100 protein-coding genes, 2 tRNA genes and 5 pseudogenes are annotated in these 105,726 nt (G+C 64.0%); 50 read left to right on the forward strand and 57 right to left on the reverse strand.

All coding sequences use genetic code 11. The annotated features are described in order from the left end of the window. The first annotated feature begins 149 nt into the window (after positions 1–149). The 3 genes from L6D77_RS17410 to L6D77_RS17420 all read left to right on the forward strand — a co-directional run bounded on the left by L6D77_RS17410 (position 150) and on the right by L6D77_RS17420 (position 3,219). Positions 150–1,298 carry a PQQ-dependent sugar dehydrogenase gene (locus L6D77_RS17410; RefSeq protein ID WP_232884799.1) on the forward strand — a complete coding sequence of 383 codons (1,149 nt, stop codon included), beginning with the start codon at positions 150–152 and terminating at the stop codon, positions 1,296–1,298. Positions 1,299–1,525: 227 nt separating this feature from the next. Next, entirely contained in the window at positions 1,526–2,626 is a 1,101-nt protein-coding gene (zapE, locus tag L6D77_RS17415; RefSeq protein ID WP_232884800.1) for a cell division protein ZapE, read from the forward strand. Between the two features lie 11 nt (positions 2,627–2,637). Further along, complete coding sequence (locus tag L6D77_RS17420) at positions 2,638–3,219, forward strand: DinB family protein (RefSeq protein WP_232884801.1); 582 nt, start codon at positions 2,638–2,640, stop codon at positions 3,217–3,219. Positions 3,220–3,269: 50 nt separating this feature from the next. On the opposite strand, the gene L6D77_RS17425 is transcribed toward L6D77_RS17420, so the two are convergent. The 5 genes from L6D77_RS17425 to trhP form a co-directional block, all read right to left on the reverse strand. Next, positions 3,270–3,707, reverse strand: a complete 438-nt coding sequence (locus L6D77_RS17425) for a YqaA family protein (protein ID WP_232884802.1) — start codon at positions 3,705–3,707, stop codon at positions 3,270–3,272. After that, positions 3,707–4,135, reverse strand: a complete 429-nt coding sequence (locus L6D77_RS17430) for a DUF411 domain-containing protein (RefSeq protein ID WP_232884803.1) — start codon at positions 4,133–4,135, stop codon at positions 3,707–3,709. Before L6D77_RS17430 ends, L6D77_RS17425 begins: the two co-directional genes overlap by 1 nt. Before the next feature lie 137 nt (positions 4,136–4,272). Further along, a complete protein-coding gene (locus L6D77_RS17435) occupies positions 4,273–5,193 on the reverse strand; it encodes a copper resistance protein B (RefSeq protein ID WP_232884804.1) in 921 nt (306 codons plus the stop codon). Further along, complete coding sequence (locus L6D77_RS17440; protein ID WP_232884805.1) at positions 5,186–6,937, reverse strand: copper resistance system multicopper oxidase; 1,752 nt, start codon at positions 6,935–6,937, stop codon at positions 5,186–5,188. The genes L6D77_RS17435 and L6D77_RS17440 overlap by 8 nt, the downstream gene beginning before the upstream one ends. A gap of 79 nt (positions 6,938–7,016) precedes the next feature. Beyond that, on the reverse strand, positions 7,017–8,351 hold the full coding sequence (gene trhP, locus L6D77_RS17445; protein WP_232884806.1) for a prephenate-dependent tRNA uridine(34) hydroxylase TrhP: 1,335 nt from the start codon (positions 8,349–8,351) through the stop codon (positions 7,017–7,019). A 125-nt stretch (positions 8,352–8,476) separates the two neighbouring features. On the opposite strand from trhP, the gene L6D77_RS17450 reads away from it, so the two are divergent. Beyond that, the gene (locus tag L6D77_RS17450) at positions 8,477–9,541 is read left to right on the forward strand and encodes an AI-2E family transporter (protein WP_232884807.1); all 1,065 of its coding nucleotides are present in this window, start codon (positions 8,477–8,479) and stop codon (positions 9,539–9,541) included. Positions 9,542–9,692: 151 nt separating this feature from the next. On the opposite strand, the gene L6D77_RS17455 is transcribed toward L6D77_RS17450, so the two are convergent. Next, positions 9,693–11,759, reverse strand: a complete 2,067-nt coding sequence (locus L6D77_RS17455) for a TonB-dependent receptor family protein (protein ID WP_232884808.1) — start codon at positions 11,757–11,759, stop codon at positions 9,693–9,695. A gap of 218 nt (positions 11,760–11,977) precedes the next feature. On the opposite strand from L6D77_RS17455, the gene L6D77_RS17460 reads away from it, so the two are divergent. Genes L6D77_RS17460 through L6D77_RS17470 form a run of 3 tightly spaced genes read left to right on the forward strand, consistent with a single transcriptional unit; the run spans position 11,978 to position 12,933 of the window. Next, on the forward strand, positions 11,978–12,226 hold the full coding sequence (locus L6D77_RS17460; protein WP_232884809.1) for a helix-turn-helix domain-containing protein: 249 nt from the start codon (positions 11,978–11,980) through the stop codon (positions 12,224–12,226). Between the two features lie 10 nt (positions 12,227–12,236). Then, positions 12,237–12,578, forward strand: a complete 342-nt coding sequence (locus L6D77_RS17465; RefSeq protein WP_232884810.1) for a head completion/stabilization protein — start codon at positions 12,237–12,239, stop codon at positions 12,576–12,578. Beyond that, positions 12,571–12,933, forward strand: a complete 363-nt coding sequence (locus L6D77_RS17470) for a hypothetical protein (protein ID WP_232884811.1) — start codon at positions 12,571–12,573, stop codon at positions 12,931–12,933. The genes L6D77_RS17465 and L6D77_RS17470 overlap by 8 nt, the downstream gene beginning before the upstream one ends. On the opposite strand, the gene L6D77_RS17475 is transcribed toward L6D77_RS17470, so the two are convergent. After that, complete coding sequence (locus L6D77_RS17475) at positions 12,905–13,309, reverse strand: helix-turn-helix domain-containing protein (protein WP_232884812.1); 405 nt, start codon at positions 13,307–13,309, stop codon at positions 12,905–12,907. The two genes, L6D77_RS17470 and L6D77_RS17475, sit on opposite strands and share 29 nt — an antisense overlap. Positions 13,310–13,510: 201 nt before the next feature. Between L6D77_RS17475 and L6D77_RS17480 the strand changes: the two genes are divergently transcribed. Further along, on the forward strand, positions 13,511–13,774 hold the full coding sequence (locus L6D77_RS17480) for an Ogr/Delta-like zinc finger protein (protein WP_232884813.1): 264 nt from the start codon (positions 13,511–13,513) through the stop codon (positions 13,772–13,774). A 66-nt stretch (positions 13,775–13,840) separates the two neighbouring features. On the opposite strand, the gene nuoN is transcribed toward L6D77_RS17480, so the two are convergent. The 16 genes from nuoN to L6D77_RS17560 all read right to left on the reverse strand — a co-directional run bounded on the left by nuoN (position 13,841) and on the right by L6D77_RS17560 (position 32,631). Beyond that, entirely contained in the window at positions 13,841–15,310 is a 1,470-nt protein-coding gene (gene nuoN, locus L6D77_RS17485) for an NADH-quinone oxidoreductase subunit NuoN (RefSeq protein ID WP_110993942.1), read from the reverse strand. Between the two features lie 7 nt (positions 15,311–15,317). Further along, the gene (nuoM, locus tag L6D77_RS17490) at positions 15,318–16,850 is read right to left on the reverse strand and encodes an NADH-quinone oxidoreductase subunit M (protein WP_232884814.1); all 1,533 of its coding nucleotides are present in this window, start codon (positions 16,848–16,850) and stop codon (positions 15,318–15,320) included. A gap of 43 nt (positions 16,851–16,893) precedes the next feature. Continuing rightward, entirely contained in the window at positions 16,894–18,747 is a 1,854-nt protein-coding gene (nuoL, locus tag L6D77_RS17495) for an NADH-quinone oxidoreductase subunit L (RefSeq protein ID WP_232884815.1), read from the reverse strand. Beyond that, positions 18,744–19,052, reverse strand: a complete 309-nt coding sequence (gene nuoK / locus L6D77_RS17500; protein ID WP_008096201.1) for an NADH-quinone oxidoreductase subunit NuoK — start codon at positions 19,050–19,052, stop codon at positions 18,744–18,746. The genes nuoL and nuoK overlap by 4 nt, the downstream gene beginning before the upstream one ends. Positions 19,053–19,055: 3 nt before the next feature. Continuing rightward, complete coding sequence (gene nuoJ / locus L6D77_RS17505; RefSeq protein WP_023631348.1) at positions 19,056–19,556, reverse strand: NADH-quinone oxidoreductase subunit J; 501 nt, start codon at positions 19,554–19,556, stop codon at positions 19,056–19,058. A 10-nt stretch (positions 19,557–19,566) separates the two neighbouring features. Next, on the reverse strand, positions 19,567–20,115 hold the full coding sequence (gene nuoI / locus L6D77_RS17510; protein ID WP_011534620.1) for an NADH-quinone oxidoreductase subunit NuoI: 549 nt from the start codon (positions 20,113–20,115) through the stop codon (positions 19,567–19,569). 11 nt (positions 20,116–20,126) lie between these two features. Then, the gene (nuoH, locus tag L6D77_RS17515; RefSeq protein ID WP_110993938.1) at positions 20,127–21,134 is read right to left on the reverse strand and encodes an NADH-quinone oxidoreductase subunit NuoH; all 1,008 of its coding nucleotides are present in this window, start codon (positions 21,132–21,134) and stop codon (positions 20,127–20,129) included. Then, positions 21,131–23,845 (reverse strand): NADH-quinone oxidoreductase subunit NuoG, encoded by a 2,715-nt coding sequence (gene nuoG / locus L6D77_RS17520; RefSeq protein ID WP_232884816.1) that lies wholly within the window; start codon positions 23,843–23,845, stop codon positions 21,131–21,133. The genes nuoH and nuoG overlap by 4 nt, the downstream gene beginning before the upstream one ends. Positions 23,846–23,978: 133 nt before the next feature. After that, the gene (gene nuoF, locus L6D77_RS17525; protein WP_194791141.1) at positions 23,979–25,340 is read right to left on the reverse strand and encodes an NADH-quinone oxidoreductase subunit NuoF; all 1,362 of its coding nucleotides are present in this window, start codon (positions 25,338–25,340) and stop codon (positions 23,979–23,981) included. Next, the gene (gene nuoE / locus L6D77_RS17530; protein ID WP_012313767.1) at positions 25,337–25,834 is read right to left on the reverse strand and encodes an NADH-quinone oxidoreductase subunit NuoE; all 498 of its coding nucleotides are present in this window, start codon (positions 25,832–25,834) and stop codon (positions 25,337–25,339) included. The genes nuoF and nuoE overlap by 4 nt, the downstream gene beginning before the upstream one ends. A gap of 2 nt (positions 25,835–25,836) precedes the next feature. Continuing rightward, on the reverse strand, positions 25,837–27,618 hold the full coding sequence (gene nuoC / locus L6D77_RS17535) for an NADH-quinone oxidoreductase subunit C/D (RefSeq protein WP_232884817.1): 1,782 nt from the start codon (positions 27,616–27,618) through the stop codon (positions 25,837–25,839). A gap of 79 nt (positions 27,619–27,697) precedes the next feature. After that, positions 27,698–28,375: a NuoB/complex I 20 kDa subunit family protein gene (locus L6D77_RS17540; protein ID WP_008096180.1), complete on the reverse strand. Its 678-nt coding sequence runs from the start codon at positions 28,373–28,375 to the stop codon at positions 27,698–27,700. A 9-nt stretch (positions 28,376–28,384) separates the two neighbouring features. Beyond that, positions 28,385–28,798 carry an NADH-quinone oxidoreductase subunit A gene (locus L6D77_RS17545; RefSeq protein ID WP_110993934.1) on the reverse strand — a complete coding sequence of 138 codons (414 nt, stop codon included), beginning with the start codon at positions 28,796–28,798 and terminating at the stop codon, positions 28,385–28,387. Positions 28,799–29,178: 380 nt separating this feature from the next. Next, a complete protein-coding gene (locus tag L6D77_RS17550; RefSeq protein ID WP_232884818.1) occupies positions 29,179–29,841 on the reverse strand; it encodes a lysoplasmalogenase in 663 nt (220 codons plus the stop codon). 228 nt (positions 29,842–30,069) lie between these two features. Further along, positions 30,070–31,395 (reverse strand): isocitrate lyase, encoded by a 1,326-nt coding sequence (gene aceA, locus L6D77_RS17555; RefSeq protein WP_023630475.1) that lies wholly within the window; start codon positions 31,393–31,395, stop codon positions 30,070–30,072. A gap of 501 nt (positions 31,396–31,896) precedes the next feature. Beyond that, a complete protein-coding gene (locus L6D77_RS17560; protein WP_232884819.1) occupies positions 31,897–32,631 on the reverse strand; it encodes a secretin N-terminal domain-containing protein in 735 nt (244 codons plus the stop codon). Between the two features lie 290 nt (positions 32,632–32,921). On the opposite strand from L6D77_RS17560, the gene L6D77_RS17565 reads away from it, so the two are divergent. Further along, entirely contained in the window at positions 32,922–34,364 is a 1,443-nt protein-coding gene (locus L6D77_RS17565) for a SulP family inorganic anion transporter (RefSeq protein WP_232884820.1), read from the forward strand. Positions 34,365–34,494: 130 nt separating this feature from the next. Here L6D77_RS17565 and fusA read toward each other — a convergent pair whose 3' ends face one another. Both fusA and L6D77_RS17575 read right to left on the reverse strand, forming a co-directional pair. Then, positions 34,495–36,606 (reverse strand): elongation factor G, encoded by a 2,112-nt coding sequence (gene fusA, locus L6D77_RS17570; protein ID WP_232884821.1) that lies wholly within the window; start codon positions 36,604–36,606, stop codon positions 34,495–34,497. A gap of 68 nt (positions 36,607–36,674) precedes the next feature. Then, the gene (locus L6D77_RS17575) at positions 36,675–37,103 is read right to left on the reverse strand and encodes a hypothetical protein (RefSeq protein ID WP_232884822.1); all 429 of its coding nucleotides are present in this window, start codon (positions 37,101–37,103) and stop codon (positions 36,675–36,677) included. 468 nt (positions 37,104–37,571) lie between these two features. On the opposite strand from L6D77_RS17575, the gene L6D77_RS17580 reads away from it, so the two are divergent. After that, the gene (locus L6D77_RS17580; RefSeq protein ID WP_232884823.1) at positions 37,572–37,874 is read left to right on the forward strand and encodes a hypothetical protein; all 303 of its coding nucleotides are present in this window, start codon (positions 37,572–37,574) and stop codon (positions 37,872–37,874) included. Between the two features lie 3 nt (positions 37,875–37,877). On the opposite strand, the gene L6D77_RS17585 is transcribed toward L6D77_RS17580, so the two are convergent. Next, positions 37,878–39,128 (reverse strand): 2-aminoadipate transaminase, encoded by a 1,251-nt coding sequence (locus L6D77_RS17585; protein ID WP_232884824.1) that lies wholly within the window; start codon positions 39,126–39,128, stop codon positions 37,878–37,880. Between the two features lie 173 nt (positions 39,129–39,301). Next, entirely contained in the window at positions 39,302–40,198 is an 897-nt protein-coding gene (gene gcvA / locus L6D77_RS17590; RefSeq protein ID WP_232884825.1) for a transcriptional regulator GcvA, read from the reverse strand. 254 nt (positions 40,199–40,452) lie between these two features. On the opposite strand from gcvA, the gene L6D77_RS17595 reads away from it, so the two are divergent. The 4 genes from L6D77_RS17595 (at position 40,453) to L6D77_RS17610 (ending at position 43,758) form a co-directional block, all read left to right on the forward strand. Next, positions 40,453–41,838, forward strand: a complete 1,386-nt coding sequence (locus tag L6D77_RS17595; RefSeq protein WP_232884826.1) for an amino acid permease — start codon at positions 40,453–40,455, stop codon at positions 41,836–41,838. A 125-nt stretch (positions 41,839–41,963) separates the two neighbouring features. Next, positions 41,964–42,461, forward strand: coding sequence for a PaaI family thioesterase (locus L6D77_RS17600; RefSeq protein ID WP_232884827.1), 498 nt, complete (start codon positions 41,964–41,966; stop codon positions 42,459–42,461). A 54-nt stretch (positions 42,462–42,515) separates the two neighbouring features. After that, positions 42,516–43,031 carry a GNAT family N-acetyltransferase gene (locus L6D77_RS17605; RefSeq protein WP_232884828.1) on the forward strand — a complete coding sequence of 172 codons (516 nt, stop codon included), beginning with the start codon at positions 42,516–42,518 and terminating at the stop codon, positions 43,029–43,031. Between the two features lie 31 nt (positions 43,032–43,062). Next, on the forward strand, positions 43,063–43,758 hold the full coding sequence (locus L6D77_RS17610) for a glutathione S-transferase N-terminal domain-containing protein (RefSeq protein ID WP_232884829.1): 696 nt from the start codon (positions 43,063–43,065) through the stop codon (positions 43,756–43,758). A gap of 71 nt (positions 43,759–43,829) precedes the next feature. On the opposite strand, the gene L6D77_RS17615 is transcribed toward L6D77_RS17610, so the two are convergent. Both L6D77_RS17615 and L6D77_RS17620 read right to left on the reverse strand, forming a co-directional pair. Further along, on the reverse strand, positions 43,830–44,249 hold the full coding sequence (locus L6D77_RS17615; protein WP_232884830.1) for a hypothetical protein: 420 nt from the start codon (positions 44,247–44,249) through the stop codon (positions 43,830–43,832). 140 nt (positions 44,250–44,389) lie between these two features. Next, positions 44,390–46,006: an inorganic phosphate transporter gene (locus L6D77_RS17620; protein ID WP_232884831.1), complete on the reverse strand. Its 1,617-nt coding sequence runs from the start codon at positions 46,004–46,006 to the stop codon at positions 44,390–44,392. A 131-nt stretch (positions 46,007–46,137) separates the two neighbouring features. Between L6D77_RS17620 and L6D77_RS17625 the strand changes: the two genes are divergently transcribed. Continuing rightward, positions 46,138–46,524: a DUF488 domain-containing protein gene (locus L6D77_RS17625; RefSeq protein ID WP_232884832.1), complete on the forward strand. Its 387-nt coding sequence runs from the start codon at positions 46,138–46,140 to the stop codon at positions 46,522–46,524. After that, the gene (locus L6D77_RS17630; RefSeq protein WP_232884833.1) at positions 46,514–46,945 is read left to right on the forward strand and encodes a GNAT family N-acetyltransferase; all 432 of its coding nucleotides are present in this window, start codon (positions 46,514–46,516) and stop codon (positions 46,943–46,945) included. Before L6D77_RS17625 ends, L6D77_RS17630 begins: the two co-directional genes overlap by 11 nt. Before the next feature lie 152 nt (positions 46,946–47,097). Here L6D77_RS17630 and L6D77_RS17635 read toward each other — a convergent pair whose 3' ends face one another. The 11 genes from L6D77_RS17635 to L6D77_RS17685 form a co-directional block, all read right to left on the reverse strand. Then, positions 47,098–48,555, reverse strand: a complete 1,458-nt coding sequence (locus L6D77_RS17635) for a right-handed parallel beta-helix repeat-containing protein (protein ID WP_232884834.1) — start codon at positions 48,553–48,555, stop codon at positions 47,098–47,100. 15 nt (positions 48,556–48,570) lie between these two features. Next, complete coding sequence (locus tag L6D77_RS17640; RefSeq protein ID WP_232884835.1) at positions 48,571–49,686, reverse strand: polysaccharide lyase; 1,116 nt, start codon at positions 49,684–49,686, stop codon at positions 48,571–48,573. Between the two features lie 98 nt (positions 49,687–49,784). Beyond that, on the reverse strand, positions 49,785–51,188 hold the full coding sequence (locus tag L6D77_RS17645) for an alginate O-acetyltransferase AlgX-related protein (protein ID WP_232884836.1): 1,404 nt from the start codon (positions 51,186–51,188) through the stop codon (positions 49,785–49,787). Positions 51,189–51,218: 30 nt separating this feature from the next. Beyond that, positions 51,219–51,848 (reverse strand): alginate O-acetyltransferase AlgF, encoded by a 630-nt coding sequence (locus L6D77_RS17650; protein WP_232884837.1) that lies wholly within the window; start codon positions 51,846–51,848, stop codon positions 51,219–51,221. Positions 51,849–51,866: 18 nt separating this feature from the next. Then, positions 51,867–52,961: an alginate O-acetyltransferase gene (locus tag L6D77_RS17655; RefSeq protein WP_232884838.1), complete on the reverse strand. Its 1,095-nt coding sequence runs from the start codon at positions 52,959–52,961 to the stop codon at positions 51,867–51,869. A 9-nt stretch (positions 52,962–52,970) separates the two neighbouring features. Beyond that, positions 52,971–54,398 (reverse strand): MBOAT family O-acyltransferase, encoded by a 1,428-nt coding sequence (locus L6D77_RS17660; protein WP_232884839.1) that lies wholly within the window; start codon positions 54,396–54,398, stop codon positions 52,971–52,973. Between the two features lie 15 nt (positions 54,399–54,413). After that, positions 54,414–55,862, reverse strand: coding sequence for an alginate export family protein (locus tag L6D77_RS17665; RefSeq protein ID WP_232884840.1), 1,449 nt, complete (start codon positions 55,860–55,862; stop codon positions 54,414–54,416). Then, positions 55,859–57,307 (reverse strand): SEL1-like repeat protein, encoded by a 1,449-nt coding sequence (locus tag L6D77_RS17670; protein ID WP_232884841.1) that lies wholly within the window; start codon positions 57,305–57,307, stop codon positions 55,859–55,861. Before L6D77_RS17670 ends, L6D77_RS17665 begins: the two co-directional genes overlap by 4 nt. A 9-nt stretch (positions 57,308–57,316) precedes the next feature. Then, positions 57,317–58,468, reverse strand: a complete 1,152-nt coding sequence (locus L6D77_RS17675; protein ID WP_232884842.1) for a PilZ domain-containing protein — start codon at positions 58,466–58,468, stop codon at positions 57,317–57,319. Positions 58,469–58,484: 16 nt separating this feature from the next. Continuing rightward, on the reverse strand, positions 58,485–60,017 hold the full coding sequence (locus tag L6D77_RS17680; RefSeq protein ID WP_232884843.1) for a glycosyltransferase: 1,533 nt from the start codon (positions 60,015–60,017) through the stop codon (positions 58,485–58,487). 69 nt (positions 60,018–60,086) lie between these two features. Continuing rightward, the gene (locus L6D77_RS17685) at positions 60,087–61,394 is read right to left on the reverse strand and encodes a nucleotide sugar dehydrogenase (RefSeq protein WP_232884844.1); all 1,308 of its coding nucleotides are present in this window, start codon (positions 61,392–61,394) and stop codon (positions 60,087–60,089) included. A 567-nt stretch (positions 61,395–61,961) separates the two neighbouring features. On the opposite strand from L6D77_RS17685, the gene L6D77_RS17690 reads away from it, so the two are divergent. The 7 genes and pseudogenes from L6D77_RS17690 to L6D77_RS27520 form a co-directional block, all read left to right on the forward strand. Further along, entirely contained in the window at positions 61,962–62,351 is a 390-nt protein-coding gene (locus L6D77_RS17690; RefSeq protein WP_232884845.1) for a helix-turn-helix domain-containing protein, read from the forward strand. 63 nt (positions 62,352–62,414) lie between these two features. After that, entirely contained in the window at positions 62,415–63,053 is a 639-nt protein-coding gene (gene gacA / locus L6D77_RS17695; protein WP_110993916.1) for a response regulator transcription factor GacA, read from the forward strand. A gap of 8 nt (positions 63,054–63,061) precedes the next feature. Then, a complete protein-coding gene (uvrC, locus tag L6D77_RS17700) occupies positions 63,062–64,885 on the forward strand; it encodes an excinuclease ABC subunit UvrC (protein ID WP_232884846.1) in 1,824 nt (607 codons plus the stop codon). 33 nt (positions 64,886–64,918) lie between these two features. Beyond that, entirely contained in the window at positions 64,919–65,479 is a 561-nt protein-coding gene (gene pgsA, locus L6D77_RS17705; protein ID WP_125464769.1) for a CDP-diacylglycerol--glycerol-3-phosphate 3-phosphatidyltransferase, read from the forward strand. 63 nt (positions 65,480–65,542) lie between these two features. Beyond that, positions 65,543–65,618, forward strand: a tRNA-Gly gene (locus L6D77_RS17710). A gap of 217 nt (positions 65,619–65,835) precedes the next feature. Continuing rightward, on the forward strand, positions 65,836–66,132 hold the full coding sequence (locus tag L6D77_RS17715; RefSeq protein WP_373870596.1) for an Arm DNA-binding domain-containing protein: 297 nt from the start codon (positions 65,836–65,838) through the stop codon (positions 66,130–66,132). Next, positions 66,050–66,274 (forward strand): annotated as a pseudogene (locus L6D77_RS27520) (integrase); the annotation flags it as partial. The gene L6D77_RS17715 and the pseudogene L6D77_RS27520, both read left to right, overlap by 83 nt. Before the next feature lie 45 nt (positions 66,275–66,319). On the opposite strand, the pseudogene L6D77_RS17720 reads toward L6D77_RS27520, so the two are convergent. From L6D77_RS17720 to L6D77_RS17730, 3 genes and pseudogenes are all read right to left on the reverse strand, one after another. Then, a pseudogene (locus L6D77_RS17720) lies at positions 66,320–66,775 on the reverse strand (ParA family protein); the annotation flags it as partial. 11 nt (positions 66,776–66,786) lie between these two features. Continuing rightward, a complete protein-coding gene (locus L6D77_RS17725) occupies positions 66,787–67,005 on the reverse strand; it encodes an AlpA family transcriptional regulator (RefSeq protein WP_232884785.1) in 219 nt (72 codons plus the stop codon). Positions 67,006–67,452: 447 nt separating this feature from the next. Continuing rightward, on the reverse strand, positions 67,453–68,325 hold the full coding sequence (locus L6D77_RS17730) for a LysR family transcriptional regulator (RefSeq protein WP_232884784.1): 873 nt from the start codon (positions 68,323–68,325) through the stop codon (positions 67,453–67,455). A 53-nt stretch (positions 68,326–68,378) separates the two neighbouring features. Between L6D77_RS17730 and L6D77_RS17735 the strand changes: the two genes are divergently transcribed. Continuing rightward, entirely contained in the window at positions 68,379–69,203 is an 825-nt protein-coding gene (locus tag L6D77_RS17735; protein WP_269807658.1) for an NEL-type E3 ubiquitin ligase domain-containing protein, read from the forward strand. A 15-nt stretch (positions 69,204–69,218) separates the two neighbouring features. Here the strand turns inward: L6D77_RS17735 and L6D77_RS17740 are convergent, their stop codons facing one another. Continuing rightward, positions 69,219–69,683 carry a nuclear transport factor 2 family protein gene (locus L6D77_RS17740; protein WP_232884782.1) on the reverse strand — a complete coding sequence of 155 codons (465 nt, stop codon included), beginning with the start codon at positions 69,681–69,683 and terminating at the stop codon, positions 69,219–69,221. A gap of 178 nt (positions 69,684–69,861) precedes the next feature. On the opposite strand from L6D77_RS17740, the gene L6D77_RS17745 reads away from it, so the two are divergent. Further along, positions 69,862–70,338: a sn-glycerol-3-phosphate transporter gene (locus L6D77_RS17745; RefSeq protein ID WP_232884781.1), complete on the forward strand. Its 477-nt coding sequence runs from the start codon at positions 69,862–69,864 to the stop codon at positions 70,336–70,338. 9 nt (positions 70,339–70,347) lie between these two features. Here the strand turns inward: L6D77_RS17745 and dkgB are convergent, their stop codons facing one another. Continuing rightward, positions 70,348–71,151, reverse strand: a complete 804-nt coding sequence (gene dkgB, locus L6D77_RS17750; RefSeq protein ID WP_232884780.1) for a 2,5-didehydrogluconate reductase DkgB — start codon at positions 71,149–71,151, stop codon at positions 70,348–70,350. A gap of 356 nt (positions 71,152–71,507) precedes the next feature. On the opposite strand from dkgB, the gene galU reads away from it, so the two are divergent. The 5 genes from galU (at position 71,508) to L6D77_RS17775 (ending at position 76,632) form a co-directional block, all read left to right on the forward strand. Beyond that, positions 71,508–72,347 (forward strand): UTP--glucose-1-phosphate uridylyltransferase GalU, encoded by an 840-nt coding sequence (gene galU / locus L6D77_RS17755; protein ID WP_110993910.1) that lies wholly within the window; start codon positions 71,508–71,510, stop codon positions 72,345–72,347. A gap of 98 nt (positions 72,348–72,445) precedes the next feature. Beyond that, positions 72,446–73,801, forward strand: coding sequence for a glutathione-disulfide reductase (gorA, locus tag L6D77_RS17760; RefSeq protein ID WP_232884779.1), 1,356 nt, complete (start codon positions 72,446–72,448; stop codon positions 73,799–73,801). A 226-nt stretch (positions 73,802–74,027) separates the two neighbouring features. Continuing rightward, a complete protein-coding gene (gene ahpC, locus L6D77_RS17765) occupies positions 74,028–74,591 on the forward strand; it encodes an alkyl hydroperoxide reductase subunit C (protein WP_110993908.1) in 564 nt (187 codons plus the stop codon). 125 nt (positions 74,592–74,716) lie between these two features. Then, positions 74,717–76,279, forward strand: coding sequence for an alkyl hydroperoxide reductase subunit F (gene ahpF, locus L6D77_RS17770; RefSeq protein WP_232884778.1), 1,563 nt, complete (start codon positions 74,717–74,719; stop codon positions 76,277–76,279). A 161-nt stretch (positions 76,280–76,440) separates the two neighbouring features. Further along, positions 76,441–76,632 carry a hypothetical protein gene (locus L6D77_RS17775; RefSeq protein WP_110993906.1) on the forward strand — a complete coding sequence of 64 codons (192 nt, stop codon included), beginning with the start codon at positions 76,441–76,443 and terminating at the stop codon, positions 76,630–76,632. Between the two features lie 2 nt (positions 76,633–76,634). On the opposite strand, the gene L6D77_RS17780 is transcribed toward L6D77_RS17775, so the two are convergent. From L6D77_RS17780 to nhaR, 3 genes are all read right to left on the reverse strand, one after another. Beyond that, entirely contained in the window at positions 76,635–77,282 is a 648-nt protein-coding gene (locus L6D77_RS17780; protein ID WP_232884777.1) for a YceH family protein, read from the reverse strand. Positions 77,283–77,456: 174 nt separating this feature from the next. Next, positions 77,457–78,668: a serine/threonine transporter SstT gene (sstT, locus tag L6D77_RS17785; RefSeq protein WP_232884776.1), complete on the reverse strand. Its 1,212-nt coding sequence runs from the start codon at positions 78,666–78,668 to the stop codon at positions 77,457–77,459. 200 nt (positions 78,669–78,868) lie between these two features. Next, a complete protein-coding gene (nhaR, locus tag L6D77_RS17790; protein WP_232884775.1) occupies positions 78,869–79,762 on the reverse strand; it encodes a transcriptional activator NhaR in 894 nt (297 codons plus the stop codon). 132 nt (positions 79,763–79,894) lie between these two features. Here nhaR and L6D77_RS17795 point away from each other — a divergent pair, with 132 nt between their 5' ends. Both L6D77_RS17795 and L6D77_RS17800 read left to right on the forward strand, forming a co-directional pair. Continuing rightward, a complete protein-coding gene (locus L6D77_RS17795) occupies positions 79,895–80,134 on the forward strand; it encodes a hypothetical protein (protein ID WP_046856230.1) in 240 nt (79 codons plus the stop codon). Between the two features lie 29 nt (positions 80,135–80,163). After that, entirely contained in the window at positions 80,164–80,916 is a 753-nt protein-coding gene (locus tag L6D77_RS17800; RefSeq protein WP_232884774.1) for a TerC family protein, read from the forward strand. A gap of 68 nt (positions 80,917–80,984) precedes the next feature. On the opposite strand, the gene L6D77_RS17805 is transcribed toward L6D77_RS17800, so the two are convergent. Next, positions 80,985–82,952: a DNA topoisomerase III gene (locus L6D77_RS17805; protein ID WP_232884773.1), complete on the reverse strand. Its 1,968-nt coding sequence runs from the start codon at positions 82,950–82,952 to the stop codon at positions 80,985–80,987. A 238-nt stretch (positions 82,953–83,190) separates the two neighbouring features. Between L6D77_RS17805 and L6D77_RS17810 the strand changes: the two genes are divergently transcribed. Continuing rightward, on the forward strand, positions 83,191–85,041 hold the full coding sequence (locus tag L6D77_RS17810; protein WP_232884772.1) for a polyurethane esterase: 1,851 nt from the start codon (positions 83,191–83,193) through the stop codon (positions 85,039–85,041). A gap of 48 nt (positions 85,042–85,089) precedes the next feature. On the opposite strand, the gene L6D77_RS17815 is transcribed toward L6D77_RS17810, so the two are convergent. Then, a complete protein-coding gene (locus L6D77_RS17815) occupies positions 85,090–86,181 on the reverse strand; it encodes an asparaginase (protein WP_269807654.1) in 1,092 nt (363 codons plus the stop codon). A 337-nt stretch (positions 86,182–86,518) separates the two neighbouring features. On the opposite strand from L6D77_RS17815, the gene L6D77_RS17820 reads away from it, so the two are divergent. The 7 genes and pseudogenes from L6D77_RS17820 (at position 86,519) to L6D77_RS17850 (ending at position 93,617) form a co-directional block, all read left to right on the forward strand. Continuing rightward, positions 86,519–87,472, forward strand: coding sequence for a sugar ABC transporter substrate-binding protein (locus tag L6D77_RS17820; RefSeq protein WP_232884771.1), 954 nt, complete (start codon positions 86,519–86,521; stop codon positions 87,470–87,472). A gap of 140 nt (positions 87,473–87,612) precedes the next feature. Beyond that, complete coding sequence (locus L6D77_RS17825) at positions 87,613–89,166, forward strand: sugar ABC transporter ATP-binding protein (protein ID WP_232884770.1); 1,554 nt, start codon at positions 87,613–87,615, stop codon at positions 89,164–89,166. Then, on the forward strand, positions 89,163–90,161 hold the full coding sequence (locus L6D77_RS17830; RefSeq protein ID WP_232884769.1) for an ABC transporter permease: 999 nt from the start codon (positions 89,163–89,165) through the stop codon (positions 90,159–90,161). The genes L6D77_RS17825 and L6D77_RS17830 overlap by 4 nt, the downstream gene beginning before the upstream one ends. A 3-nt stretch (positions 90,162–90,164) precedes the next feature. Further along, positions 90,165–91,187, forward strand: coding sequence for a LacI family DNA-binding transcriptional regulator (locus tag L6D77_RS17835; RefSeq protein ID WP_232884768.1), 1,023 nt, complete (start codon positions 90,165–90,167; stop codon positions 91,185–91,187). A gap of 9 nt (positions 91,188–91,196) precedes the next feature. Then, positions 91,197–92,105 (forward strand): ribokinase, encoded by a 909-nt coding sequence (rbsK, locus tag L6D77_RS17840; protein ID WP_232884767.1) that lies wholly within the window; start codon positions 91,197–91,199, stop codon positions 92,103–92,105. After that, positions 92,102–92,506, forward strand: coding sequence for a D-ribose pyranase (gene rbsD / locus L6D77_RS17845; protein WP_232884766.1), 405 nt, complete (start codon positions 92,102–92,104; stop codon positions 92,504–92,506). The genes rbsK and rbsD overlap by 4 nt, the downstream gene beginning before the upstream one ends. 101 nt (positions 92,507–92,607) lie before the next feature. After that, positions 92,608–93,617, forward strand: a pseudogene (locus L6D77_RS17850) (nucleoside hydrolase). Here L6D77_RS17850 and L6D77_RS17855 read toward each other — a convergent pair. Beyond that, a complete protein-coding gene (locus L6D77_RS17855) occupies positions 93,589–93,801 on the reverse strand; it encodes a hypothetical protein (protein WP_232884765.1) in 213 nt (70 codons plus the stop codon). The pseudogene L6D77_RS17850 and the gene L6D77_RS17855 overlap by 29 nt on opposite strands. Positions 93,802–94,089: 288 nt before the next feature. Here L6D77_RS17855 and L6D77_RS17860 point away from each other — a divergent pair, with 288 nt between their 5' ends. Next, the gene (locus tag L6D77_RS17860) at positions 94,090–94,410 is read left to right on the forward strand and encodes an I78 family peptidase inhibitor (protein ID WP_232884764.1); all 321 of its coding nucleotides are present in this window, start codon (positions 94,090–94,092) and stop codon (positions 94,408–94,410) included. Positions 94,411–94,539: 129 nt separating this feature from the next. On the opposite strand, the gene L6D77_RS17865 is transcribed toward L6D77_RS17860, so the two are convergent. Both L6D77_RS17865 and L6D77_RS17870 read right to left on the reverse strand, forming a co-directional pair. Next, a complete protein-coding gene (locus L6D77_RS17865) occupies positions 94,540–94,752 on the reverse strand; it encodes a cold-shock protein (protein ID WP_110993890.1) in 213 nt (70 codons plus the stop codon). Between the two features lie 164 nt (positions 94,753–94,916). After that, positions 94,917–95,219, reverse strand: a complete 303-nt coding sequence (locus L6D77_RS17870; protein WP_232884763.1) for a hypothetical protein — start codon at positions 95,217–95,219, stop codon at positions 94,917–94,919. 335 nt (positions 95,220–95,554) lie between these two features. Between L6D77_RS17870 and thrS the strand changes: the two genes are divergently transcribed. The 9 genes from thrS to L6D77_RS17915 all read left to right on the forward strand — a co-directional run bounded on the left by thrS (position 95,555) and on the right by L6D77_RS17915 (position 103,031). After that, entirely contained in the window at positions 95,555–97,477 is a 1,923-nt protein-coding gene (thrS, locus tag L6D77_RS17875; RefSeq protein WP_232884762.1) for a threonine--tRNA ligase, read from the forward strand. Continuing rightward, positions 97,477–98,028: a translation initiation factor IF-3 gene (infC, locus tag L6D77_RS17880; protein ID WP_012052879.1), complete on the forward strand. Its 552-nt coding sequence runs from the start codon at positions 97,477–97,479 to the stop codon at positions 98,026–98,028. The genes thrS and infC overlap by 1 nt, the downstream gene beginning before the upstream one ends. A 60-nt stretch (positions 98,029–98,088) precedes the next feature. Then, the gene (rpmI, locus tag L6D77_RS17885; protein ID WP_003250667.1) at positions 98,089–98,283 is read left to right on the forward strand and encodes a 50S ribosomal protein L35; all 195 of its coding nucleotides are present in this window, start codon (positions 98,089–98,091) and stop codon (positions 98,281–98,283) included. 28 nt (positions 98,284–98,311) lie between these two features. After that, positions 98,312–98,668, forward strand: coding sequence for a 50S ribosomal protein L20 (gene rplT / locus L6D77_RS17890; protein WP_003250671.1), 357 nt, complete (start codon positions 98,312–98,314; stop codon positions 98,666–98,668). A 111-nt stretch (positions 98,669–98,779) separates the two neighbouring features. After that, positions 98,780–99,796, forward strand: a complete 1,017-nt coding sequence (gene pheS, locus L6D77_RS17895; protein ID WP_110993887.1) for a phenylalanine--tRNA ligase subunit alpha — start codon at positions 98,780–98,782, stop codon at positions 99,794–99,796. Between the two features lie 31 nt (positions 99,797–99,827). After that, entirely contained in the window at positions 99,828–102,209 is a 2,382-nt protein-coding gene (gene pheT / locus L6D77_RS17900; RefSeq protein ID WP_236170100.1) for a phenylalanine--tRNA ligase subunit beta, read from the forward strand. Positions 102,210–102,213: 4 nt separating this feature from the next. Continuing rightward, positions 102,214–102,516, forward strand: coding sequence for an integration host factor subunit alpha (gene ihfA, locus L6D77_RS17905; RefSeq protein ID WP_009394049.1), 303 nt, complete (start codon positions 102,214–102,216; stop codon positions 102,514–102,516). Continuing rightward, positions 102,497–102,853 (forward strand): MerR family transcriptional regulator, encoded by a 357-nt coding sequence (locus tag L6D77_RS17910; protein WP_011533210.1) that lies wholly within the window; start codon positions 102,497–102,499, stop codon positions 102,851–102,853. Before ihfA ends, L6D77_RS17910 begins: the two co-directional genes overlap by 20 nt. 101 nt (positions 102,854–102,954) lie before the next feature. Then, positions 102,955–103,031, forward strand: a tRNA-Pro gene (locus tag L6D77_RS17915). 69 nt (positions 103,032–103,100) lie between these two features. Here L6D77_RS17915 and L6D77_RS17920 read toward each other — a convergent pair. The 4 genes and pseudogenes from L6D77_RS17920 to L6D77_RS17935 form a co-directional block, all read right to left on the reverse strand. After that, on the reverse strand, positions 103,101–103,610 hold the full coding sequence (locus L6D77_RS17920) for an HNH endonuclease (protein ID WP_236170101.1): 510 nt from the start codon (positions 103,608–103,610) through the stop codon (positions 103,101–103,103). Further along, a pseudogene (locus L6D77_RS17925) lies at positions 103,607–104,272 on the reverse strand (tyrosine-type recombinase/integrase); the annotation flags it as partial. The pseudogene L6D77_RS17925 and the gene L6D77_RS17920, both read right to left, overlap by 4 nt. Positions 104,273–104,466: 194 nt before the next feature. Beyond that, a complete protein-coding gene (istB, locus tag L6D77_RS17930) occupies positions 104,467–105,270 on the reverse strand; it encodes an IS21-like element ISPst3 family helper ATPase IstB (protein ID WP_010454871.1) in 804 nt (267 codons plus the stop codon). After that, positions 105,263–105,726, reverse strand: a pseudogene (locus L6D77_RS17935) (IS21 family transposase); the annotation flags it as partial. The pseudogene L6D77_RS17935 and the gene istB, both read right to left, overlap by 8 nt.

A 105,726-nucleotide genomic window follows, 5' to 3' on the forward strand; every position in this document is an offset into this window, starting at 1 on the left:
AGCCCAACCCGCGCCCGCCGACCCTCGATAACCGTGGTATCGGTAACGGCGACAACCTGCGCCGCGAGCAACAGGCGCCCAACCTGGAACCCACCCGGCCACCGCGCGATTCGCTGCGCGTGCCCTGAGCCCCCTCGAAGGAACCGAGCATGACGCCACGCACCTGGTTGACCACCCTGGCCGCCGCCAGCCTGTTTCCCCTGCTGAGCCACGCCGCCTCGGAGCAACAGTTTCCCAGTGAACAAGGCCAGCTGACCGTCAGCACCGTGGCCGACGGCCTGCGCAACCCCTGGGCCCTGGCCTTCCTGCCGGGTGGCAAGGACATGCTGGTGACCGAGCGCCCCGGCAACCTGCGTATCGTGAGCGCCGAAGGCAAGGTCGGCCCGCCACTGTCCGGGGTGCCCAAGGTCTGGGCCGAGGGGCAGGGCGGGCTGCTGGATGTGGTGTTGTCGCCTGACTTTGCCAAGGACCATACGATTTACCTGTCGTTCGCCGAGGAGGGCGCCGACGGCAAGGCCGGCACGGCGGTGGGCCGTGGCCAGCTGTCGCCGGACAGGGCGCGGCTGGAGAATTTCACGGTGATCTTCCGCCAGCAGCCCAAGCTGTCCGTGGGCAACCACTTCGGCTCGCGCCTGGTGTTCGATCGCGAAGGCTATCTGTTCATCGCTCTGGGCGAGAACAACCAGCGCCCCACCGCGCAAGACCTGGACAAGCTGCAAGGCAAGATTGTGCGCATCCTCCCCGACGGCGAAGTGCCCAAGGACAACCCCTTTGTCGGTCGCGACAAGGTGCGCCCGGAAATCTGGTCGCTGGGCCACCGCAACCAGCAAGGCGCGGCGCTCAACCCCTGGACCGGCAAGCTGTGGACCCACGAGCATGGCCCGCGCGGCGGCGACGAGATCAACATCCCAGAGCCCGGCAAGAACTACGGCTGGCCGCTCGCCACCCATGGCATCAACTACTCGCTGTTGCCGATCCCCGAGGCCAAGGGCAAGCATGTCGATGGCATGGTCGACCCGCACCATGTGTGGGAGAAGTCGCCGGGTATCAGTGGCATGGCGTTCTACGACAGCCCGACGTTCAAGGCCTGGGACCACAACCTGTTCATCGGCGCGTTGGCCACCCAGGAGCTGATCCGCTTGCAGCTCAAGGGGGACAAGGTGGTGCATGAAGAGCGCTTGCTGGGTGAACTGAAGGCACGCATCCGCGATGTGCGGCTGGGGCCGGATGGCTACCTGTATGTACTGACCGATGACAAGGATGGCGCGGTGTTGAAGGTGGGGCTGAAGGAAGGTTGATCGCGCCTGCGCGCTTGTGGGAGCCACTGCCTCGCGCAGCTTTCTCTGTAGGAGCGGCCTCGTGCCGCGAAAGGGCTGCAAAGCAGCCCCAGCAATCTTGCGCCATCCATAAATCCTGGGGCTGCTTTGCAGCCCTTTCGCGGCACAAGACCGCTCCTGCAGCGTCCGTGCAACCCAGGTGGGTGGCTTGCCAGCGATTGGCCCGAAACTGTCGTACCATGCCCGGCATGACCCCCGAATCCCTCTACCAACAGGCCCTCAACGACCGCGGCTTCGTCCCCGACCCCGCCCAGGCGGCGGCAGTCAACGCGTTGCAAGCCTGCTTCGAAGCCCTGCACCAGCGCCGCCCCAGCCAGGGCCTGTACCTCTGGGGCCCGGTCGGCCGCGGCAAGACCTGGCTGATGGACCTGTTCCACCGTTGCCTCGAGGTGCCGGCCAGGCGCCAGCATTTCCACCATTTCATGGCCTGGGTCCACCAGCGGCTGTTCCAGCTCAATGGCACTGCCGACCCACTCAGGGCCCTGGCCAGCGGCCTGGCCGAAGAAATCCGGGTGCTGTGCTTCGACGAGCTGTTCGTCAGCGATATTGGCGATGCGATCATTCTCGGCCGCCTGTTCCAGGTGTTGTTCGACCACGGCGTGGTCATCGTCGCCACCTCCAACCAGCCGCCGGCGCAGCTCTACCGCGATGGCTTCAACCGCGAGCGCTTCCTGCCGGCCATCGCCGCCATCGAACGGCATATGCAGGTATTGGCGGTAGCCGGCGAGCAGGACCACCGCCTGCACCCGGGCGCCCAGCGCCAGCGTTACTGGGTTGCCGAACCCGGGCAGCCAAGCGCACTCGAAGCCGTGTTTGGCCAGTTGAGCCCGCTGGCGCCTGGCAGCGATCAGCCGTTGCAGGTCGGCTCCCGGCAGATCCGCACGCTGCGCCATAGCCAGCACGCGCTCTGGTGCCACTTCAGCGACCTGTGCGAGCAGCCCCTGGCGGCGATGGATTTCATGGCCCTGTGCGACCGCTTCCCGGCGATCCTGGTCAGTGGCATCCCGGCCCTCGGCGGCGTCCAGCAGGCCGGGCGCATTGCCCGCGGCACCGAAGATGGCGCCGCGCGGGTCGAGGCCGGTGATCGCGTGCTGCCGACCCTGGCGCCCAAGGATGACAGCGTGCGCCGCTTCATCGCCCTGGTGGACGAATGCTATGACCGGCGGGTGGCGCTGTACCTGGAGGCACAGGTTCCACTGGAAGCGCTCTACACTCAAGGGTATCTGGCGTTCCCGTACCAACGGACCCTGAGCCGGCTACGGGAGATGCAACTGCAACGCTTCGCCTGAAGGAGCCGACCATGCAGCCACTGTCGCAGCACTTGCTGACCCAGGCCTACAACAATGGCTGGGCCAACCACCGTTTGTACAAGGCCTGCCTGCAACTGAGCCACGACGAGTTCGTCGCCCCGCGGTGCAGTTTCTTCCCCTCGATCAAGGCCACCCTCAACCACCTGCTGACGGTGGACTGGTTCTACCTCGATGCGCTGGAGTGCGAGCAGCGCGGCGAGGCGCCCGACCCGGACGGCGAGCGCTTCTTCCAGCCCGAGCAACCCTTCGTCACCTGCAGCGACCTGCAGGCGCAACAGGCCCAGGCCGACCAGCGGCTGATCAGCTATTGCCGGCAGCTGAGCGATGACCAACTGGCGCGTTATGTGAGCATCGTGCGCCCTGAGCGGGTGCAGCGTGAGCAGCGTCTGCGGGTGTTGGCGCACCTGTTCGAGCACCAGATCCATCACCGCGGGCAGGTGCATGCCATGCTCAGCGACACGACGGTGAAGCCGCCGCAGCTGGATGAGTTTTTCTGCGAGGAGGAGGCTGGCTTGCGGGCGGATGACTTCGCCGAGCTGGGCTGGAGCGAAGAGCAGGTCTGGCCGAAATGAACCGGGGCTGCAGAGCGGCCCCGGTTTCTTGTCCTTCCCCTGCGTCGTCTTTACCCGCTGTGAAACCAGCCCAGGGTAATCATCGCCACCACGATGTAGCGCCCGCCCTTGGCCAGGGTGACCAGCAGCAGGAAGCGCCAGAAAGGTTCACGCATGATGCCCGCGATCAGCGTGAGCGGGTCGCCGATCACCGGCATCCAGCTCAGTAGCAGCGACCACTGCCCCCAGCGCTGGTAACGCTGCTGCGCACGCTCGAGCTGGCTGGCGCTGAACGGGAACCAGCGCTTGTCGCGCAGGCGCTCGATGGCCCGGCCCAGCAGCCAGTTGACGACAGAGCCCAGCACATTGCCCAGGGTGGCGACCAGCAGCAGGGTGGCCCAGGCCTCGGGCTGGCGCAGCAGCAAACCGACCAGCACGGCTTCCGATTGCAGCGGCAGCAGCGTGGCGGCGCCGAAGGCGCTGAAGAACAGCGCCCAGAGGCTGAGCATCAGTAGCTGGCGACCACGGTGTCCTGGCCGTCGCGGGTGACCCCGATGACCTGGTAGGCATCCTTGTGGTCACCCATTTCCATGCCCGGCGAGCCCATCGGCATGCCGGGGACGGCGAGGCCCTTGAGGTCGTCGCGCTTGGCCAGCAGGCGCACCTGTTCGGCCGGAACATGGCCTTCGACGAACTTGCCGTTGATCACGCCGGTATGGCACGAGGCCAGGCGCGGTTCAACACCCAGGCGCTGCTTGACCGCGCTCATGTTCGGTTCGACATGGTCATTGACGGTGAAGCCGTTGTCGCTCAGGTGCTTGATCCATTCCTTGCAGCAGCCACAGTTGGGGTCGCGGTACACGTCGATGGTTTCAGCGGCCTGGGCCAGGCCGGTGATGGCCAGCAGGCCGAAAGTGAGCAGGTGTTTGCGCAGCATGGTGAAACTCCTGTGGAACAAAAACATGACTTATGAATAGCGCGGGCGTGTGGGAGCGGGTTCACCCGCGAACGCTGCAGTGGCCGTATCGACGCATTCGCGGGTGAACCCGCTCCCACAAGGTCTCTTGCTTTGCGCTAGAAGCGCAGACGAACCCCTGCGACCAACCGGGTCTGGCCAATGTCTTCGCCATCCTCCCGGGCCTGATCGGCGAGGTTGCCGTGCAGGCGGTTGAAGCTGACCCCGACGTAGGGCGCAAAGCCGCGGGTGATTTCATAGCGCAGGCGCAGGCCCACTTCGCTTTCTGCAAGGCCTGAGCCCTGTTCGCGGCCTGCGTCGTTGCGCCCGAAGAAGTTGGCTTCGACGGTCGGTTCGAGGACCCAGCGATTGGTCAGCAGCATAGCGTAACCGGCCTCCAGGCGCAGTGCGGTCTGCTGCCGCTCGCCGGCGTAGGCGGTGGCCTCCAGTTCCAGGCCGTACAGCGGCGTGCCCTGGATGCCGAAGGCTGCCCAGCTCTGGCCGCTGGCAGGCTTGAAGTCCTGGCGCACGCCGCCGACCAGCTCCCACCAAGGGCTGATGGCGTGGCCCCAGAGAGCCTGCAGCTCGGCTTTGTGGGTCTTGCCTTGTTCACGCTCGCCTTCGGTGCGCAGCCACAGGCGGTCGATATCACCCCCCACCCAGGCCGTGGCGTTCCAGTTCAGCGCGCTGCTGCTCTCGAAGTTCTGGTACTCCAGTTGGTCGACGATCACTGCCCAGTTGATGGCGCGGTCATGTACCTGGTGGCCTGGCAGTGGCGGGAAGGCGGCGCGGCGGTCGGCGTCGGTGATCACGGGCAAGGGGGTACGGGGTTGGGTGGCGGCAGGCGCGCCGTGATTCATCTGGCCATGGTCCATCTTGCCGTGGTCCATGGTCATGGCACCGTGGTTCATTTGCCCGTGGTCCATGGGCATCGCACCGTGGTTCATGTGCTCCATCCCGGCGGCCAGCGCCCGCTCGCTGGCCAGCAGGGCGAACAGGGCGACGCCGGTGGCGATGCGGCGGTTGGTCATCTCATTCATCGACGCGTACCTCGCGGAACATGCCGGTCTCCATGTGGTAGAGCAGGTGGCAGTGGTAGGCCCAGCGGCCCAGGGCATCGGCGGTGACGCGGTAGCTGCGCCGGCTGCCCGGCGGTATGTCGAGGGTGTGCTTGCGCACCAGGAAGCGCCCCTGTTCATCCTCCAGGTCGCTCCACATGCCGTGCAGGTGGATGGGGTGGGTCATCATGGTGTCGTTGACCAGGGTGATGCGCACCCGCTCGCCGTATTTCAGGCGCAAGGGTTCGGCGTCGCTGAACTTGATGCCGTCGAACGACCAGGCGAAGCGCTCCATGTGCCCAGTCAAGTGCAGCTCGATGTCCCGCGACGGCTCACGGCCATCCGGGTCGGGGTAGGGGCTGCGCAGGTCGGCGTAGGTCAGCACCCGGCGGCCGTTGTCGCGCAGGCCCAGGCCTGGGTCGGAAAGGTTGGGCCGCGGGGCCATGGTCTGCATGTCCACCAGCGGGTTGTCGGTTTCGCTGGCAGGGTGCTGTTGCATGCCCGCCATGGCTGTTTGGTCCATGCCTGCCATGTTGCCGTGGTCCATCGTGGCCATGTTCGAATGGTCCATGCCGGCCATGCTGCCGTGGTCCATCCCGCCCATCCCGCCATGGCCCATGTCATCCATGGTCAATACTGGGCGCGGATCGGGCGCGGGCACTGGTGCCTGCAGCCCGGCGGCGCGGGCCAGGGTGCCGCGGGCGTAGCCGGTGCGGTCCATGCTCTGGGCGAACAGGGTGTAGGCCGGCAGGTCGCCCACAGTCACCAGCACGTCATAGGTCTCGGCCACGGCAATGCGCAGCTCGTCCACGGTTACCGGTGTCACCGGCAGGCCGTCGGCGGCAATCACCGTCAGTTTCAAACCAGGGATGCGGAAGTCGAAGTAGGTCATCGCCGAGGCGTTGATCAGGCGCAGGCGCACTGTCTCCCCGGGCTGGAACAGGCAAGTGAAGTTGCCGTCCGGTGGCTGGCCGTTGAGCAGGTAGGTGTAGCTGGCGGCGCTGATGTCGGCGAGATCGGTGGGGCTCATGCGCATTTTGGCCCAGGCCCAGCGATTGTCGACCGCGTTGGAGAAGCCCTTGTCGGCCACATCATCGATAAAGTCGCCAACCGTGCGCTTGTTGTAGTTGAAGGCGTCGGACTGCTTCTTCAGCGTCGCCATCAGGTCCTGCGGTGCCTGGTCCGACCAGTCGCTGAGCAGCAGCACATGGTCGCGCTGATAGGTGTGTGGCTCGGGCTCGCGCGGTTCGATGACGATGGCACCGTACACCCCGGCCTGTTCCTGCAGCCCGGAATGGCTGTGGTACCAGTAGGTGCCACTCTGCTTCAGGGTGAACTGGTACAGGTAGTCGCCGCCCGGTTCGATGCCGGCGAAGCTCAGGCCCGGCACACCGTCCATGTTGGCCGGCAGGATAATGCCGTGCCAGTGGATCGAGGTGTCCTGGTCCAGGCGGTTGCGCACCCGCAGGGTCACGGTGTCGCCTTCGCGCCAGCGCAATTGCGGGCCGGGCAGGCTGCCGTTGATGGTCAGTGCGGTGCGTGGCTGGCCGGTGATGTTGACCGGGGTCTGGCCGATGAACAGTTCGAAGTGCTGGCCGCTGAGGTCGTGCAGTGGCAAGCGGCCCTCGGCGGCCTGGGCCAGCGGGCGCCACAGGCCGAGGCCGGCCAGGGCGGTGGCGGCGCCCAGGCCCTTGACGAAGGTGCGGCGGGTGGGGGTAGGTGGCATGGTGTGGTCTCGCGGCGAAGGTGCCACGATCCTCGCCGCCAGCGCCTGTCAGCCACCTGAGGCGTGCATTACAGATTTGTCAGGCAGGTAACTCGGCGGTGTCCAGGTCACGCATCAGCAGGCCGAATTCCAGCGACACCTGCTCGGGGATCGGCAGGTACACCACATGGCCGTCCCCGGGTGCCACCTCGATCGCCTGCTGCTGGCGGTCGTGCAGGCGGTGCAGGTCGAAGTGGTAGTTGCCGCGCGGGGTCATCAGCTCCAGGTGGTCGCCCACGGCGAAGCGGTTCTTCACTTTCACTTCGGCCAGGCCGTCAACCCGCACGCCCGTCAGCTCGCCAACGAACTGCTGGCGCTCGGACACCGAATTACCACGCTGGTAGTTCTGGTACTCGTCGTGCACGTGGCGGCGCAGGAAACCCTCGGTGTAGCCACGCTGGGCGAGGGATTCGAGGTTGCCCATCAGGCCCCGGTCGAACGGCCTGCCGGCCACCGCGTCGTCGATGGCCTGGCGGTAGGACTGCACCGCCCGGGCGCAGTAGAAGTGCGACTTGGTACGGCCCTCGATCTTCAGCGAGTGCACACCCATCTGCGCCAAGCGCTCGACATGCTGGATGGCGCGCAGGTCCTTGGCGTTCATGATGTAGGTGCCGTGCTCGTCCTCGAAGGCCGGCATCTCTTCGCCCGGGCGGTTGCTCTCTTGCAGCAGGAACACCTGGTCGGTGGGCGCACCCAGCCCCAGGGTCGGCTCGCATTCACGCACGATATCGCCGGTGGCGTTCTCGGTGGCCGGGGTGGCCTGGTACTTCCAGCGGCAGGCGTTGGTGCAACTGCCCTGGTTGGCGTCGCGCTTGTTCAGGTAGCCCGACAGCAGGCAACGCCCGGAGTACGCCATGCACAACGCGCCGTGGACGAACACTTCCAGCTCCATCTGCGGTACTTGCTGGCGGATCTCCTCGATCTCTTCCAGCGAGAGCTCGCGCGACAGGATCACCCGCGTCAGCCCCATCTGCTGCCAGAACTGCACGCTGGCCCAGTTCACAGTGTTGGCCTGCACCGACAGGTGGATGGCCATCTGCGGGAAGTGCTGGCGCACCAGCATGATCAGCCCCGGGTCGGACATGATCAGCGCGTCCGGGCCCATTGCGATCACCGGCGCCAGGTCCTTGAGGAAGGTCTTGAGCTTGGCATTGTGCGGGGCGATGTTGACCACCACGTAGAAGCGCTTGCCCTGGGCCTGAGCCTCCTGGATGCCGCGTGCCAGGTTGGCGTGGTCGAATTCGTTGTTGCGCACCCGCAGGCTGTAGCGCGGCTGGCCGGCGTACACCGCGTCGGCGCCATAGGCGAAGGCATAGCGCATGGTCTTCAGGGTGCCGGCGGGGGCGAGCAGTTCGGGCTTGGCGTGTGGGGTCATGGGTGCGCACCAGGGGCAAAAGGCACGGATGCTAGGTCGGCGGCGCCGTGCCGGTATTGATCTGGGTCAACGGCACTTTTGCCGTTGTGGCGCGCACTAAAGGGTTGAGCCCCAGAGGAATGCCCATGAACGAGACCGTGCTGCAGAACAAGGCCCTGACTGCGCTGCTGGCGCTGGTGACCATTGCCTTCATCTGGATTCTCCTGCCGTATTTCGGCGCGATCTTCTGGGCGGTGGTGCTGGGTATCCTCTTCGCGCCGTTGCAACGTCGCCTGCTGTGGCGCCTGGGCGGTCGGCGCAACCTGGCCACGTCACTGGCGCTGGCGGTCTGCCTGCTGGTCGCGGTGTTGCCGGTGATCATCATCAGCATGCTGCTGGTACAGGAAGGCGCGGCGCTGTACCAGCGCGTTGAGAGCGGTCAATTGGACATCGCCGGCTATATCGAGCGCGGCAAGGACATGCTCCCGGGCTACGCCCAGCATGCCCTGGACCGCATGGGCATGGGCAACCTGGACGGCCTGCGCGACAAGATCACCAAGTGGGCCACCCAGGGCAGCCAGTTCCTCGCGGGCCAGGCGTTCAGCTTTGGGCAGGGCACATTCGAGTTCCTGGTGAGTTTCGGCATCATGCTCTACCTCCTGTACTTCTTCCTGCGCGAGGGCGCGGAAGTGGCGCGCAAGGTGCGCCAGGCCGTGCCGCTGCCCGAGCAGCAGAAGCGCCGCTTGCAGCTGAAGTTCAAGCGGGTGGTACGGGCCACGGTCAAGGGCAACTTGCTGGTGGCGATTACCCAGGGCGCGTTGGGCGGCTTCATCTTCTGGGTGCTGGATATCCCCAGTGCACTGATCTGGGCGGTGCTGATGGCGTTCTTGTCGCTGCTGCCGGCGGTGGGCGCGGGGATCGTCTGGGCGCCGGTGGCGGCCTATTTCATCCTGACCGGGGCGACCTGGCAGGGCATCGTGCTGACCGCCTTCGGGGTACTGGTGATCGGGCTGGTGGACAACCTGCTACGGCCGATCCTGGTGGGCAAGGACACGCGCATGCCGGATTACCTGGTGCTGGTGTCGACGTTGGGCGGGCTGGCGGTGTTCGGGCTCAATGGCTTTGTGATCGGGCCGCTGATCGCGGCGTTGTTCGTGTCCAGCTGGGCGATCTTCGCCTCGACCAAGCCGCAGGTGCAGCTGCCTTCATAGCGACCCCCTGAGGCCTGCACAACCCCCTGTAGGAGCGGGCCCAGATGCAGTGTCATGACATCAATCGCCGGGGCTGCTCTGCAGCCCTTTCGCGGCACAAGGCCGCTCCTACAGGGGGGGGGTGATGGATCTGTGGGCTCGGCGTTCACGGTCAACGGAAGCTGTACGAAACCCCCGCATACACCCCAAACCCTTCCCCCGGCGTAGAACGGGCCACGTCCTTGCCGCCATCGTCATACCCCGGCGTCACCGTCGCCGCATAGCGCTTGTTGGTCAGGTTGCGCAGGTCCAGCCAGGTCTGCCAGTCGCGTTTCGGCGAATCCCAGCCCAACCGCGCGCCGAGCAGGGCGTAGGCATCGGCGCAGTAGCTGTTGGCATAGTCCACCTGCACCTTGGAGGCCATCTGCGTATTCACGCCGGCGTAGAAACCCGCCGGCCAGTCGTAACGCAACTCGGCCTGGTAGTAGTGCATGGGGATGCCGGGCAGGCGGTTGTCGCCGAAGCGGTCGTCATCGCGGTAGTGGAAGTCACTGAAGGTGTAGGCCTGGCGCAGGCTCAGCTTGCCGGTGCCGGGTTGCTCCCACAACACGCTGTCCAGGCCGGCCTCGACGCCCTGGTGCACCGTGGGGCTGGCGTTGAACTCCTTGAACGGCAAGCCCTGCACAACTTCCGTATTCAGCAGTTCATGGCGTACCTGGGCGTAGTACCAGGCAAGGTCCCAGTGCCCCAGCGCCGAATCGCCACGGGCGCCCAGCTCCAGGGTTGTAGCGGTCTGGTTCTGCATCTTCATTGGCTGGTTGTTGACCGGCGCACTCCATACCAGCGACCACGGGTGCGGCGGCTCGACCGAGCGGCTGAGGTTGCCGTACACCTGCAGGTCCGGGCGGATGTCGTAGCGCAGGCCCACGCGTGGCGCGTAGTCCCAGTCGTGTTGGCTGACCTTGCCGCCATTGGCGGGGTAGCTCACGTCGCTCTCGCGGCGGGTGTAGATCATTGCCAGGCCCGTGGTCAGCCACAGGTCGGGGATCAGCTCCAGGTCATTGCCCATATGCAGCACGGTATCCGAGCCCTGGTAGCTGAAGTCGCGGCTGCGGGCGCCGAAGTTGTCGCCGCCGCTGCGGGCGAACTGCGAGGCGCCGCTGTTGGGCAGGTGCTTGGTGGTGCGCCAGCCGACGGTGGTCTTGCTCTCGTGGCCGAACAGGGTGTCGCGGCGGAAATAGTTGAGGGTGCCGCTGACATCGGTGTAGGCGACCTTCAGGCGCATCGGGCCTTCGCGCAGGTCCATCGGGTAGTCGTGATAGACCAGCCCCGCTTCCAGGCGTGAGTCGTCGTCGAGGAAGAAGGTGGTCTTGTTGCCCACCCAGGTGCTGCCTGGCTGCGGGCGGCTGTCGTCGCGGGCCAGGTAGGCCGGGTTGGCGGCACGCGGATGGTGCTTGATCTGGTCCTTGGTCAGGCGCCCGGCCAGCTCGTTTTCGGTTTCGCGGTAGCGCAGGTAGAAGCGTGTTTCCAGGTTCGGGTTGAAGCGGTAGCCGACGTTGGCGGCAATGCCCTTGGCGCTGCCACTGCTGTGGTCCTGGTAGCCGTCGTATTCCGAGTCGGTCAGGGCCACGTAGTAGTCGAGGTTGCCCAGTACCTGGCCGCTGCTCACATGGCGGTGCTGGTAGCCACGGCTGCCGACCTCGTAGCGCACCTGCAAAGGTGCGGCGTCGTAGCCGGTGTGGGTGACGTAGTTGATGGCGCCACCCAGGGCCAGCGAGCCCTGGTCGAAGCCGTTGGCGCCGCGCAGCACTTCGGCGCGGCTCAGCCACAGCGGCTCGAACAGCTCATAGGGCGTACCGCCCGGGCCGGTCAGCGGCAAGCCGTCGAACATCGTGTACACGCCAGAGCCGTGGGCGCCCGGCGCCCGGTTGATGCCCGAACCGCGAATCGACAGCTTGATGCCGTCATTGCCCGCCGACTGGGCGAACACCCCGGGCTGGTAGGCGAGGACGTCCTGGTTGCTGGCCACTCGGCCCTGGCCGACCTTGTCCATGTCCACCAGGTTGCTGGCGCCGGGTATTTCCCGCAGGCGCTCGCTGGCGGCTGTCAGCTCGTCGCGGCCGTCGCCTGAGATCAGCACCTGGCCCAGCTCGACCGGCGTGGCGGCCAGGGCGGGTTGCTGGGCACTCATGGCCGCCAGCAGACCAAGGCATGACGACAGGGGCAAAGCGCAACGCATTGTAGGACTCCAGGCGAAAGACGGATGGACAACGGCGTTGAGACGAGCGAAAGGCCGCTTGGAGCACGAAGAATTTCAGTAAATGTCGTGCAGCCTTCGTCAGACGCTTTTGTAAGAGGTTTCTTTACAGGCGGCAGCGGTGGAGGCATGAGCACGTGCTTCGTAAGGTGATTGGCGATCGGCATCGATGCCTCTCTCAATCACCTGTGGAGTCCTACATGACTGACAACACGCGACAAGCGCTGCATCCCCCCGCGGACGTTCCGATTCACCTGACCCCGCGTGAGCGGCAAGTCCTGCTGTGGTGCTCCTATGGCAAAAGCTCGTGGGAGATTGGCCAGATCCTGGACTGCAAGGAGTCGACGGTGAACTTTCATGTATCCAACCTGCTGCGCAAGTTCGATGTACCTACCCGCGTGGCCGCGGTCATCAAGGCCATTCGTTACGGCATGCTGACCGAGCAGTGAGGGGGATTGAATGAGCACCGAGCCTATGGCTGCACGTTTTGTCGAGTGCCATGACCCGTTCTGGCCGCGTGTCGAACTGTCCCAGCTGCGGGACCGGCTAATGCTGACGGAGCCAGTCAGCGAGTTGGCGCTGGACGTGGCCGCACGTTGTGCCTGCATCGCCGCAGCAGAGGAGTTCGCGCAATGGCGTGCGGCGCTGCGCCGGCGTGGTTACAAGCGCCTCGAAGAGGTCTGCGGCCATGACCACGGGCGTGCGTTGCGGGTGTGCTACCTGCGCTTTGTCGAAGCGGCGGTAATGCGCAACCTGGGGGGGGTTGGCGCCCTGCCGCGCAGGAGTGCCGTGCATGCATGAAGGCACCGCGTTCGACGCCCTCTACCCACTGATGCTCGACTGGCTGAGCCAAAACGGTGGGGTACTGTTTGCAGCGTTGTTGGGGGCACTGCTGGTCAGTGCGGCGCGTGACCGGCTGATCACCGACAAGTCCCAGCCGCTGACAATGGCCAAGAAACTGCTGCTGGTCTTCGTGACCGTGGGCGTGGGCCATTTGTTCGAGCCGCTGGTGTCCTCGCTGATGCCTATGCTGTCCCCCGGCATGGCCGGTTTCGTCGCTGCCGTGGTGGTGATTCCGATCAGCCTCAAGGTGATGATCTGGCTGGACACCCTGGATGCGCGCGAAATCATCCAGCGCTGGCGGCGCAAGGGGTAGCGGGCAGCTGGCGGGACAGTTCGCGCACTTGCTGTTCCAGTTGCTGGATGCGCTGCTTGTCCTGAACGTACAGCAGGATGGCCTGGCGGTCGGTGTGCGGCAAGGTGCGCAACCGCTGCAGTACATCGGACTCCCAGCTCGAGTCGTCCGGGGCCGCGGCGCTCACGGGCGGCTCACCGAGCAACAGCCAATCCAGCGAGCACCCGTGTTGCCGTGCTAGTTCTACGCATAATGCGTACGGAATGCTGTCGCGGACTTTCCAGCTGCTCAGGGTTTGCGCACTGATCGACAGCGCCCTGGACAGGTCGGCATCGGTTTGTGCCGCGGTCAGATACTTCATGCGGGTCAGCACGGCAGCAAGCATGTGAGTACTCATAACAAATATCCATGTCTGGTTTAACGATATTCCATGGGCTTAAACTACTCGTTACGAATACAGCCCTGCACATTCAAGGAGCATTTCTGCGATGAGAAACACTGAAGTGAAGAATACACCCCTTTGTACAGACAATACTGATACTGCTCGGCGAGCAGGCTTACAGACAACTAGTGAGCGCGCTGTTTGCAGGTATTTGCCGTGAGTACATACAAGCTGGTTTGCCCCCATTGCCAGAGTCGCATGCGCATACGCACCAGCGAAGGTCACCATGTGTTTTTGCGGGTTGCCTATTTGCAGTGCACCACCGAGGCCTGTGGCTGGTCAGTGCGCGCCGAGTTCGAGATGACCCATGAACTGTCCCCCAGCGGCATGCCCAACCCAGAAGTCTATTTGCCGCCGGCCAATGGCGAACTGCGCAGGGCGGCACTGCCCAGGGCGGACCAGCACAGCGCAGGGGAATGAACGGCTGCAAGGTACAGATAAAAAAACACCCCGCATAGGCGGGGTGTTTTGTGTGAGCCGTACCGATCAACCGATCAGTTGCAGCCCGGCTTGTTGCACCATTTCCAGCAGTGGCTGCGGGTACACACCCAGCACGAAGGCCAGGATCGCGATCGCCAGCAGCATCACGCCGCCGGTGCGCTGTTCCCACTTCAGCGGGGCGTCGTGGCGACGCAGGTTCGGCTCGACCAGGTACAGGGTGACCATGACGCGCAGGTAGTAGTAAACGCCGATGGCGCTGCCCAGCACCAGGGCGCCGACCAGCCACCACAGCTGCGACTCGACGCCGGTGGCGATGATGTAGAACTTGCCGATGAAGCCGGCGGTCAGCGGGATACCGGCCAGCGACAGCATCATCACGGTCAGTACCGCGGTCAGGTACGGACGGCGCCAGAACAGGCCGCGGTACTCGTACAGCGCGTCGGCGTCACGGCCGGCGTACGGCGAGGACATCAGGGTGATCACGCCGAAGGCGCCGAGGCTGGTGATCACGTAGGTGACCAGGTACACGCCCATGGCTTCCATGGCCAGGCCCTTGCTGGCGACCAGGGCGATGACCAGGTAGCCGAAGTGGGCGATGGACGAGTAACCGAGCAGGCGCTTGAGGTTGCTCTGGGTCAGCGCCAGCAGGTTGCCGATCAGGATCGAGGCCACGGCGATGACCGCCAGTACGGTGCTCAGCACGCCGCTGCTGGCGGCAGGGGAGAGCATGAACAGGCGCACGACCACGGCGAACACCGCGACCTTGCTGGCGGTGGCCAGGAACGCGGCCACTGGCGCCGGGGCGCCTTCGTATACGTCCGGGGTCCACAGGTGGAAGGGTACCAGCGACAGCTTGAACGCCAGGCCCACCAGCATCATGCCCAGGCCCAGTTGGGCCAGCAGGCTTGGCATGCTGGTGGCGGCCAGGGCTTTGCCCAGCTGGTCGAAGGTCAGGCTGCCGGCATCGGCGTACAGCAGGGCCATGCCGAACAGCAGGAAGGCGGAACCGGCGGCCGACAGCACCATGTACTTGATGCCGGCTTCCAGCGAGCGCTTGTTGAAGAACGCATACGCCACCAGGCCGTAGACCGGCACCGACAGCAGCTCCAGGCCGATGAACAGGCCGGCCAGGTGGTTGGCGCTGACCAGCACCAGGCCGCCCAGTGCCGACATCAGCAGCAGCAGGTAAAGCTCTTCACGGTTGCCCGGGAAGCCCTTGGAGCCTTCGCCCAGGTAAGCGTGGGCGAGGGTCACGCAGGCCAGTGTCGCCACCAGCACGATGGCCATGTACAGGCAGGCGAACTTGTCGATGGTCACCAGCGAGGTGACCGCCAGCGGTGCAACCTTGAGTGCCGGCAGGATCGACAGCAGGGCCAGGTTCAGGCCCACGGTGGACAGCAGGAAGGTCTGCGAGTGGTTGCGCTTCCAGGCGATCGCCAGCATCACCACCACCGTGGTGATGGTGGTGATCAGCATCGGCGCCAATGCGATGAAGTGTTGAGTGGTGAATTCCATAGCGCTCTTACCGGGCCGAAGCGAGTTGAGTGAAAGCGGAACCGAGCCACTGCTGCACACCGCTCATGGTGGCGGCAGAGGTGTCGAGGAACGGCTGCGGATACACGCCCAGCAGGATCAAGAGGCCAGCCAGGCCCAGCACCATGACCATCTCGCGGGTGTCCATGCCGGCCAGTACGGTGTCGGCCTTGCTTGGTCCGAAGTAGGCACGGTGGATCATGATCAGCGAGTAGACCGAACCGAACACAAGGCCGGTGGTGGCGATCACGGTGATCCATGGCACATGGGCGAAGCTGCCGATCAGGATCAGGAACTCACCGACGAAGTTGCCGGTGCCTGGCAGGCCCAGCGACGCGGCGGCGAAGAACAGGCTGATGGCCGGCAGGTACGCGATGCGGTGCCACAGGCCACCCATCTGGCGCATGTCACGGGTGTGCAGACGCTCGTACAGCTGGCCGGACAGGATGAACAGCGCGGCGGCCGACAGGCCGTGGGCCAGCATCTGGATCACCGCGCCTTGCAGGGCCTGCTGGCTGCCGGAGTAGATGCCGATCAGCACGAAGCCCATGTGCGAGACGCTGGAGAAGGCGATCAGGCGCTTGATGTCGGTTTGCGCGAAGGCCAGGAAGGCACCGTAGAAGATACCGATCAGGCCCAGGGTCATGGCGATCGGCGCAAACTCGGCCGAGGCGTTCGGGAACAGCGGCAGGGCGAAGCGCAGCAGGCCGTAGGCCGCGGTCTTCAGCAGGATGCCCGCCAGGTCCACGGAACCTGCGGTTGGTGCCTGGGCGTGAGCGTCAGGCAGCCAGGAGTGGAACGGTACTACCGGGAGTTTCACCGCGAAGGCGATGAAGAAGCCCAGCATCAGCACGTATTCCACGCCAGCCGGCAGTTCGGCCTTGAGCAGGTCGCTGTAGTTGAAGGTCAGCACACCGGTGGTGTTGTAGTTGACCAGCACCAGGCCCAGGATCGCCACCAGCATGATCAGGCCGCTGGCCTGGGTGAAGATGAAGAACTTGGTCGCCGCGTAGATCCGGGTCTTCTTGCCGTCCGACGAACTGTGACCCCAGAGCGCGATGAGGAAGTACATCGGCACCAGCATCATTTCCCAGAAGAAGAAGAACAGGAACAGGTCCAGGGCCAGGAACACACCGACCACACCGCCCAGGATCCACATCAGGTTGAGGTGGAAGAAGCCGACGTGGCGCTGGATCTCTTTCCACGAGCACAGCACCGACAGCACGCCGAGCAGGCCGGTCAGCAGGATCATCAGCAGCGACAGGCCGTCGAGGGCCAGGTGCACGCTGATGCCGAAGCGCTTGATCCACTCGAACTTGTATTCGAGGGCCCAGTGCGGTTCGGCGCCCGGCGCCGGGGCCAGGGTGTAGTCGCCGTTAGCCCACAGCCACAGGCCGATGCCGAGCAGCAGGGACATGGTCAGCAGCGCGATCCAGCGGGGCAGGGTGGCGCCGAAGCGCTCACCCAGCCAGCACAGGAGGCCGCCGATGAAGGGGATCAGGATCAGCCAAGGCAAAATCATGACGGGTTGGTTTCCTTTGGCAAAGTCGCAAGGTTCTTCATAGTCATACCGCAGCCACTACCACGGCGCCCAGCACCAGCACGGCGCCGACGGCGATCGAGGCGGTGTACCAACGCAGCTGGCCGGTCTCGGTCTTGCTCATGGCGACGTTGCCGCCGCGAGCCATCCGTGGGATCAGGCCGATGCTGCGGTCCACCGGGTCCTTGCGCAGGATGTGGCAGATCAGCAGGTAAGGTTTGACGAACAGCTTGTCGTAGATCCAGTCGAAGCCCCAGGCGGCGAACCACCAGGCCGACAGGACGCGACCGATACCACTGTTGGCGATGCTGCTGACGAAGCGGCGCTTGCCCAGGAACAGCAGGGCCGACAGCAGGATACCGGCGATGGCGATGGCGCCCGAGGCGATCTCCAGCGAGTGCTTGGCTTCGCCACCGGCGTGGCCGGCGCTTTCAGGCAGCACGCCTGCCAGTGGCGGGTGGATCCAGGCGCCGATGAAGGTCGACAGCACGATCAGCACGCCCAGCGGCAGCCAGTGGCTGATGCCGTGGCCGGCGTGGGCTTCGGTCTTGGCTTCGCCGTGGAAGGCGATGAAGATCAGGCGGAAGGTGTACAGCGAGGTCATGAACGCGCCGACCAGGCCGGCGTACAGCAGGCCGGTGTTGCCGCTGGCGAAGGCTTCCCAGAGGATTTCGTCCTTGGAGTAGAAGCCCACGGTCAGGATCGGCAGGGCGGCCAGTGCAGCACCACCGACCACGAAGCTGGCATAGGCCAGCGGCAGCTTCTTCCACAGGCCGCCCATCTTGAAGATGTCCTGCTCGTGGTGGCAGGCGACGATCACCGCACCGGAGGCAAGGAACAGCAGGGCCTTGAAGAAGGCGTGGGTCATCAGGTGGAAGATCGCCGCATCCCAGGCACCCACGCCCAGGGCAAGGAACATGTAGCCGATCTGGCTCATGGTCGAGTAGGCGAGGATACGCTTGATGTCGGTCTGTACCAGCGCGGCGAAGCCGGCCAGCACCAGGGTCACGCCACCGACAACACCTACCAGGTGCAGGACGTCCGGCGCCAGCAGGAACAGGCCGTTGGTACGGGCGATCAGGTACACGCCCGCGGTCACCATGGTTGCCGCGTGGATCAGTGCCGAAACCGGGGTCGGGCCCGCCATCGCGTCGGCCAGCCAGGTCTGCAGCGGCAGCTGGGCCGATTTACCGACCGCGCCACCCAGCAGCATCAGGGTGGCCAGGACCATCCAGGTGTCACCGGCCTGGAACTTCTGCGGTGCCAGCACCAGCAGCTCCTGCACGTTCAGCGTGCCCAGCTGGGCGAACAGGATGAACAGGCCGATGGCCATGAACACGTCGCCGATGCGGGTGACGATGAAGGCCTTGAGCGCCGCGTTACCGTTGTTGCGGTTGCTGTAGTAGAAACCGATCAACAGGTACGAGCACAGGCCCACGCCTTCCCAGCCAAAGTAGATGAACAGCAGGTTATCGCCCAGTACCAGGAACAGCATGCTGGCGATGAACAGGTTGGTGTACGAGAAGAAGCGCGAGTAACCGGCTTCGCCACGCATGTACCAGGAGGCGAACAGGTGGATCAGGAAGCCCACGCCGGTGACCACGCCCAGCATGGTGACCGACAGGCCATCCACGTACAGGGTGAAGTTCGGCGCGAAGCCGTCCACCGACATCCACTGCCACAGCAGCTGGCTGTACGCGCCGCCCTCAGGCGGGGCGACGTTGAACTGCCAGATCACGTAGGCGGCAGTGGCCGCCGACAGGCCGACCGAGCCGACGCCGATCAGCGCGGACAGGTTCTCGGACCAGCGACCGCGCGAGAACGACAGCAGCAGGAAGCCGATCAGGGGGAATACGAACGTCAGGAAGATAAGGTTCATCCGCGCATCTCACTGGCAGCATCGATGTCGAGAGTGTGGAAGCGGCGATACAGCTGCAGCAGGATCGCCAGGCCAATGCTGGCCTCGGCGGCTGCCAGGCTGATCACCAGAATGAACATCACCTGGCCGTCGGGCTGGACCCAACGGGCACCGGCGACGATGAACGCCAGGGCAGAGGCGTTCATCATGACTTCCAGGCTCATGAGCACGAAGAGGATGTTGCGGCGGACCATCAGGCCAACCAGACCTAAGCAGAACAGGATGCCGGCGACCGCCAGACCATGCTCGAGAGGGATAGCACCCATGATTTACTCCTTCGCCTCGTTGCGGCCCAGGTGGAAGGCGGTGACGGCTGCCGCGAGCAGCAGCATCGAGGCCAGTTCGACCACCAGCAGGTACGGCCCGAACAGGCTGATGCCGACCTCTTTGGCGCTGACGGTGGTACCGCTGATGGCAGCCCCAGACGGGGTGACGAACAGCACGTACAAGAGCTCCAGCAGCAGCAGGGCGGCGAGGATCACCGGCCCCGCCCAGATGCCGGGCTTGAGCCAGCCGCGCTCCTGGGCGACCGAGGCCGGCCCGAGGTTGAGCATCATCACCACGAACACGAACAGCACCATGATGGCGCCGGCGTAGGCGATCACTTCCAGGGCGCCGGCGAACGGCGCACCGAGGGAGAAGAAGATCATCGCCACGGAAATCAGCGAGATGATCAGGTAGAGCAGGGCGTGCACCGGGTTGGTGCCGGTCACCACGCGCAGCGTGGAGACAACGGCGACACCGGATGCGAAGTAGAAAGCGAATTCCATCTTTCTGTCCTTATGGGAGCAAGCTCTTCACGTTGATCGGCTCGGCTTCGTTCTGTGCAGAGCCTTTCGGCTTGCCAGCGATGGCCATACCGGCAACACGGTAGAAGTTGTAGTCAGGGTTCTTGCCGGGGCCGGAGATCAGCAGATCTTCTTTCTCGTACACCAGGTCCTGACGCTTGAACTCGGCCATTTCGAAATCCGGGGTGAGCTGGATCGCGGTGGTCGGGCACGCTTCTTCACACAGGCCGCAGAAGATGCAACGCGAGAAGTTGATGCGGAAGAACTCGGGGTACCAACGACCGTCCTCGGTCTCGGCTTTCTGCAGCGAGATGCAGCCGACCGGGCAGGCCACCGCGCAGAGGTTGCACGCCACGCAGCGCTCCTCGCCGTCGGGGTCGCGGGTGAGGACGATGCGCCCGCGATAGCGCGGCGGCAGGTACACGGGTTCTTCGGGGTACTGCAGGGTGTCGCGCTTGCGGAACCCGTGGGAGAACACCATCACCAGGCTGCGCAGCTGAGTGCCGGTGCCCTTAACGATGTCGCCGATATACTTGAACATGGGTCAAATCCTCACTGGGCCGCGACGGCTGGCGTGTTGTAGAGCACGATCGCAGCGGTCACCAGCAAATTGATCAGGGTCAGCGGCAGGCAGAACTTCCAGCTGAAGTCCATCACCTGGTCATAGCGTGGGCGCGGGATCGAGGCGCGCAGCAGGATGAACAGCATGATGAAGAACGCGGTCTTCAGGGCGAACCAGAAGAACGGCAGCTGCGGCAGCAGGTCGAACGGACCGTGCCAGCCACCGAAGAACAGGGTGACCAGCAGCGCCGAGATCAGGATGATGCCGATGTATTCACCAACGAAGAACATGCCCCATTTCATGCCGGCGTATTCGATGTGGTAGCCGTCGGCCAGTTCCTGTTCCGCTTCGGGCTGGTCGAACGGGTGACGGTGAGTCACGGCGACGCCAGCGATGAAGAAGGTGCAGAAGCCGAAGAACTGCGGAATGATGAACCACAGGTTCTGGGCCTGGTATTCAACGATGTCGCGCATGTTGAACGAACCCACCTGCACCACCACGCCCATCAGCGCCAGGCCCAGGAACACCTCGTACGACACGGTCTGCGCCGAAGCACGCAAGCTGCCCAGCAGGGCGTACTTGTTGTTCGACGACCAGCCGGCGAACAGCACGGCGTACACCGACAGGCCGGCCATGGCGAAGAAGAACAGCAGGCCGATGTTCAGGTCGGCCACGCCCCAGCCCGGGGTGATCGGGATGATCGAGAAGCCGATCAGCAGGGCGCTCATGGCCACGACCGGCGCCAGGGTGAAGATCATCTTGTCGACGAAGGGCGGGTTCCAGTCTTCCTTGAAGAACATCTTCAGCATGTCGGCGGCGATCTGGAACATGCCGAACGGGCCGACACGGTTCGGGCCGTAGCGGTCCTGCCACCAGCCCAGCAGGCGACGCTCGACGAAGCTGAGCAGGGCGCCGCAGACCACCACGGCCAGCAGCACCACGATGGCCTTGACGACCTGAATGATCACATCGATCACTTCGGGGGTGAACCAGCTCATTGTGCTGCCTCCTGCAGGCCTTCGACGGATGCACCGAAGATGGCGGGCGGGATGCCGGCCAGGCCTTTGGGCAACGCAACCAGGCCAGCGCCCAGCTCTTCATTGATACGCAGCGGCAGACGCAGCGCCACGCCGGCCACGTTCAGGCTCAGCATCGCACCGTCGTTGACGCCCAGGCGATCGGCTTCGGACTTGGCCAGGCCGACGTAGGCGGCCGGGATGCGTTCCTGCACCGGGGCGGCGCGCGAGGAGGACTCTTCGCTGCCGAACAGGTGGAAGAACGGTACCGCGGTCCAGGTGCCACGAGCCGGGTTGAACGCGCCGGGGATGGCGGTGAACCAGCTCAGGCGGTCGCCTTGGGTTTCGATCAGGCGCACGCCCGGGTCACCGGCACGCAGGTGGCCACCCACCTCATCCTGGAACTTGTTCCAGGCTTGCGGCGAGTTCCAGCCCGGCGACCAGGCGAACGGCACCTGCTGACGCGGTTCGGCCGAACCCGAGTAGCCTTCCATGGAGAAGGCGAACGCGGTGTCCTTGTCCTGCGGGGTACGCGGCTCGTGCACGCTGATGTTGGCGCGCATGGCGGTACGGCCGGAGTAGCGCAGCGGCTCGCGCGCCAGCTTCATGCCCTTGATGCGGAACGCGGCGGAAGGCGCTGCGTTGACGATGCCGGCCAGTTGCGGGGCGGCTTCGGCGCAGGCGCTGGTGACGTGGTCCAGCTGGGTCCAGTCCACCGGCTTGTTGAGCAGGGTGGCACGCAGGGCGTGCATCCAGCGCCAGCCTTCGTGGATCTGGATGCTGCTGTCCAGGTATTGCGGGTCGAACACCTGGAAGAAGCGCTGGGCACGGCCTTCCTGGCTGACCAGGGTGCCGTCGCCTTCGGCGAACGAGGCGGCCGGCAGCACCAGGTGGGCGCGGTCGACAGTCGGGGTTTTCGAGTGGTCGGCAACGATCACCACCTTGGCGGCGGCCAGGGCGGCGTCGACCTTGGCGGCCGGTACGCGGGCGTACAGGTCGTTTTCCAGCACGACGATGGCGTCGGCCTTGCCGCTGATCACCGCGTCCAGCGCAGCGTCGACGGACTCACCGCCCATCATCGCCATGCCCAGGCTGTTGGCCTCAGGCACGACCAGGCTCAGCGAGCCGTTCTTCTCGCGCAGCTTGAGGGCCTTGGCGATGTTGGCGGCGGCTTCGATCAGCGCCGGGTCGGCCAGCGAAGTACCGGCGACGACCAGTGGGCGCTGGGCCGCGACCAGGGCGTCGGCGATGCGCTGGGCCAGGGCCTTGGCTTCAGTGTCCAGGCCTTCGACGGCAGGGGCGCTCGGGTCGATGGCGTGGGCCACGGCGAATCCGATACGGGCCAGGTCCGCAGGCGCGGCGTGCACACACTCTTCGGCCACGTCGTCCAGCTTGGTTTGCGCCAGCGAAGCGATGAACAGCGGGTACAGCGCGTGCTGGCCGATGTTCTTCACCGCAGCGTCCAGCCAAGGCTGTACGCGCATGGCGTCGGCCATGGCCTCGGCCTTGCCCTTGGTGGCCTGGCGTACGGCCAGGGCGACACGGGCGGCAGTTTGCGTCAGGTCTTCGCCGAGCACGAACACGGCGTCGTGGTCTTCGATGTCGCGCAGGGTAGGGACGGGCAGCGGGCTGTTGTTCAGCACGTTCAGCGCCAGGCGCACACGGGCCAGCTCACCGGCTTCCATACCCGAGTAGAAGTACTCGGCGCCGACCAGCTCGCGCAGGCCGTAGTTGCTTTCGAGGCTGGCGCGTGGCGAACCGATACCGACGATGGTGCGGCCGCGCAGCAGGTCGGCGGCCTTGTCCAGGGCGGCGTCCAGGCTCAGCTTGCTGCCATCGGCCAGCAGCGGCTGGCGTGGGCGGTCCTTGCGGTTGACGTAGCCATAGCCGAAACGGCCACGGTCGCACAGGAAGTACTGGTTCACCGAGCCGTTGAAGCGGTTCTCGATGCGGCGCAGTTCGCCGTAGCGCTCACCCGGGCTGATGTTGCAACCGCTGGAGCAGCCATGGCAGATGCTCGGGGCGAACTGCATGTCCCATTTGCGGTTGTAGCGCTCGGAGTGGGTCTTGTCGGTGAACACACCGGTCGGGCAGACCTCGGTGAGGTTGCCGGAGAACTCGCTTTCCAGCACGCCGTCTTCAACGCGACCGAAGTACACGTTGTCGTGGGCGCCGTACACGCCCAGGTCAGTGCCGCCGGCGTAGTCCTTGTAGTAGCGCACGCAGCGGTAGCAGGCGATGCAGCGGTTCATCTCGTGGGCGATGAACGGGCCGAGGTCCTGGTTCTGGTGGGTACGCTTGGTGAAACGGTAGCGGCGCTCGTTGTGGCCGGTCATGACCGTCATGTCTTGCAGGTGGCAGTGACCGCCTTCCTCGCACACCGGGCAGTCGTGCGGGTGGTTGGTCATCAGCCATTCGACGACGCTGGCGCGGAACGCCTTGGACTCTTCGTCTTCGATGGAGATCCAGGTGCCGTCGGAGGCCGGGGTCATGCAGGACATGACGATACGACCACGGGTGTCGTTCTCGTCGGTGTACTGCTTGACCGCGCACTGCCGGCAGGCGCCGACGCTACCGAGCGCCGGGTGCCAGCAGAAATAAGGGATGTCGAGGCCGAGTGACAGACACGCCTGTAACAGGTTGTCCGCACCGTTGACTTCGAGCGCTTTGCCGTCTACGTGGATAGTGGCCATGGTTCAAAGTTCTTCGTTGGCCCGCGTGAGCGGGCGTGGCTAATGGAAATCGGTGGGCCTGCGGCTCAGCGCCAATCTTTACGGCGAGCCGGCAAGGCCGGCGGGTGGCACGGACCACCCGCGTTCTGTCTTTTTATGCGCCGACCACAATCGGCTTCGCCAGGTTCGGGCGCAGGGTGCCAGCGCTTTCTGGCGCCACACCGGCCTCGAACTCCGAGCGGAAGTACTTGATGGCACTGCCCAATGGCTCGACGGCACCCGGTGCGTGAGCACAGAAGGTGCGGCCTGGGCCGAGGAAGTTGACCAGACCCAGCAGGGTCTCGATGTCTTCGGCGCGGCCCTGGCCGTTCTCCAGGGCGCGCAGCATCTTCACGCTCCACGGCAGGCCGTCACGGCACGGGGTGCACCAGCCGCACGATTCGCGGGCGAAGAACTCTTCCATGTTGCGCAGCAGGGAGACCATGTTGACGCTGTCGTCCACCGCCATGGCCAGGCCCGTACCCATACGGGTGCCGACCTTGGCGATGCCACCGGCGTACATCTGCGCGTCGAGGTGCTCGGGCAGCAGGAAACCGGTGCCGGCGCCGCCTGGCTGCCAGCACTTGAGCTTGAAGCCATCGCGCATGCCGCCGGCGTAGTCTTCGAACAGCTCGCGGGCGGTCACGCCGAACGGCAGTTCCCACAGGCCTGGGTTCTTCACCTTGCCGGAGAAGCCCATCAGCTTGGTGCCGTGGTCTTCGCTGCCTTCGCGGGCCAGCGATTTGTACCAGTCGTTGCCGTTGGCGACGATGGCCGGCACGTTGCACAGGGTCTCGACGTTGTTCACGCACGTCGGCTTGCCCCACACGCCTACGGCGGCAGGGAAGGGCGGCTTGGAGCGCGGGTTGGCGCGGCGGCCTTCGAGGGAGTTGATCAGTGCGGTTTCTTCACCGCAGATGTAACGCCCGGCGCCGGTGTGCACGAACAGCTCGAAGTCGAAGCCCGAACCGAGGATGTTCTTGCCCAGCAGGCCCGCGGCCTTGGCTTCGTCGATGGCGCGGTTGAGGTTCTTCGCCGCGGTGGTGTACTCGCCACGCAGGAAGATGTAGCCGCGGTAGGCCTTCAGCGCGCGGGCGCTGATCAGCATGCCTTCGACCAGCAGATGGGGCTGTTGCTCCATCAGCATGCGGTCTTTCCAGGTGTTGGGCTCCATTTCATCCGCGTTGCACAGCAGGTAGCGGATGTTCATGGATTCGTCTTTGGGCATCAGGCCCCACTTCACGCCAGTGGGGAAGCCTGCGCCGCCACGGCCCTTGAGGCCGGAGTCCTTGACGCTTTGCACGATGTCGTCGGCGGACATGTCGGCCAGCGCCTTGCGCGCGGCGGCATAGCCGTTCTTGGACTCGTATTCGGCCAGCCAGACCGGCTCGCCGTCGTCACGCAGGCGCCAGGTCAGCGGGTGGGTTTCGGCGCTGCGCGCAATGCGGTTGGCCGGGCCGAAGGAAGTGATGGTCATACGTAACCCTCCAGCAGCTTGCTGACGCCGGCAGGTTGCACGTCGCCAAAGGTGTCGTCGTCGATCATCAGCGCCGGGGCCTTGTCGCAGTTACCCAGGCAGCACACCGGCAGCAGGGTGAAGCGGCCGTCGGCGGTGGTCTGGCCGAGGCCGATGCCCAGCTCGCTCTGGATCTGGCTGACCACCGACTCGTGGCCGCCGATGTAGCAGACCATGCTGTCGCACACACGGATGATGTGGCGGCCAACCGGCTGGCGGAAGATCTGGCTGTAGAAGGTGGCCACACCCTCGACGTCGCTGGCGGGGATGCCCAGCACTTCGCCGATGGCGTAGATGGCGCCGTCCGGCACCCAGCCGCGCTCTTTCTGCACGATCTTCAGGGCTTCGATGGACGCCGCGCGCGGGTCCTCGTAGTGGTGCATCTCGTGCTCGATGGCCGAGCGCTCGGTTTCGCTCAGGGCGAAACGGTCGGTTTGGATAAGCGTGCTGTTCATGCTTAGCGGTCCACGTCAGCCATAACGAAGTCGATACTGCCCAGGTACGCGATCAAGTCCGCGACCATGCTGCCTTTGATCACCGAAGGGATCTGCTGCAGGTGCGGGTAGCTCGGGGTACGGATCCGGGTGCGGTAGCTCATGGTGCCGCCATCGCTCGTCAGGTAGTAACTGTTGATGCCCTTGGTCGCCTCGATCATCTGGAACGACTCGTTGGCCGGCATGACCGGGCCCCACGAGACTTGCAGGAAGTGGGTGATCAAGGTCTCGATGTGCTGCAGGGTGCGCTCTTTCGGCGGCGGCGTGGTCAGCGGGTGATCCGCCTTGTACGGGCCTTCCGGCATGTTGCGCAGGCACTGGTCGATGATGCGGATACTCTGGCGCATCTCCTCGACGCGGACCATGCAGCGATCGTAGGCATCGCCGTTGTGGGCCAGCGGCACTTCGAACTCGAAGTTCTCGTAGCCGGAGTAGGGGCGGGCTTTACGCAGGTCGAAGTCGCAACCGGTGGAACGCAGGCCGGCACCGGTAGTGCCCCATTCCAGGGCCTCTTTGGTGTTGTAGGCCGCGACGCCGATGGTACGGCCTTTGAGGATGCTGTTCTGCAGGGCGGCCTTGGTGTATTCGTCCAGGCGCTTGGGCAGCCATTCGACGAAGTCCTTGACCAGCTTGTCCCAGCCGCGCGGCAGGTCGTGGGCGACACCACCGATGCGGTACCAGGCCGGGTGCAGGCGGAAACCGGTGATCGCTTCGATCACGGTGTAGGCGCGTTGGCGGTCGGTGAAGGTGAAGAACACCGGGGTCATGGCGCCGACGTCCTGGATGTAGGTACCCAGGAACAGCAGGTGGCTGGTGATGCGGAAGAACTCGGCGAGCATGATACGGATCACGTCGACTTTCTGCGGCACCTTGATACCGGCCAGCTTTTCCACCGCGAGTACGTACGGCAGGTTGTTCATCACGCCGCCGAGGTAGTCGATACGGTCGGTGTAGGGGATGAAGCTGTGCCACGACTGACGCTCGGCCATCTTCTCGGCGCCACGGTGGTGGTAGCCGATGTCCGGGACGCAGTCGACGATCTCTTCGCCGTCCAGCTGCAGGACGATACGGAAGGCACCGTGGGCAGACGGGTGGTTCGGGCCCAGGTTGAGGAACATGTAGTCCTCGTTGGCGCCCGAACGCTTCATGCCCCAGGCCTCGGGGTTGAAACGCGCCGACTCTTCTTCGAGCTGCTGCTTGGCCAGGGTCAGGCTGTAGGGGTCGAACTCTGTGGCACGGGCCGGATAGTCCTTGCGCAGCGGGTGACCTTCCCAGGTGGGGGGCATCATGATGCGGCTGAGGTGCGGGTGGCCGGCGAAGTCGATGCCGAACATGTCCCACACTTCACGCTCGTACCAGTTGGCGTTGGGCCAGATACCGGTGACGGTGGGCAGGTTGAGGTCGCCTTCGCTCAGCGACACCTTGATCATCACGTCGCTGTTACGCTCGACCGACAGCAGGTGGTAGAACACGCTGAAGTCGGCTGCCGGCAGGCCACGGCGCTGGGTGCGCAGGCGCTCGTCGACGCCGTGCAGGTCGTACAGCATGCTGTACGGCTTGGCGACGTTGCGCAGGAAGCTGAGGATTTCTTTGAGCTGGGCACGCTTTACCCACAGTACCGGCATGCCGGTGCGGGTTTCCTGGGCGACGAAAGCGTCGGCGCCGAATCGGTTGTGCAGTTCGACGACCACATCCTGGTCGTCAGCCTTGTAAGGCGGAATATAAATAGCGTTGTCCGCTGTCATGGTCTCGGTCGCTTTGGGTCAACGTTAAGAATGAAGCCAGGCCGCCGGCTCCTGGAGGAGCGGGCGGCAGGTCGCTGGATCAGACTTCGTCGGGGCTGCGCAGGTTGGTTACCGCGATACGCTGTTCGCGACGCAGGTCTTTCTGGGCGGGCATCTCGGCACGGTAAATGCCTTGATCACCGACTACCCAGGAAAGCGGGCGTCGCTCCTGGCCGATCGACTCCTGCAGCAGCATCAAGCCTTGCAGGAACGCCTCGGGGCGCGGCGGGCAGCCAGGCACGTACACGTCCACGGGGAGGAACTTGTCGACCCCTTGAACGACCGAGTAGATGTCGTACATGCCGCCGGAGTTGGCGCACGAACCCATGGAGATGACCCACTTGGGCTCGAGCATCTGCTCGTACAGGCGCTGGATGATCGGCGCCATCTTCACGAAGCAGGTACCGGCGATGACCATGAAGTCGGCCTGGCGCGGCGATGCCCGGATGACTTCGGCGCCGAAGCGGGCGATGTCGTGGGGCGCCGTGAAGGCCGTGGTCATTTCCACGTAGCAGCAGGACAGGCCGAAGTTGTACGGCCAGAGGGAGTTCTTGCGACCCCAGTTGACCGCGCCACGCAGCACATCTTCGAGTTTCCCCATGTAGATGTTCTTGTGGACCTGGTCCTCTAGCAGTTGATCGGTGACGGTTTCCCGTTCACCAACCGGGTACTGCTCGTTGGGCGCATCCGGATCGATTCTGGTGAGATTGTATTGCATGCCAAAGCCTCATTGTTTCAGCTTCGCTTGCCGCTTGCGGCGACCTTCGGGTGCCCAGTCAAGAGCTCCGACGCGCCATAGGTAGACAAGACCTGCCAACAGAATTGCTATGAAAACGAGTGCTTCGACGAATCCGGTCCAGCCGCTTTCGCGGACGGACACAGACCATGCATACAGGAAGAGGGCTTCGATATCGAAGATCACGAACAGCATCGCGACCAGATAGAATTTGGCGGACAGGCGCAGGCGGGCGCTACCGACGGGCAGCATGCCGGATTCGAAGGGTTCGTTCTTGGCGCGACCCCAGGCCTTGCTACCGAGCAGGCTGGACAGGCCGAGCATGAAGGCACACAGGCCGACGACACCCAGGAGGAAGATGGCAAAGCCCCAGTTGTGGGCCATGAGTCCTGCCGAATCGGACATGCTAGAAATCCTTATACAGAGACCCAGCTCTGAAGTCTGAAATAAGTAGAGCGGCGACGCGGTGTCGCAGGCGCAGTGACCAAATGTCGCAGCTGAATCAATCGCGCTGATTTTATGGGTAAACCCGGTGCAAGTAAAATTTCCGTTGCAAATTTATTCGTAGGTTTAAGAACAAAAACCGTTCGTAACTGGCTGAAACCCTTGAGTTTCGGGCATTGCGTGCGGTTTTGTTAATTATGTTTCTTACTCGGCGTAATGACCGCTTAGTTATGTAATGATAATTAATATCATTTGGGTTGGGCTGTATTGATTTAGCAGTTCTGAGCCTTGCAAAGTTCATTGGGCAACCCCGCCACTTGCAAATGCGAAAAACGCTCGTTCTAGCAGCTTCCAAGCTGGCGTGTACCGCTCTGGGTCAATGGTTCTGCAGTTGCCGTGCGCATCACCGAGGCGGCGATCAGCCACTGGCCAAGCCAGTAGAGCAGGATGATCAGGTACTGCGCGGCGGCGAACGGGCTGACGAAGCGGTCGATGCCGATCAGGCTGTCGGAGAATACGAAAGCGCAGGCGCCCAGTGCCGCAACGCCACCGCAGGCCAGGGCGCGCCAGAGCATGCAGCCGATCGCCAGGGCATACAGCGCCACCGGGATCAGCAGTGGACCCAGGCCGTGGCTGGCGAGCAGGCCGAACAGCGATCCGCCTACCAGCAGTGCGAGTGCCAGTGAGGGATAGGCTGGGCGCTGGGTCAGGCTGCAGTAACCGCGCAGGTAGGCGAGGTGGGCGCAGAGGAAGGCTGCCAGGCCGAACACGAACAGGTCCTGGGGGATGGCCAGGAGGATGTCCCCGAGTACCGAGAAGGCCAGGCCGATCATGATCCAGCGACGGTAGGGTGTGGCGGGCGTGGTGCTCAGCCAGGCGATGAGGGCGAGTACCGGGATGGGCTTGCTCAGCAGGCCGAGCAGGGCGTTGTCGCTGGCCAATGCATATATATAGAGGGCGGCGGCTGCGACGGCGATCAGGATCAGGTGGCTTGGACGGGGCATGGGCGGTCCTTGCTGCTGGGTAGCCTCAAGGATAGACCTGATCCTGGGTTTTGCGTCGGCCTGTGCCGGCCCTTTCGCGGGCAAGCCCGCTCCCACAGGTACTGCGCATAGTTCGGGGGCTGAGGTAATCCTGTGGGAGCGGGCTTGCCCGCGAAGAGGCCGGAACAGGAAAAAGAAAGGCCCGGGGCTCTCGCAAGCCCCGGGCCTTTCTTCAGCGGCAACCCACTATCAGTGGAACTGCTCTTCCTCGGTCGAGCCGGTCAGTGCGGTCACCGACGAAGCGCCACCCTGGATCACGGTGGTCATGTCGTCGAAGTAGCCAGTACCCACTTCCTGCTGGTGCGCCACGAAGGTGTAGCCTTTGCTGGCGTCGGCGAATTCCTGCTCCTGCAGCTTCACGTAGGCGGTCATGTCGTTGCGGGCGTAGTCGTGCGCCAGGTTGAACATGCCGTGCCACATGTTGTGGATGCCGGCCAGGGTGATGAACTGGTGCTTGTAGCCCATGGCCGACAGTTCGCGCTGGAACTTGGCAATGGTGGCGTCGTCCAGGTTCTTCTTCCAGTTGAAGGAAGGCGAGCAGTTGTACGACAGCAGCTGGTCCGGGTATTCCTTCTTGATCGCTTCGGCGAAGCGACGGGCTTCGTCCAGGTCCGGCTTGGCGGTTTCGCACCAGATCAGGTCGGCATACGGCGCGTAGGCCAGGCCGCGGGAGATGGCCTGGTCGAGGCCGGCGCGAACTTTGTAGAAGCCTTCACGGGTACGGTCGCCGATCACGAACGGCTGGTCGTACGGGTCGCAGTCGCTGGTCAGCAGGTCGGCGGCGTTGGCGTCGGTACGGGCCAGGATGATGGTCGGTACACCGGCAACGTCGGCGGCCAGGCGGGCAGCCACCAGCTTCTGTACGGCTTCCTGGGTCGGTACCAGTACCTTGCCACCCATGTGGCCGCATTTTTTCACCGAGGCCAGCTGGTCTTCGAAGTGCACGCCGGCGGCGCCCGCTTCGATCATGTTCTTCATCAGCTCGTAGGCGTTCAGTACGCCGCCGAAACCGGCTTCGGCGTCAGCTACGATCGGGGCGAAGTAGTCGATGTAGCCTTCGTCGCCTGGGTTCTTGCCGGCTTTCCACTGGATCTGGTCGGCGCGACGGAACGAGTTGTTGATGCGCTTGACCACGGTCGGTACCGAGTCGACCGGGTACAGCGATTGGTCGGGGTACATCGATTCGGCCGAGTTGTTGTCGGCGGCAACCTGCCAGCCGGACAGGTAGATGGCCTGGATGCCGGCCTTGACCTGCTGCACTGCCTGGCCGCCGGTCAGGGCGCCCATGCAGTTGACGAAATCTTTTTCTGGGCGGAAGGACGGGTGGGCACCCTGGGTGACCAGCTTCCACAGTTTTTCTGCGCCCTGGCGAGCCAGGGTGTGCTCCGGTTGCAGCGAGCCACGCAGGCGAACGACATCAGCGGCGGTGTAGGTACGGGTCACGCCTTTCCAGCGCGGGTTTTCGGCCCAGTCTTTCTCGAGGGCTGCAATTTGCTGTTCGCGTGTCAGTGCCATGGAAATAAACCTCGTCGCATCGATCTTGAGTGTAATTGTGCTGATGCTCGACAAACGCGGGTCAGAGGGCCGGGCGGCTGTCCTGTCCGGGGGAGTGCGGCGGCGAACGCAAAAGGCTCGAAGGGGGGGAAGGGTGTGCAGGCCGGGCGAAGGCGTGCGCTGCAGGTTGGCTCGTGGATGCCGTGCTGCGGTGCAATGCGATTGCTGGTGACTGCGGTGATGCGCTTCCGTCCCTCGGGACAACTTCTTCGTTGCAGTCGCAATCCCGTCGAACCGCCTTGTGGGCCGTATGGACACGAAGCGCCTGCGCAGGTGGTGTGCAGGGCGCTCCGAAGACCCTTGCCAGGGCCTCTGATTAGCGGGAGCGAGGCCATCATGCCTTTGCCAAAAAGTGCCTGTCAACGATTTTGTAGTGCTTTTTTCTGGTTACTACATCTTTGGTCTAATGCGACTTGCTGGTCAGTTTCAAGGCCTTTGGTCGAGGCCTTGAATTGCCTGGGATCAGTCAAGAAGGTCGACTTTGACACGCAAAGTCATATTTTCCCCGCGCTGGGTGCTGTAGCTGAGGCTTGACGCACTGCGCTCGGCCTGGCTGTCCTGGTTGTAGCCCGCCAGGGTGATCCACTCGCCCAGCCTGCCGGTGATCGTCGTGTCGGTACTTTGCACTTTCACTACATCGGCACGTTCCTGGCTGACTCGGTCATTATTGGTGCTGATTTGCAGGCGTACGGTGTCACCGGTCAGGCGTGGGGTGACGTAGAAACCCTGGGTGACATTGCGGTATTGGGTGTCGCTCTGGATGCGCCCGTAGCCGTCGGTGGAGGTGCTGGTGATGGGGATGCTCTGGCCCACCTGGATCAACGCCGGTTGCCCTTCGCTGGCCTGGATCTGTTGCAGGCCACCCTCGCGGTTGGTGGTGCCGTAGTGGATCACCCGGGCATTGCCACGGTTGTCCTGGAAGTTGCTGTCGGTGTTGTCGACGCTGATCAGCAGGCGCTTGGGCGCGGTGTCCAGTTGTTGCAGCAGGGTGCGCAGGTCGTCGATGCGTTCCTGGCTGGCATTGACGATCAGCTTGTCCTCGAAGGTGCTGACGCTGCCGTCCTTGCCCAGAAACGACTGGGCGGCGGGCAGCAGCTCGGCGCTGCTGCGGTGTTGCAGGGGGATGACCTCGGTGGCGGCCTGGGCGGTGAGGCTGGCGGCCAGCAGCAGCGAGGCGAGGAGGGGGCGTAGCGGCATGTCCATGATCTCCGCGGGTGGAGTGAACATGATGGCAAATTTGTCGGCATCTTGCCGGGTGTGGATCACACGGCCGTGAATGAATGCGTGGTGGCCGCTGCAAGGCAAATTCCGTAACATCGCGGCCCTCGATTTCAGCCATGCCTGCGAAGATCACGCAGATCCTGTGGGAGCGGGCTTGCCCGCGAAGGCGTCGGCCAGGGCGACACTGCTGCCGGTTCGGACGCATTCGCGGGCAAGCCCGCTCCCACAGGGCCTGGGTTGCCTGCGCATCCTGTCATAGGACCCCCATGAAACCCGCTCGCCTACGCGCCGACCTGCTCGCCGGCCTCACCACCTCGTTCGCCCTGGTGCCCGAGTGCATCGCTTTTGCCCTGGTGGCCCACCTCAACCCGCTGATGGGCCTGTACGGCGCGTTCATCATCTGCACCCTGACCGCGCTGTTCGGTGGTCGCCCGGGGATGATCTCCGGTGCCGCCGGCTCGATGGCGGTGGTGATCGTCGCCCTGGTGGTGCAGCACGGCGCCCAATACCTGCTGGCCACGGTGCTGCTGGGCGGGGTGGTGATGATCCTGTTTGGCGTGCTGCGCCTGGGCAAGCTGGTGCGCCTGGTGCCGTACCCGGTGATGCTCGGCTTCGTCAACGGCCTGGCCATCGTCATTGCCCTGGCCCAGCTGGAGCATTTCAAAGAGGGCGAACGCTGGCTCAGTGGCACGCCGCTGTACCTGATGATCGGCCTGGTGGCCCTGACCATGCTGGTGGTCTACGTACTGCCCAGGCTGACCCGTGCAGTGCCGCCGGCGCTGGTGGCGATCCTCGGCGTCGGCCTGCTGGTGTACCTGCTCGGCCTGCCCACCCGCACCCTCGGCGACATGGCGCACATCGCCGGTGGCCTGCCGCAACTGGCCCTGCCGGACGTGCCGTGGAACCTCGAGACGCTGAAGATCATCGCGCCCTATGCGCTGCTGATGGCCATGGTCGGCCTGCTGGAAACCCTGCTCACCCTCAACCTCACCGACGAAGTCACCGAGAGCCGTGGCTATCCGGACCGCGAGTGCGTGGCCTTGGGCGCTGCCAACATGGTCTCGGGCCTGTGCGGCGGCATGGGCGGCTGCGCGATGATCGGCCAGACCGTGATCAACCTCAGCTCCAACGGCCGTGGGCGGCTGTCGGGGGTGGTGGCCGGGGTGATGATCCTGCTGTTCGTGTTGTTCCTGTCGCCGCTGATCGAACGTATTCCGCTGGCGGCGCTGGTCGGGGTGATGTTCGTGGTGGCCCAGCAGACCTTCGCCTGGGCCTCGTTGCGGGTGCTGCGCAAGGTGCCGTTGAGCGATGTGCTGGCGATCATTGCGGTGACGGTGGTGACGGTATTTACCGACCTGGCCATGGCGGTGATGTTCGGCATTGTCATCGCCGCGATCAACTTCGCCTGGCAGCATGCCCGTGAACTGTACGCCGACAGCCATGTGGATGCAGCGGGCGACAAGCATTACCAGGTGCACGGCACGCTGTTCTTTGCCTCGACCACACCGTTTTTGAACCAGTTCGACCCGGTCGGTGATCCGGCCCAGGTGACCCTGGATTGCCAGCATTTGAGCTTTGTCGATTATTCGGCGATCGCGGCGTTGAAGACCTTGCGCGAGCGCTATGCCAAGGCGGGGAAGCAGTTGCGGGTGGTGCATCTTTCCGAGCGCTGCAAGAAGCTGTTGAAGCGGGCAGGGGAGCAGCATTGAAGGCAATGGTCGCCTGCACCGGCCCTATCGCCGGCAAGCCGGCTCCCACAGGATTGTCACTGCACTCAAGAACTGTGCAGTACCTGTGGGAGCCGGCTTGCCGGCGATAGGGCCGTTATAGGAGAAAGGCTTACTCCCCGCGGTTCTTCTTCACGATGGTGTCGGCAATGCTCGCCGGGGCCTCGGCATAGCGGGTGAACTCCATCGAGAAGCTGGCCCGCCCCTGGGTCATCGAGCGCATCGAGGTGGCGTAGCCGAACATCTCGCCCAACGGCACCTCGGCGCGGATCACCTTGCCGGCCGGGGTCTCGTCGCCATCCTGGATCATCCCCCGGCGGCGGCTCAGGTCGCCGAGGATGTCGCCCTGGTATTCATCCGGCGTCACCACTTCGACCTTCATCACCGGCTCCAGCAGCACTGCGCCGCCTTTCTGCGACAGCTGCTTGGTGGCCATCGATGCCGCGATCTTGTAGGCCATCTCGTTGGAGTCGACGTCGTGGTACGAGCCGTCGAACACTGCGGCTTTGAGGTTGATCAGCGGGTAGCCGGCCAGCACGCCGTTCTTCATCTGCTCCTCGATGCCTTTCTGGATCGCCGGGATGTACTCGCGGGGCACCACGCCACCGACAATCTCGTTGACGAATTCCAGCCCCTCCTTGCCCTCGTCACCCGGGGCGAAGCGGATCCAGCAATGGCCGTACTGGCCACGGCCACCGGACTGGCGCACGAAACGGCCTTCGATCTCGCAGGTGTTGCGGATCTTCTCGCGGTAGGCCACCTGCGGCTTGCCGATGTTGGCCTCGACGTTGAACTCGCGGCGCATCCTGTCGATGATGATGTCCAGGTGCAGCTCGCCCATGCCGGAGATGATGGTCTGCCCGGTTTCCTCATCGGTCTTGACCCGAAACGACGGGTCTTCCTGGGCCAGCTTGCTGAGGGCGATGCCCATTTTCTCCTGGTCGCCCTTGGTCTTGGGTTCGACCGCCTGAGAGATCACCGGGTCAGGGAAGTCCATGCGTTCGAGGATGATCGGCTTGTCCATGTCGCACAGGGTGTCGCCGGTGGTCACGTCCTTCATGCCGATCAGTGCGGCGATGTCGCCGGCGCACACGTCCTTGATTTCGGCGCGCTGGTTGGCGTGCATCTGCACCATGCGGCCGATGCGTTCCTTCTTGCCCTTGACTGAATTGAGCACTGCATTGCCCGAGCTGAGCACACCCGAATACACCCGGGCGAAGGTCAGGGTGCCGACGAACGGGTCGGTGGCGATCTTGAAGGCCAGGGCCGAGAACGGTTCCTTGTCGTCGGCGTGGCGTTCCAGGTGTTTCTCTTCATCGTCCGGGTCGGTGCCCTTGATCGCCGGGATTTCGGACGGGGCGGGCAGGTAGTCGATCACCGCGTCGAGCATCAGCGGCACGCCCTTGTTCTTGAACGACGAGCCGAGGATGGTCGGGACGATTTCGTTGGCGATGGTGCGCTGGCGCAGGGCCGCCTTGATCTCCTCGACGGTCAGCTCCTCGCCTTCGAGGAACTTCATGGTCAGTTCGTCATTGGCTTCGGCGGCCGCTTCGATCATGTGCGCACGCCATTCGTCCGCCAGTGCCTGCAGTTCGGCGGGGATCTCTTCTTCGCGGTAACTGGTGCCGTGGTCGGCGTCGTTCCAGTAGATGGCCTTCATCTTCACCAGGTCGATCTGGCCGATGAAGTTCTCCTCGCTGCCGATGGCCAGCTGGATCGGCACAGGGTGGTGGCCCAAACGCTGGTCGATCTGCTTCACCACCCGCAGAAAGTCCGCGCCCTGGCGGTCCATCTTGTTGATATAGGCCAGGCGCGGTACGTGGTACTTGTTGGCCTGGCGCCAGACGGTCTCTGACTGCGGCTCTACGCCATCGGCACCGCTGAACACCACCACCGCGCCATCGAGCACGCGCAACGAGCGCTCCACCTCGATGGTGAAGTCGACGTGGCCGGGGGTGTCGATGATGTTGAAGCGGTACTTGTGCGCGAACTGCTTGGTCGAGCCTTGCCAGAACGCGGTGGTGGCTGCGGAGGTAATGGTGATGCCGCGCTCCTGCTCCTGGGCCATCCAGTCCATGGTCGCGGCGCCGTCGTGCACCTCACCCATCTTGTGGTTGACCCCGGTGTAGAACAGGATCCGCTCGGTGGTGGTGGTCTTGCCGGCATCGACGTGGGCGACGATGCCGATATTGCGGTACAGCTCGATGGGGGTCGTGCGGGCCATGGCGGGTCACCTGCGGGTGAGGGTACTCCCAACTTAGCAGAGCGGGAGAATCCTGCCGTGGCAGGCCGTCAGTCGGCGAGCACTTGCAACTGCCACTGGCCGTCGACTTCCCGGGCCAGGCCGCTGGCCGGCAGCAGGGCCAGCAGGCGGGCGTGCAGGCTGGCGTCGGTGAATGACTTGAGGGTAGTCATGTCCAGCGCGCCGACGGTGACCAGGTCGTTCTTGGTGTAGGACAGCCAGGCCTTCTTCAGCACCAACAGCACGTCACTGCCGGCGGTATTGGCGAAGCGGCGATTCAGCGTGCGGCCTTCCAGTTCGAAGGTGTGGCGGTGGCTGTAGCTGCTTTCGTCGCCGTTGCCCTCGACGCAGCGATGGCAGCGGCAGGCGCCGTCGGCGAAGGCGTTGCGCAGGTAGCTGTTGAAGTCCACGACGGGCTTGAGGGTCAGGCGTTTGTCGACCTCGAACAGGTCGGCGATCAGGGGTTGTTCGGCGCTCACGGGCGATCCTCGTAGATGTGTGGCGGTATTTGGCGGGCACCCTAACAGATCCTGCCGTTGGGCTGGTGTATTTGCGCCTCAGTGGCGGCTCAATGAAGGGTGATCCAGATAGGGTCGTTGGCGGCGGCTCGGCGAAAACCGGCGTACCGCAGTCTTGGCAGGGGGCACTGGCAGGCACAGCCAGCGATGGGTGGTGCCTCGCTTTTGGCAGGCTCAGGGCGCAAATCATCGCTACCGAGTGTGTCGAACTCGGTGAGCGTAGTAGTCGAGGGCGGTTTCTTCATTGGGCGATGCTCCTTAGCGGGGAGCCTGACTGTGCGCTGTGCTGGCGCTGGTCACCATAAGGAAAACCATCCTGGTGTTCGCCGCGAGCCGGCTCAGGATTCGCTCGCCTCGGCTGCGCAGCTGGCGTACGCTTGCAGCCCCTTGCGCCTTGGCGCTGACCCTTTTTGAATGAGGTAATACTGCTTGAGCACCAAGTACCCCTACATCGCCACCGTGACCGTCAGCGCCGAAGACCGTGGGGGCGACACCGAGGCCTCGGAGAACACCAACATGCGCGTGGGCCTTGAGGCGGTAACCGAGGTGCTGAAGAAAGTGCATTTCGTCGGCACGCTCGCGGCCCCCGAAAAAGGCGCCACGCACATCTGCGTCACCCTGGAGAACGGCCTGAGCTACTACGGCCTGATCGTCAACGGCCACGCCGAGCTCGAAGGCGGCTGGATCGCCTTCGAATGCGACATGCCTACCCCCGAAGAACTGGGTCTGTAACCCTTAGCCCAGTTCCGCCAGGCACTGCTCGAGGATATCCAGCCCTTCCTCGAGCACATGCGGCTCGATGGTCAGCGGTGCCAGCAGGCGGATGATGTGCCGCGCCTTGCCGCTGGGCATCAGCAGCAGCCCCTTGTTGCGCGCCGCTTCCAGCACCTTGGCCAGCACCGCGGGCGCCGGGCTGCCGTCGGCATTGACCAGTTCGATGCCGCGCATGGCGCCGGTGCCGGTCAGGCGCCCGAGCGAGGCGCACAAGCCTTTAGCTTTCCAGTGCGCATGGCGCGCGACGATGGCCTGTTCCTGGCGTTCGCCCCAGGTGGCGAGGTTGGCGTCGGTCATCTGCGCCAGGCTCGCCAGCGCCGCTGCGCAGGCGATCGGGTTGCCCGAGTAGGTGCCGCCCAAGCCGCCCTTGGGTAGCGCATCGATGATTTCCCGCCGGCCGACCACCGCGCCCAGCGGCATGCCGCCGGCGATGCTCTTGGCCAGCAGCAGCAGGTCCGGTTCGATCCCAAGGCGCGGGAAGGCAAAGCGCTGCCCGGTGCGGCCGAAGCCCGACTGGATCTCGTCGATGATGATCAGGATCCTGTGCTCGTCGCAGAAACGCCGCAACGCTTGGGCGAACGCCGGGTCCAGGGCGAGGAAGCCGCCTTCGCCCTGCACCGGCTCGAAAATGAATGCCGCCACGTCCTCCACCGCCAGCTCAACGCTGAACAGCCGTTCCATGGCCTTGAGCGCCTGCTCGCAGGTCACCCCGGTGTCGGCACTGGGGTAGGGCAGGTGGTAGACCGGGCCGGGCAGTTCGCCCACGCGCTGCTTGTAGGGCGCGACCTTGCCGTTGAGGTTGAGGGTTGCCAGGGTGCGGCCATGGAAGCCGCCGTCAAACGCAATGATGGCGCGCTTGCCGGTGGCGCCACGGGCTACCTTGAGGGCGTTTTCCGCAGCCTCCGCACCGCTGTTGGTGAGCATGCCCGCCAAGGGGTAGCCGACCGGCACGAACTGGCGCAGGCGCTCCATCAGCTCCAGGTACGGGCCATGGGGGGCGGCGTTGAATGCATAGTGGGTCAAGCGCGTGGCCTGCAGCTGGATCGCCTCGACCACCGCCGGGTTGCAATGGCCCAGGTTGAGTACGCCAATGCCGCCAACGAAGTCGATATAACGTTTGCCGGCGGTATCCCAGACTTCGGCATTGCGGCCATGGGAAAGTGTAATCGGGTGAACGATGGCGATGGACTGGCTGATACTTTCCTGGTTCATGTGCACGCGGCCTGTTGTTCGAATTACTTACTATGCAAACGCGTCGGGGATATATTCCGCAAACGAATTATCGGATTGCGATCATTCCATGGATTCGTGATCTTGCTGAAGTTTGTGCTGCTGTTGCCGGCCTCTTCGCGGGCTTGCCCGCGAAGAGGCCATGACAGGCAGCGTCAATCTCCCTCAGCCACCCGCTCGCGAATCCACTGCACGAAGGCCCGTACCTTGGGCACCTCCGCCGCATGCTCGGCATGGGCCATGAAGTGCCGGCCATTGCTGGCCACCGGGTGGTCCCAGGCCACCACCAGCTTGCCCTCGCTCAGCTCCTCGGCCACCAGGTAGCGCGGGATCAGGGCGACGCCGCAGCCGGCGATGGCGGCGCGAATGCACAGGTAGAACGTGTCGAAGCGCGGCCCGTGGTAGCTGTTCTGGCTGTGCAGCCCAAGCCCCAGGAACCATTCGTGCCAGGCCTCCGGACGCGACGCGCATTGCAGCAGGCGGTGTTCGGTCAGTGCCTCGGCGCAGGCTATGCGCTGCCGGGTCAGCAGCGCCGGCGCGCACACCGGTACCACGGCTTCGCTGAACAGCTCGATGCAGGTCGCCCCCGGCCAGGTGCCCTGGCCAAAGAAAAAAGCCACGTCGGCCTTGGCCTGCACCAGGTCGAACGGCTCCAGTTCGTTACGGATGTCCAGGTGGATGCGTGGGTGCCGCTCACCGAAGCCCTTGAGCCGAGGGACCAGCCAGCGCGCACCGAAGGTTGGCTGGGTGGCGATGCGCAGCACCTCGGTCTCGTCGCCGTAGCTGAGGATGTAGCGGCTGGAAATGTCGATCTGGGTGAGGATCTTGTTCACTTCGGTCAGGTACAGCGCCCCCGCCGGGGTGAGGTGCAGGCGCCGGCGAATGCGCTGGAACAGCGGGTGGGCGAGCATGTCCTCGAGCTGCGCCACCTGCTTGCTGACCGCGCTCTGGGTCAGGTGCAGCTCCTGCGCCGCACGGGTGAAGCTCAGGTGGCGGGCGGCGGCCTCGAAGCACTGCAGGGCGGTGGTGGAAGGCATCAGGCGTCTGGACATGGCGAAGGTGCTACCCGGCAAAAAAGGAAGGAATTCATTCCGTAATAGAATGATGTGCTTCGAAAAGGTCGCTTGTTGACCCGTTCCTATAAATTAATACTGACCTGAATCAATGATGACAACCGGTGGTGTGAAGAGGAGGGCAAAAACACGACCGGCGTTTGACAAGAACAACAACGAGCACCAGCGACTTACTGAATTCTGCTCCAACTTTCAGCCGTCCTTGCAACGGCCGACCCATTCGAGGGTTCCCCATGGCATCGCCCAACAACAAGAAACAGCGTTCCCTGCAACACGGCCTGACCTCCCGCCAGGTGTCGATGATTTCCATCGCCGGCATCATCGGCGCCGGGCTGTTCATCGGCTCCTCCAACGCCATCGCCACCGCCGGCCCGGCCATTCTCATCTCCTACGCCATGACCGGTCTGCTGGTGCTGCTGGTGATGCGTATGCTCGGCGAAATGGCCATCGCCAACCCCAACAGCGGTTCGTTCTCCACCTATGCCAGCGAAGCCATCGGCCCATGGGCCGGCTTTACCATCGGCTGGCTGTACTGGTGGTTCTGGGTGCTGATCATCCCGGTCGAGGCCATCGCCGGCGCCGACATCCTGCACGCCTACTTCCCTGGAGTGCCCTCCTGGCTGTTCGCCTTCCTGATCATGGTCGTGCTGTCGGGCACCAACCTGGTCAGCGTGAAGAACTTCGGTGCCTTCGAGTACTGGTTCGCGCTGGTGAAAGTGGTGGCGATCATTGCCTTCATCGTGGTCTGCAGCCTGGCGGTGTTCGGCTTCTGGCCGCTGGCCGAGGTTTCCGGCGTCAGCCGCCTGTGGGACAACGGTGGCTTCATGCCCAACGGCTTCGGCACCGTGCTCGGTGGCGTGCTGATCACCATCTTCTCGTTCTTCGGCGCCGAGATCGTCACCATCGCCGCCGACGAGACCGCCAACCCGAAGGACAAGATCCGCCGCGCCACCAACCTTGTGGTGTACCGCATCGCGATCTTCTACCTGGCGTCGATTTTCCTGGTGGTGTCGCTGGTGGCCTGGAACGACCCGCAGCTCAAGGCGGTCGGTTCGTTCCAACGCGTGCTGGAGGTGCTCAACGTGCCCGGGGCCAAGTTGCTGGTCGACCTGGTGGTGCTGGTGGCGGTCACCAGCTGCATGAACTCGGGCCTGTACACCGCCTCGCGCATGCTCTATTCCCTGGGCGCCCGTGGCCAGGCGCTGAGCATGACCAAGCGCATCTCCGGGGCCGGCGTGCCGACCGTGGCGGTCATCCTTTCCACCCTGGCAGGTTTTGCCGGTTGCCTGGTCAACTACGTGTTCCCCGGCAAGGTGTTCGGCTTCCTGCTGTCCACCACCGGCGCCATCGCCCTGCTGGTGTACCTGGTGATCGCCGTGTCGCAGCTGCGCATGCGGGCCCGCGCCGAGCGTGAAGGCCGGGCGCTGGAGCTGAAGATGTGGCTGTTCCCGTGGCTCACCTGGCTGGTGATCGGCACCATCGTCATGGTGCTGGGCTACATGCTGTTCAGTGACGCTTATCGCTACGAGACGCTGATGACCGCCGGGGTGACCCTGTTCATCCTGCTGGTGTCACTCACCCAGCGGCGGGCCAAGGCCGAGCAGGCGCAAACCGCTTGACCTTCGCTCGCTAGCACGCAAGCCCATGGCCTCACCGTCATGGGCTTTTTCATTGGCCCAGGTCTGCTCGGGCGTTACTATCCGAGGCCTGCTTCCTTCCCAACACCAACAAGCAAAGGATGCGTATGAACGAGCAAGCCCCTTCCCTGCAGCAACTCGCCGCCCCCGAAGGCACCTGTTTCGGCTGTGGCTGCAGCCATCCCAGTGGCCTGCACCTGAACAGCTACTGGGGCGAGGACGGCATCCACCTGCTGTGCCGGCACTCTCCCGACGAAACCTTCATCGGCTGGCCCGGCCTGGTTTACGGCGGGCTGCTGGCGATGCTGGTCGACTGCCACTCCAACTGGACCGCAATGGCCCACCACTACCGCGCCGAAGGCCGCGAGCCCGGCAGCCTGCCGCGCATCGACTGCGTCACCGGCCAGCTCGGCCTGACGTACCTGAAGCCCACACCCATGGGCGTCGAGCTGCTGCTCAAGGCGCGGGTAGAAGGCGAGGTAGGGCGCAAGACCCGGGTGATCTGCGAAGTCTGGGCCGGTGATGTGCTGACCGTCACCGCCGATTCGGTGTTCGTGCGGGTGGATACCGCGAAGCTCAAGCAGCAGGCACACGGTGGACAGTGACCGGGCAGGGCTGGCATTGTCGGGCATGATCCGGCTGCCCGACAGGATGTTGCCATGCCTTACCAGATTCGCCCGGCCCGCAGCGATGACTGTGAGGCCCTGAGCCACATCGGCCAGGCCACCTTCGCCCTGGCCAGCCCACCCGACAGCGCGCCTGGTGCGCTGCAGCACTACATCACGCACAACCTGCAGCCCGAGCATTTCCAGCTGCACCTGCAACACCCGCACAAGCGGCTGCTGATCGTCGAGCAGGCAGGCCATGCCCTGGGCTACAGCATGCTCGACCTGGCGCCGGGCCGGCTGGATATCGCCGCCGCCGAGCGCCTGGTGGAAATCTCCCGCTGCTACGTGCTGCCTGAAGCGCACGGCCAGGGTGCGGCGCAACTGCTGCTGGACGCGACCCTGGCGCACACCCGCGGCGCGGTGCGCCTGACCGTCAACGAAGGCAACGCCCGAGCCATTCGCTTTTACCAGCGCAACGGTTTTCGCAAGGTCGGCGAGGCGATCTTCCCGTGCGGCGACGAGCGGCACCGTGACTGGGTGATGGTCAGGTCGCCCGACGGTCTCTAGATTGATCACACTCCCCATCCAAGGCACGCACATGACCGATCTCTTTGCATTCCCCATTACCCACAAATGGCCGGCGCAGCACCCCGAGCGCCTGCAACTGTATTCGCTGCCCACGCCCAACGGGGTCAAGGTGTCGATCATGCTCGAAGAGATCGGCCTGCCCTATGAGGCGCACAAGGTCAGCTTCGACAGCGAGGACCAGCTCAGCCCCGAATTCATCTCCCTCTCGGCCAACAACAAGATCCCGGCGATCCTCGACCCCAACGGCCCCGGCGGCAAACCGCTGCCGTTGTTCGAATCCGGCGCGATCCTGCAGTACCTGGCCGAAAAGAGCGGCCGATTGCTCAGCCAGGACCCGGCCCAGCGCTACCAGACGATCCAGTGGCTGATGTTCCAGATGGGCGGCATCGGGCCGATGTTCGGCCAGGTGGGGTTCTTCCACTTCTTTGCCGGCAAGGACTACGAGGACAAGCGCCCGCGCGACCGTTACGTCAACGAGTCCAGGCGTTTGCTGGGTGTGCTGGACCGGCACCTGCAAGGCCGCGAGTGGATGGTCGACGAATACAGCATCGCCGACATCGCCATCTTCCCCTGGGTGCGCAACCTGGTGGAGCGGTATAACGCTCGTGAACTGGTAGGGTTCGATGAGTTTTCCGAAGTCGGGAGGGTACTGGCGGCCTTCCTGAAGCGGCCTGCGGTGCAACGGGGATTGTTCATCCCTGGTTGAAATGTAGATAGCCAGATCAACCAGCCTGCTGTGCGGTGAGGCGGCAGGCAGGTTGATCTGCAGTCAAGTTATCAAGGTGCTTGAATGTGAACGTCGCGCAAGCTCAAGGTTTTGCCGTTGAACGTGAACTTCAAATCCTCTAAATCAGCGTTGACACGTGGGGCTGCTCCTCCGGCAAAGGTGTTGAAAGTGATTTGCCCTGACTCGGTTTCTTCAGGTAGACCTCCGCCTTCAACAAGGGCTTCTGCTTTCAAACCGAGCGCAGGATCATTGGGTGATCTGAAAAGATAGGTCTCGGGTAGGTCGGAGCTTGGATCGGTTGTCCACCTGATGAAAACCGTTACGGCTGACAGGCCATCGGGCTTGAACGTGAAGGTGAAGGTCTTCGGGTTAAAAAAACCAGCGCTCTGGGTGTTGAATTCCTCTTCTTTGCCGTCGTAGGTGTAATGCCCCCTTGCCGAGCCGGACTGGATGTAGCTGTGCTTAGCCATATTGTTGCTCCTCGATTCATTGAGTGAGCAGTTAATTAATACCTGAATCTATGCGCCGACAACTGATAGAAATGCTAGGTGTCACGCTCAGTGTTGGCTCGTTTGGGCGCAGTCTTCCGGGCTCGTATCGGGGGGCGCCTTTAGAGAAACTGATTGAGAACCCAGTAAAGGCTCCCCGCCAACACCATCGCCGCAGGTAGCGTCAACACCCAGGCCATCAGCAGGTTGATGAGCGTACGTTTCTGGATCCCCGACCCATTGGCCACCATGGTCCCGGCCACCCCCGAACTCAGCACATGGGTGGTCGACACCGGCAGCCCGAACATGTCTGCCGCGCCAATGGTGCACATTGCCACCACCTCCGCCGACGCCCCCTGGGCATAGCTCAGGTGGGTCTTGCCGATCTTTTCGCCCACCGTCACCACGATGCGCCGCCAGCCGACCATGGTGCCCAGGCCCAGGGCGATGGCCACCGCCACCTTGACCCACAGCGGGATGTAGCGGGTGGCGTCGTCCAGTTGACGCTTGAACAGTTGCACATGGCGGGCAGTGTCGGCGTCGAACGCCACCAGGGCGTTCTTGTCGATCAGGCGGATGGCTTCACTGGTCAGGTACATGTCGTTGCGCACGTTGGCCATGGCCTCGGCCGGTACGCGGTTGAGCGAGCCATAGCCCTTGACCTCTTCGCCGATCATGCCGGTCAGCGCGGCCAGGGCCGGGACCAGTTCGGGGGTGGGCTTGGGCTGGCTAATGAAGGCGGTCAGGGTGTGCCGTGGGTCGGCCGGGGCCGCTTGCGGGGCGCTGCGCACCAGGGCCTGGCGGGTCACCTCGGCCACTGCCGAGAACTGCAGGGCCTGTTCGCTGGGCATGGTCTTGTTCAGCGCGTAGGCCATCGGCAGGGTGCCGACCAGGATCAGCATGATCAGGCCCATGCCTTTCTGCCCGTCGTTGGAGCCATGGGCGAACGACACGCCGGTGCAGGTTAGGATGAGTACACCGCGGATCCACCAGGGTGGTGGAGTCTGGCCCTCGGGCGCCTGATAAAGCTCCTTACGCTTGACCAGCGCGCGCAATGCCAGCAGCAGCAGGGCGGCGCAGGCGAAACCGATCAGCGGGGAAAACAGCAGGGCATAACCGACTTTGCTCGCCTGGCCCCAGTCCACACCGCTGGTGCCGTCGCGCCCATGCATCAGCGCGTTGGCCACGCCCACCCCGATGATCGAGCCGATCAGCGTGTGCGAGGACGAGGCCGGCAGGCCCAGCCACCAGGTGCCGAGGTTCCAGATGATCGCCGCCAGCAGCAGGGCGAAGACCATGGCGAAGCCGGCGCCCGAACCCACCTGCAGGATCAGCTCCACCGGCAGCAGGGCGATGATGCCGAAGGCCACCGCGCCGCTGGACAGCAACACCCCGAGAAAATTGCACAGCCCCGACCACACCACCGCCACCGGCGCTGGCAGCGAATGGGTGTAGATCACCGTGGCTACGGCGTTGGCGGTGTCGTGGAAACCGTTGACGAATTCGAAGCCCAGGGCAATCAGCAAGGCCAGGCCCAGCAACAGGAACGGCGTGACCGTGGTGATCACCGTGCCACTGGCGCTGACGTCTTGCTTGAGGCTCCAGAAGGTATAGGCCAGGCCGGCCAGCAGCAGGCCGAAGAACAGTACCAGGGTGGCGCGGCCAGGGCGGTGGGACAGCTGCGGGCGGGAATCGAGCTTGACCAGCGCGTCCTGGCTGGCCATTGAGGGGGTTGTCATGGGAGCTCCGGGGTGCTTTGCGGCACGAGGCGAGGTATCCCATCCTAGAAACAATCTGTTACCCGGGAGTGACCTCGATCAAAGGAACTTCTAGTCTAGGAGGCATCGGCGAATTGCCAAGCGAGCCCAGAATGATCCGCTGCAAGCGTGTGTACGACCCCTTTGAAGCCAGCGATGGCCAGCGTGTGCTGGTCGATCGCCTATGGCCGCGCAACACACGCAAGGAAGACCTGCACGGTCAGTGGCTGCGTGAGGCGGCACCTTCCGACGAACTGCGCAAGGCGTTCCACGCCGGTACGCTGGATTACCCTGGATTCACCCAGCGTTACCAGCAGGAACTGGCCGCGCACCCCGAGCACTGGTACCCGCTGCTGGACCTGGCGGGCAAGGGCGAGCTGACCCTGCTGTACGCCGGCAAGGATACCGAGCACAACAATGCCCGGGTGCTCGCCGACTGGCTGGAGGACGAACTGGAGCGGCGCGGGCCTGGGAGTTCGCCGGTGTGCTATGCCCCTTGAACTGATCGCCGCTACCGACAATGACCTGACCTTCGCCCGCGACCTCACGCGCCGGGCGATGCTGCCGTACTACCGCGAATTCGACCTGCTGTGGATCGAGCAAGCCTTCGACGAAGCCTGGGGCTGGCGCGAGCAATGGCGGGTGGTTGAAGACAGTAAGGTGCTGGGTTTTTGCAGCCTCAGCCAGGACCGCCAGGCCCTGTTTATCCGCGAGCTGCACCTGCTGCCCGAGCATCGCGGGCGCGGCGTGGGTGGTTGGGTGCTGGAGACACTGGCCGGCTGGGCTGCGCAGCGGCGCCTGCCGCTGCTGCGGCTGATGGTGTTTCGCAGCAACCCGGCGCGCCAGCTGTACCTGCGCCGGGGGTTTGTCGAGATGGGCGAGGATGAGTGTTTCGTGCGGATGCAGCGGCCCGTAGCCTGACGCTACCCATCTGTAGGAGCGGCCTTGCGCCGCGAAAGGGCTGCGCAGCAGCCCCAGGATTCAAGTGGCGACGCATAGATTGCTGGGGCCGCTTTGCGGCCCTTTCGCGACACAAGGCCGCTCCTGCAACGGGCGTGCAAGCCCAACAATCGTTAGTTGTTAAGCCGCACCCGCACCATCCGCCCCTGTGCCACCGTCGCCTCCAGCACCTGCCCCTGCAATGGCAGCAGATCCCCGATCAGCAGGTTCTGCAACAACGCCTTGCCGTCGAAGCTGTTGCCACCGATCTCGACGTCGCGAATCCCTTCCACCCGCACCACCGCCTTGCCCACTTGCCCCAGGCGGTTGCCGCTGATCAGCAGGGGTCCCGGCAGCGGCGTGGCATTGCGCAGGCTCACGGCGTACTCGGGGGTATTGCCGATGCGGTTGCCGACCAGCGCCAGGGCACCGACCTCGCTGGCATCCACCGCGCTGCCCTGGCTGCTGGCCAGCAGGTTGTCGTCGATCAGCAAGGGGGTAGCCGGCGTCGGCGCGAGGTTGCGCAACTGGATGCCATTGCCGCGGCTGGCGCCGATGCGGTTGCCGGCCACCAGCACGGCGCCGCGCTGGTCGCTGACCTCGATGGCGGCCTTGGCGGCGCCGAGGATCAGGTTGTCTTCGATCAGCGCGCGGGTCTGCCCGCGCAGGCGCACGCCGCTGTTGTTGTCGATGCCGCGCAGCTGGTTGCCGTGCAGGTCGAGCTGGCTGTCGCGGGCATCAATGGCGTACTGCTGGGTGCGTTCGAACTGGCTGTTGGCGATGGTCGCCTGGCTGTGTTGCAGCTCCACCGCCGTGGACAACTCGCTGAAGCGGCTGCCCTCGATCAGCAGCGTGGCCGGACGGGTGCCGGCAGCTTGCTGGGCGCTCAGGGCGGTGGTCAGGCCACGGGACAGGTTGGCGTTGTAGCCCAGGCGGTTGAGGGTGGAGCCGATCACCTGGGTATGGCTGCCGGCCCAGGCCACCACGAACGGCCGCCAGGCGCGGTCGGTGTTGCCGGCCTTGTCGCCGGCGACGCTTTCCAGCGTTGACTGGTTCAGCCCCAGCCAGCCCTGATTGATCAGCGCGGTGCCGGAGTAGCTGTACAGGTACAGGCTGGTGCCTTCGAGCTGCAGCCCGGCATCGTTGCCGATCATCAACGGGTAGCTGAGCAGGTAACCGTCCTTGTAGCGCTTGAGGATGCGCGCATCGCCCAGGGCCGCCTCCAGCTGCGCCAGGGTGATGCTGCCACCGCGCAGCACCACGGCCTGGGGGTGGTGCGCCTGGTAGCCGGCGATGGCGCGGAACAGGCCATTGTTGACGAAGGGTTCGAACGGCCAGCTGCCGGCCTGGGCGGAAAACATCGGTTGCAGGCTGACGCTGGCGCGGCCGGCGGGCGGCGCGTGGCGGGCCTGTTCGAAGCTCACCGCCTGGCGGGCCTGCTGGCGCAGCTGGGTCAGCTGTGCCTGATGTTGCTGTGGGCTCAGGGTGTCCAGCACCGGGTTGGCGGGCAGTGCCTGGTTGGCGGCCTGGGCGCCAGCGGCCAGCAGCAGGGCGGCCAGGCAGCTGAGGGATATACGGGTGAACGGTGCCATGGGACGCATCCTTGTTCAGGGCAGGTTGGGGTAGGCCGGTTTCAGCGGGCCACCGATCTGGCTGTAGTTGTCCACATCGCCGTCCTCGCTGTCATACAGCTGGCGGGCCAGGCGGTGGCCGGGCTCGCGGGCGAGGAACGGGATCAGCCAGGCGAGCTTGTAGGGCGCCACCTCGGCCTGGCCCTGGCCCTTGAGCTCGGGCAGGGTGTCCGGCGCCAACACGCTGCGCGCGGCAAAGCTGGCCAACTGGTCGAGGGTCTGCTGGTCGGCACGGCTCCAGGCCAGGCCATGGCTGCGGGCCGACTCGCTGAGCAGCACCAGCGGCACCAGGGCGTACTGGCTGTAGTTGGCGGCCAGCTTGGCGCGGGCCACCTCCAGCGGCAGGTAGGCGTAGCTGCCGTCAGCGCCTGGCACGGCCTGGGCCAGGCCACGGCGCAGGTTGCCGTCGGCCCACCGGATGAAGTCGTCGCGGCCCACCAGCATGCCGGCGGCGGCCACGGCCCAGGCGGCCCAGTAATCGTGGTTGTTGAAGTACACGCCGGTGGCCGTGCGCCGTGGGTCGTACTCGCGGATCACCTGTTCGCCCAGCTGGCCGAACCAGTGCCGTTGCGCGGGCGTCAGTTGCACCTTGCCGTCGGCTGCGGCCTGGGTCAGCAGAACGGCGCCGGCCATGGCCGCCAGCGCCCATTTGCGCGCGGCCATGCCGGTACTGCTGGCGTCGGGGTCGAGCAATGCGCCGGCCTTGGCCCATTGCTCCAGCCATTGGTCCTGGCAGGCCAGGGCCATGTTGGCGTCCTGCGGCTTCTTGGCGTTCTGGAAGCGCTTGCCGGCATGGATCAGCCCGCCGATGAACTGCTTGACCTGCTTGGCGATGCGTTCGCTGTCGGCGTCGGGGCTGGCGCGCAGGGTGGACTTGCTGGCGTCGCGCTGGTCGTACTTGCTTTGCAGGTGCAGGCTGCCGGTGTAGGGCGGTGGCGGCGCCTTGCTGCATTCGAGGGTGCGGTAGTCGGCGATCATGGCCGCTTGCGCGGTAGCGCGGGGGGGCCAGATCGACTGGGCGGCGTGGGTGTGGAGTGGTAGAAGGACAAAAATGAGCAGAAGCGAGATCCCCGGGGCCGCTTTGCGGCCCATCGCTGGCAAGCCAGCTCCCACAGTATCCGCGCACACCCTGCTCCCTGTGGGAGCTGGCTTGCCAGCGATGGGCTGCAAAGCAGCCCCAATTGCGGCCATCACAGACACAGGCGCGTCTCCACATCGGTCGCCGCCGTACCCGCCTTGGTCGGCTCAAGGAACACCGACAACAGGTTGGCACCGGCAAACTCGGGCGCCTTGCTCAGCTCCAGGTAGTACTGGCCGCCACTCACCGCCGCCTCACGGCGCAACCACACCTTGTCGCGGGCGCCGTTGTCGTAATAGACGATGATGTAGAAGTCGCGCACGTTCTTGTCGCTCAGGCGGATATCCAGGAAACCCTGCGCACCGCTCAGCGCCTGGCGCGTGCTGCCGGCATTGCTCAGCAGCTCGATGCGCTCGCCCACCTTCAGCGCCGGGCGCTGCAGTTTCGAGCCCAGCACTTCCTTCGACGCCTTGCAGCCCCCTTGCACCGCCGGCACCAGCTGGCGGTACATCAGCGGCGAGTCCAGCCGGTAGTTGGCCGGCAATTCCCAGACGATCAGCTTGGGCGGCGCTTCGGCCTTGTAGTCGGCCGACAGCAGGTACTCCAGCAACGAGCCGTCCTCGCCCACGCCGGGCAGGGCGTAGTTGAGGATGTCCACGCCCAGGTACTGCTTGAGGTAACCGTCGAAGTTGAACTGCTTGCTCTCGTCTTCACGGGCGGCGGCGTTGCTGTCGCCAACCAGGATCACCTCGGGGTCGGGGGCTTCGTCGAACAGTGCGTCGCTGCTGGCGGCCTGGGGAATGGTCTGGTAGCCGCGCACATACTGGAAACCGTAGTTGTTGCCGCAGATATAGCTCATCGCCAGGTTCAGGGTGCCGTCCTTGGGCACCATCACCCCTGGCTCGGTGCGGTACTGCTTCTTGGCGAGCCCGGCATAGAACGGCTGGCGGCGGACTTCCTCGGCCATCAGCCTGGCCGTGGCCTCGGCGCCGGCCGGGGTCCAGTGGTGGTCGCGGCGGAAGAAGTACTCCTCCCGGGGTGGCTGTTGCACCAGCTGCATCATCGGCGCCACCACCGCGCCGGCCTGGCGCAGTTGCCCCAGGTAGGCAGCAAGGTTGGCGCTGGCGCGGTTGTAGTCGAAGCCGTGCAGCTGGTCGCCTTGCAGCTTGTCGCGGTGCATCAGGCCGCGGGTCGGCTGGATGGCCATGGCCACCTGGATGCCCTGCTTGTGAAAGGCCTGCATCAGCCGGGCGAACTCCGGGCGCATGGGCGCGGGTATGCCGAAGTCGTTGGTCAAATCGACCACCGAGCGGAACAGCCAGCGCTCCTTGCCGGGAACGATCTGGCGCATCAGCTTCATGCGCCCTTCGGCATAGTGCTGCGGGTCGGCCAGGGCCGGGCAGGCCATGCACTGCAGGTTCTCGCAGGCGGGCTTGGCGGCTGGTTCGGCGGCCTGGCCGGGCAGGCTCAGCAGGGTGAAGGCGGCCGCCAGGCCAAGGGGGAGGAGGGTGTTCATGGGCCAGTCATCCTTGCGTGTGGCGCTGCGTCACTCGGTGGGGTCGATGCTGTTGGCCAGGCTCAGGCTGCGGTTGCCCGGCAGCAGCACATAGCTGTACGAGCGGCCTTTCTTGAGGAACAGCTCGTCGAAGCTGGCCACCTGCTTGTCGGCCACGTAGGCGGCGAAGTCGATCTTGATCTCGTTGACCATGCGCGTGCCGGTCTGGCCGTTGCCCAGCGGCTTGACCACCTCGTGCTTGCCGTCGGCGGTGCGCAGCATGGCCTGCGCCGGGGTGAGGTTGTAGAACGCCACCTGGGCTTTCTTGGGTTCGTTGACGTACTGGTCGGCGATCAGCTTCAGTTGCTGACCGTCATACACCACGGTGCTGGCGGCATTGGCCACCAGGGTCGGTTCGATGGCCTTGGCGCCGATGCCGATCCGGTGGGCGCCGGCGGGCACGAAGCGGTAACCGCTGAGCTGGCCCGGGGCGACTTTCTGCGGGTTGACCTTGCCGCTCAGGGTCACGTCGACACTGCTGGCGGACAGGTTGAGCACGCGCACGAACGCAGAGTCGGCCGGGGCCACGGCGTCGTACAGGTCGGCATTGCCTTCGGCGGCGAAAGTGGCATGGCTGGCAACGGCCAGGGCAAGGGCGGTAAACAGCGGCGAAAGCTTCATCAGGTTCTCCTTGAAACGTCAGAAATGCGTGGGCTGGGCGCTGCGGCTGAGCGCGCCGGGGCGGTGGGCAAGCAGGGTACGCAGGGGGAATTCCCAAACCACGGTGTCGATCTGCGGGTTGTTCAGTTGGTCACTGGCCAAAAACTGGTTCATCGCCTCGAACGGCCCGCGGGCCTCCACGGCGATGGACAGCAGGTCACGGTTGAGCGCCTCCTTGAGGAAGCCGACGAAGTTCCAGTCGTCGATCTTGCTGTAGCTGGTGCCCACCAGCAGCAGGCCCTGGTCCTGCTCGGCGAACAGGTCGTCGCTGCTCTGGGCGGCCTTGAGGGTTTCGTACAGCGCGATGGTGCTGGCGCCGAACTGCGGGGCCAGGCGCGCATGGTCGAACTGCAGGTAGTTCATCAGGTCGCCCTTGATGCTTTTTTCGGCGGTCTGGTGCGAGACATACACCTGGTCGCCCAGTAGCTGCGGGCGCTGGCGCGCCAGTTCGTAGGCCGAGAGCCGGGCGCCGTCCGGGCTCCAGTGGGTGTCGGACTTGAGGAACAGGCCGGGCCCGGCGAGGTTGCGCAGGTACGCCGCGCGCAGGGGCACCACGTCCAGCTGGCGCGCCTGCAGGTCGCCGACAAAGCGGTCGTAGAGGCCGGTCACCCGTGGGTCGAAAGCGCGTTCGGCGTGCTCGGCATAGATGTCCAGCTTCATCGGCAGCGGCAGCAACACCAGGTGCTTGCCGTGCTCGGCCAGTTGCTGCTCGACCTTGCTGATTAGCGCCAACTGGCTCGCCAGGTGGGTGTCGAGGTCATTGGGCACGCGGTATTCCTGGTTGCTGTACAGCCAGCCGTCGTTGCCCAGCACCACGCCCTTGGTGCCTTCGCCGAACAGCTGGAACTGGGCATCGGCCCACAGCTGCACCGACGGGTCGCGCAGGAAGAAGCGCTTGTCGTAGCTCCGCTCGAACTTGCGCAGCAGCTTGCCGTCGACGAACAGGTTCCAGCTGTCGGTCTGGGTGCGGGCAAAACTCAGCACCGGCGGTAGCGAGTAGACGAACATCGCTGCCAGCACCAGGGCGAAGACAATGCCATTGGCCTTGCTCGCCGAATTCATCACCGGATACATGGCGGGCTCCTAGAACTGGAAATACAAAAAGGGCGAGAACGAGTTGGCGGCCAGGCTGCTCAGCGCCAGCAAAAAACCGGCCCACAGCAGCAGGCTGTGCAACACCCCGACGTGGCGCATGAAGTAGCCGTCCTTGTTGCCGGCGTAGAAGCGCACGTTGTTGATCCCGGCCAGGATCAGCCAGGCGAACGCCACCAGGGCAAAGGCCATGGCCATCTGCGAGGCGCCGAGCACGTACAGCTCCAGCGAGCCGAAGCCGTTGAAGCCCAGCAGGGCCTGGTAGATGGCTAGGCTGTGGCGCAGGTCCATGGTGAAGAACAGTGGCATGCTCAGCACGATCAGCACCGCGGTGCGCAGGTTGCGCCCCAGGTGGTAGGGCGTGCTGACCTTGGTCGCCAGGTTGTACTTGCGCTCCAGCACCATGCCGATGCCGAAGAACAGCCCCCAGCAGATGAAGGCAAAGCTCGCGCCATGCCACAGGCCCGACAGCAGCATGGTCCAGACCAGCGCCGGCAGGGCGCCGGCCACGCGCTTGCGCACCAGCGGCAGGTACACGTAGTCGCGCAGAAAATGCGCCAGGGTCATGTGCCAGCGCGACCAGAACTCGGTGATGCTCTGCGACACATAGGGCTGGTTGAAGTTTTCCGGGAAACGGAAGCCCATCATCAGCGCCAGGCCCAGGGCCATGTGGCTGTAGCCGGCGAAGTCGAAGTACAGCTGCAGGGTCGACACCACCAGGCCGAACCAGGCATCGGCGAACTGCAGCGTGCCTTCGCCGACGAACAGCACATTGATCGGCGCCAGGCGATCGGCGATCAGCACTTTCATGATGAAGCCGAGCATGAAGCGGCACACGCCCAGCGAGAACAGCTCCAGCGAGTGGGTGCGCTGGCGCAGCTGCGGCGCCAGCTGGCTGTAGCGCAGGATCGGCCCGGCCACCAGGTGCGGGAACAGCGCGACGAAGGCGGCGAAGTCGATGAAGTTGCGCGTGGGGGTGGCGTCCTTGCGGTAGATGTCGACGATGTAGCTCAGGGCATGGAACACGTAGAACGAGATGCCCAGCGGCAGGAAGATGTTCTCCAGGGTCCAGGTGTTGATGCCCAGCGGCGCCAGCAGCAGGGCCAGCACCTCGGCGCCGAAATTGGCGTACTTGAAGTAGCCCAGGGTGGCCAGGTTGCCGGCCACGCCCAGCCACAGCAGGCGCAGGGCCAGGCGCTTGTCGCCGGCATCCAGGCGCGCCTTGATACGCAGCCCGAACCAGTAGTTCCAGTAGGTGATGGCGACGAACAGCAGCAAGAAGTCCGGGCGCCACCAGGCGTAGAAGATGTAGCTGGCGGCGACGATCACCAGCGAGCGCCACTGCGGCCGGGCCAGGTAGTAGATGGCCAGGAACAGTGGCAGGTACAGGAACAGGAACACGTTGGAAGCGAAGATCATGGCCTGGCCCTCGGGTTAGTAGCTGATCACCACGCCGACGCTCAGCTGGTAGTCGTCACCGGTCTTCAGTGCGCTGCCGGCGTTGAGGTAGCTGGCGCTGACCAGGGTGTTGACGTCCAGGTGCTTGCCGTCGAGGGCCACGGGGAACATCTTCCAGTAGTAGTTGAGGTCGACCATCTGCCCGACGTTGTCACCCTTGCCGTACAGGTCGGCGCCTTGCAGTTGCCGGCGTTGCGCGCGGGCGTCGGCGGCCATGCGGATCGGCAGCTCGCCGTTTTCGTTGCGCAGGTTGAGCTGGGTCACGCGCAGGTCGAGGGCGCTGCGCGGGGTGGGGCGGGTTTCCAGGGCGATGCCGTAGTAGCTGAGGTTGCGCAGGTCGAGGGCGACGAACGAACTGGTCAGGCGGGTGCTGTAGGAACCCTGGCGGGTGATGCGGTCGGACTGGATCGGGTTCAGGCGAAAACCGTCGTTTTCATCGCTGGGTTTGTCGGTCAGGCCACCACGCAAGGCCACCCGCGGGGTCCACGGCAGGTCGTCGAAACGCTTGCCCACTTCACCCAGTGCGGCCCACCCACGGCTGGCGTGCCCGGTGGTGGTCTGGCCGTTGCTGTCGGTGTTGTCCATGCTGCCCTCGAGTGCCGCCAGCTCCAGGTGGTAGTCGGTCGACCAGGGCAACTTGTCGCCCTTGAAAAACAGGCCGTAGCGCCAGCCCTTGAAGTCGTAGCGGTCGTCACGGTCGTGGCCGCTGCGGTCGTTCTCCTGCATCAGGCGCACGCCGGCCTGGTTGTGGGTGCTCCAGCGGTAGGCGTACTGGCCCATCAGGTACAGCGTGCGCTCTTCACTGGCGGCCAGCGAATTGACGTCGGTGTTGTAGTTGTGGAACTTCTGCCCCACCGCGATGAAGACATCGGTGAAGCTGTCCTGGTAGTTGAAGCGCAGCGACTCCAGGCTGTCGTCCCACCACAGGCCGTAGTCGTCATAGAAGCGCTGACGGCCGAACGACATGGACAGGCGCGGGTCATCGCCGATCAGGTCGCGCTTGACGTACAGCTCGCGCAGTTCGGCGTACCAGCCTTCGGGCTGCTCGCGTTCGTTGTCGTTGCTCGATTCGTTGGCGATGTTGCTCGACTGGCTGGAGTCGTAGTTCAGCCACACGCGGCCATAGACCATCCACTTGGCCCAGCGTTTTTCCGGCGAGTACCAGGCGAACGACGGCTCGTAGCGCAGGCTGTAGAACGTCTCGCGGTCACGGCCGACCTGCGAGTCCTCCGGGCCGTAGCCGGTCTGCACGGTGAGCTTGTTGAACACTTCCGAGGTGATCACCGGTTCGCTGCCATCGGCGCTGGCCACGCGCACCGACGCGTTGCTGTCGGCCTCGGGGCCGGTGATCTCTTCCAGCGCCAGGGCCGCCGGCAGCGGTGCCAGGGCCAGCAGGGCGCCGAGCAGGGGGTGATGGGCTTTCACAGGGTTGCCTCCTTCAACAGGTCGTTGCGCGCGGCCAGGGCGCGTTCGATTTCATCCTTGGGCAGGGTCTTGTCCAGCCGGCGCAGCAGGCCGCGGGCACGGGTTTCGCCCAGGTCCAGGGCGATGCGCGCATAGGTGTAGGCCTTGACCGGGTCGTGGCAGATGGCCCGGCCGCGCGAATAGACGGTAGCCATGCGGTACCAGGCGGCGGTCGAACCCTGCTCGGCCTGGGCATGCCAGACGGCGAGGGCGCGCTCCTGGTCGGGCTGGTCGAGGCCGCCCTTGCTGTACAGGTCGCCCTGCAGCAGGCGGGCGTCGCGGTAGTTGACGGCGATCAGTTCGTCGATCAGCACCTGGGCCTTTTGCGGGTCGAGGGTCAGCCAGTTGTTGACCATGTACAGCGCGGCATCCAGCGCCTTGGCCCGGGTCGGGTCCTTGGCGCGCACCTGGCCGATCAGCGCCTGCACTTCTTCGGCGTTGTGCTCGGTGGGGTTGGAGATCATGAAGTTGGCCTTGGAGATCAGCGCCGGCAGGTAGCCACGAGCAACGGCGTTGTCCATCCAGCGCTGCACTTCGGCGATGCCGGCGGCGCGTACCTGGTCGTTGGCCTTGTCACGGGCCTGCTGTTCGGGCGTGGGTTCCACCTTGGGCCCCATGGCCGTGCCCAGGCGTTGCTCGCGCTCGGCGTCCAGCTCGGCGCGCTGCACGCCGTGGATGTTGTCCAGCAGCGCGCCGATGCGTTGCACCACCTCCACCGGCAGGCTGGCCATCTGTGGCTCCAGGCTACGGGCGAAGGCGAGGAAGGCCGGGTCCTGGCGTTCGCCGAGGAAGCGGTAGTAGCGGTCGATGGCGCGCGGGTCGATGCGCGCCGCCTGCTGGTACCAGCGCTCGGCTGCGGCCAGGTCGCCCTGGCGCTCGGCCACCACGGCGCGGTACAGCTCGGGCCGGCAGTTGAGCAGGCAGCTCTGTTCGTACAGCCCCAGCAGCTGCGCGGCACGCTCGCCGGGGAACAGCTGCGGGTACACCAGGAACACTTCCAGGCTGGTGCTGGTGCTGCGCGGGTCGAGGTCGTTGGGGTAGCGGGTGAGGGCCTGGCGCATCCAGTCCTGCTGGCTGCGTTGCAGGTTCGGCGTGCGGTCGAGCAGGCGTGCCAGCGAGGCCAGCGCCGGCACCTGGCCCTGGCCATCGGCGAAGGCCTCCTGGTACAGGCGGATGATCTCCTGGCGGTTGCCTGCGTCGTTGCCGGCCAGCACGTCACCGAGCAGTTGCTTGGAGGCAAGGTCGCCGCGTGCGGCGAGCGCGCGCAGGTCGGCGGTGACGTCGGCGCTCGGGTCCTTGTACAGCGCGTAGCGCACCTGCTCCAGGCTCTGCCCGGCGCTGGCGGCGCCCAGCCAGGCGAGGCCGAGGCCTGCCAGCAGCAGGCGCGGGGCGTTCTTGGCGTTCATGGCCGGCCCTCAGTTGGCGCTGCCGAACGGCAGGCCGAGGTACAGGTCCACCGCCACCGCCTTCTGGTAGGCCGCGGCCGGCAGCGGGCTGTCCGGCAGGATGGTCAGTGCCAGGTTGCGGTTCACTTCGTCGGAGCGGGCGTCCACCACCTTGCCGCTGAAGTGCTGGTCGAGGCCGAACACCTGCATGTCCACCGAGCGCACGCGGCTGACATCGGCGAGCTTGTCGAACGGCACGTTGGCGCGCACGAACAGGCCCTGGTCCTTGGGCAGCAGGTGCATCATCGGCGCGGCCTTGTAGCCATAACCGTCGAGCGGTTGCGTCGGGTACCAGACCAGGCAGTCGCAGGGGCTGTTGATCACCGTCTCGATGGTGGCGCGGCCAAGCAGCGCCTGCAGATCGCCCGGGGCGAGATCGGCCAGGGCTTTCATGTCGGCCGGGCTGGTGAAGCTGGTGGCCAGCTGGGTGGAGATGCTCGCCAGCGGCTGGCCGGCCTGCACCTCGGTGGTGCCGGTGGGCAGCAGGTATTTGACGTAGCCGTTGTCCGGCATGCTGATCAGCTGGGCGTTGCTGGCCACCGTGGCCTGCACCGCCGGCACGCGGAAGAACAGCAGGTAACCCTTGTAGGCGACGAAGCCCAGCGCGGCGATGCCGGCGGCGGTGAACAGCGCGGTGCCGGCCAGCGCCTTGAGGCGGTCGCCCGCCGTGCGCGCGCTGGCCTGCTTGTGCTTGCGCTCCTTGATGTAGTTCTCGCGCTGCATCACGTTGAACAAGCCGTTGATGTCGGCGATTTCCCCCGACAGGTAGGCGCTGATCAGGTAGCGCAGGATGTCACGCTTCTGTGCGTCGAGGTCGACGAACTGGGCACCCACCTCCTTGCCGCGCTGGGAGACGATGCGCACCTTGCCGTCGATCGACAGGTCGACCTGGTTCAGGCGCAACTGGATCGACGCGTCGTACAGCGCGCCGATGCTCAGCGGCGCCTCGTGCAGCAGGCCGATGCCGCCCAGCGAGATGTCGGCAAGTTGTGCCTCGAACGGCTCGCGGCCGCTGCCGGCCAGACGCACCCGGGCGTTCATGCGGGTGCGCACGTACTGACGTTCGTCGATCGCTTCGTGGACGATGTTGGCCGGGGCCGTGGGGGTATTCGAGCTACTCATGTGCAGGCGCCTTTCCTTAACGTTGCGTGAGTTCAAGCAGAATGGTGATGACCCCGAAGAAAATGGCGATGGAGGAGCACAGCATCGCCTTCGAGGACCAGCGGTTGAGGCGGGCGTCGAAGCCGACGCTGCCGGTGGCCAGGGTGGTCTTCTGCCGCGTCCAGCTTTGCTGGTCCATGTGGAACATCGCGTAGACCTTCATCAGCGAGCCGACGATCTGGTTGTAATAGAGAACGAAGGGGTACATCGGGCTGACCGGGTGCCCGGCGAAAACGAACAGCACCGTCACCAGGCTGCGCGAGAGCAGCACCCAGAACAGGTACACCAGCAGGTACTGGATGCCGAACACCAGGCCGGCCACCAGCGAGGCGGTCAGGCCCATCAGGCAAGTCCACATCGACACGCGCTGGTCGAGCAGCACGTACAGGGTGAACAGCCCCAGGCGCGCGCGGCCGAGCAGGGCGGTGGCGCGGAAGTTCTGCCGCAGCGAGTTGCCGTACCAGCGGAACATCAGCTGGCGGGTGGCGACCCAGAAGCTGTCGCTGGGCGGGTGCTCGACGGTCAGTGTGTGGCTGTCGGGCACGTAGAAGGTGTCCCAGCCGGCGCGCATCAGGCTCAGCCAGCTCGACTTGTCATCGCCGGTGAGGAACTGGAAGCGGCCCAGGCGCCAGTGTTCGAGAAAGTCCGCTTCGACATCGCGGATGAACGCGGGGTCGGTCATCACGCTGGCGCGGAAGAACGACAGCCGCCCGGTGAGGGTCAGCACCCGGTGCGACAGGGCCATCGAGCACATGTTGATGTGCCGCTGGACGAAGCGCATCGAGTGCCACAGGCGCATCCAGCGGCTGCCTTCGACCTCGCAGAATTCGTTGGTGGTCAGCCCGCCGACATTGGGCAGCAGGGCGAACAGCTTGACCGCGCGCTCGACGCAGCCGGGCAGCATCATGGTGTCGCCGTCGACCACGCCGACCACCGCGTCCTCCAGCGGCATCTGCCGGGACAGCGCGCGGAAGGCATGGGCCAGGCCGTCGCGTTTGCCGGTGCCGCGGGCGCGCACGATCACCAGGCCGATGTCGTCGCGGCCCTGCACTTCGTTGCGCATGATGTCCTTGATGAACTGCTCGTCGCCTTTCTCGACGATCGAGGCGATCACCGTGCAGGGCACGTTCAGCCGTTGCACCTCCTGGAACACCGACTGGTACACCTTGAAGGTGGTGTGGGTGGGGATGCGAAAGCTGGTGACCACCATGAACATGTGCGAGGGCAGCGCGGCATCGCCCATGCGCTCGACCTGGCGGCGCAGGCGCGGGAACACCAGGTGCAGGAACCACATGCCGCGCAGGTAGTGGAGGATGGCGTTGCCGTAGCGCCACATGCCCAGGGTGCCGATGATGAAAATGAACAGGTGGTGGTTGGGGTCAAGGTACTGCGGCGCGACCATCTGCGAGGCCAGCGCGATCAGCCCGGCAAGCAGCGCCCAGGCGCAGAAGCTGGCGGCCGCGCGCAGGTACCCCGGGGCCGCGAAGGGCCGCTGTTGCTGTCGTTCCATGTCGCTGTAGCTCCTGTGTACGGGGGGCCGCCGCCGGCGCCAAGCAAGCGCGGCAGCGGGCTGACGGGGTTACCAGCAAATGCCTTGGTGCCGGGCATTGCTGGTGCCGGCCATGAACCCGACCAGGTCCACCACCTGCTTGCCGTGGCCTGCTTCCAGGGCCCGGGCAAAGCGCTCGTCGTTGTTGCCCAGCACGATCACCTCGGCCTCGTCGATCACCTGGTCAAGGTCGCTGTGCAGCAGGGTGCTGATATGCGGGATCTGCTGCTCGATGTACTGGCGGTTGGCACCGAAGCAGCGGGCATAGTCGACGTTGGCGTCGAAGATGCTCAGGCTGTAGCCCTTGCCGATCAGCTGTTCGGCCAGGGTCACCAGCGGGCTTTCGCGCAGGTCGTCGCTGCCGGCCTTGAAGGCCAGCCCGAGCAGGGCGATCCTGCGCTTGCCGTGGCGTGTCACCAGGTCGAAGGCCCGCGCCACCTGCTGGCGGTTGCTGGCCATGAGCGAGGCCAGCAGCGGGTGCTCGATATCCAGCTGGCCGGCGCGGTAGGTGAGGGCGCGCACATCCTTGGGCAGGCACGAACCACCGAAGGCGAAGCCTGGGCGCAGGTAGTAGCGCGACAGGTTGAGCTTGTAGTCCTGGCAGACCACATCCATCACCTCGCGGCCATCGACATCCGAGGCCTTGGCGATGTTGCCGATCTCGTTGGCGAAGCTGACCTTGGTCGCGTGCCAGACATTGCAGGTGTACTTGATCAGCTCGGCGACCTCGATCGACTTGCGGATCACCGGGGCGTCGAGGCCCTGGTACAGCGACTCGAGCAGGTCGCCGGACTGGCGGTCGAGCTCGCCGATCACGGTCATGGCCGGGAAGTCGTAATCCTTGATGGCGGTGCTCTCGCGCAGGAACTCAGGGTTCACCGCCACGCCGAAGTCGACCCCGGCCTGTTTGCCCGAGGCTTTTTCCAGGGTTGGGATGACCAGGTTCTTCAGTGTGCCGGGCAGCACCGTGCTGCGTACCACCACGGTATGGCGGCTGCCCTTGTCGCGCAGGGCGGTGCCGATTTCCTGGCAGACCGCTTCCATGTAAGTAAGGTCCAGGTCGCCGTTGGCCTTGCTCGGGGTGCCCACGCACAGCAGCGACAGGTCGGTTGCAAGGATCGCCGCCTGCACGTCGGTGGTACCCCGCAGGCGGCCGTGGCGCACGCCGTCGAGCAGCAGTTGTTCCAGGCCTGGCTCGACGATCGGCGAGCGGCCCTGGTTGATCATGTCGATCTTTGTTTGGGCAATGTCGACGCCCAGTACATGGTGCCCGCGGGCCGAAAGGCACCCGGCGCACACTGCTCCCACATAACCCAATCCGAAGATGCTGATGTTCATAGATCCCTCTCTCCAGGCACGGCGCAAGGCCGGCCGAGATACACCGTTCATTAAGTTGTCGTACGTGGCAGACGCGCAGAAATACGCTGCGCTCAAAGGAGGCGAAGCTGGTTGTTTCTTGGTGGTCTATTAATATCCTAAAGATATTTTTACTGGCTCGGCAAGCGTTGATGACTTGTTGTTTTTAAATAATCTAAAACTTCTGCGTGAAAGTTAAAAAACCGTTAATAATCAACAAATTAAAGTTTGTTATAAGTTGGGCGTCAAAAAAATGATCATACTGTTTGTGTCGATAAAATGGCGCCAATATTAGCGTTTTTAGTGTGTTCAATGCTGTTTTCTGGGCTCCCTTCTACTGTTTCTTCTTGCGTAGTTTCATGCCTTTGTTGAACTTTTTATTGTGCGTGCAACAGCGCCAACAGGCGCTTTTAGTGGGCGTGCACGAAATAGCCGGCACTGGCGGCTTGCCATGATTGGATCCAATTGGCATAGTGCCGGGCGAATGCCTACGCATTCACTCGGGTGCGGGACGCACCTGTTCTGGAATGATGCACAGGAGGCAACTGGATGAACGGATTCGGCCCGCGACTCAGAGAAGAGCGCGAACGCCTGGGGCTGACCCAGCGCGTGTTTGGTGACATTGGCGGCGTCGAGCCCAATGCCCAGGGCAAATATGAAAGCGGCGAGCGCACTCCGCGCATGGACTACCTCGCTGCCGTGGCGGCCAAGGGTGTCGATGCCTTGTATGTGCTCACCGGCGTGCACACCCCCGCACCGCTGGACTGCCTGACCGCTGACGAAGACCGTCTGTTGGGGGCTTTCCGGCGTTTGCCCGTGGCAGATCAGGCTGCCGTCTGGCACCTGTTGCACCGGTTGGCGGGCGAGGTGGGTGGCGTTGAGCGGGTGCAAATGCGCCGCCCGGAATACCAGGCGTTTTTCCAGGACGGTTTGCGCTAGGTTGCTTGTGAAAAATTTTGTTAAGGTGGCGGGATCCAATCGCCCCACTAATGAGGTGTCTGCTTGATTAGGGTCCTGGTGGTCGACGATCACGATCTGGTGCGTACCGGCATTACGCGCATGCTGGCCGACATCGATGGCCTGCAAGTGGTGGGGGAGGCGGACTCGGGTGAGTCCGCCCTCAAGCTTGCCCGCGAGCTCAAGCCGGACGTGGTTCTGATGGACGTGAAAATGCCAGGGATCGGCGGCCTTGAAGCAACCCGCAAACTGTTGCGCAGCCAGCCGGACACCAAGGTGGTGGCGGTAACCGTGTGCGAGGAAGACCCGTTCCCCACCCGCCTCATGCAGGCGGGTGCCGCGGGCTACCTGACCAAAGGCGCCGGGCTCGACGAAATGGTCCAGGCCATCCGCCTGGCGTTCGCCGGCCAGCGCTATATCAGCCCGCAGATTGCCCAGCAACTGGCGCTCAAGTCGTTCCAGCCCCAGGGCTCGCCGTTCGATACGCTGTCGGAGCGGGAAATCCAGATTGCCCTGATGATCGTCGGTTGCCAGAAGGTGCAGATCATCTCCGACAAGTTGTGTCTGTCCCCCAAGACCGTCAATACTTACCGTTATCGGATCTTCGAAAAACTCTCGGTTACCAGCGATGTCGAATTGACCTTGCTGGCCGTCCGCCACGGTATGGTCGACGCAAGTCTGTAAACACACCCATGTCCCAAGCTTTTGATGCCAGTGCGTTCCTGGCGACCTGCAGTGGTCGCCCGGGCGTCTACCAGATGTTCGACGCCGAGGCGCGGCTGCTCTACGTGGGCAAGGCCAAGAACCTCAAGAAGCGTTTGGCCAGCTATTTCCGCAAGACTGGCCTGGCGCCCAAGACCGCCGCACTGGTGGGGCGCATCGCCCAGGTCGAGACTACCATCACCGCCAATGAGACCGAGGCGCTGCTGCTCGAGCAGACGCTGATCAAGGAATGGCGGCCGCCCTACAACATCCTGTTGCGCGACGATAAGTCCTACCCCTATGTGTTCCTGTCCGACGGTGAATTCCCACGCCTTGGCATTCACCGTGGCGCCAAGAAAGCCAAGGGCCGCTACTTTGGCCCTTACCCCAGCGCCGGGGCGATCCGCGAAAGCCTGAGCCTGTTGCAGAAGGCCTTCTCGGTACGCCAGTGCGAGGACAGTTATTACGCCAACCGCACCCGGCCGTGCCTGCAGTACCAGATCAAGCGCTGCAAGGGGCCGTGTGTGGGGCTGGTGGAGCCGGCTGAGTACGCCGAGGACGTGCGGCACTCGGTGATGTTCCTGGAAGGGCGCAGCCAGCAGTTGGGCAACGAGCTCAACGCCGAGATGGAAAAGGCTGCCATGGTCCTGAATTTCGAAAAGGCCGCCGAGCTGCGTGACCAGATCGCGCTGTTGCGTCGGGTCCAGGACCAGCAGTACATGGAAGGTGGCTCTGGCGACGTGGACGTGGTGGCGGCCTTCGTCAACCCCGGCGGCGCCTGTGTGCACCTGATCAGCGTGCGCGGCGGGCGGGTGCTGGGCAGCAAGAACTTCTTCCCCCAGGTGGGCATCGAGGAGGAGGTGGCGGAGGTCATGGCTGCGTTCCTGTCCCAGTACTACCTGGGCAATGCCGAGCGCGAGTTGCCGGGCGAGCTGATCGTCAACGTGGTGCACGAGGATTTCGCGGCAATCAGTGAAGCCTTGCAGACACTGCGTGGCCGCGAGCTAAGCATCAGCCACCGGGTGCGCGGTACCCGCGCGCGCTGGCAGCAGTTGGCGGTGACCAACGCCGAGCAGGCGCTCAATGCCCGCCTGGCCAACCGCCAGCACATGGCCGCACGCTTCGAGGCCTTGGCTCAGGTGCTGGACCTGGACGAAGTGCCGCAGCGCCTGGAGTGCTACGACATCAGCCATTCCAGCGGCGAGGCCACCGTGGCCTCGTGCGTGGTGTTCGGCCCCGAAGGCCCGCTCAAGTCCGACTACCGCCGCTTCAACATCGAAGGCGTCACGGCCGGCGACGACTACGCTGCCATGCACCAGGCCCTGATGCGCCGCTACGGGCGTATCAAGGATGGCGAGGGCAAGCTGCCCGACGTGCTGCTGGTGGACGGCGGCAAGGGCCAGTTGAACATGGCCCGCGACGTGATGCAGGAGCTGGGTTTTGCCGACCTCACCCTGCTCGGTGTGGCCAAGGGCGTCACCCGCAAGGCCGGTTTCGAAACCCTGTACCTGAACGACGTGGCCCACGAGTTCACCCTCAAGGGCGACAACCCGGCGCTGCACCTGATCCAGCAGATCCGCGACGAAGCCCACCGTTTTGCCATCACCGGCCACCGCGCCCGGCGCGGCAAGGCGCGGCGCACCTCCAGCCTGGAAGACGTGGCCGGGGTAGGGCCCAAGCGCAGGCGCGAGCTGCTGAAACATTTCGGCGGCCTGCAGGAGCTCAACCGCGCCAGTATCGACGAGATCGCCAAGGCGCCGGGCATCAGTAAAAAGCTTGCAGAGTCGATTTATGCCAGCCTGCATAGCGAGTAGAATGCCGGGCTCAACTCGCAGCCAGTCGTACCGATGAATATTCCAAACCTGCTCACCGTTCTACGCGTCCTGCTCATTCCGATCTTCATCCTGCTGTTCTATGTGCCCTATCACTGGAGCTACATGGCCGCCAGCACGGTGTTTGCCATTGCTGCCGCCACCGACTGGTTGGACGGCTACCTGGCCCGTCGCCTGCAGCAGAGCACGCCGTTCGGCGCCTTCCTCGACCCGGTGGCGGACAAGCTGATGGTCGCTGTGGCGCTGGTGCTGCTGGTGCAGGTACACGCCAACTTCTGGCTCACGCTGCCGGCAGCGGTGATCATCGGCCGCGAGATCGTGGTTTCGGCGCTGCGCGAGTGGATGGCCGAGCTGGGGGCGAGGGCGCATGTGGCGGTGTCCAGCCTGGGCAAATGGAAAACCGCCGCGCAGATGCTGGCGCTGGTGATCCTGCTGGCCAACCCACCGGCCATGACCTTCTGGGTGGCGCTGGGCTACGGCCTGCTGCTGGTGGCCGCCGGCCTGACCCTGTGGTCGATGGTGCACTACCTGGTCGCCGCCTGGCCGCACCTGCGCGAAGGTTCTGAGCAGAAATAAAACTTTTTTGAATCAAGGGGTTGACGCCGTTCGGCAAATCGTTAGAATGGCCCCCATCACGACGCGGGAATAGCTCAGTTGGTAGAGCACGACCTTGCCAAGGTCGGGGTCGCGAGTTCGAGTCTCGTTTCCCGCTCCAATTATCGATCTACAGAGTTCCATAGAAGTCTGTAAGTCCTTGAAAATAGACGCTTAGGCGTCTTTTTTCGTTCCAGTACGGTCTGCCTGAATCCACCACCCGCCACGAATTTTAAGTACAGCGATTCCGGGTAGTTGGCGTAGCGGATTGATGGCTGAGCTGGGGCTACGGCATCGATATACATCTCCTCGACTTTACGAGACCGGGAGATGTACACATGCCATTGACCGACACTGCCGTCCGCCAGGCGAAGCCGACCGGCAAGAACTACACCCTCAAAGACTCCGCTGGCCTTGCACTGTTCGTCGGTGCCAAGGGCGCCAAGCAGTGGCACTTCCGTTTCTACTGTTTGGGCAAGCAGGCTCGCATCTCGATGGGGGTCTACCCGGCCGTCAGCCTCAAGGAGGGCAGGGAGGCTCGGGACCAGGCGCGTGCACTGGTCGCACAGGGTATTGATCCCCGCGCCAATTGCTGCCTGTTCTCAGTCCGAAAACTCCTTTCATGCCGTCTTTGACGGCTGGTGCGCCTTCAGGGCGTTGAGCCTCAAGCGGGGGCGGCAAAGTACGCTGGAGCAGATCGAGCGGCACTTTACCAAGGACATCCTGCCCTGGCTGGGTGACCTGCCGATCGTCGAGGTGTCTCGTCAGCATGTGCTGGAAGTCTTGCGCAAGATTGAGCGGCGTAAGGCGATTACCACCGCCGAGAATTTCCGGGGTGACCGGCGACACCAGCAGGTCGGACGCCAGAATCGCCATCTCCAGCAGGACGCTGCGCGCGCCTTGGGTGTCGATCAACAACAGGTCGTAATGCGGGCGGAACAACTGCAGCAGATTACGCAAGCGCAAGCGCCGATCCGGCGCATGCAGGAGCAGCGTGTTCAACTGGCCTTGCGCGTCATTCGACACCACCAGATCCAAGCCCTCGATGGCGGTGCGGCAGATCAGCTGTGAGCGGCTGGATTCGTTGTAGGCCAATAGCTCATAGCGCCCAGCCGGCGCTCGATGGGGCAGGGTGTAGTAGCTGGATAGGGTAGGCTGCACATCCAGGTCCAGCAGCAGAACCCGCAACCCAGCATCGGCGGCCAAACCACCGAGATTGGCGGCGGTCGTAGTCTTGCCCACCCCGCCTTTGGTCGAGACGATCGCGGTCACATGCATGACAGCGGCCCTCAATCGCGCGGCGAAATACGGTCGATCAGCCAGCGCTCGACCTCCAGCGAATCCCAGCCGACCGCACGCACGCCAAGCTTGATGGGCTTGGGGAACTTGCCCTGGGCGATCAGCGCGTAGATATGCGCCCGCTTGAAGCCGGTTTTACGCTCTACGTCGGGACGGCGAAGGATGCGGTGCTCGGTGTCGAGCACCAATGCTTGGATGGGCTGGGTCATCATTGACGCTCCTGGACGTCCGTTGACGTCGATTGAGGATGTGCTCGGCATTCAGCGCTTGCTGTACCCCTCACGCAGCAAGTAATGCGGAACACGCACTCACCGGATTGATGACCGCGCCGTGCTCACAAGGCGTTAAGCAGAAATCCCCTACAACTAACCCTGTAGTCTTTTGGCAAGAAGGCGCCGCAACCCAGCGACGAACGCCTATCGAGCGCTCGCCAGCCAGCGGCCCGCAAGACAAAAACGGTTTGGCCGATACACCGCGTAGCAGCGGTGCAACGATCAGATGCAACGTGTCTGAATCAGATGCAAAGAATCTAAGCGGCACAGCCCCTGTTCAAAGGCCACGTCTGCAACGCCCTGCGTGCAGTTGTCGCAAACGGTTTCATTGACGATACCAAGCCCGTCCACAGCAGACCGAACGTGTCTGAAGACTGCAACAGCTCAGTGTGAGGCAGCGGCTATCCGCAGCGTTCGCTGGACAAAGCGCGCCAAGGGCGTGTCGGGTTCGTACGCGGCGTAGAGAAGATGCGTCGAGATACACACAGCCTCGCCGGCGAGAGGGCGTAGCACGATGTCCTCGATGTTGTGCGCCTTCAACTGCGCTGCGCAGCTCACCCCAACCGCGTACCCAGCGGCCACCAGTGAAATCAGCATCTCCTGGCTGCTGGCCTGCGCTGCCACGGTGAGCGAAGCCTCTGCACTGGCCAACAGCGACGAAACCTGCTGATGCAGCCCGCGTTGCAGTTCGGGATGGAACAGCACCAGTGGGCAGGCTGACAAATCGGCAAGCGGCACGCGCTTATAGGCCAGCAAGGGATGCCGGGGCGGTAGGGCGACCACCAGTTCGGTCTGCCACAGCGGTTCGCTGGACAGGCCATGGGGCTCGCCGGGTGCGCAGGCAAAGCCGACATCGAACAGGTTGTGCTGCAGGCCTTTGAGCTGTTCGGCGAGCGGCACCTCGAACAGCTGCAGGTTGATGTCGGGTTCTTCTTCACGACAGCAGGCCAATAGCGCCGCTAGGCGCTTGGGTAGGATGCCGTCGGACAGCGCAATGCGTAATGTCGCCAGCGAACCGGCGGCGGCCGCCAAAGTGCTACTGCGTGCCTGATCGATTAGGGTAAAGACGCGCGGGGCTGCTTCCGCCAGTGCCACACCGGCGGGTGTGAGATGTGTTCCGATGCCGGCGCCGCGGGCAAACAAGGTAACGCCCAGATCGTGCTCCAGGTCGCGGATCGTACGGGAGAGAGGCGATTGTTCGATGTGCAGGCGATCAGGCGAGCTTCCAAAGCGCGGCTGATGAGCGTGTAGCGACACTTAACCGCCACTCCCCGGCCGGTGAAGTCAACCGTGAGAGCTGGCTGGTACGCCTGGACAGTGACCTGCAATTGCCAAGGCGCCAGCTGTGGAGCCGCCTGGCCAGCGAGGCCGGGAGCGAAGATTTCTTCCAGCTGCTGGCCGACTTGCACGATACCGAGGACTATCGACTACAGCGTGACGAGATGAGTCGCAGGGTGTGGGAGGTGATCGAAGCGTGTGCACAGAACAGCGAACTGCGCGAACGCCTGTTCGACATGGCCATGCAGCCAACGTCCTGCGCCGACAGCATCGCGCTTACCTTCAGCCTGCTGGAAGTACAAAGCTGGGTGTACCTGCGGACGGCGGGGTTGAGCGGGCAGGTGGCCGAACCTGAGTTGCTGCGTCTGGGGCGCTCGCTGTTCCGTCTTGATGCCGTGGACCGTGCTGCGGGCGAGGATATCGAGCAGCGTATTCAGGCCCGGGACGATGTGGATGAGGTCGAGGTGCGCCTGGCCTATCGCGTGCGCCTGGCCGAAACCCTCGGGTTGCCGGGGCAGCCGACGACCATGCGTTATCCGGTGGTTGCGCAAGTGTCCGGAGCGCGGTTGCTGCAGGTACGTGGCCAGGTGCTCACGGCCGAGCGCACGCAATTGGCGCAGTCTGTAGCCGCGCGGTCATTCTGGCGGGACCATCTGCGGCAGACGTACAGTGTGCGTTTCGAGGCGCTCGACCAGCCGTTTTACCTTGAGTTGGAAGCGCTTGATGCGAGGCTCACCAGCCTGCCTGAAGGCGATTACCTGGCTGAGGTGGAGCGTATTGCACTGAGGCGTGATACCGCGCAGGCCAACCTGTTCGAGACGCTGACCCAGGAGGCCCTGGCGCGGTATCCGCTGTAGCGTGTGGCCTGGGTTTCAGAACCCGAAGTCACTCAGCCCCGGATGATCGTCCGGGCGCCGCCCCAGCGGCCAGCGGAACTTGCGCTCGGCTTCGGTGATGGGTTGTTCGTTGATGCTGGCGTGGCGGTTGCACATCAGGCCGTCCTCGGCGAACTCCCAGTTCTCGTTGCCGTAGGCGCGGTACCACTGGCCGCTGTCGTCGCGGTACTCGTAGGCGTAGCGCACGGCGATGCGGTTGCCGGTGAAGGCCCACAGCTCCTTGATCAGGCGGTATTCGAGTTCGCGGTTCCACTTGCGGGTGAGGAAGGCCTGGGCCTCTTCACGGTTGTGGCAAAACTCGGCGCGATTGCGCCAGTGCGTATCGAGGGTGTAGGCGAGGGCGACCTTGGCCGGGTCACGGCTGTTCCAGCCGTCCTCGGCCAGGCGGACTTTCTCGATGGCGCTTTCGCGGGTGAAGGGCGGAAGTGGAGGGCGGGACATGGGGCGGTTCCTCAGCTTGAAGTGGTCAGCGGAATGCTGTGCACGGGTTGAAGGCTAGCCCTGTCGGCTCTGCGGGGAAATCCGTGCCCTGCTCACTTCACAATTGCAGGCGGCGGAACAATTGCATTCTGACCCGGTGCAGCTAGGGTCACTGGGTCATCTGCACGGTATGCAACGCATGATCAGCAAACCCAAAGCGGCCATGGCGCTGCTTATTCTCTTCAGTCACGCTGCCGGTGCCGCCGATGGCGAGCGCCAGGGGGACTACTGGTATATCCAGACCAGCGCCTACACCCGGCACTGGAGCCACGATCCCGAGCACAACAACCACCAGGAGCTGGTGGGGCTGGAGCGCGTCTACACCGATGGGCTGCTGTGGGGCGCGGCGACGTTCAAGAACTCGTTCTACCAGCGCTCCTACTACGCCTACCTGGGCAAGGTCTGGGAGCACGAGCGCTACCCGGTCTACATCAAGCTCAGCGGTGGTCTGCTGGAGGGCTACAAGGGCGACTACCAGGACAAGATCCCGCTCAATCACCTTGGCGTGGCACCGGTGCTCATCCCGTCCTTTGGCGCCCACTGGGGGCCGGTGGGCGCAGAGTTCGTGGTGCTGGGCGCGGCGGCGGGGATGGTCAATGTGGGGCTGAGGTTCTGACGCTGATGATCAGTCCCAGGCAGGCGCCAGGCCATCGGGGCTGACTTCGCGGCCGTTGCGTTCCAGCGTGGCAATCAGCGCCATGTCGTCGGCATCCAGCTGCAGGCTGCGGGCAAGCAGGTTGCTGGCCAGGTTTTCGCGCTTGGTCGACGACGGGATCACCGCGTAACCCAGCTGCAGGGCCCAGGCCAGTGCCACCTGGGCGACGGTGGCCTTGTGTTTGGCAGCGATTCGGGCGAGTACCGGGTCCTTCAGCACCTTGCCGTAAGCCAGGGTCATGTAGGAGGTGGTGGTGATGCCTTGTTCGTTGAGGAATGTGGTCAGGGTGCGATTCTGCAGGTAAGGGCTGAGCTCGATCTGGTTGGTGGCGATCTCGCCCGCGCCGACCACGGCGATGGCCTGGCGGGTCAGTTCGATGTTGAAGTTGGAGACGCCGATCTGGCGGGTCAGCCCGGCTTGTTTGGCCGTCGCCAGGGCTTGCATGTATTCGGCCAGTTCCACGCCGTTGCCCGGCGCCGGCCAGTGGATCAGCAGCAGGTCGACGTAGTCGGTACGCAGCTTGGCCAGGCTGTCGCGCAGGCTCGGCAGCAGCTTGTCGGCTGCGTAGTTGTCGACCCAGATCTTGGTGGTGATGAACAGTTCGCTGCGGGGCACGCCACTTTCGGCGATGGCCTGGCCGACTTCGGCTTCGTTCTTGTAGATCTGCGCGGTGTCGATGGCGCGGTAGCCCAGCTGCAATGCCGACTTGACCGAGTCGATGACGGCCTGGCCAGTCAGGCGGAAGGTGCCGAGGCCGAAGGATGGAATGCTCATGGGGCTGCTCCTGTGGTGGGATGCCGGGGTTGTGTGCAGCGGCATCGTTCAGATAGGCGGCAGTGTGCGGCACTCACGGGTTTTGATTAAGGTGTCGAGCAGCCAAGGTCCTTTGACCTGAAGTCATGAGTGAGTGGTTTTTTCATGTCCAGGGGAGGGGAGACACGCGTAAAACCGGTGTGTCCTTGCGCCTTTGAACAGGTAGTTGGTCGTAATTGTCACGTTGCGCCGGAACTTACTACACTGAGATGTCTCTATGATGGCGTCGGCAGACAGCAGGGGGGGCATTGTAAGGTGACCTCCGCCTGATTAGACTGCGCCGAATTCGTACGCAAAGCCCTACGTTAAGGACGTATATGATCAAGAAATGCTTGTTCCCGGCAGCCGGTTACGGCACTCGTTTCCTGCCCGCTACCAAAGCCATGCCCAAGGAAATGCTGCCGGTGGTCAACAAGCCACTGATCCAGTATGGCGTTGAAGAAGCACTGGACGCCGGCCTGAATGAAATCTCCATCGTCACCGGCCGCGGCAAGCGCGCCCTGGAAGACCACTTCGACATCAGCTACGAGCTGGAAAACCAGATCAAGGGCACCGACAAGGAAAAATACCTGGTCGGCATCCGTCGTCTGCTGGACGAGTGCTCGTTCGCCTACACCCGCCAGACCGAGATGAAAGGCCTGGGCCACGCCATCCTCACCGGCCGCCCGCTGATCGGTGACGAGCCGTTCGCCGTGGTACTGGCTGACGACCTGTGCGTCAACCTCGACGGTGACGGCGTGCTCGCGCAAATGGTCGCGCTGTACAAGAAGTACCGCTGCTCGATCGTTGCCATCCAGGAAGTCGACCCACAGGAAACCAACAAGTACGGCGTTATCGCCGGTGAAGAGATCAAGGACGGCATCTTCCGTGTGGACTCCATGGTCGAGAAGCCGAAGCCGGAAGACGCACCGTCGAACCTGGCCATCATCGGCCGTTACATCCTGACCCCGGATATCTTCGAGAAGATCGAACAGACCGAGCCGGGCAAGGGCGGCGAGATCCAGATCACCGACGCGCTGATGAAACAGGCCGCCGAAGGCAACGTGATCGCCTACAAGTTCAAGGGCAAGCGTTTCGACTGCGGTGGCGCCGAAGGCTACATCGAGGCGACCAACTTCTGCTTCGAAAACTTCTACAAGACTGGCAAGGCGTACTGAGTTCGCCCGGCAGGTCCAGGAGCCACCCTTCGGGGTGGCTTTTTTGTTTGTGGCAGGCAACGGCGCTATGCTGGGCGCCTGCCAAGGAGACTGATTACATGGCCTACGATTTTGATCTGTTCGTGATTGGCGCCGGTTCCGGCGGTGTACGTGCGGCGCGTTTCGCCGCGGGCTTCGGCGCCAAGGTGGCCGTTGCCGAGAGCCGCTACCTGGGCGGTACTTGCGTCAACGTCGGCTGCGTGCCGAAAAAACTGCTGGTGTACGGTGCCCATGTCGCCGACGAGCTGGAGCAGGCCGCCGGCTTCGGCTGGACCCTGGAAGAAGGTCACTTCGACTGGGGCACCCTGATCGCCAACAAGAACCGCGAGATCGAGCGCCTCAACGGCATCTACCGCAACCTGCTGGTCAACAGCGGCGTGACCTTGTTGACCGGCCACGCGCGCATCACCGGCGCCAACGAGGTGGAAGTGGAGGGCCAGCGCTACAGCGCCGAGCACATCCTGATCGCCACCGGCGGCTGGCCGCAGGTGCCGGACATCCCGGGCAAGGAACTGGCGATCACCTCCAACGAGGCGTTCTACCTCAAGGACCTGCCGCGCCGGGTGCTGGTGGTCGGTGGCGGCTACATCGCCGTCGAGTTCGCCGGTATCTTCCAAGGCCTGGGGGCCGATACCACGCTGCTGTACCGTGGCGACCTGTTCCTGCGCGGCTTTGATGGCTCGGTGCGCACACACCTGAAGGAAGAGCTGGAAAAACGCGGCATGAACTTGCAATTCAACGCCGACATCCAGCGCATCGACAAGCTTGAAGATGGCAGCCTCAAGGCCACCCTCAAGGACGGCCGCGAGCTGGTCGCCGACTGTGTGTTCTACGCCACCGGGCGCCGGCCGATGCTGGACAACCTGGGCCTGGAAAACACCGGCGTAGAACTGGACGAGCGCGGCTTCATCCGTGTCGATGAGCAGTACCAGACCACCGCGCCGTCCATCCTGGCCATTGGCGATGTGATTGGCCGCGTGCAGCTCACGCCGGTGGCGCTGGCCGAAGGCATGGCCGTGGCCCGTCGCTTGTTCAAGCCCGAGCAGTACCGCCCGGTGGATTACCAGAACATCCCCACCGCCGTGTTCAGCCAGCCGCCGATCGGTACCGTGGGCCTGACCGAAGAGCAGGCGCTGCAGGCCGGGCACAAGGTGCAGATCTTCGAGAGCCGCTTCCGGGCGATGAAGCTGACCCTCACCGATATCCAGGAAAAGACCCTGATGAAGCTGGTGGTGGACGCCGACACCGACAAGGTGCTGGGCTGCCACATGGTCGGGCCGGATGCCGGCGAGATCATCCAGGGCCTGGGCGTCGCGCTCAAGGCCGGGGCGACCAAGCTGCAGTTCGACGAGACCATCGGCGTGCACCCGACGGCTGCCGAAGAGTTCGTGACCATGCGTACCGTTACGCGCTGATCCGCTGCTGGCGCCATTGCTGTAGGAGCGGCCTTGCCGGGGCGCTCCTACACATTGTGCGCAGGCCCCCCGCAATCCTTTGCTCAGCTCAATCCCTTCTATTAATAAACCCACCTTATAGCCAAAACCAATCACAAGCATGAGCTTTGCCAATGAGCCTTCAGCCGGGCCAGTCGGTAGGATTCACTCCATCAACTGATTCCAACCCCATGAAGGAGCGTCTCTCATGCCAATCATCAACAGCCAGGTCAAACCGTTCACCGCCACCGCCTACCACAAGGGCGAGTTCGTCCAGGTCAGCGAAGCCGACCTGAAAGGCAAATGGTCCGTCGTGTTCTTCTACCCGGCCGACTTCACTTTCGTCTGCCCGACCGAGCTGGGCGACCTGGCCGACAACTACGCCGAGTTCCAGAAGCTGGGCGTCGAGATCTACGGCGTGTCCACCGACACCCACTTCACCCACAAAGCCTGGCACGACACCTCGGACACCATCGGCAAGATCCAGTACCCGCTGATCGGTGACCCGACCCACATCATCTCGCGCAACTTCGACGTGCTGATCGAAGAAGCCGGCCTGGCCGATCGCGGTACCTTCGTGATCAACCCGCAAGGCCAGATCAAGATCGTCGAACTGAACGACGGTGGTGTAGGCCGTGATGCTGCCGAGCTGCTGCGTAAAGTCAAAGCTGCCCAGTACGTCGCCGCCCACCCGGGTGAAGTCTGCCCGGCCAAGTGGAAAGAAGGCGAAGCCACCCTGGCGCCGTCGCTGGACCTGGTCGGCAAGATCTAAGTCGATGTGCACCTCGCGGGCGGTTGACAGCCGCCAAAGCTGAAGCAGTTACCGCCCCGTAAAAACGCCCGGGCGACTTCGCCTGGGCGTTTTTGTATCCGAAGTTTGAAAAAGGAATCGCCCGTATGTTGGACGCCACGCTTAAATCGCAACTGAAAACCTACCTGGAGCGGGTCACCCAGCCGATCGAGATCGTCGCCTCCCTCGACGACGGCGCGAAGTCCCGCGAACTGCACGACCTGCTGGTGGAAATCGCCGGCCTGTCGAACCTCATTACCTTCAGCGCGGACGGCAGCGACGCCCGTCGTCCTTCGTTTTCGCTGAATCGCCCAGGGGCGGACATTAGCCTGCGCTTTGCCGGCATCCCCATGGGCCACGAATTCACCTCCCTGGTGCTGGCGCTGCTGCAAGTCGGCGGCCACCCCTCCAAGGCCAGCGCCGAAGTGATCGAGCAGATCCAGGGCTTGCAGGGTGAGTTCAGCTTCGAGACCTACTTCTCGCTGTCGTGCCAGAACTGCCCGGACGTGGTCCAGGCGCTGAACCTGATGGCGGTGCTCAACCCCAACGTGCGCCACGTCGCCATCGACGGCGCGCTGTTCCAGGATGAAGTTGAAAGCCGCAAGGTCATGGCTGTCCCGAGTATCTACCTGAACGGCGAAGTGTTTGGCCAGGGCCGCATGGGCCTGGAGGAGATCCTCGGCAAGATCGACACCAGTGCCGGCGCCCGTCAGGCCGAGAAGATCAACGCCAAGGACGCCTTCGACGTGCTGGTGGTCGGTGGTGGCCCGGCCGGTGCGGCGGCGGCCATCTATGCCGCACGCAAAGGCATCCGTACCGGGGTTGCCGCCGAGCGTTTCGGCGGCCAGGTGCTCGATACCCTGGCCATCGAGAACTTCATCTCGGTGCAGGAAACCGAAGGGCCGAAACTGGCCACGGCGTTGGAAGAACACGTCAAGCAGTACGATGTCGACATCATGAACCTGCAGCGCGGCGAAGCACTCATCCCGGCCACCGACGGCGGCCTGCACGAAGTACGCCTGGCCGGCGGCGCCTCGCTCAAGGCCAAGACCGTGATCCTGGCCACCGGGGCCCGCTGGCGCGAAATGAACGTGCCGGGCGAGCAGGAGTACCGCGCCCGTGGCGTGGCCTACTGCCCGCACTGCGACGGCCCGCTGTTCAAGGGCAAGCGTGTGGCGGTGATCGGCGGTGGCAACTCCGGTGTGGAAGCGGCCATCGACCTCGCCGGTATCGTCGCCCAGGTGACGCTGATCGAGTTCGACAGCCAGCTGCGCGCCGACGCAGTGCTGCAGCGCAAGTTGCACAGCCTGCCGAACGTCACGGTGATCACCCGTGCGCTGACCACCGAAGTGATCGGCAATGGCGAGAAGGTGACCGGCCTGCGTTACAAGGACCGCAGCACCGATGAAGTGCATGAGCTGGCGCTGGAAGGCATCTTCGTGCAGATCGGGCTGCTGCCGAACACTGACTGGTTGAAGGGCACGGTCGAGTTGTCGCCGCGTGGCGAGATCATCGTCGATGCCAAGGGCCAGACCAGCATCCCCGGCGTGTTCGCTGCTGGTGACGTGACCACGGTGCCGTACAAGCAGATCGTCATCGCCGTGGGCGAGGGCGCCAAGGCTTCGCTGGCGGCGTTCGATCACCTGATCCGCACTTCGGCACCGGCCTGAAGATACTGGGGCCGCTCTGCGGCCCATTCGCGGCACAAGGCCGCTCCTACAGGTACCGCGTTGTATTTGTAGGAGCGGCCTTGTGCCGCGAATGGGCTGCAGAGCAGCCCCAAGGCGCGACTGTCTATAGTGGAGAAGACGCCAAGACATCGAGGCCTTCCATGACCCTGATCAGCCGCGAACCCTGGTGGCTCGTGCCACCCCAGCCCGGGCAGAAAGAGCAGGACCTGCACTGGGGCTACCTGGAAATCTACGCCGACGGCCGTACCGTATTCGTCGACCAGCGCCCCAGCGAGCGCGAAATGGCCGAGCGCAAGAGCTGTCGCAACTTCCCCGAAGCACTAAAACCCTGACATCAGCCTTCGAGCTGGGCCAGGCGCTCCTCCAGCGCGGCGACCCGCGCTTCCAGCGCTTCGATGCGCTCCTGCGAGACACTGCCGGCACTGCTGCGTGCCCCACCTTCCTGCTGACGTGCGGCGAGTATCGCCTCGATTTCCGCCGGGTCGCCCAGGGCGTGGGTGTAGCGGTCCTCTCGCTGGCCGGCCTGGCGCGGCAGGTGCAGGGCCAGGCCACGGGAGATCAGGCGCTCCAACTGGTGCTGGACCTGGTCGACGTCTTCGAAATCATGCAGGCGGTTGCTGCGGGTCAGCAGCTCGTTCAGGGTTTGCGGGCCGCGCAGGAACATCAGGCCCATCAGCACCAGTTGTGCCGGTACCAGCTCCAGCGCCTTGTCCACGCGCTGTTCCCAGCGGTCTGCACGACTGCCCATCTGCAGGCGGGCCATGTTCTGCCCTTCGAGGGCGCGCAGGGCCTGGCCAACTTGGCCGGGGGAGAGGTTCATGACGGGTTCGCGGCTGGTTTTCTGGTTGCAGGCCAGGACCAGGGCATTGAGGGTCAGGGGGTAGGTTTCCGGGCTGCTGGCCTGCTTTTCGATCAACGAACCGAGGACGCGGATTTCGGTGCTGTTGAAGCGGCCTTCGCCGGTGTTTTCGTGTTCAGACATGGCCCTGTCTCATTGCGAGGAAAAGGCCACTAGCCTAGGTAAAGCGCTCTGCTTAAGCAATCGATGGTTGCGCTGTACCTGTGTGAGCAACTGTCTTGTGCAGCTTTTCCGTAGCAGCGGCCTTGCCGGGGCGCCGGCAAGGCCGGAAAGGGCCGCAGCGCGGCCCCGGCAGCATCAGGCGCTGCGCTGCTCCATGGCCTGGCACGCGGCGGCCGTGAACAGCACATCAGTGGACGAATTGAGCGCCGTCTCGGCCGAATCCTGCAGCACGCCGATGATGAACCCGACCGCCACCACCTGCATGGCGATTTCGCTGGGGATACCGAACAGGCTGCAGGCCAGCGGGATCAGCAGCAGCGACCCCCCGGCCACGCCCGAGGCGCCGCAGGCACAGACCGCCGCCACCAGGCTGAGCAGCACGGCGGTGGGCAAATCGACCGGGATGCCCAGGGTGTGCGCGGCCGCCAGGGTCAGCACGGTGATGGTGATCGCCGCGCCGGCCATGTTGATGGTCGCGCCCAGGGGGATCGACACCGAGTAGGTGTCCTCGTGCAGGCCGAGCTTTTCCGACAATGCCAGGTTGACCGGGATGTTGGCCGCGGAGCTGCGGGTGAAGAACGCGGTGATGCCGCTTTCGCGCAGGCACAGCAGGGTCAGCGGGTAGGGGTTGCGGCGGATTTTCCAGAACACGATCAGCGGGTTCATCACCAGTGCCACGAACAGCATGCAGCCGATCAGCACGCCCAGCAGGTGCAGGTAGCCCAGCAGGGCTTCCAGGCCCGATTGCGCCAGCGTCGAGCTGACCAGGCCGAAAATGCCCAGCGGGGCGAAGCGAATGACCACGCGCACGATCAGGGTGACGCCGTTGGACAGGTCCTCGACCACGGTGCGGGTGGTGTCATTGGCGTGGCGCAGCGCAATGCCCAGGCCGATGGCCCAGGTCAGTACGCCGATGAAGTTGGCATTGAGCAGCGCATTGATCGGGTTGTCGACGGCGCTCAGCAGCAGGTTCTGCATCACTTCGGTGATGCCGCCGGGGGCGCTGAGCGTGGCTTCACTGGTGTTGAGCACCAGCTGCGAGGGGAACAGCAGGCTGGCGGCCACGGCCACCACCGCCGCGGCAAAGGTGCCCAGCAGGTACAGCCAGAGGATCGGGCGGATATGGGTTTCCTGGCCGTGGCGGTGGTTGGCGATCGAGGCCATCACCAGGATGAACACCAGCACAGGGGCTACTGCTTTCAGGGCGCTTACGAACACTTTGCCAAGGAAGCCGAGGTCGCGGGCCACGGAGGGGGCGAGCAGGGCCAGCGCGATGCCGGCCACCAGGCCGATGCAGATCTGCGTCACCAGGCCGGTGCGGTTGATGAGGCGAAGAACGGGGGTCATGTGCAGCGTAATCCAGTTACGTGAAAGGGCGCGACTTTACCATACCCCGCAGCCAGCACTGCCCCTTGTAGGAGCGGCCTTGTGTCGCGAAATGGCTGCGAAGCAGCCCCGACGATCTATGCCACATGCACGATGGTCGTGGCCGCTTTGCGGCCCGTTCGCGGCACAAGGCCGCTCCTACAGGAGCCACGTTGCCTGGACTACCAGTGAAACAACTCCCGCCGCGCGCCCTCGGTGATCGCCACGATACCTGGGTGCTTGACCTTGCGCTCCACCGAGATGGCATAGAACGACTCGTTCACTGCCTCGGTCTGGCCGATCAGACGCACCCCGTACTGGTGGCACACTTCTTCGGCGATCACGCTGGGGGCGACGAAGATGCCGCTGCCGGACTGGCCGAAGGCCTGCATCAGTGCGCTGTCGTCGAACTCACCGACAATGCGCGGCTGCACCTGCTGCTCGGCCAGCCAGCGCAGCAGGCGGCTGCGCACCACGGTTTCCTGGCCGGGAATCAACAGCGGCGCATCGTCCAGGCAGGCGGGGAAGGGTTTGTCGAGTTTTGCGGCCAGCGCGTGGGTGGCAAAGAAGCTCAGGCCACATTCACCCAGCTTCTGGCTGTAACCCTTGATGTCCAGGTGGTTGGGCATGGGGCTGTCGGAAATCACCAGGTCCAGGCGCTGGATCGCCAGGTCTGCGAGCAGGCGCTCGAGCTTGTCTTCGCGGCAGCTGATGCGCAGTACCTCGTCCAGTTCCATGGTCGGCGCCAACAGGCGGTAGACGATGGACTTGGGCACCACGTCGGCCACCCCCACGCGGAACAGGATCTGTTCCTGCGGCCCGGCGCGCAGCATTGCCTCCAGCTCGCCACCGATCTGAAACATCTGCTCGGCATAGGTGAGCGCCTGGCGGCCGGTTTCCGTCAGCTCCAGTTGGCGACCGACGCGCTGGAACAGCTCCAGGTTCCAGGTCTGCTCGAACAGGCTGATCTGCCCGCTGATCGTCTGCGGGGTAAGATTCAGCTGCTCGCTGGCGCGGGCGATACTCCCGGTCTTTGCTACAGCCCAGAAGTAATGAAGCTGGCGGTAGTTGAGCATGGCGTTTCCGGATTCGTAAAAACCGAAGTATATCAGCTGAAAATACGAATTTTCCGGATGTTTCAGCCCCTCTAGAATGCGACCCCATCAGGCGCCCCGCGCGCCGCACGGATATCGACAAGCGAGGACCCCATGTTGCAACTCAAATCCATCGGTACGCCCCTGGTACTGGCCCTGGCGTTGTTCGCCATGAGTGGCTGCGACCAGGCCGAGAAGTCCGCCCAGCAGATGCTCGACCAGGCCGCCGAAACGGCCAAACAGGCCATCGACAAGACCAATGACGCCGCCCAGCAGGCGCTGAGCGACGCCATTGGCAGCGATGGCGAGAAGGCCAAGGCCGAAGACGACAAGAAAGACACCCAAGACATCTGACCCACCGGACCCCGAAGCAGGACTGACCAATGGAATATTTGCTGGAACTCGCCGCTAGCCCCACCGCCTGGGTTGCCCTTGCCACCCTGGTGGCCATGGAAGTCGTGCTTGGCATCGACAACCTGATCTTCATCTCGATCCTGACCAACAAGCTGCCTGAGCAATACCGCTCGAAGGCGCGCCGCATCGGTATCAGCATGGCATTGATCATGCGCCTGGCGCTGCTCAGCACCGTGGCCTGGATCGTCCAGTTGACCGAGCCTGTGATCGACGTGTTCGGCCACGCCTTCTCGTGGAAGGACATGATCCTCATCGCCGGTGGCCTGTTCCTGCTGTGGAAGGCGACCAAGGAGATCCATGAAAGTGTCGACCCCCATGGTGCCAAGGAAGAGTCCAAGCTCGGCAGCACCGTGACCATCGGTTTCACCGCGGCGATCTTCCAGATCCTGCTGCTGGACATCGTCTTCTCGATCGACAGCATCATCACCGCCGTGGGCATGACCGAGCACCTGCCGATCATGATCATCGCCGTGATCAGCGCCGTGATCGTGATGCTGGTGGCCGCCGACCCGCTGGCCAAGTTCATCAACGACAACCCGACCGTGGTGATGCTGGCCCTGGGCTTCCTGATCATGATCGGCATGACCCTGATCGCCGAAGGCTTCGGCGCCCATGTACCGAAAGGCTACGTGTATGCCGCCATGGCCTTCTCGACGGTGATCGAGATGCTCAACATCATGGCCCGCCGGGCGCGGTTGAAGCGCGAGGCTGCTGAGGGTTGAGGTAGTTTCGCCAACCTTTCGCGGGGCAGGTTGCATCGACGCACCGATGCGACCTGCCCCGTGATCATTCATGGCTTGCCGGTAGTTTTGCGCTGGCGCGGGGCTTTGGCCTTGGCCGCTCCCTCAGCCACTTTGCGCTTGCCCCCACCCCCACGCTTCTTCTTCCACGGCGCACCCCTGCCCCCAGGGGCCAAGGGCGGGCCGCTGATGTTCAGGCGCATCCCCGCGCAGCGTTGTACCAGCTTGCCCATCCAGGCTGACTGCCGTGCGACGAATTCTTCAAGGCTCATCTCACCGCTTTGCACCATGTCCAGCGCTTGCTCCCAGATGGCCGTGGTGCCGGGGTCGGCGATGGCGCGGGGCACGGCATCGATCAGGCTGAACGCCGCCGGCGTGGCCGACAGCGCCTTGCCATTCTTCACCAGATAACCACGATCGAGCAGGCCCTGGATGATGCTGGCACGGGTGGCCTCGGTGCCGATGCCGGTGGTTTCCTTGAGCTTCTGTTTAAGTAGCGGGTCATCCACCAGCTTGGCGACGTTCTTCATCGCCTTGATCAGGTCGCCCTCGGTGAAGGGCTTGGGTGGCTGGGTCCACAGGTGTTTAAGGTGCAGGTCATGCAGCGCGCAGTCCTGCCCTTCGCGCAGGGCGGGCAGCACCTGGGCCGGGGGGGCTTCGCGGCCTTTGGCCGGGGTGAGTGCTTCGGGCAGCGCACGGCGCCAGCCTGGTTCGACGATCTGCTTGCCCACCGCGCGCAGCGCCTGGCCGGCGCAGTCGAAGTCGGCCTGGGTGCGGTCGTATTCGTGGTTGGGCAGGAACTGCGCCAGGTAGCGGGCGCGGATCAGCATGTAGACCGCCTTGTACTTGGGCGGCAGGCGCGCCGGGTCGCTGGCGGCGGCGGTGGGGATGATGCCGTGGTGGGCGCTGACCTTCTGGTCGTTCCATGCCCGCGAGCGGCGCTGGGGTTCGAGGTGCGCTTGCAGCGGCGCGAGGCTGGCGTCGGCGCGCTGCAGGGCGGCGAGAATGGCCGGTGCCTCGCCGTGCTGGCTGAGCGGCAGGTAGCCGCTGTCGCTGCGCGGGTAGGTGATCAGCTTGTGGGTTTCGTACAGGGCCTGGGCGATGTCCAGGGTCTCCTGGGCGCCCAGGCCGAACTTCTTCGAACACAGCTCCTGCAGCGTGCCCAGGTCGAAGGGCAGCGGCGCCGCTTCGCGTACGCGCTCGGTGGCGATCTTGAGCACCCGTGCCGTGCCGGCGGCCTGCATGGCGGCGGCGGCCTGCTGCGCCAACGGCTGTTGCAGGCAGCGGCCCTGGTCGTCGCAGGCGTCTTCCGGCGCGCGCCACTGGGCATTGAACACCTGGCCTGCGCTTTCCAGTTGCACGTCGATGGCCCAGAACGGCACCGGCACGAAATCGGCGATGCTGCGGTCGCGGTCCACCACCAGGCGCAGCGTCGGGGTTTGTACCCGGCCCACTGGCAGTACGCCCTGGTAGCCTGACTGGCGGCCGAGCAGGGTGAACAGGCGGCTCATGTTCATGCCGATCAGCCAGTCGGCACGCGAGCGGCCCAGGGCCGAATGGTACAGGCTGAAGGTTTCCTGGCCAGGCAACAGGCGCCCCAGGGCCTTGCGGATCGAGGCATCGTCCAGGGCCGACAGCCACAGGCGCTGGATGGGGCCACGGTAGCGGCAGTGCTCCACCAGCTCGCGGGCGATCATCTCGCCCTCGCGGTCGGCGTCGGTGGCGATCACCAGCTCGCGGGCCTCGCCCAGCAGGCGCTTGACTGCCTTGAACTGGCTGGCGGTCTTGGGCTTGACCGTCATCTTCCATTTTTCGGGGATGATCGGCAGGTCGTCGAGGGACCACCGTTTGTAGCGTTCGTCGTAGCTGTCGGGTGGCGCGGTTTCCAGCAGGTGGCCGATGCACCAGGTGACGCATACGTCGGTGCCTTGCCAGCAGCCATCGCCACGGCGCTGGGCGCCGAGCACCTTGGCGATGTCTTTTGCCTGGGAGGGTTTTTCGCAGAGAAAGAGGCGCATGGCCGGCAACGCTTCATCGTTGGAGACAGGGCACTAGGATGCGCAAGGCAGGGCGGGCAGGCAAGTTTTATCTGTATGCATGTACAGGTTTTATGCCCGCACCTTTGGCAGGGTAGCCCCAGGCACAAGGTTGGACCTGGGGACGAGCCCCGTGCGAACTTGGCCCTTCGCCCGTCAGTTGTGTCAGTGGACGATGTCGCTGGGGCGTTTTTCCTACCTGCAACAAGGACGTCAACTAATGCCCGTATTCGATTACAAGCAGCTCGACAGCGCCGCCTCCGGCGCGCTTTACCAGGACGCCATGGCCCTGGCCATGTACGCCTACCATGGCATCGACGACGGCTTCGCCGCCGGCTACCAGCAGCATGGCTTTGGCCTGGGCCTGCCGGCGACGCTGGTCAAGGCGCTGATCGGCGGCAGCGACAGCCAGGGGGTGATCCCCGGCATCCCGTGGAACCCCGATTCCGAAGCCAAGGCGTTGGCCCAGGTGAAAGCCGCCGGCTGGACGCCGATCAGCGCCGAGCAGTTGGGCTACAACGGCCACACCGACGCCCGCGGCACCTTTCACGGGGAAACGCCGGGCTACACCAGTGCCCAGGTGGAAATCCTCGGGCGCTACGACAGCAATGGCCAACTGACCGGGATCGGCATTGGCTTCCGTGGCACCAGCGGGCCCCGCGAGAACCTGCTGGGAGACACCCTGGGCGATGCGGTGAACGACCTGTTGGCGGCGCTGGGGCCGGCCGGCTATGCCCGCGACTACGCGGCCAACGCCTTCGATGGCCTGCTCGGTAACGTCGCGGCCTTCGCCAAGGCCCACGGCCTGAACGGCGCCGACATTACCGTCAGCGGCCACAGCCTGGGCGGGCTGGCGGTCAACAGCCTGGCCGACTTGAGCGGCACGCGCTGGGGTGGCTTCTACGAGGATGCTCGCTATGTGGCCTTCGCCTCGCCCACCCAGGCCGCCAAACCCGACAAAGTACTGAACATCGGCTACGAAAACGACCCGGTGTTCCGTGCGCTCGATGGCACCTCGGTCACCTGGGGCACCCTGGGTGTGCATGACGGTGCCAAGGCCTCGGCCACCGACAACATCGTCAACTTCAACGACCACTACGCCTCGGACGCCTGGAACCTGCTGCCGTACTCCATCGGCAACATCGCCACCTGGCTGTCGCACCTGCCGGCGGCCTATACCGACGGCCTTGGCCGGGTACTGGATTCCGGCTTCTATCAATGGACCAGCCGCGACTCGACCATCGTGGTCAGCAATCTGTCCGACGTCACCCGGGGCTCGACCTGGGTACAGGACCTCAACCGCAACGCCGAGGCGCACAAGGGCAGCACCTTCATCATCGGCAGCGAGCAGGCCGATCTTATCCAGGGTGGGCGCGGCAACGACTACCTGGAAGGGCGCGGCGGCAACGACACCTTCCGCGACGACGGCGGTTTCAACCTGATCGACGGTGGCAGCGGCCACGACACCTTGAAACTCGGCGACGCGCTGGCCAACCTGAACATTGCCCGGGATGGGCAAGGGACGCTGTACGTGCGCGACGCCGAGGGCGGCATCAGCCTGGTGCGCAACGTGGAGAGCCTGGTGAGCAAGGAGACCAACCTGGTGTTCTTCAGCAAGGAAGTCAGCCACACGGTGGGCGCCGATGGCTTGCTCTCCAGCGGTAAACTCAACCTCTACGCCGCCTCGCAAAGCGGCAGCCAGGCGGGCGACACGCTGGTGGCCGGCAAGCAGGGCCAGTGGTTGTTCGGCCTGGACGGCGACGACCGCCTGTTGGGCGGTGCGGGCAATGATGTGCTGGTGGGCGGTGCCGGCAACGACCTGCTCAGCGGCGGGGCAGGGCGCGACACCTTCCTGTTCGACGGCCATTTCGGCCAGGACCGGGTGCTGGACTTCAGCAGCCAGGACCGCCTGGTGTTCATGGGCGTGGACGGTGGCACGGCGTCAGGGGATTTTCGCGATCACCTGAGCCAGGTGGGCGATGACCTGGTGCTGACCTTCGGCAAGGACAGCGTGACACTGGTGGGCATTGCCGGGCAGGGCCTGGCGGACGGCCAGATCGTCATCGCTTGATGGAGTGAACCCGTCGCGGCCGGGCGCCGCGGCGGGTTCAGGCCGGGATCAGTATTCCCAGAAGATACGCTGCAGTTCCTTGCTGTCCTGGGTCTTGGTCATGGCGACCATGGCCAGGATGCGGGCTTTCTGCGGGTTCAGGTCGTGGGCCACGACCCAGTCGTTCTTGTCGTCAGGCTGCTCTGCGTTGCGCAGCACGAAACCGCCCTGGTTGACGTGGGACGAACGGATGATCTGCACGCCGTTCTTGCGCAGTTCCTGCAGGGCAGGGACGACGCGCGACGATACCGAACCGTTGCCGGTGCCGGCATGGATGATCGCCTTGGCGCCACCCTGGGCCAGGGCCTTGTAGGCGGTGTCGGTGACGTTGCCGTAGCCGTAGGCGATGTCCACGGCAGGCAGGCTGCTGATGGTCTTGATGTCGAACTCGGAGTTGACCGTGTGGCGCTTGGCCGGCAGGCGGAACCAGTAGGACTTGCCTTCCACGACCATGCCCATCGGGCCCCAGGCGCTCTTGAAGGCCTCGGTCTTGATGTTGACCGACTTGCTTACGTCGCGGCCGGACTGGATCTCGTCGTTCATGGTCACCAGCACGCCCTTGCCACGGTTCTGCTTGTCGCTGGCCACGGCCACGGCGTTGTACAGGTTGAGCATGCCGTCGGCAGACATGGCAGTGCCTGGGCGCATGGAGCCGACCACCACGATTGGCTTGTCGGTTTTCTCCACCAGGTTGAGGAAGTAGGCGGTCTCTTCCAGGGTGTCGGTGCCGTGGGTGATGACGATGCCGTCGACGTCCTTGCTGTCGGCCAGCTCGGCGACGCGCTTGCCCAGCTTGAGCAGGTCGTCGTTGCTGATGCTCTCGGAGGCGATCTGCATGACCTGCTCGCCGCGCACGTTGGCGATATCAGCCAGTTCCGGCACGCCGGCGATCAGCTTGTCGATGCCGAGCTTGGCGGCCTGGTAGGTGGCGCTGTTGGCGGCGCTGGCGCCGGCACCGGCGATGGTGCCGCCGGTGGCGAGGATCACCACGTTGGCGAGCTTCTGTTGTTGCTCGGCCTCCTTGGCAGAAACGGTGGTCGGCAGGGCCAGCAGCAGGGCCAGGGCGCCCGGGGTGAAGGCCTTGAGTGCGATATTGATCATAGTTCTTCTTCTCTCTTCCTAATGAGATGTTCGCTGTGTCGCACGCCTATCAGGCAGATTTCGTACCAGACCTTACCGTTCGTCGTTTTTCATCTGTAAGCCGTTGATATTCATCATGTGTAACCTGAATGCGTGAGCCTGCGCGGGCTGCCGTCGTTCGGCATCCCGAACAGGTGTAGGAAAAGTGTTCGGTTTTTCGGATAAATTGCGGATAATCTGGCGTGCGTGCTGGCGCTTTGCCTACGCACTGGATTTGACAAACGCGGGGGCTGTTTCCATAGTGAGTCACCGCAAACGTTTGCATCCGATAAAAATCACAAAATTCGGAGTCATTTCCATGAAGCTGCCGTTCTCCGGTCGTCCGCTGGCCGTCGCTGTGCTCTCTTCGCTGATGTTCGCCCTGCCGTTGTCTGCCGCCCATGCCGAGGACGCGCCCAAGGTCGCGCTGGTGATGAAATCCTTGGCCAACGAGTTCTTCCGCACCATGGAAGACGGCGCCAAGGACTACCAGAAAGCCCACCCCCAGGATTTCGAGCTGATCGCCAACGGCATCAAGAATGAAACCGATACCGGCGAGCAGATCCGCATCGTCGAGCAGATGGTCAACTCAGGCGCCAAGGCCCTGGTCATCGCGCCAGCCGACTCCAAGGCGCTGGTCGCGGCGGTGAAGAAGGCCATGGACAAAGGCGTGGTGGTGATCAACATCGACAACCGCCTTGACCCCGAGCTGCTCAAGAGCAAGGGCATCAGCGTGCCCTTCGTCGGCCCCGACAACCGCAAGGGCGCGCGCCTCGTCGGCGATTACCTCGCTAAACAGAAGCTCAAGGCCGGTGACCAGGTCGGCATCATCGAAGGCGTGCCGACCACCACCAACGCCCAGCAGCGCACCGCCGGCTTCAAGGACGCCATGGAGGCCGCGCAGATGAAGATCGTCTCGGTGCAGTCCGGCAACTGGGAGATCGACAAGGGCAATGCCGTGGCCGCCTCGATGCTCAACGAATACCCCGACCTCAAGGCGCTGCTGGCCGGCAACGACAGCATGGCGCTGGGCGCGGTCTCGGCGGTGCGCGCCGCGGGTAAGGCTGGCCAGGTACAGGTGATCGGCTACGACAACATCAAGGCCATCAAGCCGATGCTCAAGGATGGCCGCGTGCTCGCCACCCTCGACCAGGCCGCCAGCCAGCAGGCGGTGTTTGGCATCCAGGCGGCGCTGAAAATGCTCAAGGGTGAGAAGCCAGACGTAGATGCCGACAATGTGATCCAGACGCCAGTGGAATTGATCACGAAGTAATTGGCCGGGAAGTGCCCCTGTGGGAGCTGGCTTGCCAGCGATCACCGGCGAAGCCGGTGCCAGGCACCAAGTCGCTTGTTTCGCTGGCAAGCCAGCTCCCACAGGGGGCGTGCTAATTGAACATGTTGGGAGAGGTGGCCATGTCAGTAACGGCCAATGAAACCATGCTGGCCGTCAGTGGCCTGGGCAAGACCTACGCCCAGCCGGTGCTCGGCGATGTCACCCTCGAGCTGCGCGGCGGCGAGGTGCTGGCGCTGACCGGTGAAAACGGTGCGGGCAAGTCGACCCTGTCCAAGCTGATCAGCGGCCTGGAAATTCCCACTACCGGGCAAATGCACTACCGCGGCCAGCCCTACAACCCCGGCAGCCGCGCCGAAGCTGAGCGCCTTGGCGTGCGTATGGTGATGCAGGAGCTCAACCTGCTGCCGACCCTGACCGTGGCCGAGAACCTGTTCCTCGACAACCTGCCCAGCCGCTTCGGCTGGATCAGCCAGAAGCGCCTGCGCCAGCTGGCCACGGCAGCCATGGCCCAGGTGGGCCTGGAGGCCATCGACCCGGACACCCCGGTCGGCGAGCTGGGGATCGGCCATCAGCAGATGGTAGAGATCGCCCGTAACCTGATCGGCGATTGCCATGTGCTGATCTTTGACGAGCCCACGGCCATGCTCACCAGCCGTGAGGTGGAACTGCTGTTCACCCAGATCGAGCGCCTGCGCCAGCGTGGCGTGGCCATCGTCTATATCTCGCACCGCCTCGAAGAGCTGCAGCGCGTGGCCCAGCGCATCGCCGTGCTGCGCGACGGCAAGCTGGTGTGCGCCGAACCGATCCAGCGCTACAGCAGCAACGAGCTGGTCAACCTGATGGTCGGCCGTGAGCTGGGCGAGCACATCGACCTTGGCCGCCGCCAGATCGGCGCGCCGTTGCTCAAGGTCGACAAGCTCAGCCGTGGCGACAAAGTGCGCGAAGTATCGTTTGAAGTCAGGGCAGGGGAGATCTTCGGCATCTCCGGGCTGATCGGTGCCGGGCGCACCGAGCTGCTGCGCCTGATCTACGGCGCCGACCGTGCCGACAGCGGCCAGGTCGCCCTTGGCCTGCCGCCGCAGCCGGTGAGCATCGACTCGCCCAAGGCCGCCGTGGCCGCTGGCATCGCCCTGATCACCGAGGACCGCAAGGGCGAAGGCCTGCTGCTGACCCAGTCGATCAGCGCCAACATCGCCTTGGGCAACCTGGGCGCCGTGTCCCGTGCCGGTGTGCTCGACCGCGACGCCGAGCGCAGCCTGGCCGAGCGGCAGATCAGCGCCATGCGCATTCGCAGCGCCAGCCCGGCGCAGGCAGTGGGCGAGCTGTCCGGCGGCAACCAGCAGAAGGTGGTGATCGGCCGTTGGCTGGAGCGTGACTGCCAGGTGCTGCTGTTCGACGAGCCCACCCGCGGGATCGACGTAGGTGCCAAGTTCGACATCTATGGCCTGCTCGCCGAACTCGCTCGCCAGGGCAAGGCCCTGGTGGTGGTGTCCAGCGACCTGCGCGAGCTGATGCTGATCTGCGACCGCATCGCAGTGCTGTCCGCCGGGCGCCTGATCGACACCTTCGACCGTGACCGCTGGAGCCAGGACCAGCTGCTTGCCGCCGCCTTTGCCGGCTACCAGAAACGTGATGCCCTGCTGCACGACGCAGCTCCCAGGATGGACGCATGAAAACCACCACCCTCGACACCCCGGGCGCCGTGCCCGCCCGCCGCAGCGGCAACTATTATGGCCTGGGCACCTACCTGGGCCTGGCCGGCGCCTTGCTGGCGATGATCCTGCTGTTCTCGTTGCTCAGCAGCCACTTCCTCTCCTACGCCACCTTCAGCACCCTGGCCAACCAGATCCCCGACCTGATGGTGCTGGCGGTGGGCATGACCTTCGTGTTGATCATCGGCGGCATCGACCTGTCGGTGGGCTCGGTGCTGGCGCTGGCCGCCTCCACGGTCAGCGTGGCAATCCTCGGCTGGGGCTGGGGCGTGCTGCCCGCCGCCTTGCTCGGCATGGCCGTGGCGGCGCTGGCCGGCAGCATCACCGGCAGCATTACCGTGGCCTGGCGCATCCCGTCGTTCATCGTTTCGCTGGGCGTGCTGGAGATGGCCCGGGGGCTGGCCTACCAGTTCACCGACTCGCGCACCGCCTACATCGGCGATGCCTTCGCCTGGTTCTCCAACCCTATCGCCTTCGGCATCTCGCCGGCCTTCATCATTGGCCTGCTGGTGATCGTGCTGGCCCAGCTGGTGCTGACCCGCACGGTGTTCGGCCGCTACCTGATCGGCATCGGCACCAACGAAGAGGCGGTGCGCCTGGCCGGTATCGACCCGCGCCCATACAAGATCCTGGTATTCGCCCTGATGGGCGTTCTTGCAGGCCTGGCCGCGCTGTTCCAGATTTCCCGCCTGGAGGCCGCCGACCCCAACGCCGGGGCCGGCCTGGAGTTGCAGGTGATCGCTGCCGTGGTGATCGGCGGCACCAGCCTGATGGGCGGGCGTGGCTCGGTCATCAGTACGTTCTTCGGGGTGCTGATCATCTCTGTGCTGGCCGCCGGCCTTGCGCAGATCGGCGCCTCGGAACCCACCAAACGCATCATCACCGGGGCGGTCATCGTCATCGCCGTGGTGCTCGACACTTACCGTAGCCGGCGTGCGAACCGGCGGAACCGATAAAACATGGCAACCATCAAAGATGTCGCGGCACTGGCGGGTATTTCCTACACCACCGTGTCCCATGTACTGAACAAGACTCGCCCGGTCAGCGAGCACGTGCGCTTGAAAGTCGAGGCGGCGATCGCCGAACTCGACTACGTGCCCAGCGCCGTGGCCCGCTCGCTGAAAGCCCGCAGCACCGCCACCATCGGCCTGCTGGTACCCAACAGCGTCAACCCGTACTTCGCCGAGCTGGCCCGGGGCATCGAGGATGCCTGCGAGCGCAACGGTTACTGCGTGATCCTGTGCAACTCCGACGATGACCCACAGAAACAGCGCAGCTACCTGCGCGTGCTGCTGGAAAAACGCATCGACGGCCTGATCGTTGCCTCGGTGGGCGAGGAGCGCGACTTGCTCGACAGCCTGGCCTGCGTGCGCACGCCGATGGTCATCGTCGACCGCGCGCTGGATGGCGTCGAGGCCGACCTGGTGCGCATCGATCACGAGCACGGCGCCTACTTGGCCACCCGCCATCTGCTGGAGCTGGGCCATCGCGACATCGCCACCATCGCCGGCCCGGTGGACACCGGTGTCAGCCAGCTGCGCCTGGCCGGTTTCCGCCGGGCCATGGCCGAGGCCGGGCTGCGCATTGCCGCCGGCCATGTACTGCACAGCGATTTCACCAGCCCCGGGGGCCATGCCGCCGCGGCGCGCCTGCTCGATGGCCAGCGGCCGACGGCGATCTTTGCCGGCAACGACATGATCGGCTTCGGTGTGCTGCGCGCCGCCGCCGAACGCAATATCAACGTGCCGGGCGAGCTGTCGGTGATCGGCTTCGACGACATCGAGCTGAGCCGCTATGTGTACCCGGCGCTGACCACCGTCGGCCAGTCGATCCGCGAGCTGGGCGACAGCGCGGCGGCGCTGCTGCTGTCGCGCATCGGCGCACCGAGCCGGGGGGCGGTGGAGCAGCGTATCGTCGCGCCGCGCATCGTCCTGCGCGAATCCACCGGGCCGCGCCCGGACCTGTTCAACGATTACCGTTAAGGAATGCCCATGGATGCCAAGGTGGTAGTGGTCGGCAGCCTCAACATGGACCTGGTGGCCCGTGCCCAGCGCCTGCCCCGCGGCGGTGAAACCCTGGCCGGTGACAGCTTCTTCACCGTGCCCGGCGGCAAGGGCGCCAACCAGGCCGTGGCCGTTGCCCGGCTGGGCGCCAGCGTGGCGATGGTCGGCAATGTGGGTGACGATGCCTACGGCCAGCAGCTGCGCAAGGCGCTGGAAGTGGAAGGTGTCGACTGCCAGGGCGTCAGCATTTGCCCGGGGGTTTCCAGTGGCGTGGCGCTGATCGTGGTGGATGCCGCCAGCCAGAACGCCATCGTCATCATTCCGGGTGGCAACGGCTTGCTCACCCCTGAGTCGGTGCAGCGCTTCGACGCGTTGCTGCAGCATGCCGAGGTGATCATCTGCCAGCTTGAAGTGCCCACCGAGACTGTGGCCTGGACCCTGGCGCGCGGGCGCGAGCTGGGCAAGACCGTGATCCTCAACCCGGCGCCGGCCACCGGCCCGCTGCCGGCGGGCTGGTACGCCGATATCGACTACCTGACCCCCAACGAGAGCGAGGCCGAGGCGCTGACCGGGGTAGCGGTGACCGACCTCGACAGTGCTCGCCGTGCCGGCGAACAGTTGATACAGCTGGGGGCAAGGAAGGTGATCGTCACCCTGGGTGCCCAGGGTGCATTGTTTGTCGACGGGCAGGGCGACAGGCATTTCCCCGTCGCGCCGGTCAAAGCGGTGGACACCACGGCGGCCGGAGACACCTTTATCGGTGGCTTCGCCGCCGGCCTGGCCCGTGGCCTTTCGCGCGAAGACGCAATCGTTTTCGGGCAGCGTGCCGCAGCGTTGTCGGTCACCCGCGTGGGGGCTCAGCCTTCGATTCCCTATTTGAAGGAGCTGGCGCCATGAAGAAGACGCCGCTGCTGAACATCGCCCTGTCACGGCTTATTGCCGGGCTGGGCCATGGCGACATTGTGGTGATCGGTGATGCCGGTTTGCCGGTGCCGCCAGGGGTAGAACTGATCGATCTGGCGCTGACGTCGGGGATTCCCGACTTCGCCAGTGTGCTGCGGGTGGTGTTGAGCGAGATGCAGGTGGAGCGGCATGTGCTGGCCGAGGAGATCTACCAGGCTGCGCCGCCGGCATTGGTTGAGGTTGAACGTTTGCGTGACGAGGGGCTGATCGGCCCGTGCCAGCAACTGAGCCATGCGGATTTCAAGGTGCTATGCCAGAAAGCCCGGGCTGTGGTGCGCACGGGTGAGTGCAAGCCTTACAGCAATATCGCCCTGGTGGCCGGCGTTACCTTCTGAAATCGATGCGCGACGGCTGCACCTGTGGGAGCCGGCTTGCCGGCGAAAGGGCCGCAGGGCGGCCCCATTTCTGAATCCCCCCAAGCAACAAGGAGTGTTGAATGTCTCTCAAACGCCTGCTCCAAGGAGCCGTGCTCATGTCTACGCTAACCGCTGCCACGCTGATGGCCGCCCCACGCGACCTGATCATCGACACCGACCCCGGCGCCGACGACGTGGTCGCCTGCTGCTGGCCATGGCATCCCCTGACGAGCTGAAGATCCGCGCCATCACCACGGTCGCCGGCAACGTGCGCCTGGACAAGACCTCGCGCAACGCCCGCCTGGCCCGTGAATGGGGTGGTCGTGAAGATATTCCGGTGTATGCCGGGGCAGGGCGGCCGTTGGTGCGCCCGCCAATCTACGCCGCCAATGTGCATGGTGAAGAAGGGCTGACCGGCGTGCAGGTGCATGAGCCGGGCAAGCCCATGGCCAAGGGCAACGCCGTGCAGTACCTGGTCGACACCCTGGGCGCCGCCGAGCCCCACAGCATCACCGTCGCCATGCTCGGCCCGCAGACCAACCTGGCCCTGGCGCTGATCCAGCAGCCGGACATCGCCAAGGGCATCAAGGAGGTGGTGGTGATGGGCGGCGCCCACTTCAATGGCGGCAACATCACCCCGGCGGCCGAGTTCAACCTGTATGCCGACCCGCACGCCGCCGAGGTGGTGCTGGCCAGTGGCGTCAAGCTCACGTACCTGCCGCTGGACGTCACCCACAAGCTGCTCACCAGCGAGGCGCGCCTCAAGCAACTGGCGGCGGTGAACAATCAGGCCAGCAAGCTAGTGGTGAATATCCTCAACGCCTACATCAAGTTCGACATGGACACCTACGGCATGCCTGGCGGCCCCGTGCACGATGCCAGCGTGATCGCCTACCTGCTCAAGCCCGAGCTGTTCAAGGGGCGTGACATCCACATGGTGGTCGACAGCCGTGAGGGCCCGACCTTTGGCCAGACCATCGCCGACTGGTACGGCGTGCTCAAACAGCCCGCCAATGTCACCTGGGTAGAGGAGGGCGACGCACAGGGCTTCTTTGACCTGCTCAGCGCACGCCTGGCTCGATTGAAATAGCCGCCTGGGGCGCGTGGCGCTCCAGTACCTGCTCGATGAAGCTGCGCGCCGCTTCGCCGCCGCGGTCGCGCACCAGCAGGTCGATGGCAATCAGTACCAGTTCTTCGGGCGAACCCGGGCTATAGGCGCTCTGGCCTTCATCCCATTTGACCTTGATGTCGGCATCGATGCTGTGGTTGCTCATGTAGCGTTCTCGCTAGGGCCTGGGCTTGAGGGTCGAATACCGGGTCCTGGCGTTCGAGGGGGAGGCGTTGCGCGCTCCACTTCTAGCAGTAAATCATGCCTTGGCCACGATGGCCCTGCGACTTAGGCATAAGGGGCGCTTCAGGCCGAACCAGTGGTTCGGTGCAAAATCCCGTCACGATTGCCCTTCGCGTCTACGGCCGGGTTCAGGCAGAATCTTGCAGTTTTGCAACAATCAGTTTTAGGGGCTGTCGTACTGGACAGTTCCCACGATCGATTAGGAGGATTCATGTTCCGTACCCGCGCTTCCCTGGTGACCCTGTTGCTGGCTACCGTTCTCGCAGGCTGCAGCACCGGTGGCACCACGGGTGGCACTGCCGCCCCTGCCACTCCGGCCGGCAACGATGGCCGCTGCGAAGCCAGTGGCGCCGATTTCACCGTCGGCAAGCCGGCTACCGCGGAGTTGCTCGAGCAAGCGCGCAAGGCCAGTGGCTCGCAGATGGCGCGCATCCTCAAACCCCACGACATGATCACCCTGGAGTATCGCTCCGAGCGCCTGAACCTGAATGTCGATGACAAAGGTGTGGTCACTCGCGTCAACTGCGGCTGATGACAAGCGCGGGGCAAGCCACCCGGTGGGAGGGCTTACCCCGCGATGTGGGGCTGCAAAGGCGATGACGCCTTTTCGCGCCCAATAAAAAACCCGCCACAAGTGGCGGGTTTTTTACAGCTATCCGAATTACTCCGGACGAACCTGTGCAGCCTGCATGCCCTTCTGGCCGCGCTCGGCGACGAAGGAAACAGTCTGACCTTCTTTCAGGCTCTTGAAACCGTCGGTTTCGATGGCCTTGAAGTGTACGAACAGGTCGTCGCCGCCGCCTTGTGGGGTGATGAAGCCGAAGCCTTTCTCATCATTGAACCATTTGACGGTGCCGGTTTGGCGATTGGACATGGGATGAATCTCCAGAAACATGATTTTTTTTCGAGGTGCGATGCGGCCAAGGCTACAGGTGCACCGGGAACATCATAGTCTAATTCTGCGAATCAAGCGCCTATTACCTTCGCAGTATCTCGATAAAGCGCGAATGCAGCGGCTCCTGGTCGCAAAAAAAGCCGCTATTTAGGCTTGCAGGCGGCCTGTACGGTGGCCTGGGCACGGTGCATCAGCTTGGCGTCGACACCGTCCGAGCTGTCGAGGTCCTTGATCTCCTCGTCGGTAAAATTCTTTTTGATGGCCTGGGCGCCGCAGGTGCAGTGCTTGGTCGCCGTCGCGGCGTCGACGCCCTGCGCCTTGGCCGTTTCCTGGCACTGGGCCATGTAGTTTGTCTCCTTGCCCGCCGGGAAGTTGCCCGCAGTGGCAGCCAAGGGCAGCAGCAGGGCGCTAACGGCGCAGGCGGCCAGAAGGGAGGGAAGTCGCATAACCGGATACTCCTTGGGTTAAGGTCTCATCAAGAGTAGGTTGCCTCAGAAGGTCTGATAGGAAATTTTCCGTACAAGTTCACCTGGCAGGCACGCTTCCCAAAATTTTCTGCCGACCCCTCTAGCCCCGTGCTAGCATGCCTCCCTTGCGGTATGCCTGTGGCAGCCGCATTTCTTTTTACACCTCCAGTCACTCTGGTTCGCCCCTGACCGGCCGAAAGGTCTCTGCCACTGTGAGGCAGGCTTTCCCGCGGGAAAGGCAGGGCGGATCTTGTACTGGCTCATCCCAACCCACGTGACCTTTGGTAGGGGTCACCACTAGGAGAGGAGGCGCCATGCCCGTTATTACTCTTCCCGATGGCAGTCAACGTACGTTCGACCAGCCGGTATCCGTAGCCGAAGTCGCCGCCTCGATCGGCGCCGGCCTGGCCAAGGCCACCTTGGCCGGCAAGGTCGACGGCAAGCTCGTCGATGCCTGCGACAAGATCGACCACGACGCCACCCTGCAGATCATCACCCCTAAAGATGCAGAGGGACTGGAGATCATCCGTCACTCGTGTGCCCACCTGATCGGCCACGCCGTGAAGCAGCTGTACCCGACCGCCAAGATGGTGATCGGCCCGGTGATCGATGAAGGCTTCTATTACGACATCGCCTACGAGCGTCCCTTCACCCCGGACGACCTCGCGGCGATCGAGAAGCGCATGCAGCAGCTGATCGACACCGACTACGACGTGGTCAAGAAAATGACCCCGCGTGCGGAAGTCATCGATGTGTTCACCAGCCGTGGCGAAGACTACAAGCTGCGCCTGGTCGAAGACATGCCGGATGAACAGGCCATGGGCCTGTACTACCACGAAGAATACGTCGACATGTGCCGCGGCCCGCATGTGCCGAACACCCGCTTCCTCAAAGCCTTCAAGCTGACCAAGCTGAGCGGCGCCTACTGGCGCGGCGATGCCAAGAATGAGCAGCTGCAGCGCGTGTACGGCACCGCCTGGGCCGACAAGAAGCAGCTGGCAGCCTACATCCAGCGCATCGAAGAAGCCGAAAAACGCGACCACCGCAAGATCGGCAAGCAGCTCGACCTGTTCCACCTGCAGGAAGAAGCACCGGGCATGGTGTTCTGGCACGCCAACGGCTGGACCGTGTACCAGGTGCTCGAGCAGTACATGCGCAAGGTGCAGCGCGAGAACGGCTACCAGGAAATCAAGACCCCGCAAGTGGTCGACCGTATTCTCTGGGAGCGCTCCGGGCACTGGACCAACTACGCCGAGAACATGTTCACCACGGCCTCGGAAAGCCGCGACTACGCGGTAAAACCGATGAACTGCCCGTGCCACGTGCAGGTCTTCAACCAGGGCCTCAAATCCTACCGTGACCTGCCGCTGCGCCTGGCCGAGTTCGGCGCGTGCCACCGCAACGAGCCGTCCGGCGCGCTGCACGGCATCATGCGCGTGCGTGGCTTCGTGCAGGACGACGCGCACATCTTCTGCACCGAAGACCAGGTGAAGAAAGAAGCCGCCGACTTCATCAAGCTGACCCTGGACGTGTACAAGGACTTCGGCTTTACCGACGTCGCCATGAAGCTGTCGACCCGCCCGGCCAAGCGTGTGGGCTCCGAAGAGCTGTGGGATCGCGCCGAAGGCGCCCTGGCCGACGCCCTGAATGACTCGGGCCTGGAGTGGGAATACCAGCCGGGCGAGGGCGCCTTCTACGGCCCGAAGATCGAGTTCACCCTGCGTGACTGCCTCGGCCGTAACTGGCAGTGCGGCACCCTGCAGTACGACCCGAACCTGCCCGAGCGTCTGGATGCCAGCTACATCGCCGAAGATAACAGCCGCGTTCGCCCAGTGATGCTGCACCGCGCCATCCTTGGTTCGTTCGAGCGCTTCATCGGCATGCTGATCGAGCACTATGCTGGCGTGTTCCCGGCGTGGCTGGCACCGACCCAAGCCGTGATCATGAACATCACCGACAAGCAGGCCGATTTCGCCCTCGAGGTCGAGAAATCTCTGAACGGTAGCGGTTTCCGTGCCAAGTCGGACTTGAGAAATGAGAAGATCGGCTTTAAAATCCGCGAGCATACTTTGCTCAAGGTCCCGTACCTTTTGGTTATAGGGGATCGCGAAGTCGAAACGCAAACCGTCGCAGTGCGTACTCGCGAAGGTGCTGACCTGGGCTCCATGCCCGTCGCCCAGTTCGCTGAGCTGCTGAATCAGGCGGTTTCCCGGCGTGGTCGCCAAGAATCGGAGTAATGACTATTAAGCGTGAAATGAGAAACGATAAGCGTGCTGTACCGAAAGCCCCGATCAACGAGAATATCTCGGCCCGCGAGGTTCGGTTAATTGGCGCTGACGGCGAGCAGGTTGGCATCGTCTCGATTGATGAAGCGCTTCGTATCGCTGATGAAGCGAAGCTGGATCTGGTAGAGATCTCTGCAGACGCGGTCCCGCCTGTCTGCAAGGTCATGGACTACGGCAAGCACCTCTTCGAGAAGAAGAAGCAGGCCAACGAAGCCAAGAAAAACCAGAAGCAGATTCAGATTAAAGAAATCAAGTTTCGTCCAGGGACGGAGGATGGGGATTACCAGGTAAAACTACGCAACCTGGTACGTTTCCTTACCGATGGGGACAAGGCCAAGATCTCTCTGAGATTCCGTGGCCGTGAGATGGCCCACCAGGAGCTGGGCATGGAGCTGTTGAAGCGGGTTGAAGCTGACCTCGCCGAATACGGCACCGTTGAGCAGCATCCGAAGATGGAAGGACGCCAGCTTATGATGGTCATCGCCCCCAAGAAAAAGAAGTAATCTCCCGGGCACGGCAGGCCTGATGATTATGTGTAATTTTATCGAATGCGGAGTTCCAACATGCCAAAAATGAAAACCAAGAGCGGTGCTGCGAAGCGTTTCCTGAAAACCGCTTCCGGCTTCAAGCACAAGCACGCTTTCAAAAGCCACATCCTGACCAAAATGTCGACCAAGCGTAAGCGTCAACTGCGCGGTGCCAGCTTGCTGCACCCGTCTGACGTTGCAAAAGTCGAGCGCATGCTGCGCGTACGTTAATTTCGGTCAAAGATAGAGGAAGTTACTCATGGCTCGTGTAAAGCGTGGCGTCATCGCTCGTAAGCGTCACAAGAAAATTCTGAAACTGGCTAAAGGCTACTACGGTGCACGTTCGCGCGTATTCCGTGTTGCCAAGCAGGCTGTCATCAAGGCAGGCCAATACGCCTACCGCGACCGTCGCCAGAAGAAGCGTCAGTTCCGCGCTCTGTGGATCGCTCGTATCAACGCCGGTGCACGCACCAACGGCCTGTCCTACAGCCGTCTGATTGCTGGCCTGAAAAAAGCGTCGATCGAAATCGACCGCAAGGTTCTGGCTGACCTGGCAGTGAACGAAAAAGCGGCGTTTGCTGCAATTGTCGAGAAAGCTAAAGCCGTTCTGGCCTAAGTACCCACGACAATCATCCGTCGGCGCCCTGCGCCGTCGGGTGTAAAACGTCATCGATAGGGGAAGAGCCTTCAAAAGCTCTTCCCCTATTTTCGTATCTGGAGTCTGTACATGGAAAACCTGGACGCGCTGGTTGCCCAAGCCCTTGAGGCCGTGGAACGCGCTGAAGACATCACAACCCTGGAACAGATCCGGGTCCAATTCCTCGGCAAGAAAGGCGAGCTGACCCAGGTGATGAAGACCCTGGGCAACCTGCCAGCCGAAGAGCGCCCCAAGGTTGGCGCGCTGATCAACGACGCCAAGGAGCGCGTCACCGACGTGCTCAACGCACGCAAGGCCGCCTTTGAAGAGGCCGAGCTCAACGCTCGCCTGGCCGCCGAATGCATCGACGTGACCCTGCCAGGCCGTGGCCAGACCACCGGCGGGCTGCACCCGATCACCCGTACCCTCGAGCGCATCGAGCAGTTCTTCACCCACATCGGCTACGGCATCGCCGAAGGCCCTGAGGTCGAAGACGACTACCACAACTTCGAAGCGCTCAACATCCCCGGCCACCACCCGGCCCGGGCGATGCACGACACCTTCTATTTCAATGCCAACATGCTGCTGCGTACCCACACCTCGCCGGTGCAGGTGCGTACCATGGAATCGAGCCAGCCGCCGATCCGCATTGTCTGCCCGGGCCGCGTCTACCGCTGCGACTCGGATATCACCCATTCGCCGATGTTCCACCAGGTCGAAGGCCTGCTGATCGACCGCGATATCAACTTTGCCGACCTCAAGGGCACCATCGAAGAGTTCCTGCGGGTGTTCTTCGAGAAAGAACTGGCCGTGCGCTTCCGCCCGTCGTTCTTCCCCTTCACCGAGCCGAGCGCCGAAGTGGATATCCAGTGCGTGATGTGCTCCGGCAAAGGCTGCCGCGTGTGCAAGCAGACCGGCTGGCTGGAAGTGATGGGCTGCGGCATGGTCCACCCGAGCGTGCTGCGTATGTCTGGCATCGACCCGGAAGAGTTCCAGGGCTTCGCCTTCGGCATGGGCGCAGAGCGCCTGGCCATGCTGCGCTATGGCGTCAACGATTTGCGTCTGTTCTTCGACAACGACCTGCGGTTCCTGGCGCAATTCCGCTAGGCCCAATCGACGCAAATTCTAGGAGAACAGCATGAAATTCAGTGAACAGTGGCTGCGCGGTTGGGTAAACCCGCAAGTCTCCCGTGACGAACTGGTCGCCCGCCTGTCCATGGCCGGCCTTGAAGTCGACAGCGTGACCCCCGCTGCCGGCCAGTTCAGCGGCATCGTGGTGGGCGAGATCCTCACCACCGAACAACACCCGGACGCCGACAAACTGCGCGTGTGCCAGGTCAGCAACGGCGCAGAAACCTTCCAGGTGGTTTGCGGCGCCCCCAACGCCCGTCCAGGCATCAAGATCCCGTTCGCCATGATCGGCGCCGAACTGCCGGGCGACTTCAGGATCAAGAAAGCCAAGCTGCGCGGCGTCGAGTCCTTCGGCATGCTGTGCTCGGCTTCCGAGCTGCAGATCAGCGAAGAGAGCGACGGCCTGCTGGAACTGGCGGGTGACGCCCCGGTTGGCCAGGACATTCGCCAGTACCTGAACCTCGATGACGCCAGCATCGAAATCGGCCTGACCCCGAACCGTGGCGACTGCCTGTCCCTGGCCGGCCTGGCCCGCGACGTCAGCGCCCTGTACGACGTCCCGGTCACCCGCCCGGTAGTGCCGGCCGTCCCCGCTGCCCATGACGAAGTGCGCCCGGTCGAAGTCAGCGCCCCGGCTGCCTGCCCGCGTTACCTGGGCCGCGTTATCCGCAACGTCGACCTGAGCAAGCCGACCCCGCTGTGGATGGTCGAGCGCCTGCGCCGCAGCGACGTGCGCAGCATCGACGCCGCCGTCGACATCACCAACTACGTGATGCTCGAACTCGGCCAGCCGATGCACGCTTTCGACCTCGCCGAAATCAATGGCGGCATCCGCGTGCGTATGGCCGAGGAGGGCGAGAAGCTCGTCCTGCTGGACGGCCAGGAAGTTGCCCTGCGCGCCGACACCCTGGTGATCGCCGACCACACCCGCGCCCTGGCTATTGCCGGCGTGATGGGTGGCGAGCACAGCGGCGTCAACACCGAGAAGACCCGCGACCTGTTCCTGGAAAGCGCCTTCTTCGAGCCGATCTCTGTCGCCGGCAAGGCCCGTTCCTACGGCCTGCACACCGACGCCTCGCACCGCTACGAGCGTGGCGTGGATTCGCAACTGGCCCGCGAAGCCATGGAGCGCGCCACCGCGCTGCTGCTGGAGATCGTCGGCGGTGAAGCCGGTCCGATCGTTGAAGCCGTTAGCGAACAGCACCTGCCGAACATCGCACCGATCACCCTGCGCGACGAACGCATCACCCAGATGCTCGGCCTGCAGATGGACGCTACCCAGGTCGAGCAGCTGCTCAACGCCCTGGAGCTGAAAACCAGCGCCAACGGGGCAGGGCAGTGGACCGTGAACGTCCCAAGCCACCGCTTCGACATCAGCCTGGAAGTCGACCTGATCGAAGAGCTGGCCCGCCTGTACGGCTACAACAACCTGCCGGTCCGCTACCCGCAGGCGCGCCTGGCGCCCCAAGGCAAGCCAGAGACCCGCGGCGAGCTGCCGAACCTGCGTCGCCTGCTGGTTGCCCGCGGCTACCAGGAAGCCATCACCTACAGCTTCATCGACCCGAAACTGTTCGAGCTGTTCACCCCTGGCGTCGAGCCGCTGCTGCTGGCCAACCCGATCTCCAACGACATGGCCGCCATGCGCGCCTCGCTGTGGCCGGGCCTGGTCAAGGCGATGCAGCACAACCTCAACCGCCAGCAAGACCGCGTGCGGATGTTCGAAAGCGGCCTGCGCTTCGTCGGCCAGCTGGGCGACCTCAAGCAGCAACCGATGATCGCCGGCATCGTCACCGGCAGCCGCCTGCCCGAAGGCTGGGCCAACGGCCGTGACGGCATCGACTTCTTCGACGTTAAAGCCGACGTGGAAGCCCTGCTGGGTTACTCGGGCGCCCTGAGCGACTTCAGCTTCGTCGCCGGCAAGCACCCAGCCCTGCACCCAGGCCAAACCGCCCGGATCGAGCGCGACGGCAAGGAAGTCGGCTACCTCGGCGCCATCCACCCGGAGCTGGCCAAGACCCTCGGCCTCGACCGCCCGGTCTACGTCTTCGAGCTGGTGCTCGGCAATGTAGTGGAAGGCCGCCTGCCGAAGTTCAGCGAACTGTCCAAGTTCCCGGAAACCCGCCGTGACCTGGCCTTGATCGCAGGCCGTGATGTGGCTGCCAGTTCGGTGCTTGAAGTAATTCGTGACAATGCTGGCGAATGGCTCACAGACCTCAGGCTGTTTGACGTCTACCAGGGTAAAGGCATTGATCCTGATAGAAAAAGCCTGGCCGTCGGCTTGACCTGGCAACATCCATCGCGCACTCTTAACGACGATGAGGTGAACGAAACCCTGCAAAATATCCTCACCTCGCTCGAACAAAGGTTGAACACCACGTTAAGGAAATAACGGCATGGGTGCTCTGACGAAAGCTGAGATGGCCGAAAGGCTGTACGAGGAGCTGGGGCTCAACAAGCGAGAGGCCAAGGAGCTGGTCGAGCTGTTTTTCGAAGAAATTCGGCACGCGCTTGAAGACAACGAGCAGGTCAAGTTGTCCGGTTTCGGCAACTTCGACCTTCGCGACAAACGCCAGCGGCCGGGCCGCAACCCCAAGACAGGGGAAGAGATCCCGATCACCGCGCGCCGCGTCGTCACCTTTCGTCCAGGGCAGAAGCTGAAAGCCCGGGTAGAGGCCTATGCTGGAACCAAGCCATAACGACGAGCTGCCCCCCATCCCGGGCAAACGCTACTTCACCATTGGTGAAGTCAGCGAGCTCTGTGCGGTAAAACCGCACGTGCTGCGCTACTGGGAGCAGGAGTTTCCGCAGCTCAACCCAGTGAAGCGCCGTGGCAACCGGCGGTATTACCAGCGCCAGGACGTGCTGATGATCCGCCAGATCCGCGCTTTGCTGTATGACCAGGGCTTTACCATTGGCGGGGCGCGCTTGCGGCTCTCCAGTGATGAGGTCAAGGACGAATCCAGCCAGTACAAACAGCTGATTCGGCAGATGATTGCCGAGTTGGAGGATGTGTTGGTGGTTTTGAAGAAGTGATCTGGTTGGCGACGAACGGAAAGTTTTTTGAAAAAAAGCTTCCATTATTCAAAAGCTTAGGTTAAATTCTTCAACGTTCTCAGCGGTATCGAGAATGATGTCGGGGCGTAGCGCAGCCCGGTAGCGCACTTGCATGGGGTGCAAGGGGTCGAGTGTTCGAATCACTCCGTCCCGACCAATAATCCCAATGACTTAGCCACCTTAGGGTGGCTTTTTCATTTCTGCGTGTGGGGACTTTTTCGGGACATCATCCGATTTTCCTATGAAACTCCCCAAAAAGCTCAGATGCAGATTTCTCATATGCGGCGGCTGCATCCTCAGCTTTCACAAAAAGGCCAAGATGAATCTGCTTCCGATTCACCACGATGTAGGCCATGAATTTTCTCAATTTCTCGATGTAACTGACTCCCTTGAACCCAGTGGAGTTGTTCTTCCTCATCCCCGTGTTTCGACTTTGCTCTAGTCGAGTAGCAACTCGAAGATTGCAGCGACGGTTGTCCAGGGTGTCACCGTTGATATGGTCAACCTCGACGCCTGGCGCAGCACCCATTATCAGGCGATGCATGCGAATGTAGCTCGCGTTTTTCCGTCCGCCGATTCGCGTCCTCGCGTAGGCCAGCTTGTAGCCTACGCCGCCCATGTAGGCGATCCCCCATTTGTATCTCGAGACAAGCTCTAGGTCTGCCTGGTCGATCTTGCATTCTGCGCCGGGGTACGCCGAAGTCCCTATGTCGATCACTGCGTAGTTTTCTGTCATGCTCTGTGCCTCAGGATCGTTAGTGTTGGCGTGCTTCTTCCAACATTGGCGACAAGGTTGGCCGCATCAATCAGTTGCTTAAGCTCTGCGCCAGAATAGTGGGTTGTCACGTTACCGCTCTTGTGCCCAAGCAGTGACTGACGATCTTCATGGCTTACGCCTGCTGCCCGCAGCCTTCGCCCGAAGGTCATCTTGAGGTCGTGAACCCTGAATGAAGCGAATCCAGGATGCGCAGGCCTCAAGTTCTCCTCTTGCCATTTCTTTGCTGCCCTCAACCTTGCCTTGCGCCAAGCTGAGTCGTTCATCCGGTGCATCGCGGTCCCGTTGTATGGGAAGACCCATTCCTTGCTGGCCCCGCGCTGCCGCTCGATGATCGACTTGGCGACGCTGTTCAATACCACCAGGCGCTCGTCGCCATTCTTTACGCCTGACCGGGCGTGTCTCCCGCCGAAGTCAGCGGGGATCAGGAAAACACTGGTTCCAAGTTCCGGCACCGAAATCTCCCAATCCCACCTCAGCTTGCACACCTCCTGCTCGCGGCAGCCAGTGTTCACCTTGAACAAAGCCATCGTCTGCAGGTGCCCTGGAAGCTCATTAAATAGAATCGATTGCTCCTCCCACGACATTGGGTATGGCTTGCGGCTCGACTTCTTCTCCTCCAGTGTTGGCGCTGATGGAAAATTGACCCACCCTGCCGATTGAAATTTGACCCAGGGCGGATTGCTGATTTTGTTACCAGCAACTGTGGATAAGTCTACCAGCGCAGCTGCTGTTGCCCCCACTCCTTCGCTAGCCCAGTTCAGTTGTTTAAGACCTGCCACACGCAGCCATGTAGCAGGCCGTCGTCGCCATGAAATCAGAACGGCTCATCGTCCTCCGGTTCCTGGCCGCCCTTACGCTTTCGCTCCCGTGATTTGATCTTGGCCTGGGCCGCCAAGCTACTGTGTTGCAGGCGATAGGACTCGTTACCGGTTTCGACGATGTGGCAGTGGTGGGTCAGCCGATCCAGCAGGGCGGTGGTCATCTTGGCGTCGCCGAACACGCTCGACCATTCGGCGAAGCTCAGGTTGGTGGTGATCACCACGCTGGTGTGTTCGTACAGCTTGGATAGCAGGTGAAACAGCAACGCACCGCCGGCCTGGCTGAAGGGCAGATAACCCAGTTCGTCGAGGATGACCAGATCCATGCGCAGCAGAGCTTGGGCGATCCGCCCGGCTTTGCCGTCGTGCTTTTCGCGCTCCAGCAGATTGACCAGATCGACCGTGGAGTAGAAGCGCACGCGCTTGCCGTGCCGGGTGATGCCGGACACGGCCAGCGCAGTGGCCAGGTGGGTTTTACCGGTGCCAGGCCCACCGATCAGCACCACGTTCTGCGCGGTGTCGGTAAAGGCCAGACTGGCCAGTTCGCTGATCAAACGAGCGTCTGCGCTGGAGGCGCTGAAGTCGAAGCCGGCCAGGTCGCGGTGCATCGGCAGCTTGGCCATGTTCATCTGGTGGCTCACCGAGCGCATGGCGCGATCTGTGTGCTCTTGTTCCAGCAGGTGTTCGAGCAGCCACTTGGACGAGGCTGTGTTCGACTCACCCTGCGCAGTCAACTCCGCCCAGGCCGTGGCCATGCCGTGCAGGCGCAGCTCCTTGAGTTCCGCCATCAAATCACGCATGACCGATCTCCTCGGTCTGGCCACGCAGGCGGTCGTAGCGCGCCGTGTTAGCGACGGGGGCTTCCTTGAGCGACAAGTGGGTTTCGACGCTGGGTGGTGGTTCGGTCGCGGCCAGGCGCGCCACGACATTGAGGATGTGTTCGGCGCTCAGGCTGCCGCTTTCCAGTACCAGCTCAACAGCCACCAGCACCGCATCGAGCCCGGCGACCGGTACGGCAGCCAGAACTTGCGCCATGATCCGGTCACCGCCGGCATGACGCCCCAGACCGTGCTTAAGCTGACGCAGCGGCGCCGGCAGATCAGCAAAGGGCGCGCCGTTGCGCAGCGCACCGGGCTTGCGTTCGATCAGCGGGAGGTAGTGCTGCCAGTCATAGCTGACCTGGTCGCGATCCAGCAAGCGGACATGGCTGGCGATCAGCGCGTCGTCAGCCACCACCTCGATTCGCGTCGGATACA

This window comes from Pseudomonas parasichuanensis, from assembly GCF_021601385.1.
GTDB classification, from domain to species: domain Bacteria; phylum Pseudomonadota; class Gammaproteobacteria; order Pseudomonadales; family Pseudomonadaceae; genus Aquipseudomonas; species Aquipseudomonas parasichuanensis.

Coding starts and splice junctions, on each gene's coding strand:
- L6D77_RS17410 (WP_232884799.1), top strand. CDS start 150: ATGACGCCACGCACCTGGTTGACCACCCTGGCCGCCGCCAGCCTGTTT.
- zapE (WP_232884800.1), top strand. CDS start 1,526: ATGACCCCCGAATCCCTCTACCAACAGGCCCTCAACGACCGCGGCTTC.
- L6D77_RS17420 (WP_232884801.1), top strand. CDS start 2,638: ATGCAGCCACTGTCGCAGCACTTGCTGACCCAGGCCTACAACAATGGC.
- L6D77_RS17425 (WP_232884802.1), bottom strand. CDS start 3,707: ATGCTCAGCCTCTGGGCGCTGTTCTTCAGCGCCTTCGGCGCCGCCACG.
- L6D77_RS17430 (WP_232884803.1), bottom strand. CDS start 4,135: ATGCTGCGCAAACACCTGCTCACTTTCGGCCTGCTGGCCATCACCGGC.
- L6D77_RS17435 (WP_232884804.1), bottom strand. CDS start 5,193: ATGAATGAGATGACCAACCGCCGCATCGCCACCGGCGTCGCCCTGTTC.
- L6D77_RS17440 (WP_232884805.1), bottom strand. CDS start 6,937: ATGCCACCTACCCCCACCCGCCGCACCTTCGTCAAGGGCCTGGGCGCC.
- trhP (WP_232884806.1), bottom strand. CDS start 8,351: ATGACCCCACACGCCAAGCCCGAACTGCTCGCCCCCGCCGGCACCCTG.
- L6D77_RS17450 (WP_232884807.1), top strand. CDS start 8,477: ATGAACGAGACCGTGCTGCAGAACAAGGCCCTGACTGCGCTGCTGGCG.
- L6D77_RS17455 (WP_232884808.1), bottom strand. CDS start 11,759: ATGCGTTGCGCTTTGCCCCTGTCGTCATGCCTTGGTCTGCTGGCGGCC.
- L6D77_RS17460 (WP_232884809.1), top strand. CDS start 11,978: ATGACTGACAACACGCGACAAGCGCTGCATCCCCCCGCGGACGTTCCG.
- L6D77_RS17465 (WP_232884810.1), top strand. CDS start 12,237: ATGAGCACCGAGCCTATGGCTGCACGTTTTGTCGAGTGCCATGACCCG.
- L6D77_RS17470 (WP_232884811.1), top strand. CDS start 12,571: ATGCATGAAGGCACCGCGTTCGACGCCCTCTACCCACTGATGCTCGAC.
- L6D77_RS17475 (WP_232884812.1), bottom strand. CDS start 13,309: ATGAGTACTCACATGCTTGCTGCCGTGCTGACCCGCATGAAGTATCTG.
- nuoN (WP_110993942.1), bottom strand. CDS start 15,310: ATGGAATTCACCACTCAACACTTCATCGCATTGGCGCCGATGCTGATC.
- nuoM (WP_232884814.1), bottom strand. CDS start 16,850: ATGATTTTGCCTTGGCTGATCCTGATCCCCTTCATCGGCGGCCTCCTG.
- nuoL (WP_232884815.1), bottom strand. CDS start 18,747: ATGAACCTTATCTTCCTGACGTTCGTATTCCCCCTGATCGGCTTCCTG.
- nuoK (WP_008096201.1), bottom strand. CDS start 19,052: ATGGGTGCTATCCCTCTCGAGCATGGTCTGGCGGTCGCCGGCATCCTG.
- nuoJ (WP_023631348.1), bottom strand. CDS start 19,556: ATGGAATTCGCTTTCTACTTCGCATCCGGTGTCGCCGTTGTCTCCACG.
- nuoI (WP_011534620.1), bottom strand. CDS start 20,115: ATGTTCAAGTATATCGGCGACATCGTTAAGGGCACCGGCACTCAGCTG.
- nuoH (WP_110993938.1), bottom strand. CDS start 21,134: ATGAGCTGGTTCACCCCCGAAGTGATCGATGTGATCATTCAGGTCGTC.
- nuoG (WP_232884816.1), bottom strand. CDS start 23,845: ATGGCCACTATCCACGTAGACGGCAAAGCGCTCGAAGTCAACGGTGCG.
- nuoF (WP_194791141.1), bottom strand. CDS start 25,340: ATGACCATCACTTCCTTCGGCCCGGCCAACCGCATTGCGCGCAGCGCC.
- nuoE (WP_012313767.1), bottom strand. CDS start 25,834: ATGAACAGCACGCTTATCCAAACCGACCGTTTCGCCCTGAGCGAAACC.
- nuoC (WP_232884817.1), bottom strand. CDS start 27,618: ATGACAGCGGACAACGCTATTTATATTCCGCCTTACAAGGCTGACGAC.
- L6D77_RS17540 (WP_008096180.1), bottom strand. CDS start 28,375: ATGCAATACAATCTCACCAGAATCGATCCGGATGCGCCCAACGAGCAG.
- L6D77_RS17545 (WP_110993934.1), bottom strand. CDS start 28,798: ATGTCCGATTCGGCAGGACTCATGGCCCACAACTGGGGCTTTGCCATC.
- L6D77_RS17550 (WP_232884818.1), bottom strand. CDS start 29,841: ATGCCCCGTCCAAGCCACCTGATCCTGATCGCCGTCGCAGCCGCCGCC.
- aceA (WP_023630475.1), bottom strand. CDS start 31,395: ATGGCACTGACACGCGAACAGCAAATTGCAGCCCTCGAGAAAGACTGG.
- L6D77_RS17560 (WP_232884819.1), bottom strand. CDS start 32,631: ATGCCGCTACGCCCCCTCCTCGCCTCGCTGCTGCTGGCCGCCAGCCTC.
- L6D77_RS17565 (WP_232884820.1), top strand. CDS start 32,922: ATGAAACCCGCTCGCCTACGCGCCGACCTGCTCGCCGGCCTCACCACC.
- fusA (WP_232884821.1), bottom strand. CDS start 36,606: ATGGCCCGCACGACCCCCATCGAGCTGTACCGCAATATCGGCATCGTC.
- L6D77_RS17585 (WP_232884824.1), bottom strand. CDS start 39,128: ATGAACCAGGAAAGTATCAGCCAGTCCATCGCCATCGTTCACCCGATT.
- gcvA (WP_232884825.1), bottom strand. CDS start 40,198: ATGTCCAGACGCCTGATGCCTTCCACCACCGCCCTGCAGTGCTTCGAG.
- L6D77_RS17595 (WP_232884826.1), top strand. CDS start 40,453: ATGGCATCGCCCAACAACAAGAAACAGCGTTCCCTGCAACACGGCCTG.
- L6D77_RS17600 (WP_232884827.1), top strand. CDS start 41,964: ATGAACGAGCAAGCCCCTTCCCTGCAGCAACTCGCCGCCCCCGAAGGC.
- L6D77_RS17605 (WP_232884828.1), top strand. CDS start 42,516: ATGCCTTACCAGATTCGCCCGGCCCGCAGCGATGACTGTGAGGCCCTG.
- L6D77_RS17610 (WP_232884829.1), top strand. CDS start 43,063: ATGACCGATCTCTTTGCATTCCCCATTACCCACAAATGGCCGGCGCAG.
- L6D77_RS17615 (WP_232884830.1), bottom strand. CDS start 44,249: ATGGCTAAGCACAGCTACATCCAGTCCGGCTCGGCAAGGGGGCATTAC.
- L6D77_RS17620 (WP_232884831.1), bottom strand. CDS start 46,006: ATGACAACCCCCTCAATGGCCAGCCAGGACGCGCTGGTCAAGCTCGAT.
- L6D77_RS17625 (WP_232884832.1), top strand. CDS start 46,138: ATGATCCGCTGCAAGCGTGTGTACGACCCCTTTGAAGCCAGCGATGGC.
- L6D77_RS17630 (WP_232884833.1), top strand. CDS start 46,514: ATGCCCCTTGAACTGATCGCCGCTACCGACAATGACCTGACCTTCGCC.
- L6D77_RS17635 (WP_232884834.1), bottom strand. CDS start 48,555: ATGGCACCGTTCACCCGTATATCCCTCAGCTGCCTGGCCGCCCTGCTG.
- L6D77_RS17640 (WP_232884835.1), bottom strand. CDS start 49,686: ATGGGCCGCAAAGCGGCCCCGGGGATCTCGCTTCTGCTCATTTTTGTC.
- L6D77_RS17645 (WP_232884836.1), bottom strand. CDS start 51,188: ATGAACACCCTCCTCCCCCTTGGCCTGGCGGCCGCCTTCACCCTGCTG.
- L6D77_RS17650 (WP_232884837.1), bottom strand. CDS start 51,848: ATGAAGCTTTCGCCGCTGTTTACCGCCCTTGCCCTGGCCGTTGCCAGC.
- L6D77_RS17655 (WP_232884838.1), bottom strand. CDS start 52,961: ATGTATCCGGTGATGAATTCGGCGAGCAAGGCCAATGGCATTGTCTTC.
- L6D77_RS17660 (WP_232884839.1), bottom strand. CDS start 54,398: ATGATCTTCGCTTCCAACGTGTTCCTGTTCCTGTACCTGCCACTGTTC.
- L6D77_RS17670 (WP_232884841.1), bottom strand. CDS start 57,307: ATGAACGCCAAGAACGCCCCGCGCCTGCTGCTGGCAGGCCTCGGCCTC.
- L6D77_RS17675 (WP_232884842.1), bottom strand. CDS start 58,468: ATGAGTAGCTCGAATACCCCCACGGCCCCGGCCAACATCGTCCACGAA.
- L6D77_RS17680 (WP_232884843.1), bottom strand. CDS start 60,017: ATGGAACGACAGCAACAGCGGCCCTTCGCGGCCCCGGGGTACCTGCGC.
- L6D77_RS17685 (WP_232884844.1), bottom strand. CDS start 61,394: ATGAACATCAGCATCTTCGGATTGGGTTATGTGGGAGCAGTGTGCGCC.
- L6D77_RS17690 (WP_232884845.1), top strand. CDS start 61,962: ATGAACGGATTCGGCCCGCGACTCAGAGAAGAGCGCGAACGCCTGGGG.
- uvrC (WP_232884846.1), top strand. CDS start 63,062: ATGTCCCAAGCTTTTGATGCCAGTGCGTTCCTGGCGACCTGCAGTGGT.
- pgsA (WP_125464769.1), top strand. CDS start 64,919: ATGAATATTCCAAACCTGCTCACCGTTCTACGCGTCCTGCTCATTCCG.
- L6D77_RS17715 (WP_373870596.1), top strand. CDS start 65,836: ATGCCATTGACCGACACTGCCGTCCGCCAGGCGAAGCCGACCGGCAAG.
- L6D77_RS17725 (WP_232884785.1), bottom strand. CDS start 67,005: ATGACCCAGCCCATCCAAGCATTGGTGCTCGACACCGAGCACCGCATC.
- L6D77_RS17740 (WP_232884782.1), bottom strand. CDS start 69,683: ATGTCCCGCCCTCCACTTCCGCCCTTCACCCGCGAAAGCGCCATCGAG.
- L6D77_RS17745 (WP_232884781.1), top strand. CDS start 69,862: ATGATCAGCAAACCCAAAGCGGCCATGGCGCTGCTTATTCTCTTCAGT.
- dkgB (WP_232884780.1), bottom strand. CDS start 71,151: ATGAGCATTCCATCCTTCGGCCTCGGCACCTTCCGCCTGACTGGCCAG.
- galU (WP_110993910.1), top strand. CDS start 71,508: ATGATCAAGAAATGCTTGTTCCCGGCAGCCGGTTACGGCACTCGTTTC.
- gorA (WP_232884779.1), top strand. CDS start 72,446: ATGGCCTACGATTTTGATCTGTTCGTGATTGGCGCCGGTTCCGGCGGT.
- ahpC (WP_110993908.1), top strand. CDS start 74,028: ATGCCAATCATCAACAGCCAGGTCAAACCGTTCACCGCCACCGCCTAC.
- ahpF (WP_232884778.1), top strand. CDS start 74,717: ATGTTGGACGCCACGCTTAAATCGCAACTGAAAACCTACCTGGAGCGG.
- L6D77_RS17775 (WP_110993906.1), top strand. CDS start 76,441: ATGACCCTGATCAGCCGCGAACCCTGGTGGCTCGTGCCACCCCAGCCC.
- L6D77_RS17780 (WP_232884777.1), bottom strand. CDS start 77,282: ATGTCTGAACACGAAAACACCGGCGAAGGCCGCTTCAACAGCACCGAA.
- sstT (WP_232884776.1), bottom strand. CDS start 78,668: ATGACCCCCGTTCTTCGCCTCATCAACCGCACCGGCCTGGTGACGCAG.
- nhaR (WP_232884775.1), bottom strand. CDS start 79,762: ATGCTCAACTACCGCCAGCTTCATTACTTCTGGGCTGTAGCAAAGACC.
- L6D77_RS17795 (WP_046856230.1), top strand. CDS start 79,895: ATGTTGCAACTCAAATCCATCGGTACGCCCCTGGTACTGGCCCTGGCG.
- L6D77_RS17800 (WP_232884774.1), top strand. CDS start 80,164: ATGGAATATTTGCTGGAACTCGCCGCTAGCCCCACCGCCTGGGTTGCC.
- L6D77_RS17805 (WP_232884773.1), bottom strand. CDS start 82,952: ATGCGCCTCTTTCTCTGCGAAAAACCCTCCCAGGCAAAAGACATCGCC.
- L6D77_RS17810 (WP_232884772.1), top strand. CDS start 83,191: ATGCCCGTATTCGATTACAAGCAGCTCGACAGCGCCGCCTCCGGCGCG.
- L6D77_RS17815 (WP_269807654.1), bottom strand. CDS start 86,181: ATGATCAATATCGCACTCAAGGCCTTCACCCCGGGCGCCCTGGCCCTG.
- L6D77_RS17820 (WP_232884771.1), top strand. CDS start 86,519: ATGAAGCTGCCGTTCTCCGGTCGTCCGCTGGCCGTCGCTGTGCTCTCT.
- L6D77_RS17825 (WP_232884770.1), top strand. CDS start 87,613: ATGTCAGTAACGGCCAATGAAACCATGCTGGCCGTCAGTGGCCTGGGC.
- L6D77_RS17830 (WP_232884769.1), top strand. CDS start 89,163: ATGAAAACCACCACCCTCGACACCCCGGGCGCCGTGCCCGCCCGCCGC.
- L6D77_RS17835 (WP_232884768.1), top strand. CDS start 90,165: ATGGCAACCATCAAAGATGTCGCGGCACTGGCGGGTATTTCCTACACC.
- rbsK (WP_232884767.1), top strand. CDS start 91,197: ATGGATGCCAAGGTGGTAGTGGTCGGCAGCCTCAACATGGACCTGGTG.
- rbsD (WP_232884766.1), top strand. CDS start 92,102: ATGAAGAAGACGCCGCTGCTGAACATCGCCCTGTCACGGCTTATTGCC.
- L6D77_RS17855 (WP_232884765.1), bottom strand. CDS start 93,801: ATGAGCAACCACAGCATCGATGCCGACATCAAGGTCAAATGGGATGAA.
- L6D77_RS17860 (WP_232884764.1), top strand. CDS start 94,090: ATGTTCCGTACCCGCGCTTCCCTGGTGACCCTGTTGCTGGCTACCGTT.
- L6D77_RS17865 (WP_110993890.1), bottom strand. CDS start 94,752: ATGTCCAATCGCCAAACCGGCACCGTCAAATGGTTCAATGATGAGAAA.
- L6D77_RS17870 (WP_232884763.1), bottom strand. CDS start 95,219: ATGCGACTTCCCTCCCTTCTGGCCGCCTGCGCCGTTAGCGCCCTGCTG.
- thrS (WP_232884762.1), top strand. CDS start 95,555: ATGCCCGTTATTACTCTTCCCGATGGCAGTCAACGTACGTTCGACCAG.
- infC (WP_012052879.1), top strand. CDS start 97,477: ATGACTATTAAGCGTGAAATGAGAAACGATAAGCGTGCTGTACCGAAA.
- rpmI (WP_003250667.1), top strand. CDS start 98,089: ATGCCAAAAATGAAAACCAAGAGCGGTGCTGCGAAGCGTTTCCTGAAA.
- rplT (WP_003250671.1), top strand. CDS start 98,312: ATGGCTCGTGTAAAGCGTGGCGTCATCGCTCGTAAGCGTCACAAGAAA.
- pheS (WP_110993887.1), top strand. CDS start 98,780: ATGGAAAACCTGGACGCGCTGGTTGCCCAAGCCCTTGAGGCCGTGGAA.
- pheT (WP_236170100.1), top strand. CDS start 99,828: ATGAAATTCAGTGAACAGTGGCTGCGCGGTTGGGTAAACCCGCAAGTC.
- ihfA (WP_009394049.1), top strand. CDS start 102,214: ATGGGTGCTCTGACGAAAGCTGAGATGGCCGAAAGGCTGTACGAGGAG.
- L6D77_RS17910 (WP_011533210.1), top strand. CDS start 102,497: ATGCTGGAACCAAGCCATAACGACGAGCTGCCCCCCATCCCGGGCAAA.
- L6D77_RS17920 (WP_236170101.1), bottom strand. CDS start 103,610: ATGACAGAAAACTACGCAGTGATCGACATAGGGACTTCGGCGTACCCC.
- istB (WP_010454871.1), bottom strand. CDS start 105,270: ATGCGTGATTTGATGGCGGAACTCAAGGAGCTGCGCCTGCACGGCATG.